The organism is Flavobacterium sp. ABG (assembly GCF_001027725.1).
Classification (GTDB): Bacteria; Bacteroidota; Bacteroidia; order Flavobacteriales; family Flavobacteriaceae; genus Flavobacterium; species Flavobacterium cupriresistens.
The window spans coordinates 57,672-173,014 of record NZ_LEKS01000011.1 but is presented as its reverse complement, the minus strand read 5'-3'; the positions used below and the strand labels follow the sequence as shown (position 1 = coordinate 173,014).

79 protein-coding genes (1 of these 79 only partly in view) are annotated in these 115,343 nt (G+C 36.5%); 44 read left to right on the top strand and 35 right to left on the bottom strand.

Annotated elements, in window-relative coordinates:
• Both AB674_RS13300 and AB674_RS13295 read left to right on the top strand, forming a co-directional pair.
• Positions 1 to 4,978 carry the 3' portion of a T9SS type A sorting domain-containing protein gene (locus tag AB674_RS13300; RefSeq protein WP_053004261.1) on the top strand. Its footprint begins 3,668 nt before the window's first position, so the window shows 4,978 of its 8,646 coding nt (coding positions 3,669–8,646); its start codon lies off the left edge, out of view; it ends in the stop codon at positions 4,976 to 4,978.
• Between the two features lie 50 nt (positions 4,979 to 5,028).
• Complete coding sequence (locus AB674_RS13295; protein ID WP_047777320.1) at positions 5,029 to 5,880, top strand: outer membrane beta-barrel protein; 852 nt, start codon at positions 5,029 to 5,031, stop codon at positions 5,878 to 5,880.
• Positions 5,881 to 6,772: 892 nt separating this feature from the next.
• Here AB674_RS13295 and AB674_RS13290 read toward each other — a convergent pair.
• Both AB674_RS13290 and AB674_RS13285 read right to left on the bottom strand, forming a co-directional pair.
• Positions 6,773 to 8,347, bottom strand: coding sequence for a Na+/H+ antiporter (locus AB674_RS13290; protein WP_047777318.1), 1,575 nt, complete (start codon positions 8,345 to 8,347; stop codon positions 6,773 to 6,775).
• 81 nt (positions 8,348 to 8,428) lie between these two features.
• Positions 8,429 to 9,397, bottom strand: a complete 969-nt coding sequence (locus AB674_RS13285; RefSeq protein WP_047777317.1) for a hydrogen peroxide-inducible genes activator — start codon at positions 9,395 to 9,397, stop codon at positions 8,429 to 8,431.
• 137 nt (positions 9,398 to 9,534) lie between these two features.
• On the opposite strand from AB674_RS13285, the gene AB674_RS13280 reads away from it, so the two are divergent.
• The 11 genes from AB674_RS13280 (at position 9,535) to AB674_RS13235 (ending at position 22,668) form a co-directional block, all read left to right on the top strand.
• On the top strand, positions 9,535 to 9,954 hold the full coding sequence (locus tag AB674_RS13280; RefSeq protein ID WP_047777315.1) for an OsmC family protein: 420 nt from the start codon (positions 9,535 to 9,537) through the stop codon (positions 9,952 to 9,954).
• 40 nt (positions 9,955 to 9,994) lie between these two features.
• Entirely contained in the window at positions 9,995 to 10,792 is a 798-nt protein-coding gene (locus AB674_RS13275) for an alpha/beta hydrolase (protein WP_047777314.1), read from the top strand.
• A gap of 241 nt (positions 10,793 to 11,033) precedes the next feature.
• Complete coding sequence (locus AB674_RS13270) at positions 11,034 to 11,681, top strand: NAD-dependent epimerase/dehydratase family protein (RefSeq protein ID WP_047777312.1); 648 nt, start codon at positions 11,034 to 11,036, stop codon at positions 11,679 to 11,681.
• 103 nt (positions 11,682 to 11,784) lie between these two features.
• Entirely contained in the window at positions 11,785 to 12,801 is a 1,017-nt protein-coding gene (locus AB674_RS13265; RefSeq protein WP_047777371.1) for an LLM class flavin-dependent oxidoreductase, read from the top strand.
• A 174-nt stretch (positions 12,802 to 12,975) separates the two neighbouring features.
• Positions 12,976 to 14,388 (top strand): PLP-dependent aminotransferase family protein, encoded by a 1,413-nt coding sequence (locus tag AB674_RS13260; RefSeq protein ID WP_047777310.1) that lies wholly within the window; start codon positions 12,976 to 12,978, stop codon positions 14,386 to 14,388.
• A gap of 696 nt (positions 14,389 to 15,084) precedes the next feature.
• Entirely contained in the window at positions 15,085 to 15,435 is a 351-nt protein-coding gene (locus AB674_RS22155) for a hypothetical protein (protein WP_082210637.1), read from the top strand.
• Between the two features lie 285 nt (positions 15,436 to 15,720).
• Entirely contained in the window at positions 15,721 to 16,416 is a 696-nt protein-coding gene (locus tag AB674_RS13255) for an ABC transporter ATP-binding protein (protein ID WP_047777369.1), read from the top strand.
• 29 nt (positions 16,417 to 16,445) lie between these two features.
• Positions 16,446 to 18,899: a TonB-dependent receptor domain-containing protein gene (locus tag AB674_RS13250; protein WP_047777309.1), complete on the top strand. Its 2,454-nt coding sequence runs from the start codon at positions 16,446 to 16,448 to the stop codon at positions 18,897 to 18,899.
• A gap of 5 nt (positions 18,900 to 18,904) precedes the next feature.
• On the top strand, positions 18,905 to 20,356 hold the full coding sequence (locus tag AB674_RS13245) for an ABC transporter permease (protein WP_047777307.1): 1,452 nt from the start codon (positions 18,905 to 18,907) through the stop codon (positions 20,354 to 20,356).
• A gap of 1 nt (position 20,357) precedes the next feature.
• A complete protein-coding gene (locus AB674_RS13240; RefSeq protein WP_047777306.1) occupies positions 20,358 to 21,713 on the top strand; it encodes a DUF3526 domain-containing protein in 1,356 nt (451 codons plus the stop codon).
• Between the two features lie 304 nt (positions 21,714 to 22,017).
• Positions 22,018 to 22,668, top strand: coding sequence for a VOC family protein (locus AB674_RS13235; protein ID WP_047777367.1), 651 nt, complete (start codon positions 22,018 to 22,020; stop codon positions 22,666 to 22,668).
• Between the two features lie 55 nt (positions 22,669 to 22,723).
• On the opposite strand, the gene AB674_RS13230 is transcribed toward AB674_RS13235, so the two are convergent.
• The 4 genes from AB674_RS13230 to AB674_RS13215 form a co-directional block, all read right to left on the bottom strand.
• A complete protein-coding gene (locus AB674_RS13230) occupies positions 22,724 to 24,346 on the bottom strand; it encodes a glycosyl hydrolase family 18 protein (RefSeq protein ID WP_053004260.1) in 1,623 nt (540 codons plus the stop codon).
• Positions 24,347 to 25,218: 872 nt separating this feature from the next.
• On the bottom strand, positions 25,219 to 27,885 hold the full coding sequence (locus AB674_RS13225) for a beta-1,3-glucanase family protein (protein ID WP_047777305.1): 2,667 nt from the start codon (positions 27,883 to 27,885) through the stop codon (positions 25,219 to 25,221).
• 169 nt (positions 27,886 to 28,054) lie between these two features.
• The gene (locus tag AB674_RS13220) at positions 28,055 to 32,020 is read right to left on the bottom strand and encodes a family 16 glycosylhydrolase (protein ID WP_047777303.1); all 3,966 of its coding nucleotides are present in this window, start codon (positions 32,018 to 32,020) and stop codon (positions 28,055 to 28,057) included.
• Positions 32,021 to 32,227: 207 nt separating this feature from the next.
• Positions 32,228 to 35,152: a triple tyrosine motif-containing protein gene (locus AB674_RS13215; protein WP_047777301.1), complete on the bottom strand. Its 2,925-nt coding sequence runs from the start codon at positions 35,150 to 35,152 to the stop codon at positions 32,228 to 32,230.
• Positions 35,153 to 35,689: 537 nt separating this feature from the next.
• On the opposite strand from AB674_RS13215, the gene AB674_RS13210 reads away from it, so the two are divergent.
• Positions 35,690 to 36,856: a DUF4861 family protein gene (locus AB674_RS13210; protein WP_047777362.1), complete on the top strand. Its 1,167-nt coding sequence runs from the start codon at positions 35,690 to 35,692 to the stop codon at positions 36,854 to 36,856.
• Positions 36,857 to 36,908: 52 nt separating this feature from the next.
• On the opposite strand, the gene AB674_RS13205 is transcribed toward AB674_RS13210, so the two are convergent.
• Complete coding sequence (locus tag AB674_RS13205) at positions 36,909 to 37,994, bottom strand: LacI family DNA-binding transcriptional regulator (protein WP_240478091.1); 1,086 nt, start codon at positions 37,992 to 37,994, stop codon at positions 36,909 to 36,911.
• A 161-nt stretch (positions 37,995 to 38,155) separates the two neighbouring features.
• On the opposite strand from AB674_RS13205, the gene AB674_RS13200 reads away from it, so the two are divergent.
• The 14 genes from AB674_RS13200 to AB674_RS13130 all read left to right on the top strand — a co-directional run bounded on the left by AB674_RS13200 (position 38,156) and on the right by AB674_RS13130 (position 60,860).
• A complete protein-coding gene (locus tag AB674_RS13200; protein WP_047777299.1) occupies positions 38,156 to 38,605 on the top strand; it encodes a YhcH/YjgK/YiaL family protein in 450 nt (149 codons plus the stop codon).
• 3 nt (positions 38,606 to 38,608) lie between these two features.
• Positions 38,609 to 39,274 carry a bifunctional 4-hydroxy-2-oxoglutarate aldolase/2-dehydro-3-deoxy-phosphogluconate aldolase gene (locus tag AB674_RS13195; RefSeq protein ID WP_047777297.1) on the top strand — a complete coding sequence of 222 codons (666 nt, stop codon included), beginning with the start codon at positions 38,609 to 38,611 and terminating at the stop codon, positions 39,272 to 39,274.
• Between the two features lie 13 nt (positions 39,275 to 39,287).
• Entirely contained in the window at positions 39,288 to 40,100 is an 813-nt protein-coding gene (locus tag AB674_RS13190) for an SDR family oxidoreductase (protein ID WP_047777296.1), read from the top strand.
• Between the two features lie 25 nt (positions 40,101 to 40,125).
• Positions 40,126 to 41,313, top strand: a complete 1,188-nt coding sequence (uxuA, locus tag AB674_RS13185; RefSeq protein WP_047777294.1) for a mannonate dehydratase — start codon at positions 40,126 to 40,128, stop codon at positions 41,311 to 41,313.
• A 514-nt stretch (positions 41,314 to 41,827) separates the two neighbouring features.
• Positions 41,828 to 43,507 carry a hypothetical protein gene (locus AB674_RS13175; protein ID WP_047777291.1) on the top strand — a complete coding sequence of 560 codons (1,680 nt, stop codon included), beginning with the start codon at positions 41,828 to 41,830 and terminating at the stop codon, positions 43,505 to 43,507.
• Positions 43,508 to 43,697: 190 nt separating this feature from the next.
• Positions 43,698 to 47,792 carry a two-component regulator propeller domain-containing protein gene (locus tag AB674_RS13170; RefSeq protein ID WP_047777289.1) on the top strand — a complete coding sequence of 1,365 codons (4,095 nt, stop codon included), beginning with the start codon at positions 43,698 to 43,700 and terminating at the stop codon, positions 47,790 to 47,792.
• A gap of 214 nt (positions 47,793 to 48,006) precedes the next feature.
• Complete coding sequence (locus tag AB674_RS13165) at positions 48,007 to 51,009, top strand: SusC/RagA family TonB-linked outer membrane protein (protein WP_047777287.1); 3,003 nt, start codon at positions 48,007 to 48,009, stop codon at positions 51,007 to 51,009.
• A gap of 18 nt (positions 51,010 to 51,027) precedes the next feature.
• The gene (locus AB674_RS13160; RefSeq protein WP_047777286.1) at positions 51,028 to 52,545 is read left to right on the top strand and encodes a RagB/SusD family nutrient uptake outer membrane protein; all 1,518 of its coding nucleotides are present in this window, start codon (positions 51,028 to 51,030) and stop codon (positions 52,543 to 52,545) included.
• A 21-nt stretch (positions 52,546 to 52,566) separates the two neighbouring features.
• Positions 52,567 to 53,748 (top strand): glycoside hydrolase family 88 protein, encoded by a 1,182-nt coding sequence (locus AB674_RS13155; protein ID WP_047777284.1) that lies wholly within the window; start codon positions 52,567 to 52,569, stop codon positions 53,746 to 53,748.
• Between the two features lie 3 nt (positions 53,749 to 53,751).
• Complete coding sequence (locus AB674_RS13150; RefSeq protein WP_047777282.1) at positions 53,752 to 56,181, top strand: glycoside hydrolase family 2 protein; 2,430 nt, start codon at positions 53,752 to 53,754, stop codon at positions 56,179 to 56,181.
• A 304-nt stretch (positions 56,182 to 56,485) separates the two neighbouring features.
• Positions 56,486 to 58,294 carry a glycoside hydrolase family 2 protein gene (locus tag AB674_RS13145; RefSeq protein ID WP_047777281.1) on the top strand — a complete coding sequence of 603 codons (1,809 nt, stop codon included), beginning with the start codon at positions 56,486 to 56,488 and terminating at the stop codon, positions 58,292 to 58,294.
• A 64-nt stretch (positions 58,295 to 58,358) separates the two neighbouring features.
• Positions 58,359 to 58,919 carry a DUF2911 domain-containing protein gene (locus AB674_RS13140; protein WP_047777279.1) on the top strand — a complete coding sequence of 187 codons (561 nt, stop codon included), beginning with the start codon at positions 58,359 to 58,361 and terminating at the stop codon, positions 58,917 to 58,919.
• A 112-nt stretch (positions 58,920 to 59,031) separates the two neighbouring features.
• Positions 59,032 to 60,426: a serine hydrolase domain-containing protein gene (locus AB674_RS13135; RefSeq protein ID WP_047777277.1), complete on the top strand. Its 1,395-nt coding sequence runs from the start codon at positions 59,032 to 59,034 to the stop codon at positions 60,424 to 60,426.
• Between the two features lie 101 nt (positions 60,427 to 60,527).
• Complete coding sequence (locus AB674_RS13130; protein ID WP_047777358.1) at positions 60,528 to 60,860, top strand: YegP family protein; 333 nt, start codon at positions 60,528 to 60,530, stop codon at positions 60,858 to 60,860.
• A 120-nt stretch (positions 60,861 to 60,980) separates the two neighbouring features.
• Here AB674_RS13130 and AB674_RS13125 read toward each other — a convergent pair whose 3' ends face one another.
• From AB674_RS13125 to AB674_RS13095, 7 genes are all read right to left on the bottom strand, one after another.
• Positions 60,981 to 61,136, bottom strand: a complete 156-nt coding sequence (locus AB674_RS13125; protein ID WP_230002283.1) for a hypothetical protein — start codon at positions 61,134 to 61,136, stop codon at positions 60,981 to 60,983.
• Between the two features lie 163 nt (positions 61,137 to 61,299).
• Positions 61,300 to 61,617 (bottom strand): DUF3817 domain-containing protein, encoded by a 318-nt coding sequence (locus AB674_RS13120; RefSeq protein WP_047777274.1) that lies wholly within the window; start codon positions 61,615 to 61,617, stop codon positions 61,300 to 61,302.
• Between the two features lie 2 nt (positions 61,618 to 61,619).
• Entirely contained in the window at positions 61,620 to 61,952 is a 333-nt protein-coding gene (locus tag AB674_RS13115; RefSeq protein ID WP_240478090.1) for a hypothetical protein, read from the bottom strand.
• 193 nt (positions 61,953 to 62,145) lie between these two features.
• Positions 62,146 to 62,742 (bottom strand): TetR/AcrR family transcriptional regulator, encoded by a 597-nt coding sequence (locus tag AB674_RS13110; protein WP_047777271.1) that lies wholly within the window; start codon positions 62,740 to 62,742, stop codon positions 62,146 to 62,148.
• A 372-nt stretch (positions 62,743 to 63,114) separates the two neighbouring features.
• Positions 63,115 to 63,291, bottom strand: coding sequence for a histone H1 (locus tag AB674_RS13105; RefSeq protein WP_047777269.1), 177 nt, complete (start codon positions 63,289 to 63,291; stop codon positions 63,115 to 63,117).
• Positions 63,292 to 63,989: 698 nt separating this feature from the next.
• Complete coding sequence (locus tag AB674_RS13100) at positions 63,990 to 64,532, bottom strand: hypothetical protein (protein WP_131701545.1); 543 nt, start codon at positions 64,530 to 64,532, stop codon at positions 63,990 to 63,992.
• Positions 64,533 to 64,546: 14 nt separating this feature from the next.
• On the bottom strand, positions 64,547 to 65,089 hold the full coding sequence (locus AB674_RS13095) for a YcxB family protein (RefSeq protein ID WP_131701544.1): 543 nt from the start codon (positions 65,087 to 65,089) through the stop codon (positions 64,547 to 64,549).
• Between the two features lie 436 nt (positions 65,090 to 65,525).
• Between AB674_RS13095 and AB674_RS21890 the strand changes: the two genes are divergently transcribed.
• Together AB674_RS21890 and AB674_RS13085 are read left to right on the top strand one after the other, a co-directional pair.
• A complete protein-coding gene (locus AB674_RS21890) occupies positions 65,526 to 66,506 on the top strand; it encodes a helix-turn-helix transcriptional regulator (RefSeq protein ID WP_053004259.1) in 981 nt (326 codons plus the stop codon).
• Positions 66,507 to 66,524: 18 nt separating this feature from the next.
• Complete coding sequence (locus tag AB674_RS13085; protein WP_047777265.1) at positions 66,525 to 67,544, top strand: helix-turn-helix domain-containing protein; 1,020 nt, start codon at positions 66,525 to 66,527, stop codon at positions 67,542 to 67,544.
• 36 nt (positions 67,545 to 67,580) lie between these two features.
• Here AB674_RS13085 and AB674_RS13080 read toward each other — a convergent pair whose 3' ends face one another.
• The 10 genes from AB674_RS13080 to AB674_RS13035 all read right to left on the bottom strand — a co-directional run bounded on the left by AB674_RS13080 (position 67,581) and on the right by AB674_RS13035 (position 83,100).
• On the bottom strand, positions 67,581 to 68,324 hold the full coding sequence (locus AB674_RS13080) for a rhamnogalacturonan acetylesterase (RefSeq protein ID WP_047777263.1): 744 nt from the start codon (positions 68,322 to 68,324) through the stop codon (positions 67,581 to 67,583).
• A gap of 160 nt (positions 68,325 to 68,484) precedes the next feature.
• Complete coding sequence (locus AB674_RS13075; RefSeq protein WP_047777260.1) at positions 68,485 to 69,834, bottom strand: glycoside hydrolase family 28 protein; 1,350 nt, start codon at positions 69,832 to 69,834, stop codon at positions 68,485 to 68,487.
• A gap of 27 nt (positions 69,835 to 69,861) precedes the next feature.
• On the bottom strand, positions 69,862 to 71,871 hold the full coding sequence (gene pelA, locus AB674_RS13070; RefSeq protein WP_047777258.1) for a pectate lyase: 2,010 nt from the start codon (positions 71,869 to 71,871) through the stop codon (positions 69,862 to 69,864).
• A 68-nt stretch (positions 71,872 to 71,939) separates the two neighbouring features.
• On the bottom strand, positions 71,940 to 73,157 hold the full coding sequence (locus tag AB674_RS13065) for a glycoside hydrolase family 105 protein (protein ID WP_047777257.1): 1,218 nt from the start codon (positions 73,155 to 73,157) through the stop codon (positions 71,940 to 71,942).
• 22 nt (positions 73,158 to 73,179) lie between these two features.
• Positions 73,180 to 74,403 (bottom strand): glycoside hydrolase family 105 protein, encoded by a 1,224-nt coding sequence (locus AB674_RS13060; protein WP_047777256.1) that lies wholly within the window; start codon positions 74,401 to 74,403, stop codon positions 73,180 to 73,182.
• A 4-nt stretch (positions 74,404 to 74,407) separates the two neighbouring features.
• A complete protein-coding gene (locus tag AB674_RS13055) occupies positions 74,408 to 75,373 on the bottom strand; it encodes a DUF4861 family protein (protein ID WP_047777253.1) in 966 nt (321 codons plus the stop codon).
• Positions 75,374 to 75,385: 12 nt separating this feature from the next.
• The gene (locus AB674_RS13050) at positions 75,386 to 76,327 is read right to left on the bottom strand and encodes an alpha/beta hydrolase (RefSeq protein WP_047777251.1); all 942 of its coding nucleotides are present in this window, start codon (positions 76,325 to 76,327) and stop codon (positions 75,386 to 75,388) included.
• Positions 76,328 to 76,887: 560 nt separating this feature from the next.
• The gene (locus AB674_RS13045; RefSeq protein WP_047777250.1) at positions 76,888 to 78,507 is read right to left on the bottom strand and encodes a RagB/SusD family nutrient uptake outer membrane protein; all 1,620 of its coding nucleotides are present in this window, start codon (positions 78,505 to 78,507) and stop codon (positions 76,888 to 76,890) included.
• A gap of 11 nt (positions 78,508 to 78,518) precedes the next feature.
• Positions 78,519 to 81,620, bottom strand: coding sequence for a SusC/RagA family TonB-linked outer membrane protein (locus tag AB674_RS13040; protein WP_047777248.1), 3,102 nt, complete (start codon positions 81,618 to 81,620; stop codon positions 78,519 to 78,521).
• Between the two features lie 40 nt (positions 81,621 to 81,660).
• Positions 81,661 to 83,100, bottom strand: coding sequence for a glycoside hydrolase family 28 protein (locus AB674_RS13035; protein ID WP_047777245.1), 1,440 nt, complete (start codon positions 83,098 to 83,100; stop codon positions 81,661 to 81,663).
• A gap of 285 nt (positions 83,101 to 83,385) precedes the next feature.
• Here AB674_RS13035 and AB674_RS13030 point away from each other — a divergent pair, with 285 nt between their 5' ends.
• The 4 genes from AB674_RS13030 (at position 83,386) to AB674_RS13015 (ending at position 87,985) form a co-directional block, all read left to right on the top strand.
• Positions 83,386 to 84,414, top strand: a complete 1,029-nt coding sequence (locus AB674_RS13030) for a LacI family DNA-binding transcriptional regulator (protein ID WP_047777243.1) — start codon at positions 83,386 to 83,388, stop codon at positions 84,412 to 84,414.
• A 445-nt stretch (positions 84,415 to 84,859) separates the two neighbouring features.
• On the top strand, positions 84,860 to 85,954 hold the full coding sequence (locus AB674_RS13025; protein WP_047777241.1) for a helix-turn-helix domain-containing protein: 1,095 nt from the start codon (positions 84,860 to 84,862) through the stop codon (positions 85,952 to 85,954).
• Positions 85,955 to 86,243: 289 nt separating this feature from the next.
• Positions 86,244 to 87,023, top strand: coding sequence for an SDR family NAD(P)-dependent oxidoreductase (locus tag AB674_RS13020; RefSeq protein ID WP_047777240.1), 780 nt, complete (start codon positions 86,244 to 86,246; stop codon positions 87,021 to 87,023).
• A complete protein-coding gene (locus AB674_RS13015; RefSeq protein WP_047777239.1) occupies positions 87,020 to 87,985 on the top strand; it encodes an NAD-dependent epimerase/dehydratase family protein in 966 nt (321 codons plus the stop codon). The genes AB674_RS13020 and AB674_RS13015 overlap by 4 nt, the downstream gene beginning before the upstream one ends.
• 431 nt (positions 87,986 to 88,416) lie before the next feature.
• On the opposite strand, the gene AB674_RS13010 is transcribed toward AB674_RS13015, so the two are convergent.
• From AB674_RS13010 to AB674_RS12975, 8 genes are all read right to left on the bottom strand, one after another.
• A complete protein-coding gene (locus tag AB674_RS13010; RefSeq protein WP_047777238.1) occupies positions 88,417 to 90,039 on the bottom strand; it encodes a UxaA family hydrolase in 1,623 nt (540 codons plus the stop codon).
• A gap of 2 nt (positions 90,040 to 90,041) precedes the next feature.
• Positions 90,042 to 91,508 carry a tagaturonate reductase gene (locus tag AB674_RS13005; RefSeq protein ID WP_047777236.1) on the bottom strand — a complete coding sequence of 489 codons (1,467 nt, stop codon included), beginning with the start codon at positions 91,506 to 91,508 and terminating at the stop codon, positions 90,042 to 90,044.
• A gap of 208 nt (positions 91,509 to 91,716) precedes the next feature.
• Positions 91,717 to 92,388 carry a bifunctional 4-hydroxy-2-oxoglutarate aldolase/2-dehydro-3-deoxy-phosphogluconate aldolase gene (locus AB674_RS13000; protein ID WP_047777235.1) on the bottom strand — a complete coding sequence of 224 codons (672 nt, stop codon included), beginning with the start codon at positions 92,386 to 92,388 and terminating at the stop codon, positions 91,717 to 91,719.
• 12 nt (positions 92,389 to 92,400) lie between these two features.
• On the bottom strand, positions 92,401 to 93,423 hold the full coding sequence (locus AB674_RS12995) for a sugar kinase (RefSeq protein WP_047777234.1): 1,023 nt from the start codon (positions 93,421 to 93,423) through the stop codon (positions 92,401 to 92,403).
• Positions 93,424 to 93,561: 138 nt separating this feature from the next.
• Positions 93,562 to 94,968 (bottom strand): glucuronate isomerase, encoded by a 1,407-nt coding sequence (uxaC, locus tag AB674_RS12990; protein WP_047777233.1) that lies wholly within the window; start codon positions 94,966 to 94,968, stop codon positions 93,562 to 93,564.
• 21 nt (positions 94,969 to 94,989) lie between these two features.
• A complete protein-coding gene (locus tag AB674_RS12985) occupies positions 94,990 to 95,781 on the bottom strand; it encodes a gluconate 5-dehydrogenase (RefSeq protein ID WP_047777232.1) in 792 nt (263 codons plus the stop codon).
• A 4-nt stretch (positions 95,782 to 95,785) separates the two neighbouring features.
• A complete protein-coding gene (gene kduI, locus AB674_RS12980) occupies positions 95,786 to 96,622 on the bottom strand; it encodes a 5-dehydro-4-deoxy-D-glucuronate isomerase (protein WP_047777231.1) in 837 nt (278 codons plus the stop codon).
• An 87-nt stretch (positions 96,623 to 96,709) separates the two neighbouring features.
• Positions 96,710 to 98,155: an MFS transporter gene (locus tag AB674_RS12975; RefSeq protein WP_047777229.1), complete on the bottom strand. Its 1,446-nt coding sequence runs from the start codon at positions 98,153 to 98,155 to the stop codon at positions 96,710 to 96,712.
• 505 nt (positions 98,156 to 98,660) lie between these two features.
• On the opposite strand from AB674_RS12975, the gene AB674_RS12970 reads away from it, so the two are divergent.
• The 6 genes from AB674_RS12970 to AB674_RS12945 all read left to right on the top strand — a co-directional run bounded on the left by AB674_RS12970 (position 98,661) and on the right by AB674_RS12945 (position 104,317).
• Complete coding sequence (locus AB674_RS12970) at positions 98,661 to 99,536, top strand: alpha/beta hydrolase (RefSeq protein ID WP_082210635.1); 876 nt, start codon at positions 98,661 to 98,663, stop codon at positions 99,534 to 99,536.
• A gap of 814 nt (positions 99,537 to 100,350) precedes the next feature.
• Positions 100,351 to 100,665 carry a hypothetical protein gene (locus AB674_RS12965; RefSeq protein WP_047777225.1) on the top strand — a complete coding sequence of 105 codons (315 nt, stop codon included), beginning with the start codon at positions 100,351 to 100,353 and terminating at the stop codon, positions 100,663 to 100,665.
• Positions 100,666 to 100,748: 83 nt separating this feature from the next.
• Positions 100,749 to 101,312, top strand: a complete 564-nt coding sequence (locus AB674_RS12960; RefSeq protein ID WP_047777223.1) for a 2'-5' RNA ligase family protein — start codon at positions 100,749 to 100,751, stop codon at positions 101,310 to 101,312.
• Positions 101,313 to 101,671: 359 nt separating this feature from the next.
• On the top strand, positions 101,672 to 102,595 hold the full coding sequence (locus AB674_RS12955; RefSeq protein ID WP_047777221.1) for a helix-turn-helix domain-containing protein: 924 nt from the start codon (positions 101,672 to 101,674) through the stop codon (positions 102,593 to 102,595).
• Between the two features lie 148 nt (positions 102,596 to 102,743).
• Complete coding sequence (locus AB674_RS12950; protein ID WP_047777220.1) at positions 102,744 to 103,469, top strand: SDR family oxidoreductase; 726 nt, start codon at positions 102,744 to 102,746, stop codon at positions 103,467 to 103,469.
• An 83-nt stretch (positions 103,470 to 103,552) separates the two neighbouring features.
• The gene (locus AB674_RS12945; protein WP_047777218.1) at positions 103,553 to 104,317 is read left to right on the top strand and encodes an SDR family oxidoreductase; all 765 of its coding nucleotides are present in this window, start codon (positions 103,553 to 103,555) and stop codon (positions 104,315 to 104,317) included.
• An 83-nt stretch (positions 104,318 to 104,400) separates the two neighbouring features.
• Here the strand turns inward: AB674_RS12945 and AB674_RS12940 are convergent, their stop codons facing one another.
• The 3 genes from AB674_RS12940 to AB674_RS12930 all read right to left on the bottom strand — a co-directional run bounded on the left by AB674_RS12940 (position 104,401) and on the right by AB674_RS12930 (position 106,688).
• Complete coding sequence (locus AB674_RS12940) at positions 104,401 to 104,874, bottom strand: PepSY-like domain-containing protein (protein ID WP_047777216.1); 474 nt, start codon at positions 104,872 to 104,874, stop codon at positions 104,401 to 104,403.
• Between the two features lie 78 nt (positions 104,875 to 104,952).
• Complete coding sequence (locus AB674_RS12935) at positions 104,953 to 105,651, bottom strand: LytR/AlgR family response regulator transcription factor (RefSeq protein WP_047777215.1); 699 nt, start codon at positions 105,649 to 105,651, stop codon at positions 104,953 to 104,955.
• A complete protein-coding gene (locus tag AB674_RS12930; protein ID WP_047777211.1) occupies positions 105,651 to 106,688 on the bottom strand; it encodes a sensor histidine kinase in 1,038 nt (345 codons plus the stop codon). The genes AB674_RS12935 and AB674_RS12930 overlap by 1 nt, the downstream gene beginning before the upstream one ends.
• 164 nt (positions 106,689 to 106,852) lie before the next feature.
• On the opposite strand from AB674_RS12930, the gene AB674_RS12925 reads away from it, so the two are divergent.
• The 4 genes from AB674_RS12925 to AB674_RS12910 all read left to right on the top strand — a co-directional run bounded on the left by AB674_RS12925 (position 106,853) and on the right by AB674_RS12910 (position 114,950).
• Positions 106,853 to 108,238, top strand: a complete 1,386-nt coding sequence (locus AB674_RS12925; protein ID WP_047777210.1) for a TolC family protein — start codon at positions 106,853 to 106,855, stop codon at positions 108,236 to 108,238.
• A 12-nt stretch (positions 108,239 to 108,250) separates the two neighbouring features.
• Positions 108,251 to 111,535 carry an efflux RND transporter permease subunit gene (locus AB674_RS12920; RefSeq protein ID WP_047777209.1) on the top strand — a complete coding sequence of 1,095 codons (3,285 nt, stop codon included), beginning with the start codon at positions 108,251 to 108,253 and terminating at the stop codon, positions 111,533 to 111,535.
• The gene (locus AB674_RS12915) at positions 111,525 to 112,613 is read left to right on the top strand and encodes an efflux RND transporter periplasmic adaptor subunit (RefSeq protein ID WP_047777208.1); all 1,089 of its coding nucleotides are present in this window, start codon (positions 111,525 to 111,527) and stop codon (positions 112,611 to 112,613) included. Before AB674_RS12920 ends, AB674_RS12915 begins: the two co-directional genes overlap by 11 nt.
• A gap of 459 nt (positions 112,614 to 113,072) precedes the next feature.
• A complete protein-coding gene (locus AB674_RS12910) occupies positions 113,073 to 114,950 on the top strand; it encodes an Ig-like domain-containing protein (protein WP_047777207.1) in 1,878 nt (625 codons plus the stop codon).
• Positions 114,951 to 115,343 lie beyond the last annotated feature (393 nt).

Below are 115,343 nucleotides of genomic sequence, written 5' to 3'. Positions count from 1 at the left end.
TGCTATTGTTGCAACTTTAGCAGCGCAAACCAATGTATCTTGTAACGGAGGTGCTAACGGTTCAGCTACTGTAAGTGCTACTGGAGGAACAGGTAGCTATACCTATTCCTGGTCGCCATCTGGAGGAACTGCTGCAACAGCAGCAGGATTAACTGCAGGTACTTATACCGCAACTGTTACAGATGCAAACGGTTGTACCGCAACTCAAAGTTTTACTCTTACTCAACCTGCTCCACTTGTTGCTTCAGATGGAGGACAAACCAATATTTCCTGTAATTCAGGATCTAATGGATCAGCAACAGTTAGTGTAACTGGAGGAACGGGTTCTTATACGTACACATGGGCACCAACTGGCGGAACTGCTGCAACAGCGACAGGATTGACAGCTGGAACTTATACAGTAACCGTAGAAGATGGTAATGGATGTACTACAACACAAAGTTTTACTATTACTGAACCAACTTTACTAGTAGCTTCAGATGGAGGACAAACCAATGTGTCTTGTAATTCAGGAGCTAACGGATCTGCTACTGTAAGTGCAACCGGAGGAACTGGAACTTATACCTATTCATGGACACCAACTGGAGGAACTGCTGCAACTGCAACAGGATTGACAGCTGGAACATATACAGCAATTGTTACAGATGCTAACGGATGCACGGCTACTCAAAGTTTTACGATCACAGAACCAACTGCTATTGTTGCGGCTCCTGTCGCGCAAACCAACATCGCTTGTAATGGGGGGGCTACTGGATCTGCTACTGTAACTGCAACCGGAGGAACTGGAACTTATACTTACTCTTGGGCACCAGCTGGCGGAACTGCTGCTACAGCAACAGGGCTTACAGCCGGAACCTATACTGCAACTGTTACAGATGCTAACGGATGTTCAGCAACTCAAAGTTTTACTCTTACAGAGCCAACTGCTATTATTGCAAGTGCAGCAGCGCAAAACAATGTGAGTTGTAATGGAGGAGCCAACGGTACAGCTACTGTAAGTGCAACCGGAGGAACTGGAGCATATACCTATTCATGGGCACCAACTGGTGGAACAGCCGATACAGCAGCAGGATTAACTGCAGGAACTTATACCGTGACTGTTACAGATGCTAACGGATGTACTGGAACGCAAAGTTTTACTATTACTGAACCTGCAGCACTTGTAGCTTCACAGGGAGGACAAACCAATGTATCTTGTAATTCAGGATCTAATGGATCAGCTACTGTTAGTGTAACTGGTGGAACAGGTAGTTATACCTACACATGGGCACCAACTGGTGGAACTGCCGATACTGCTTCGGGATTAACTGCAGGAACTTATACAGTGACTGTAACGGACGCTAATGGTTGTACTACAACACAAAGTTTTACGATTACTGAACCGGCAATTCTTGTTGCTTCAGATGGAGGGCAAACCAATGTATCTTGTAATTCAGGAGCTAATGGATCTGCAACTGTTAATGTAGTTGGAGGAACTGGTACTTATACGTACTCATGGGCGCCTTCTGGTGGAACTGCTGCAACAGCAACAGGATTAACAGCAGGAACATACACAGTAACTGTTACAGACGCCAACGGATGTTCAGCAACACAAAGTTTTACGATTACAGAACCGGCAGCCCTTGTGGCTTCGGCAGGAGCTCAGAACAATGTATCTTGTAATTCAGGATCTAATGGATCGGCTACAGTTAGTGTAACCGGAGGAACTGGAACTTATACGTACTCATGGGCACCTTCAGGTGGAACTGCTGCAACCGCTTCAGGATTGACTGCAGGAACTTATACAGTGACTGTAGAGGATGCTAATGGATGTACGACAACACAAAGTTTTACTATTACTGAACCGACAGTACTTGTTGCTTCAGATGGAGGACAAACCAATGTATCTTGTAATTCAGGAGCTGACGGATCTGCTACTGTTAATGTAACCGGAGGAACTACAACCTATACCTATTCATGGGCGCCTTCAGGTGGAACTGCAGCAACAGCAACAGGATTAACAGCAGGAACATACACAGTAACTGTTACAGATGCAAACGGATGTTCAGCAACACAAAGTTTTACCATTACTGAACCAACTGCTCTTGTAGCTTCAGATGGCGGACAAACCAATGTAAGCTGTAATTCAGGATCTAATGGATCTGCTACTGTAACTGCAACCGGAGGAACTGGAACTTATACCTATTCATGGGCACCAGCTGGTGGAACTGCTGCAACAGCATCAGGTCTTACAGCCGGAACATACACAGCAACTGTTACAGATGCAAACGGATGTGCTACAACTCAAAGTTTTACGATCACAGAACCGGCAGTCCTTGTGGCTTCGGCAGCAGCTCAAGACAATGTCTCTTGTAATTCAGGTTCTAATGGATCTGCTACTGTTAGTGTAACCGGAGGAACTGGAACTTATACGTACTCATGGGCACCTTCAGGAGGAACTGCTGCAACCGCTTCAGGATTGAATGCAGGAACTTATACAGTGATTGTAGAGGATGCTAATGGATGCACGACAACACAAAGTTTTACTATTACTGAACCGACAGTACTTGTTGCTTCAGATGGAGGACAAACAAATGTGGCCTGTAACTCAGGAACTGACGGATCTGCTACTGTAACTGCAACCGGAGGAACTGGAGCTTATACGTATTCATGGGCACCAGCTGGTGGAACTGCTGCTACAGCTTCAGGATTAACAGCAGGAACTTATACAGCAACGGTTACAGATGCTAACGGATGTTCAGCAACACAAAGTTTTACTATTACTGAACCGACAGCACTTGTGGCTTCAATTGGTTCTCAAACAAATGTTGCTTGTAACTCAGGATCTGACGGATCTGCTACTGTAACTGCAACTGGAGGAACTGGAACTTATACCTATTCATGGTCACCATCCGGTGGAACTGCGGCTACGGCTTCAGGTTTAATTGCAGGAATCTATACAGCAACTGTAACAGATGCTAACGGATGTACCGCAACACAAAGCTTTACTATTACACAACCAACCGCTATTGTTGCGACTGCAGCTGGACAAACAGATGTTACTTGTAACGGAGCTGCTACAGGTTCAGCAACAGTAAGTGCAACCGGAGGAACTGGAGCTTATACGTATTCTTGGGCACCAACTGGTGGAACTGCCGATACTGCTTCAGGATTAACTGCAGGAACTTATACAGTGACTGTAACGGACGCTAATGGTTGTACAGGTACACAAAGCTTTACGATCACTCAACCGGTAGCTTTAGATGCTATAGTTGCACAAACAAATGTAACTTGTATTGGAGGCGCTGATGGATCAGCAACAGTTAGCGCAGCTGGTGGTACATCTCCATACACTTATATCTGGTCACCAACTGGAGGAACAGCTGATACAGCAACGGGATTAACTGCCGGAACCTATACAGTAGTAATTACAGATGCAAATGGATGTACTTTAACAAAAACAGCTGTTATATCAACTAACCCTGATACTACAGCTCCGGTACCGAATGTAACAAACTTACCGGATATCACTAACTATTGTGCTATTACATCGTCTGAAATTGCAATTCCAACAGCAACTGATGCTTGTGCAGGAACAATAAATGCTACAACAACTGACCCATTAAATTATACCGCAGTAGGTACTTATGTAATTACTTGGACGTATGATGATGGTCATGGCAATAGTTCAACACAAAATCAAACACTAAATGTCCTTGCTTCACCTATTGAAGGTGTAACTTTAAGTGATGTTACTGCTACTTTTGACGGAAGTTTACATACTATTGAGGTTGCAGGACTTCCAGCTGGAGCTAGTGTCCTATACACTATATCGCCGATAACAGGAAGTGAAAATGGTGCTATTGACGCAGGAACTTATTTGGTTACTGCATTTGTATCGCCAGCACCAGGAACTAATTGCTCGCTAATTACGCTAAATGCAAATCTTACCATTAATAAAGCTCCACAACAAATTACTTTTGGTGCTTTACCGGTTAAAACTCTTGGAGCAATCAACGATTTTACTTTAGGAGCTTTCTCTGACTCAGGTTTGCCAATACGTTATTCTGCGACATTTACTTCTCCTCTACCACCGGCCACTGTTACTGCCGCAGGTTTAGTAAGCATGATTAGATCAGGTCAGATACTTATTACAGCTCATCAGGATGGTGACAGTAATTATTTACCGGCAACATCTATTTCGCAGAATTTAGTAATAATGAACAACAATGCCGATCTTACAAAACTGACAATTGGTACTACTGTTTATGATAATCCGGCACAACAGATTAATTATTTGATGACGTGCGACGAAGGAAACAGTCTTACTATTTCAGCTTTAAACGGATCAAATGCAACTATCAGTCCGGCTGCTACTTTTACTATTCCATTACCTAAACCGGGAATTTACAATCAAGTTCTTACGGTAACTTCAGAAGATGCAAGCGTTGTTAAAAACTATACCATTACAGTATCAAAACCATTCAATTTCTTTGATATTGCTCGTCAGAAATTTAATAACGTGCTGCTTGTAAACAACAATCCACAAACAAATGGTGGTTACGAATTTGTTGCTTACCAATGGTTTAAAAACGGTCAATTAGTTGGAACAGGTCAATACTATTCAGCTGGAGATAACATCAACAACACGTTAGATTCTACTGCTGATTATATGGTAAAAATGACAACTAAAGATGGAAAAGTACTGCAAACATGTCCTACTAAGATTCCAGTAGTGAACTCGCTAACAGCTAAAGTTTATCCAAACCCAATTCAAGTAGGGAAAGTGGTAACTGTTGAAGCTGACTATCCTGAGGAGGAATTGCAGAACATGCAGATAAGCTTATATACTGTTACTGGTCAACTGGTAAAAACAATGAAATCATCGACAGTAAAAACAGAAATACAATTACCTCTGGCAACAGAGAGCAATATGTATATTGTAGTTATTGAAACTGCAAATGTTAGAAAAACACTGAAAGTAATTGTAAATAAATAAAATCTGCCGGTGCCGCTTCAACAACGGCACCGGCATAAAATAACTTTAAGATGAAAAAATATATAATAAACTATATAACATCGTTATCGATGATTACAGCACTTTTAGGCTCCGTCTTAAATAGTTTTGGTCAGGATAAAAAACATGAGTTTTCAATTGCAGTCGGTGGTCCCTCCTCTTTTTTAGATTATAAGACTTCCGGTCAATTGGTAGAAGGAAACGGATTTAGTGCCGGTTTACGTTATGCTTATTATTTAAGTGAAAATTTAAGTATCGGAATTGGCGCAGAATACCAGTCCTATAATACCGATGCTAAATTTCAAACGATCTCCGGGCGCTATGCGGCTACTGACTCTGAAAAGGAATCATTCCAATTTAGATTCAGAGCAACCAATTTAAGAGAAGAGCAAAAACTAGGCTATATCAATGTTCCGCTTCACATTCAATTTGAAACTCCCGGAACAACTAAACTGTATGTTGCAGCCGGAGCCAAAATAGGTTTTGCTATAAACGGAAGCTATGAATCCACGATACAAAATCTAACGACAAGTGGTTATTATCCACAATATAATGTCGAATTATTTGGTCCAGCCTTCGCAGGATTCGGAAGTACAAATAATGTAAAAGTAGGTAAACAGGATCTTAATGCCGAAGTGTCTTACTCTGTCACTTTTGAAACAGGAGTGAAACAAATAATTGGAGACAAAAGTTCGATCTATCTAGGCGCGTATTTAGACTATGGATTGAATAATGTATATGACAGAAATACCAGTAAACATCTGGTTCAATACAATCCCGGGACAACTGCTCAATTAGAGCACAATACGGTATTGGATTCACCATTTACAAATGATGTGAGATTGGTTTCTTTGGGATTAAAACTAAGATTTGCAATTCGATAAACCCTTACAATTTAGATAATTTCCCTTGAATTCATTAAGACCAGTAAAGTCAGCTTTACTGGTTTTTTTATGGAACAAATCAGAAAATTGTCAAGCACTAAAATTAAGCGCAAATAGTAATCCTTCTACAGTGAAAAAAAGTCCTTTTAATTCGTTTGATTCTATTCAACTCTTTTTATGATACTGGTAATGAGGTTATTTCAATTTGTGTGCTTCGATCTTTCTTTTGTTCTTTTTTTTCACGCAGATTTAGCAGATTTGACAGATTTTTTTTTTTTGCTTCTTCCAAAAATCCGTCAAATCTGCTAAATCTGCGTGCTATTTAATTCTGAAATTATCTGTTTTAATACTATTCTGCAAAAGCTAACAATTCCTATTCGAAGTTCTAAACGTGCTTTCTTAAAATTCTATCTAACTCTTTTTTAAGTTACTGATAAGCACGTTGTTTGTATTTCTTGTTTTAGAGTATTTTGCCATGAATTTCACCAATTACCACATTTTTTTTGCCCCTGATTAAAAGGATTTAGACAGATTATCTAATTATTTTAATCCTTTTGTTTTTTACGCAGATTTGCTTAGCCTGTTTGCTATACCCAGGCTGCTTTTTTTTATTGTCTTCCGCGAAAATCCGCAAAATCCGCAAAATCCGCAAAATCTGCGTGCTATTTTATTTTACTTACATCCCGCAAAATAATCGAGTTCAGGTTAAAAGAATTTGCTCTTAGCTTTCTATTATCAACTTCTAAATATTTTTCTCCAGATCACAGAATACTATTTATAAAAACACCGCAGCTTTTGGGTTTGGCCAATTTCGATCTCTAGTACGAACAAACTTTTTTATTCAATTTGAAAAAAAATCAAAACAACTCCAATACCTGCAGTTCAATCGAATTCAAATATACCTCAATCTTTCCTCTTCAAGATCCAGATAGCGAAATTGGTTTCGAATGATTTCTTCATTCAGAGTCGCCTCTTCTTTATTTCTTTTAATGAGCCAGGCTCTTTGTTCGCTTAATATTTCTATATAAACCACTTTACATTCCTCGGCCATTGTTATATCAGTGGTCATTTGTTTGTTATCCTCCCATTTCCGCGCCAATTGTTGCAAGGCCGGTTGTTCCTTAAGTACTTCACTATACTTGGTATATAAATGCTCCAAAGCCTTTTCTGCCAGTTGTCTTCGAATTAAAATTACCATTTCCTCTTCGGGAACTACCTGATCAGGATCGTTTAAATGTATTTTTCGTATTAAAAAAGGCAAAGTCAACCCCTGAATGAGCAAAGTCAACAGTATAACAACAAATGTGATAAAGAGAATTAAATTTCGCTGCGGAAAAAGTTCACCATTATCCAAATGCAATGGAATCGACAAGGCTGCAGCAAGTGAAACCACCCCACGCATTCCCGACCATCCAAGTACTATCGGGACTCTGTAACCCGGATGTCTCGAATCTGCCACTGTAATAAAATTACGGGCAATAAGCGTAATAATTACAGCGCCGTAAGCAGATATAATTCGCGCTATTATTATCACAGCAGTAATCAAAACACCATAACCAATCGCAGCTGAAATACTAACGCCTTCGAGACCTTCTGTAATTTCAGGTAAATCCAATCCGATTAATAAAAATACGATGCCATTCAAAACAAAACACAAACTTTCCCATACACTTGATCCTCTTATACGAGAGCGACTGCTAAGAAAATGATGTCGGTAATACGATAAAAATAAACCGCCACTTACAACCGCTAATACACCGGAACTGTGTACTTCTTCGGCCGCCATATACATGATATAAGGTGCAATAAGAGTCAAAACAATATCAATATTAGAGTCGGTTGGTAGGTATTTATGGGCTTTCATAAAAATGAATGCAATTAGTAAACCAATACCAACACCGCCAATTAACATCCAACCAAAATTCAGTGTGGCTTCGTACCAAATAAACTGGCCCGTTGCCACTGCAATCATCGCAAAACGAAAAATAATAAGCGAAGAAGCATCATTCAGCAGACTTTCCCCTTCCAAAATAGAAGAAAATCTTTTAGGCACTTTTACAAATTTTAAAATGGCTCCCGCACTTACGGCATCAGGAGGCGAAATAATTCCGCCCAATAAAAAACCCAAAGCCAGTGAAAATCCCGGAATAAAATAATTCGCCACAAAAGCAACTGACATTGCAGTAAGAAATACCACTACGAAAGCAAAACTGGCAATAATTCGTCGCCATCGCCAAAGTTCTTTCCATGAAATTGCCCATGCGGCTTCATACAATAAAGGTGGTAAAAATATAATAAAAAGCAACTCCGGTTGTATATGCAGAATCGGAACACCGGGAATAAAACTAATTCCCAATCCAGCCAAAACCAATACTACCGGGTACGCAACTTTTATCTTGTTGGCCAACATTATTAAAAATAAAATAACCACAATAAGACTTAAATAAAATGGAAAGTTTTCAATCATTTGATTCCTTATTTAATTGATTTATAAAGATATAAAATTGATAAATCCGGGCTTGTTATTTTTACATAGAGTTCAAAAAATCTAAAACTTACTCACCGCATCAACAAAATAAGGAGAATCGTTCCATCTAATTTTTTTATAGCTAAAATTAGCTTTAAGTGCCTCCGGCAAACAACTCCAAATCGCTTCATTCATCTTTTCTAACAGTAACTTTTTAGAAAAAGTATCCGATACCACAAAACTGATTTCACGTACCGGCTTTGGGTCTTTAAAAGGTTTAAAAAGCGTATTTTCCTTTTCGTTTAAAATAGAAAGCTGTGGAATAATAGCAAAACCTAACTCCGCACGAACCAAATTTTTGAGTGTTTCAATGGAACTTATATCGTAACTAAACTGCTCTTTTATTTTTCCCGGTGTTTTCAAACCACAGATATCCAATAATTGTGCATTGTAACAATACTCATTCTGAAGCAATAATAAAAAGGGTTTGTCTCCCGGTTGAATTTCATAAAAATCCTCACCTGCCATAGGGTGTTCTTTATTCAGATACGCCACAAATGGCTCCTTAAAAATCGGATGTTCCATCAGATTTTTATTTCCGGTAGGTGTCGCCATAATCGCTACATCAAGAGCTCCGGTCTCTACATCATGCATCAATTGTCCTGTATTGGCTTCCTTGATGATAAAATGAACTTTTGGTGTAACCTCTTTCATCGTTTTAATAAACAACGGAATTAAATAAGGAGATAAGGTAGAAATCACGCCGATTTTCAACTCCCCTTCCAGCATATTCTTTTCATTTACCACAAAATCACGGATTTCATTCGTCTCACGCAAAATTTTCCTAGCCCTGTTTATAATCTCTTTTCCAAGTTCCGTTGGTGTCAGCGGCACTTTATTTCGATCAAAAATTTTAATTCCGATTTCTTCTTCGAGATTTTTTAGCTGAATGGTCAATCCGGGTTGCGAAACCATACAAACGTCTGCAGCCCTTGCAAAATGGCGTTCCTCGTCTAAAGCGACTATATATTTTAACTGTTGAATCGTCATGATTATAAATTTATTTTATAAAGATACAAAATTATCAATTTGATTTATAAAACTACTCGCTCTAAATTTGTCCCATCAAATCAGAAGAATGGTTTGAATAACTCAAAAAATTTAAAATAACATAAAAAAGTAAGATCATGAAATTTACAAGAACAGCAAACGCAAATTGGAAAGGTACAGGAATGGAAGGAAAAGGAACCATCAGTACACAAAGCACTACCTTAAACAATGCACAATTATCCTTTAAAACCCGCTTTGCAGAAGGTGTAGGAACAAATCCAGAAGAATTAATTGCAGCCGCACACTCGGGATGTTTTACCATGCAACTGAGCTTTTTGTTAACCGAAGCCGGTTTTATCCCAGAAGATTTGAATACAAAAGCAAAAGTAACTTTAGAAGACGGAACCATTACTTTAATTCAATTAGAACTCGAAGGAAAAGTTCCGGGAATCTCAGAAGAACAATTTCAGGAATTAGCTCAGAAAGCAAAAGCAATTTGTCCAATTTCAAAACTACTGAATACAGAAATCACGCTATCAATTACACTAACAGCTTAATTATAAGCAAATAACAAATTAATTTATTTAAATTTATACTATGAAAACAACAACAGCAAAAGAACAAATGAAGTCCTATTTCATGTTCGCAGTATTATTTTTCTCCTTGCTATTTTCAATTACTATTGCAACAGCACAAACCACTCCTCCGGTAAAAAATGTAGTTTTAGTGCATGGTGCTTTTGCAGATGGTTCAGGATGGAGAGCTTTGTATGATATTTTAAGCAAAAAAGGATATCATGTAACGATTGTTCAGAATCCACTTTCTTCTCTTGAGGATGATGTAAACGCAACAAAAGTAGTTTTAGATAACCAAGACGGACCAACCGTTTTAGTCGGACATTCTTGGGGCGGATCTGTAATTACCGAAGCCGGAAACCATCCAAATGTAGTCGCTTTAGTTTATGTAGCAGCTTTCCAGCCAGATAATGGAGAAACTACCGTACAATGGCTAAAAACCGCTCCTCCTGCTCCCGAAAATGGAATCTTAAATCCCGACGATAAAGGAATTGTATATTATGACAAAGCTAAATTCCACGCCGGTTTTGCTGCCGATATTCCAAAAGACCAAGCCGACTTCATGTACGCTTCTCAAGGTGCTTTTTATGCCAAAGGCTTTGGAACTCCAATTACAAAAGCGGCCTGGAGAGACAAACCAACTTATGGAATTGTAGCTACTGACGATAAAAGTATCAATCCGGAAATAGAACGTGCCATGTACAAACGTTCTAAAACCAAAATAACGGAAATAAAAGGCAGTCACGTAGTCTTTATGTCGCAACCAAAAGCAGTTGCTGATGTAATTATTAAAGCATCAAAAGAGAGTGCTAAAAAATAAGCACATTCAACAATAAGGATAATTGGAACTCCGGCAATTTGTCGGAGTTTCCTATTTTTCACTTTGAAATAAATTCATTTTAAAAATCTGGAAGAAATAAATTATATCTTTAACACTAATTAGAAAACTAAGCTTCTGAATAAATCAAAATTGACCTTTTGAGAAAAATAAGAACAGCGTTTTATCCTGAAATTGACAAACAGAAAACCCAAACATCACTATAATATCACAAAACAAAAACATGAAAGTAATTATTACAGGTGCCACAGGAATGGTTGGCGAAGGTGTTTTATTAGAATGTCTTGACAACTACGCGGTCAAAAAAGTATTAATGATCAACCGTAAAGCTTCCGCAATTAAACATCCAAAACTAGAAGAATTAATTGTATTGGACTTTATGCAACTAAGCCGCTACAGTGATGTTCTGAAAAGCTATGATGCCTGTTTCTATTGTGCCGGTGTAAGTTCTGTTGGAATGGATGAAGTAAAATATACCTATGTAACTTACGACACGACTTTGGCTTTCGCGCGAGCATTATCCGAAATTAACCCCAACATGGTTTTCAATTTTGTTACCGGAAGTCATACCGATACTTCCGAAAACGGAAAAGTGATGTGGGCACGTGTAAAAGGAAAAACAGAGAATGATTTAATGAAATTACCCTTCAGAGGGCAATATAATTTCCGTCCGGGTTTTATGAAACCTTTCAAAGAACAGAAAAATGTAAAAACCATATTTAAAATGATTATTCCGTTTTTCCCGCTTTTGTTTCCTAAAAAATCTTTGACTTTGAAAGATGTTGGACAGGCGATGATTAATACGGTTAAAGACGGTTATCCGAAGCAAATTTTGGAGATAGAGGATATTAAGGTGTTGGCGGAATTGTAATTTATTTTCTGCCCTTTTTCTCCATTTAAAAGTTAACTAGCACCCTTGATTATCCGCTTTTCCAAACCCAAACCATTTCAAAATTTAATACCTTTACTAGATGATCGAAATCGGAATAGACAGTTTTGCGTCGGCGATGTACGGCGATAACAACAGACTTAGCCCTGTAGAGGCAATGGAGCAATTGCTTCAACGAATTGAATTTGCAGATCAGGTTGGTCTGGATGTATTTGGAATTGGCGAACATCATAAAAAAGAATTTTTAGATTCTGCTACCACTGTAATCCTAAGCGCAGCCGCAGCACGCACCAAACAAATTCGTTTGACTAGTGCCGTGAGCGTTTTAAGCGCCGCTGATCCTGTACGGTTGTATCAAAGTTTTGCAACACTGGATTTAATTTCTAAAGGAAGAGCAGAAATTGTAGTTGGTCGTGGTTCTTCTATTGAAGCTTATCCCCTTTTTGGATTTAATCTGAACGATTACGACGCTCTTTTTAAAGAAAAACTGGAACTTCTACTGCAAGTTCGCGATACTGAATTTGTCACCTGGTCGGGGAAATTCCGTCCGGCATTGAATAATTTACCTGTCTATCCGAGAGCGCTACAGGACAAACTACCCGTTTGGCTTGGTGTTGGAGGAAGTCCGGAATCCTTCGTTAGAGCCGGAAGTCTCGGTTTACCTTTGATGGTAGCCGTCATTGGAGGACAAACACACCGATTTCGCCCGTTGATTGATTTGTACCGGGAAGCCGGGAAAACGGCAGGCTATCAACCCGAAGATTTAAAAGTTGGCTTACATTCCCCTGGTTATGTATCCACAACTACCGAAAGTGCAATAACAGAATACTATCCCGGTTATGCAGAACTTTGGACTAAATTAGGAAAAGAACGAGGCTGGCCTCCGGTTACCAAAACATCATTTGATTACCTTATCGATGAAAAAGGCGTTTTGGTTCTTGGAAGTCCGGAGCAGGCAGCAGAGAAAATTTTACGTCACAGTGAAGCCCTTGGAGGCATTTCAAGATTTACGTTCCAGATGGATAATGCAGGGCTTACTCATACACAATTGATGAACGCAATAGAATTAATCGGAACAAAAGTAAAACCGTTGCTACAATAAGCAGCGTTTTTACTTTTCATTTTTCATTTTTCGCTCTTTACCATATATTCTCTATAATCTATTTTCTATACTTCATATCTAACTCCTCACAAACAATTCCTTTCAATCAATAAAAAATTGAAGTAAATTTGGACTATCAACTCATTCTATTTCTCAACGCTTTAAATAGTCCAGATGTTACGACCTTGGTCACTTGAAATTCAATTAGACAAAAAATCAGACAAAGCCCTGTATCTGCAAATTGCCGATGCTATTATCAATGCTGTTAAATCGGGAAAATTAACCAAAGGCAATGCGTTACCCGGAAGCAGGCAACTTGGCGCTTTATTAAATGTAAATCGCAATACCGTTATTGAAGCTCTGGATGTTTTAATCGCAGAAGGCTGGCTTATTACCATAGACCGAAAAGGAACTTTTATTGCAGATGTTATACCTGAAATTGTTCTTACTCAAAAAAACGAAACAAAAGCAAGCGCCACTTCCGAAGAAACCAAACCCTATCTTACTTTTGATGATGGTCATCCCGACAGTAGTCTTGCCCCGACCAATGATCTTGCCCGTGCTTACCGCGAAATATTTAGCAGAAAATCCCGCTGGCAAATCATGGGATACAGCAACGAATTTGGCGATATCGAATTCAGAAAAGCAATAGTTCAAATGTTGAATTTCAAAAGAGGAATGAATATCACATTAGATCAGATTTGCATTACGCGAGGCAGCCAAATGGCCATGTATCTGGCTTCTCATTGTTTACTCTCAAAAGGAGATTTTATTATGATCGAGAATCCGGGATATCAACCTGCCTGGGAAGCCTTTGAAAATGCCAATGCACAGCTTTTGCCTGTAGCAGTCACTTCGGATGGTTTAGACATCGATCAAGTGGAAGTCTATCTAAAAAAATACACTACTATAAAAGCGATCTATGTTACACCGCACCACCAATTTCCGACGACGGTAACACTTAGTTTGAAAAAAAGATTGAGGCTTATTGAATTATCCAATCAATACAACTTTACCATAATTGAAGACGATTACGACAATGAATTCCATTTTGGTCAACGTCCTGTTCTGCCAATTTCCAGTTATGACAATGCTAAAAACTTTGTCTATATCGGTACTTTAAGCAAGATTGTTGCTCCGGCACTCCGCATTGGTTATTTGGTAAGTTCATCTGAGAATATTCAAAAAGCAGGTAAACACAGAAAAATAATTGATGTACAGGGAGACAATATTATGGAAGAAGCTGTTTTACAACTCATTAATGATGGTAAAATCAAAAGACATCTTAAAAAAACCAATCTCATTTATAAGTCGAAAAGAGATTATTTTGAAAGACTGCTTACCGCGCATCTCAAAGATAAAATTACATTCAGCAGACCCGAAGGAGGATTGGCTTTTTGGATCGTCCCAAATTCTGAGATTGATGTACTGGCAACCTTTGAAAAATTACAACGCAGCGGCATCAAGATAATGAGTCCTAAGAAATTTAGCTTTGGTACTGCCATTTCAGGGTTTAGATTGGGATACGCTTCACTCACTGAAAAACAAATGGAAGAAGGAATTAGGGCTTTGGCTAAGATTTTATAATTTTAAAAACAAGAAAAACGGTTCTGTATCTTTGAGCTTCGAGGCTTGACTCAATGTCGTTAAATTAATGCTATTTTTTCACGCAAATTTTGCGGATTCTGCGGGTTCTTTTATTTCATTCCACTTAAATCTTCGTGAGCCTTTTTTGACGATTCTCTACTTAATGACATTGGGGTTTGGCCGAAACCTTTGAATCCGTTGGTTGAAATCAACGGCTATTAAACAATTTAAAAAAATGCGATATTGCCTAAATGCATTATGCGTGAGAAATATTAATTGTAATTTTTATTACTCTTGAAATCTGCAATTTAGTAAGAATCTCAACTCAATTAATATTCTAAATTTAAATTATGTTAGTCGGTATTTAATTTGCTTTTCTGTTTTCTGCAAGGTCTTTTTTGACCTTGTAGGTATAATTTAAGTTATTAAAAACCTGCTAGGCCAAAAAAACTTGCTGAAAAATCATAATACTTAAAAATCAAAGACTAAATAATTGGGCAGCGGTTAGGAAACTATAAATCATGCCCTATAAATCTCTTATTGCGCTTAACAGAACAACACAGTTAATAATTTTTAGTCTTCAGGAATAAAAAAAAAGACAGCATTTTTAATTTAGATTTCTATATTTGCAACAAAGTTGCGATAGACCTAGCCTTAAAAGAGGCTTCCATACTCCCAACTTCATGTAAATCAAGAATGAAGAAAAAAGTAATTTTAATTAATCTTTTGTTGTCTTATACGGTGTTGTTTGCAATGCTGTTTCAGACGATACATTCTTATGAACATGTTTACAGGCAATTGACCGAAAAACATTGCGATCACCATTATGCTTCCAACCAAAAGCAAATAACGCACAGTCATACGGTAGAGAACAACTGTTCGATTTGTCATTTTGCGTTTAGTACGTTTATTCCAAACTCTTTTCAGGCCTTATCTTTCCATAAGACAAACTTTGAAAGCAGCTTTGTATTCTTTTATACCAAGGCCGTTTCAACCTTCTTTAAAGGTAGTCTTTTTGCCCTTAGAGCTCCCCCTATTTTAGTTTAGTTTACTGTATTCTTGTTTCAATTCTGAAATTTTTTTTTCTATTTGCTAAAAATCAGGAAAAAGACATTGTTTCGTTGTGTTTTTATTGCAACCGTCCCAGTTCAAAACAACTTAAAACACACGCTTCTTTTTAGTTTAAAACAGAAATCCAACGACAGAATTCTCAGTAAACCCCTCTTATTTATAGTTCCAATACAATAGAAATCTGGCTTGTTACCTTGTGTAGCGGCAAAGATTTTCTATACCTACAATAGTAAAATCAAACAAATCCAAACTCATACAATTATGCTTACAGCAGAAAATCTGACCAAAAAATATGGCGACCAGATCGCTTTAAATGCTTTAAATCTAACCATCAAAAAAGGAGAAATTTTCGCCCTTTTGGGACAAAATGGCGCAGGAAAAACAACTACGATTAATCTGTTTTTGGGTTTTATACAACCCACAGCAGGAACTTTAAAAATAAACGATATTTCGGTTACGGAAAATGCGCAGGAAACCAAAAAACACGTGGCATATATTCCGGAAACTGTAATGTTATACCCTAATCTTACCGGGATAGAAAACCTGAAATTCTTTTCGTCTCTGGCCGGATTCAACTATTCAATCGGAGAATTAACTTATTTTCTGACCAAAGCGGGTTTACAAATTACTGCGCACGGTCAAAATCTTGGGGGCTATTCTAAGGGAATGCGACAAAAGGTTGGAATTGCAATTGCGATTGCTAAAAAGGCCAAAGTGCTCCTGTTAGATGAACCTACAAGCGGTCTTGATCCCAAAGCTTCAAATGAGTTTTCACAAATCTTAAAAGAACTCTCTGCAGACGGAACCGCAATACTCATGGCAACACACGATATTTTCAGAGCTAGAGAAGTTGCTACACATATCGGAATCATGAAACAAGGAAATCTAATGACCATTATCGAGGCCAACAAAATTTCGGCCAACGAATTAGAAAACTTGTATTTACAAACCGTATAAAAGAAAACACCGTTTTCACCATCAAAAAAATGAAACATTTACTCTCCCTATTCTTTTTAATAATTGGCATAAACTACGGGCAATCCCAAGTTATTAAGGGGCAAATCATAGCTTTTGACACCAAAGAACCGATTGCAAAAGTTAACATAAAAGTACTCCAATCCGGCAAAGAGACCATAACAGATCAATATGGAAATTTTAGTCTGGAAGGAGAAGGAATACTTGAGATTACTTCTACGGGTTACAAAACGCAGCGCATTACTTCCAGTTCAGAATTTTTTACTATTGAATTGGAAACAACCCTCAATGAATTACAAACCGTCGAAATTGTTGGTCGAGCTACAAAAAAATACAATAGCGATTATTCTTTTGCAGCAACAAAAACAGCTGTATTAAACAAAGATATTCCACAATCTATTGCTACTGTAACCAAAGAATTAATTGCTGATAAAGGTGCTTTTTATCTCGCTGATGCTGTAAAAATGGCCAGCGGCGTAATTCCGGCCAGTTATTACAACCAATACACCATTCGCGGAATCAGTCAGAATGAAGAAGGTCAAATCATCAATGGAATGCGTACAAGACAATATTATTTTCTTCAACCTCTAACGAATAATATCGAGCGTGTTGAAGTAATTAAAGGTCCGTCAAGTGCTACTTTCTCCTCTGCCGACCCTGGCGGAAGTATCAATCTGGTTACCAAAAAACCCTTGGCAACTGATCGCAAAGAAGTTAGTTTAAGCGTTGGAAGTTTCAGTACCTTACGCGGAACTTTAGATTTCACTGGTCCTTTAAACGACTCCAAAACACTTTTATATCGTGTTAATGCAGCCTATCAGGAAGCCAAATCGTATCGGGATTTAGTATCCAACAAATCCTTTCTAATTTCTCCTTCGTTCAGTTATATTCCGAATGAAAAAACGGCCATTAATACCGAATTAATTATTAGTGATATGGCGGGAACCCTTGACAGAGGTCAGCCTATCTTTGGGGCTGTTGCCGGTGTAACCAATTTAAAACAAACTCCCATCAGTCTAAATCTGGGAGCTTCCGGGGATTACTTTAAATCAAAGGAAATGATTTTAACGACAAACTTTGTCCATAAATTCAATTCGAAAATTGGTTTTAATGCTACCTATATGAAACAAACCTGGACCGAAGATCTTCAGGAACACAGGACTACAAATGCCTTTGCGGTAGACATCAATAATAAACCCGTAACAAGTCTTGCTATGATGCAGTTTGTACAACGCCAGCAATATTGGGACATTGACAATCTAAGTGTTTTTTTTAATTTTGATTATAAAACCGGAAAATTAAATCATAAATTATTAGTCGGTTATGATCTGAGCAGTTGGAATAAAAACAAAGGCGGTGGACAAAATGCGGCAAGAGGTTATGTATTGAAAGACGGAACAGTAGCGGGCTCTTTTGTATTGGCAAATGCTTCTAATTATCAGACCACAACCGTAAATGGGGTAGTTTTACCAAAACCCAATGTTTCCTTTTTTGACTTAAACGACCCTTCTTATGCTATGAGGAGTCCGGAAGATTATATATTGAATGTTAGAACAGCCTTACCATCCGCTTTGACTACGACCAATGCTCTTTATATTCAGGATCTTATTCAATGGGAGAAATTCACTTTTTTACTTGGACTTCGAAAGGAATGGTTTGAAGACATTACCAACTATGAATCAAATAACGAACTGACGGTAAAAAAATCAGCTTTGTTGCCACGTGTCGGAGTTACTTACGCTGTTAACCAAGCCGTAAATGTTTATACCACTTATTTGGAAGGTTATCAACCACAATCGAATACTACAACATTAATGCCTCAAACAGGCTCTTTACCTGCCGGCAGTTTGTTTGATCCGCTCGAAAGCAATTTAAAAGAATTAGGTCTTAAGGCCACTTTCTTTGCTAGTAAGATGAGTTTTAACGCCGCAATTTACGAGATCAATCAACGCAATATTTTAATGAATGCCAATGATCCTGTTCATCCGGATTTATTGGTAACCAGAGGTGCTGAGCGTAGTCGTGGTTTTGAATGTGATCTGGCGGGGTACATTACTCCCGATTGGCAAATAAATGTTTCGTACAGTTATATTGATGCTAAAATTACCAATGACCGCAATACCTCTTTAATTGGCGCCAGAAAACAAAATACACCAAAAAACAGTGCCAACTTATGGACACGTTACAACTTTGCTTCTGATTCGGCTTTAAAAGATTTGGGAATTGGTTTCGGACTGCAATATCAAAGTAGTAAAATACCGTGGTTTACCAGAGATTTTACACTTCCTGATTTTACTGTTTTTGACGCTGCTTTGTACTATAAACCCAATAAAAGCAATATGCAAATTGCTTTAAACGCCGGTAATTTATTCAATAAAACCTACTGGTTGGGCGCTCAGAATTATTTGCGTTTGTTTCCCGGAGCACCACGAAATTGTAGCCTTACCGTAACCTATAAATTTTAATCTGCATGAAAACACTACATCTGGAGTTTTTAATCGCGAATCATTTAAAAAATGCTATTCTTAAAAACAAAGCTTTTTATTTTATTACACTTTTTATTGGTGCTTTATTGTTATATGCCGCTTTTTCGGGTTGGGAAAATTATACCAGCCAAAATGAAACCAGCGAAAAATACCAACACGAATCGAGAGAAGACTGGTTGAGTAATCCCGATAAAAACCCACACCGAATGGCGCATTACGGGAATTTCGCCTTTAGAAAAAGTAGCTCCTTAAGTGTTTTTGAATTTGGAATGGAACCGTTTTTCGGAAATGCCATATTCCTTGAAGCACACAAACAAAACACAGCCAACTTTTCTGAGGCCGGATTTTCAAACAGCATGCTGCGTTTTGGAGAAATCAGCATTGCTATGGTTTTACAAATATTACTGCCTTTATTAATCTTTTTTATAGGTTTTAATTCGGTCGCAGCCGAAAGAGAAAACGGGACCTTAAAATTGCTTTTCAGTCAGGGTATTAATTGGAAACAATTACTGATCGGGAAAATACTGGGTGTGGTCTCCGTCATCATGCTTCTTTTTATTCCGACTCTGCTGGTATTGGTTTTGCTATGGTTATTCCTTCAAGATTTCACTATTTCTGTTGATGAAATGCTAAAAATGCTTTTATTCATTGCGTTTCATTTTATCTACCTGATTTTTTTCTGTGCCATAGCGGTTTTGGTTTCCGCGGCAAGTAAAACCTCGAAAAAAGCACTAATCAGTCTTATTGGAATCTGGTTAGTATTTACAATCATTCTACCCAGAACTACTCAGGCCATCGGTGCGTATATATATGAAGCCCCATCAAAAATCCGGTTCAATAGCGATATCGAGAAAGACATTCTGAAACAAGGAGACAGTCATAATCCTAATGATTTGCATTACAAAGCAATAAAAGATTCCTTGTTAGCTCTCTACAAGGTTGATTCTGTACAGCAACTGCCCTTCAATTATTCCGGTTTTATAATGACGGAAGGCGAAAAAATCAGTTCAAAAATTTACAATCAACATCTGGAAATTTTACTTAAGGTCTACGAAAAACAAAACCGTTTCTCTAAAACTGTTTCTTTTTTTAATCCTTATATCGCGATAAAAAATTTGTCAATGGGGTTGTCTACGACGGACTATGATTCATATATCGATTTTCAGAAACAAGCGGAGGACTATCGTTACACTATGGCCCAAAAAATGAATGCTTTACAAATTAAGTACATCAGCAATAAAAAGCCCGCAGCAACAGACAAACCACTCGCCATCAGCAAAGAACATTGGGCAGATCTCGAAGAATTTCATTATGAACCAAAGGACATTCGGGACGTTTTAAAAAGCGAAATCATTTCCATTATTTCAATTATTCTCTGGATTAGCCTGCTGTTTGTTCTTCTTCGTATTGCAGCTAAAAACCTTAAAGCCATCTAATATGTTAGTATTACTATTTAAAAATTTCATACGATCTAAAGGAACCAAAATTGGCCTGCTTTTCTTGTTACTCATCGGAATTATAAGTCTTATAATTGGACAGCAATTTCAAAGTAAGCAGCAAAATTCGATAACAGAAGCAGCCCATTATCAGAAAGAGCATATTGCCAGAAATGCCGCTTTTCATAAAGAGGAGATCGGACTTCTGCTTTATTATATTAAATTTTCTCTTGTCAATAAAACCTTTCCAATCAGTAGTCTCGCGATCGGACAACGCGATGTAAATCCGTCGGTTCAGAGTGTTACCATTCGTGGTTTGGAAGCGCAGAAATACGATGCTGAACTTAATAATCCTGCTAATTTATTATCCGGAAACATTGATTTCAGTTTTGTTTTGATTTATCTTTTTCCGCTATTGATTATCGCATTTTCATACAATCTGATTTCTGAAGAAAAAGAAAGCGGTACCTGGAAAATTGTAGCAACGCAGAGTCAAAACACTTTTTTATACATTTTAAAATTGTTTCAAATCAGAATCTTAAGTCTGTTGGGGCTTCTTACAATTGTCCTTTTTATAGCTGTTTTATTGCTGAATATTCCCCTTGACAAATCCTTTTTTGTTTTCTATGGTCTTGCCATTTTATACCTACTTTTTTGGTTTTCGATTTGTTTTTATATCGTTTCTCTTCAAAAGAATTCCAACTTTAATGCGATTATTTTATTGACCGTCTGGCTGTTTCTTATTATTATTTTGCCGGCCGTAATCAATACTTATATTGTCAATAAATATCCGGTACCAGAGGCTCTGGAATTGACCTTAAAACAAAGAAATGCTTATCACGAAAAATGGGATATGGACAAAAAAATAACCTTGGACAAGTTCTATGCGCATTATCCTCAATTTAAAAATTATCCTTTACCCGATTCCGAATTTAACTGGCTTTGGTATTATGCAATGCAACAGGCGGGTGATGATGATTCGGCACAACAATCTAGAGAACTGGAAACAAAATTGGAACAACGAAATAAAGCCAGTCAGACAATTGCATTATTCGTTCCGACTTTGCATACCCAAATTCAATTGAATGAAATTGCGAAATCAGATTTAGGCAATCAACTTTTGTTTTTAAAAGAAACCAAACAATTTCATGAAAAACTGCGTCTGCATTTTTATCCAAAAATATTTGATAATGCTCCTGTAAATCAGCAAAAATGGGATCAGTTTAAAGTCGAGACTTTTACAGACCCATCAGAAATTAAATTCTCAAAAGCCTTCTTGCCTTTGTTGCTTTTCAATTTAGTATTGCTGTTTTTTGGGTGGATGAATTTTAGGAACAACAGATTACATAACTTTTAAAAACAGATTTAAATTCTGCAAGTAATATCAGTTTATACTAGGCCGTTGGGTTCGATTGGTACAGATGATTTCATTAAAAATCAACTGAACAAAGAAAAATTTATTCTCCAAATTAATTGGACTCAACGACATAGTAGGATTATTCAATTTAAATAAACAAAAGAATAACAACGGTGCTTTTTTCATAACAATTCGTTATTGCCTTATCAAAGTATAAGATGATCCGTTCATCAGAATACCATTGTCCTTTTTTAAATTTGTTTTAAACGAAAAGAAGTTTTCTTCTTATTTAAAAATTGCGATTATGAAATTAGAACACCTTCAGATTATAACAAATAATGTTGCTGCAACTGCTGCATTTTATCAGGACATCTTAGAACTTTCAATTATAGAAAAAAGCACTGAATCTGTTACTGTTCAGGCAGGAAATTCTGTTCTTAAATTCATTGAAGATCCCCAATTTGACTCTATCTATCATTTTGCATTTAATATTCCTGAAAACAAACTTAACGAAGCCATTGAATGGTGTAAAAACAAAGTGAACATTATTCCGATTGAAGATGAAAAAGTAATTACAAACTTTGAAAATTGGAATGCCAACGCCATTTACTTTTACGATAATAATGGCAATTTATTGGAGTTTATCGCCAGACATGACCTCAACAATAGTCAGACCGCAGCATTCAATTCCAAATCTATTTTGAATATCAGTGAGATTGGGATCGTCCATAACAATCCGCTCGAATTAGGTACTGAATTAGAAACAAAATACGGCTTGGGTTTCTTTACAAAAAATTCTAATAGTGCGATATTTTCTGCCATTGGCGATGATGAAGGTTTATTGATTATTGTAAAACCAAATCGGAACTGGTACCCCACTCAAACCCCATCAGAAAGTAATACAACTAAGGTAAAAGTAGAAAACAACGGAGCGATAATTAACCTCCAATTTTAGTTTAAATAAAAAAATGCTGCCGTAAGATGGCAGCATTTTTTTTATACAACAGGGCTTATTTTTTAACAAAACGTCTTACTGTTTTGATTCCGTCTTTTTCTACTAAAATCAAATAGATTCCGCTTTTTAGACCTGCAACATCAATGCTGTTGTTAGTGGCTTTTTGTTTTGAAACTGTAGCACCGTCCTGTGCATTTATCACACTTACATTTGCTTCTGAAACCTCTGCCGTAAAGAAAAGTACTTCTTCAGTTGGATTTGGATAAACAGTCAGGCTTTCGATTTTTTCCTGAGAAGCCGTTTTTGCCGTTAAAGCTGCACCCGATTTTGTGATTCGGAACCAATTTAAATTCACACCGGAATTTTGAATGTAGATTCCGAAATTATAAGTTCCGGCATTTACGTTAACCGTCTGCGTGATGGTTTGCCAGTTTTGCCATCCTCCTGTATTAGGTACATTTACAGCTCCAAGTTGAATCGCACCTGCACTCAAATCTGACGATAATCTTGCTCCTGAAACGGCACTTGCCACTCTGTACTCAATCACATACGAACCTGATGTCGGAAAATTGATGTTGTAATAGGCCATCCAATCTCCTGTGTCAGCATAACCAACATTTAAACCTCCACCTGTATCTGTAGTAGCTTCGGTTTGAACCCCACTCATAGCCGAGTAATTTTCTGCCTGAATCAAAGTTCCCGTTCCCGGAGGCTGACTACCTGCAATTACCTGATTTACGGCTGTCAATAATGATTTTGAACCAACCGCATCCTGTGATAACTCCCAAATCATAACTCCACCGGCATTTTGAACGGCAAAAGTTGTTTTTTGTTTGATCGTTGGAATTCCGTTGTAGTAAATCGTATTTCCAACCTGATCCACATTTTCGGCTCCCGGATATTGATTTACAATATTTGCATAAGAGATTCCCTGATTGGCTGAAGCTCCAAAACCATATCCATAAAAAGGCAGCCCGATTATAGCTTTACTTGCCGGTAATCCTCTTCCTGTCCAATAATTAAACTGATTAACCGCCATGCTGTAAGGAGAATGCTGCCCCGGGCTGTTGGGTGCCCAAGGACCCGTCGCATCGTAAGCCATGATATTTATCCAGTCAAAAGCGGCAAAAGTAGCAGTAGGCACATTGGCACCACCATACCCTTCTGAAAGCGCTGCTGAAATGAGTTTACCATTGGCATGTAGTTTAGCTGCCAACGCAATTACAAAACCTCCATAATCCCCGTTAATTGCCGGACCTTCTAAATCCATGTCGACTCCATCAAAATTATGAGCCACCACATAATCGTAGATTTTCTGAATAAAGGCCGTTCTATTGCCCGGTGTGATTAGATTAAAATAATTATCACGGATCGCACCTCCTTCAGAAACGGCACCTCCTCCAAGGGAAACAAAAACTTTTACATTTTGCGAATGTGCAGCGTTTATAATCGTATTACTTCCGGAATTGAAAGTCAGATAACCATTAGCATCCGGATTTTCGAATGCGATATTAATGTGTGTTAATTTCCCGTACTGCACGCTACTCGAAAAGGCGTTCAGGTCTATCCAGTTGGGGATGTAAGCAATTACTTTTTTCTGAGCAATTGAAAGATTGAAAACTCCAAGTACCAAAATGATGGTCCATTTCAGTGGCATTCTTCTGTAGTTGTTTTTCATAATGTTCTTTTTTTAATAGTTAATAAATAAAGATAACCTGGCGCATCTATAAGGAAAAAAATGCCACAGATTAAAGGATTAAAATGATTAATAAACTGTTACGTAAAAAAAAATAGACACGAATTGCACGAATTACACTAATTAACTCGGGGTGACTGCAAAATTTACTGCAAAATGCTTTGATAATCTGTGACGCAAAAATTAAACACGAATTACACGAATTACACTAATTAACTCGGGGTGACTGCAAAATTTACTGCAAAATGGTTTGATAATCTGTGACGCAAAAAATTAAACACGAATTGCACGAATTACACTAATTGACTCGGGGTAACTGTAAAATTTACTGCAAAATGGTTTGATAATCTGTGACGCAAAAAATTAAACACGAATTGCACGAATTACACTAATTAACTCGGGGTAACTGTGAAATTTACTGCAAAATGCTTTGATAATCTGTGACGTAAAAAATTAAACACGAATTGCACGAATTACACTAATTGACTCGGGGTAACTTTGAAATGATAATCTGTGTAAATCTTTTTAATCTGTGGCAAAAAAATAATTCGTGTTAATTCGTGAAATTCGTGGCAAAAAAATTAAAATGATTTGATAATCTGTGACGCAAAAAATTAAACACGGATTACACTAATTACACTAATTAATTCGGGTCAACTGTGAAGTGACAATCTGTGTAAATCTTTTTAATCTGTGGCAAAAAAATAATTCGCGCCAATTTGTGAAATTCGTAGCAAAAAAAATAATTAGTGCCAATTCGTGCAATTCGTGTTAATTTTTTTTTTAAAACTGCACCCCGATAAAGCCCTGAACATTTCTAATTCGAAGTGTTCAAGGCTCCTACTCCTCTAAAATTATTTTTTGATAAAACGTTTTACTGTTTTCTTACCGTCTTTTTCCAAAACCACGAAATAAATTCCGGTTTTTAAGCGGGAAACATCCATACTGTTGTTGCTGATTTTCTGCTGAGAAACTACAGCTCCCGTTTGCGAATCTACAATGCTAACTTGCTGTCCGTTTACTGCGGTGGTAACAAAAAGAGTATTTTCTGCCGGACTTGGATAAACACTTAGTTCCGTTACAATCGGTTCTTCTTCCGTCGTTTTTATTACTGCCGTTTTTGCTGCAGCACCAACTTTTGTGATTTTAATCCAATTGATATTCATTCCAGTATTTTGAATGTAAATCCCAAAGTTATAAGTACCCGCATTTACATTTACGGTCTGAGATACCGTTTGCCAGTTTTGCCACCCTCCTGTATTCGGAATATCAACACTCCCTAACACTATTGTTCCACCATTCAAATCCGAAGATAATTTGCCTCCTGTTACGGCACTTGCCACTCTGTATTCGATTAAATAAGAACCTGTAGTTGGGAAATTAATACTGTTGTAAGCGATCCAGTCACCTGTTTCTGTATAACCAACATTAGAACCTCCACCGGTATCGGTTGTAGCTTCTACCTGAATTCCGTTCATAGCCGAATAATCTTCAGCCTGAATTAAAACGGACGTTTGCGAGGTCGTCGCCGGAATCAGTTTCCACTGTCCACAAGTCTGGTTGTTATTGTCCCATTGCTGTACATTGGCTCCATTTGTTGTACTGGCACCCGCTACCTCAACAATTCTGCCACTGTGACGCGCCACAATTTTGTAAAACCCGTCACCGGTTGAAACTAAAACAAACTGTTGGTTGGTCGTTGCATTGTATGGATATTGCTCTACATTGGCACCATTTGCTTTATTAAAACCATTTACATCCAATGACAAACCACTGTGATTTACTATGATTTTATACATTCCATCCCCTAAGTGTGTGAAGGTGAATTTTTGATTGTTTCCATTGTTAGCAGCTCCTTGCGCAACATTAGCACCATTGGCCGTACTGGCATTCCAAACGTCCATATTAAGTCCGCTGTTTCTGTTTTGTAAATAATAGGTCGCGTTTCCTAAAGTTGTATTTCCGTTTGCTATAATTCTAACCGAAGTCACTTTATCATTCCAGGTTGTATTCAGACAAGAGTTATCCGAATTAATAACTGTTGAAGTTCCTGTAAAATTATCATCCTGATACAAAATAGCCTGAAAACCCTGTGTGATTTTTAGCGATGAAATATCATCATTCAAAACTCCAAGTGTATTTAAACGTGCTAAGTTGTAATCACCAATGGTCAATCCGCCTGAAAATCCGGTATAGTTACAATCTTTATAAACCGTAATCACATCTGTCGTTGCGGGTACTGAAGGAACTGTTCCGGCATAACCTCCAAAAGTTGCGATTACCTTGGTTGGTTGAGGCGAATGAAGGGATGGCGACTGATCTGCTACATCATCGTAAGCAAATCCGTAAGCCAGATTGTCTACACTAATACCCGGCAAATGCCAAAATTTAGAATAATGATTCGTTGGATTTACCTGATAAAATTGTGATGCATTGTACCAGTTTTGCTGTCCCGGATTTGTTGTGGTAACATTCACAACGTGTCTGTTTATAGCAGCTGTTAACTGTGCCTGAACTACAAGGTCTAAATCTCCGTCAACCAATCTTCTGTCTAATACCCCTTTCCCTTCAAGAGCTTCCTGCGTTGTAGGTCTGCTTTGTACACGTCCGGTACGGCCCACAAAACCACCTGATTGTCCGACAACCTCAAGTTGTTCTCCTATAACTCTGCCTTTAAAAACTCCGGCATCTCCGGCATAAAAGATCAAATCTTCGTTTTTGTATTTATTCCAGATCGCATCGATATATGATTTTAGATAATTCGCCTGAGGTCCAGCTGTAGTTCCTCCGGTTCCATCAGCAAAGGCTGGTGTTTTTGAGGGTGCTGTAATTTCACCAGTAGCGTCATTGACACAACCTTGAAATTCTGACGGTACATTGGCTTTAAAAGCAGCCACAATATCAGCATGTTTCTTTAATTCCCCCACACGTTTTTGATAGCCGTTTGCGCCAAACAACTCCAATCCCATTGGATATTTATAAGAATCTACTCTCGACGGATTTCCAAAGAAACCATATTGGTTATTGGTAAGTTCGATGATTTCATATAAAATTCCCTGATTGGGATCTGTTGCATTCAACGGATTTGGTGAAGTATATCCTGACGGAGCGCCACTCGCCCCAAAGAAATAAAAGTACAATTGTTGTCCTTTTGAAATAAAAACACGGCAACCAGCAATTTGTGGCAAAGTGAAGGTTTTGTTTGGAATTTCACTCAGTTTTGTAAAACAGTTGGCATATTTTGAGTTTTGTCCCGGTCCGGTATTTCCGCCAATTGTTGGCCCTGTAACCGTATTGTACGACGAATTCATTGGTAAAACCTGACTTGTTTTGGCATTTACCCAAACGTGATTTCCGGTTGTGTAATCAATTCCGACTATGGCTACGTACAACTCGTTATCATTAAAAGTAGAAGTATTGCTTATGGTAAAGGGAATCGGCCCCTGACCGTACATTAAATTGGAGAACACCAAAAGCAGCGTTATCAGCAAAGAAATTCGGTAAAGTTTAATTCTTTTCATATCTAAAGTTTTTGGGATTATTACTTATTCTTTAAAACTCTGAAAATCATTTTTGAAGAAATGATTTTTGGTAATCCATCAGGTGGTATTTGGTGGTATTTTTCTCTTTAAACTTCGGCGTTGAACCGTTAGCTTTTCTTAAATCAAAATACACCTGACGGATTGCTATTTATTTTTTAATTACTTTTTTAGTAACGCTTTTCTGATCGGAACTAAAATTTAAAATGTAGATTCCTTTTGGAAGTCGGCTAATATCGATAACCTTTTCTTCAACCGCAGTATCCATGCGGCTTTTTGCTACCAGATTACCTGCCAAATCATGAATCGTAACTTCTTTATTGGTTAATTTCGCAGGAACTGAAAGTTCGATATAGTCATTTGCTGGATTTGGATAAATGGATACCTCAGTTACTTCCCTATCAGGAGAAATGTCTTTAGTAACTGCAACTTTTTTAGCCGCTGCCGCAGCTCCGTAAGCTTCGATTTCGTACAAGGAATATCCGTAAGGTGCCAACGCTTTTGCGGTACATAAAACTCTAATGTATCTTCCTGATCCGCTTACGGCTAAATCATCGGTTCCTCCGTCGCTTGCTGTTTGGGTAGTAACGGTTTCATTTTCTGTGAAAGTAGCATCTGCAGAAATCTGTACTTTGTATTGGGTTGCAAAAGCAGCTTCCCATTTTAATACCACTCGATTGATGTTGTAAGTACTTCCTAAATCGACATAAATCCATTCGGTAGCATTTGCAAAAGAACTCGCCCATCTTGTTGCTGTAACGTCTCCATCTGTTGTTTTGACAGCTGAAAGTGTCGCATTTTCTTCTGTTGAAGCTACTGCTGTTTTCCCTAAAGCTAAATTGGTATTGGTAGTTGGAACAATATTTCGAACAAGTACATCACTAAATATTCCTGTTCCCAATGTTCCATTTGCATGCGATGTTACCGCCATACCCACATAGATTGTATTGGCCATTGCAATCGTTCTTGCTGTTCCGATCTGATTCCATGTAGTTCCGTTATCTGAAGTATATGAGGTAAATACATTACCTAATCTTACCAAACGAACCCATTTTGGTGCTGCTCCTCCAACACCCTCAAAAATCGTCGTCCCAGAAGTAGTTTCTCTTGACAAAAACTCTATTCCTGCTCCTGCACTGGCATCAGTCATAGCATGTTTAGAAGTTGGAGTAAGGGTTTCACGGAACATTACGCCCGCTTTGGCATACGTACTGGTATTGGTCAATGAATTTACTTTCGCGATAATTTCGGCATCACCCGTTATGGATTGGTTTACATATTGAAATTGATCACTTGATTCCCAAATATCGGTTCCGGATCCTTTTACGGTAAATGTTCCGGCGGAATAAGTGGCTTCCCCAGCCGGCGTTACAGCCCCTAAATCAGTACTAACCCACGGAGCAGGTAAAGTAGCCGTTGGATTCTCGGTACTCACTAAATTGACACTTCTGATATTATCAAAATAATAGGTACTTCCGGAATTCGTTCCCGGTTCTACTAAGAAAACGAAACGATTTACTTCGCTGTTTAAAGTAGAGGCATCGGGTGCGCTAGCATAAGAAAAAACCAAAGTATGCCAGGTATTGGTTTGTTTTACTACAGCCTGATAAATGCTATGTCTTCCCACAGGATAATTAGACGGAATCGAAGCACTGCTTTCTGCCTGCCACGAGATTACAGATCCAACCGGAGCCGAAGTATAGACATCCATTGCAAATTTTTTGGTGCCACTTTTGAAATCTCCAATATTGGTCAAAGTTGAATTAAACGAAAAATTATCATACAGCTCTGTTGCTTTCCTTACGTATTTACCAACATTAGACGATGTATTGATTCCGCTTGCATTCGGATTTGCAGCATTGGCTGTATAGGTTCCAATTGCATCTCTAAAAGTAATATTGTGTATGGTTTGGTAGTCCTCATAAACGACTCCGGCAGTATAGGTATCCGGTAATTTTGTAGAACCAATTCTGATATTGTCAAAGTAATACGTATCACTCGTGTAAGATCCTGAGTTAAACAATAACACCATTTGGTTAATTGCCAGATTAGAAGTTCCTTCGTCAGGACTCGAATTGTAATAAAATGTCAAGGTTTCCCATTGATTTTGTTTGGATGTTATGGCCACATAATTACTGTTTCTTCCCTTTGGAAAATTCGCAGGAAGTGAGGTTGCACTATTCTCTAAATTTAAACTCACCACCGTCCCGACCGGCGCCGAAGTATACACATCGATCATCATTTTATTGGTCTGATTTTTTAATAAACCGGCATCTTCGATTGTACTTTGCGTATTAAAAAACAACACATCGTATTGCTCTGTTACATTTCTAACGTACTTCGCCACATTCGCGGAAGCGTTAACCGAATTAGACCCCGGATTCGCTACCACCGAATAGGTTCCGGTCGTTGTTCCTTTTATAATTGTATTAATGCCATCATAATTCTGCAGCACCGTTGTGGCAATAATTGGTTTTTCGGGAGCAGCTTTCGTCAGTAAATTATCAATATAATAGGTCGCTCCCGAATTAGAGTTGGACTCAAAAAGAAGCACAACAGTATTGATCGCCAAAGCACTTGTGTTGGCATCAATTACTTTTTCGAATTCAAATTCTATGGTTTCCCATTTGTTTTGTACGGTTGTAGTCGCTTTGTAACCGCTATGTCTTCCGTACGGAAAATTAGTTGCCGTTGTTACCAGACTGTTTTCAAGTTGCATGGAAATTTTAGTTCCCACCGGAGCCGAAGTGTAAATATCAAAAGAGAGTTTTTTTCTTCCGTAAACATAATCATTGGCATTGGTAATGGTTAGATTTTTAATGTTTACCACATCATACAATTCAGAAGCGTTACGAACGTATTTTCCAACCAAAGCAGAGGTATTTACACCTGTAGCGGAAGGATTTGCAACTGCTTCTGTTAAAACACCCGTTTTGAGCGGATAAAGTACGTTTCTATTGCTTTGAAAATCTTCGTGGATTTTCTCAACCGGTAAAGGTACTTCTGTAGTTACGACCAGTTTATAGGTTGTGGCATTGCAACCGGAAACAGTTGCCACAGCGGCAATGTCTCCTCCTGTAGTTCCCCAATTAACCGTAATCGTATTGGTTCCCTGTCCAGAAGTAATCGTCGCACCGGAGGGTACAGTCCAATTGTAACTTGCTCCGGCAATCGCATTCAGCGTATAGGTTTTCCCTGTTTCGTTATGATATACTTTTGCATCTCCGATTACTCCATGCGTAAAACTTCCGTCGTACACACGAACATAATCAACTTGTAATTTTGAAGGAAAATCAGCCGGAATTGGCTCCACTCCTGCTCCGTTGACGCTTGTATATGGCGTTCCTAAACTACCGACAGCCAAATTCAAAATGATATAAAAATTGTTATCATTAAAAGGCCAGCCGCCATTTACAGTGGTGTTTGGAGTTGCTGTATGAAATAAGTTTCCATCAATAAACCATTTAATACTATTAGGTCCCCATTCTACAGCATATACGTGAAATTCTGTAGACAAATCTGTTGGAGAAGTATAACTCCTACCGGTGTAATGGTAACCCCCACCGTCATAATGTATGGTTCCGTCAACAGACTTTGGATTCCTGTGTTTCGCTTCCATAATATCGATCTCGCCAGTATAGGGCCAATTGGATACACCGGCAGGTAACATCCAGAATGCGGGCCATGCGCCCATACCTGAAGATAATTTCATACGGGCTTCCACTCTTCCGTATTTCAAAGAATATTTGCCCTCCGTAGTTAATTTTGCTGATGAATAAGGCTGTTGCGGGAATGCTGCACTGGGCTCATATTTCGCCTCAATATTAAGGTAACTGTTTGTTCCTTCTTTAACAATAGTCGCCTGATTTGGATCGTAACGTTGTGCTTCAGCGTTCCCAAAGCCACAAAGTGTGGGACAGCCGTTTCCAGAAATGCTTTGCCATTTTGTGGCGTCTACTGTGGTTCCGTTAAACTCGTCCGCCCAAACGAGTGTATTACATTGTGCCTGTAGTTTTAGAAAAGGGGACAAGGCTACCAGAGCCATAATAAAACACCTTTTCAGATAATTGCAATTGCTTCTCGGTGGTCGGCCGAAAAAAGAGTTTTTTTGATTCATTTTTTTAGTTTTTTGTTAGTAAAGAATACCATCAAATCAAAAAGTCAATTTGCAAAAAACGGACTGATTTTTCTGATAATAATTCACAATATTAACAAATAAACTACCCTGAAGACCAATTCAGGGCTACGGTTTGACTACGGTGGTTGATAAAAAAATGTCCAAAACGGCTCAATCAGACCTAAGATTTTACTTCACAATACCAAATCAAAAATTAAGAATAAACTCCGTAATATTGGCATCAGAAGAAAGTTGTAGTTTTTTTCGAATGCGGTATCGCGTGTCTTCAACACCTCTTACCGAAATTCCCAAAAGCGGAGCGATTTCTTTTGTATTGAAGTTCATTCGCAGATACGCACACAATCGCATGTCCCGCGGAGTCAATTCAGGAAAACTGTTTTTGAGCCGTTGCATGAAATTATCATGTAGCTGATTGAAGATTTCTTCGAATTCATTCCAATGCTGATCTCCCTGAAGTTCATGATCAATAATTCGGTTTATTTTAGTAAGCAGACTAAAGCTGATAGCAGCCTCTTTTTCTTTCTTAATCTCAGAGATAAGCTCTTTAATTGATAATAATATTTCATTTAAATGAATCAAATTCACCGTATTCGAAGCCACTTTGACATTTTTAAGCGTAATGGTGGCTTCCAGATTTTCGCGCATGATTATCGTGTTTTGTTGTTCCAGTGCCAATTTTTGCTCATTTAATTCTGCCCGGTTTCGCAACAATTCTTTCTCCTGATTTAAGATTAATTGTGCTTTTTCACGCTCGGCAAGATTCTTCTGGTACCTAACAATTGCATAAAGCAAACCGAAAAAAAGCAACACGTACAAAAGATAAGCCCAACTGGTGCGGTACCAAGGAGGCGAAATTTCGAACCTGAAAACAGCCTCTTCACTTACCACATCGTAAATATTCTTTGCCCTTACATGAAAAACATAACTGTTTTCAGGAAGATTGGTATACTCTTTTTCGGTTTGAAGGCTCCAATCTGACCATTTGGGTTCAAAACCTTCCAGCCAATATTCATATTTAGTAGCATCAGCCTCGTCATAATAAAGAGAGGCAAATGAAAAATGTAAAGCATTATTCGAGTAGGCCAAAACCGGAAAAAGAGTGTCATCACCCTCTGAGTTCGTTGGAAGCACATCATATCGGCTTGAAAACAACAAACTGTCTTTTGGAAAAATACACTTTACCTCCGCTATAATCGATTTGTATTTGGTTTGATAGCTTTTTCCTTTCGTGTTATTGTAATGAATTAACCCCTCTTGGGTCCCAAAAAACACATCACCGGTTGCGGTGGTCTGAATGTTTTCAAAACCAGGAATGTATAAATACCTTAATTTTCTGAAAGGCAACTCTTCTACATCAAAATGGCCTGTCTTTTTACGACTGATCTTTCCGGTATTCTCACCTGAAACATACCAAATATTGTTTTGATTGTCTTCTTTAAGCAAACGGATGTGGCTGTCCATTCCCAGATATTTTGTAAAAACAGCATCAGGAATCATTTTATTGGTCTTCTTGTCCAGTTTATAGACTCCTTTTGTGGTTCCAAAAAGGATCTGATGGTCAATTTGAAAAGTATTCAAAAACAAACTCGATGGAAAACCATTCTCCCGATTATAAAATTCAGTACTCCAAACAGCATCAAAATTTTTGTTGAATTTGATTTTAAAAATTCCTTTATAACCATGCGCAATCCAAACAGCGTCATTGTCGGTCACCATTACCCTGCTGCTTTCTTCAAAACCCTTAATTTTATTCTGATAAACCCACGAACCGTTTATTCTTTTCAATAAATACAATCCGGTATAACCGCCTACAAGTAATAAATCAGGGCGATTGGGAACGATTACACCTTGCCAGGCACCGTCTATTTTGGCGAGCAGTTTGGTTGAAGTTCCTTTTATTTCGAATATTCCGTTTTTTTCAAAAGCTAAAAGAGAACCTCCAAAAATGCCAATATTCCACACATTTTCAGACATTCCTGAGATATGTTGAAAGTGTACATTTTCTCGTTTTCCGTTCTTATACGCATTCCAATCCAGCCAAAATAAACCATTATCAGTTGCAATGTAAAGTTTGTTTTCATAAATCTGACTGCAATATATTTTGGTTTCAGAATTGGAGGCATCCAATATTTTAGACAAAGGCGACGAAATCTGAATTAACGAAATCCCTTCTTTAAGGGTTACCCATAAATTTCCTTCTTTATCTGTTTTGAGATTTGTTACATAATCATGCTGTAATCCCATTTGTTTGTTGATGTGCTGAATCAATTTTCCCTCACTATCCAGAACTACCAACCCCGATTGACGTGTTCCGATTCCAAAATAACCATCAGAAAGTAGAGCTCCTGTCGAAATTTGATTCTGTTTCAGTAAGTAGTCTGCTTCGGTTACAAAGTTTTTTAACTGATTGTTTTTATAAACAAAGAGACCGTCTTTTTGCGTGAGAACTACCAATCCGTTCTTCGTCTCAAAGATTTTTTTAATCTTCAATCCTATAAATTGCTTACTATTTGGAAGAGGTTCTAAAACATTGCCATTGAACTTCAAAAGCCCTTTCACATTATCCGAAACATAAATCACTTTATTTACTTCGAAAAATTCATCAAAAGTTGAAGCTGGTCGTATGACTTTGATTTTATTATCCTTATAAACAAACAATCCTTCCTTAGAAAAAAAAATGACTTCCTTGTTGCGAATAACAGTATGCAACACATCGCCAAAATTCCTGTTAGCCGTCGGAAGCAATTTTACCAAAGATGTATATTTATATTGTCCGTTGGGCAACTGAACGGCGTAACCAAAATCACCCTGAGCCCCCACATATATTTTATCTTTCGCATCAATCGCGAGTGAACGAACCATACTCTTGTTTTCGGGTTGTGTGACAATGTTCCATCGGACACCGTCAAACTGCAAAATCCCGAAATGATTCGCAAAAAACATCATGCCTTTGGAATCCTGTAAAACATCCCAATTTTCGGAAGCTGCTTTATAGCTCTTCGGACTGTAATTCGTTATAAACGGAACTCCGGTTTTTTTAATCTGTGCATTACCGGTATGGAGTAAGGAAAATAGTAGTACAACTAAAAATCTAATTTTAAATTTCGTCATTTTGTTTCCGTCTGTAGGTTACTTTATAGGGCTTGCAAAAACCATCCTCTTAAAAACAATCCGTTTGGGCTTAGATTGTTTTTGAAAAAAAAGCTGTTTCTTATTGCTTGTAAATAGTGAAAATCAACATTTTGAAGTCATAAAAAAACGAATAGCTATCTTCAAATATATAAAATTTCATTTATAGCTAACAATTAATTTTAACAGATAGACACATAGAAGTACAATCTAAAAAAACGTTTCACTATAAATAAATCACCAAAGCGTATGTGAAAAATTGCAATTTTCTTAAAACAACTTAAATTCTAAAATCTATGTGACTATCTGTTAAAAAAGCATTTAGCTAAATTACACCTAACAAACATAAAATTTCACTTTATGGCACTATAAAACCTATATTAACACGGAACAATAAACTACTCACTATCAAACAACTGTACATTATTACACCAATTCTGTATTCGCCATGACCATTTGATTAGTACATTTATTCCTTGCTATAAAATTATTTCCGAATCAAAATTAAAACCTTCAATTTTGAAAAAACATTTATTATTAACCGTCCTATTGGCTGGCACTTTTGTTGTCTCTTCACAAAGCAAAATCATAACCGTTACTAATTCGCTTCCTGTTGACCGGGAATTTGAAACGGTCGAACTAACTAAAAAGTTGCTTGGACTACCCGCTTCATCTAAACTTGAAAATTACGCCGTAAAAGAAAAAAATTCCAGTTCGTTTTTAGAAAGCCAATCTGTTGACAATGATGGTGACGGCATTCGAGATGTTCTCTTATTTCAGCCCAAAATGAGTGCTTCCTCTCAAAAAGAATTTGAAATCGTTGTGGTCACGATTCCCTCCGAATCAAAAAACAACAACTGTTATTCCAGATTTGTTCCCGAACGAACTGATGATTATGCTTGGGAAAACGACAAAGTTGCCTTCAGAACTTACGGTCCGGTTGCTCAAAAAATGGTAGAAGATCATATTCCTGGCGGAACGCTCACCAGCGGAATTGATGCCTGGCTAAAAAGAGTTGATTATCCTATTATTAACAAATGGTATGAAAAAGCCACCAATGGAACCGGGACGTATCACAAAGATACTGGGGAAGGTTTAGACAATTTTCATGTTGGAGACAGTCGAGGCATTGGCGGAATTGCCGTAAATGTTGACGGTAAATACTATTTCTCTAAAAATTTTATTGAATGGAAAACCATCACCACAGGCCCAATAAGAACCAGCTTTATTTTGACTTATGCAGATTGGGACGCCAAAGGTTCAAAAATCAAAGAGTCTAAATTGATTAGTCTTGATTACGGAAGTTATTTGTCCCGTTTTGAAATCTCCATCACAGGCACCAAAAAAATTTCCGCAGGAATTACACTTCATGACAAAAAAGGCACTATTGGAACTAATATAAAAGAAGGCTGGTTAAGTTACTGGGAAACTCTTGATGATTCTGAAATCGGAACGGGTTTAGTAGCGCCTAAAAAGACCTTAACCAATTTTGACAATCATATTACCGCTGAAAAAGACTTGAGTAATCTCTATGGAAATTTAAACGTAAAAGACAACAAAGTGATTTATTATGTTGGCTTCGGTTGGAAAAAAGGAAGCCCTTTTCAAACCAAACAAGAATGGGAAACTTATTTGAGTTCGTTTGTCCGTAAAATAAATAATCCGCTTATTGTAAAAGTGAAGTAATAAAAAATTATAAACCAAACCTGACAGGTTTTAAAAACCTGTCAGGTTTAAATTACTTTTTAACCGGAAAATAATTCTCTTTTAAGATAATTTCCAACGGAATATAATGCGTGTCTTCTACGGTCTCCTGCAAAACCATTTTTTTGTACAAATGACTGATCCCCATATAGCCCTGCTCCTCGGGTCTTTGGTTAATTAAAAAGTCAATTATTCCTTTATTTAGGTATTCTATATTTTCTTCCAATAAATCATAACCAATGATACGAACGCCTTTAATATTGTTTTTCTCTAAAAATCGAGCCACAATATACGCTCTGGAATTAGGCACAAAAACACTGTGAACCCCCAAAAACATATCCATATTCAACTGATCGATTCCGGAGTCTTTAATGGTAACTTCCGAAAACTTAAAATTGGTAAGTTCACCATGATCCTTAAAGAAAGAATAAAATCCATCGATGCGTTGCAGATAAACCGAAGTGCTTTCGATTTCTCTTGTGATCTTAAAGATCAATATCTGCCTTTCGTTTTTCACAGCAAAACTAATTAACCTACCAGCCAAATAACCACTCTGAAAAGCATCCTGCCCTACATAAGCATGTTGCTGATTGGTGTTGATATCAGAATCAATTAATACAACAGAAATGTTCTTTTTTTTGTACTTATCTAAAAACCGAATGGATTCTTCGTAAAATATTGGGGCAAACAACAAGCCATCACATTCAAAGTCGAGTACTTTTTTCACCGCTTCTTTAAAAGATGCTGTATTAAAATCGTAGAAAAAATAATCCAGCACGACCCCGAATTTTCCAAATTCAACCGCCGCTTTTTCTATACCGATAATCTGACTCTTCCAATATTCTAAATCTTCGTATTTAGGCAAAAAAACTGCGAAATGAAATTTCTTATTCAATGCCAGATTACTGGCCAGGATATTTCGCTTGTAACCGTATTCTTCTATTATAGCGTTTACTCTATCAACATTATCCTGGGTCACCTGTCCGCGGTTATGGATAATTCGGTCAACAGTTCCCGGTGAAACATTGGCTAGTTCTGCTATTTTTTTAATTGTTATAATAGTGATTGCTTTTAAGTTAAAATAATACAGTAAGTGTGTAAAATTAATTTTTTTTATCAAAGATAAATTGTTTTGGTTAAGTTTTTATATACATTTGTAAAAATACGTGTGCGTACACGGAGTTTTCAAACAATACAGAATGAAGCAAGAACAGAAACAAAAAAACGGTCTTGTTTTCTAAGTCAGCAACTAACTATTTCATAAAATATAAAACCGAAACGATGATAATAGATTCATTACAAAATGCAACAAAATATTATGCTTTACACCCCAATTTCAAAAAAGCATTTGATTATGTAAATCAAAATGACCTGTCAAAATTAGAAGCAGGAACTTTTGATATTACGGCGGGTTTAAAATTAATTGTAATTATCGGTGAAGGAAGTAGCCGCGAAGAAAGTATCAAAGGTTTTGAATGCCACGATCAAAATATTGACATTCAGATTTCGATAAAAGGCCCTGAGACTTTTGCCTGGAAACCCAGAGAAAAATGTCTCAATCCGAATGGAGATTATAGCGACGAGCGAGATGTTCGTTTTTTTCATGATGCTCCGGATATGTTTTTTGAATTGCAGGAAAAGCAGTTTGCGATCTTATTTCCCGAAGACGTACACGCTGCAATGATTGGTGAGGGAGTAATAAAAAAAGTTGTTTTTAAAGTAAAAATATAAGCTATGAGTACCATTCAAAATTCAATTGATGTTATTGTAAAACAAGGAATTCTGCCTTTGTATTTCAATACCGATGAAAATAAAAGTATTGAGATACTAAGAGTCCTTTATAAATCCGGAATCAAGGCCGTTGAGTATACCAACAGAGGCCCGGAAGCAGCATCCAATTTCAAAAAAATGATTGAAGTCAGAAATGCTGAGATGCCGGAAATGTTATTGGGAATCGGTACCATAAAGAATATGCAGCAGGCAGAAGAATTTTATACGATTGGAGCAGATTTTTTTGTAAGTCCGGGTTTCGTTGCCGAAGTTTCTGATTTCTTAAAAAGTAAAGACATTCTATACGCTCCGGGTTGTATGACGCCAACCGAAATTATTACAGCCGAAAATGCCGGAGTCAAATTTATTAAACTCTTCCCGGGTAATATTTTAGGTCCTGACTTTTTAAGTGGTATAAAAGACATTTTCCCTTCTTTAATTTTTATGCCAACAGGAGGTGTAGAAACCACGTTACAAAGTATACAAAGCTGGTTCACCGCAGGAGTTTCCGCTGTTGGAATGGGAAGCAAACTAATCAGTAAAAAAGTAATGGAACACGAAGCTTATGATACCATCGAAAAGGAAACCGTAAGAGTTTTGTCTTTGATTGAAACCGTAAGAAACAAATAGCACTAACTTATATATGGATTCAATATTTAATCTAAAAGGAAAAATTGCACTTATTACAGGTGGTGCGGGCGTACTTGGAAGCAATATGGCAAAAGTACTCGCTAAACAAGGCGTTATTACAGGAATCGTATCACAATCTATTGAAAAAGCAACTAAAACTGTCGCAGCAATTACGGACAATGGTGGAACGGCTTTTGCCATTCAGGCCAATGTTTTAAACAAAGAAGAACTCGAAAAAGCAAAAGATTTTATTGTTGAAAAATACGGTCGTTTGGATATTCTCATCAATGCAGCGGGAGGAAATATGCCCGGAGCCACCATCAGCCCCGATCAGACGATTTACGATCTGAAAACCGAAGATTTGCAAAAAGTTATTGATCTGAATATTATCGGAACAATGCTTCCTTCGCAGGTATTCTCAACCCTTTTTGCCAAACAAAAAGAGGGAATCATTATCAACATTTCGTCGGCATCGGCACAAAGACCTTTGACAAGAGTTGTTGGGTATTCCGCATCAAAAGCAGCAATAGACAATTTCACGCAATGGATGTCGGTTGAATTGGCTTCAAAATATGGAGAAGGCATTCGGGTTAATGCTATTTCACCGGGCTTTTTTATTGGGGAACAAAATCGCGCGCTATTGCTGACACCGGATGGAAAGTTAACTCCAAGAGGCGAAAAAATTATTGACCACACTCCCATGGGAAGATTTGGAACACCGGATGATATTGACGGAGCATTATTGTTTTTATGCAGTGACATGTCAAAATTTGTAACAGGAACAATCTTAAAAGTCGATGGAGGTTTTGCCGCTTCCAGCATTTAAAAACAATTACCAAATACTATATTAAATGGAACAAACGTTACGATGGTTCGGACCACAAGACCCGGTTTCTTTACAAGATATTTTACAAACCGGAGCGACCGGAATTGTAACCGCATTACACCATATTCCCAATGGAGAGGTATGGCCAATCAACGAAATACTCAAACGAAAAGTTGAAATTGAACATAAAAATGGGGATCCTAAAAAGGAAGCCTCCGGTTTGATTTGGTCAGTTGTAGAAAGTATTCCTGTTCATGAAGATATTAAAAAACAAACCGGAAAATACTTAGAGTATATTGAAAATTACAAAGAAAGCATTCGGAATCTGGCTTTATGCGGAATAAAATGTGTTTGCTACAATTTCATGCCGGTTTTAGACTGGTCAAGAACGGACTTGTCTTATGAAATGCCGGATGGTTCAAAGGCCTTGCTTTTTGATGGTATTGCCTTCGCGGCTTTTGAATTGTTCATTTTGAAAAGACCCGGAGCAGAAGCCACCTATACGGAGGCACAAATTAAAAAAGCGACCAAATACTTCGAATTATTGACGGAGGCCGATAAACTAAAACTGCAACAAAACATTCTCGCCGGACTTCCAGGGGCAGAAGAAGCCTATACGGTTGAGGATTTTCTGCTGACTTTAAAAGGCTATAGTCAAATAGACAGACAAAAATTAAAGGAGAATCTCTTTTTCTTTTTGAGAGAAATCATTCCCGTAGCTGAAAAAGCAGGTGTTTTAATGGCCATTCATCCGGACGATCCTCCCTTCCCGATTTTAGGCTTACCACGAATTGTAAGCACCGAAGAGGATTTAATTGAATTAATGCGTGCCATTGATTCCAAATCAAATGGTTTTACGATGTGTACCGGTTCATATGGCGTAAGAGCAGACAATGATTTGCCCGGAATGGTGCGACGTCATGGTGATAAGATGAATTTTATACACCTTAGAAGTACAAAAAGAGAGGAAGAAGACCGTTTTTTTGAAGCCAATCATTTAGAGGGTGATGTCGATATGTATAAAGTAGTAAAAGCGATTCTAGAAGTCGAGAAACGAAACGGAAGTACTTTACCAATGCGCCCTGATCACGGTCATCAAATGCTCGATGATTTAAATAAAAAAACAAATCCCGGATATTCCGCGATCGGTCGTTTAAGAGGTTTAGCCGAATTAAGAGGGCTTGAAATGGGGATTAAAAAATCTATTGTTTAAAAAAGAATGTCTATAAAACCGGAAATAGTAAGATAGCACGCAGATCTGGCAGATTTGGCGGATTCTCGCGAAAGCAATCAAAAAAATCTGCTTTAACTTTTGTTGAATGTCTTTAAAACAGGAAATAATAAAATAGCACGCAGATCTGGCAGATTTGGCGGATTCTCGTAAAAGCGATGAAAAAAACTGCTTTAAATTTTGTAGAATGTGTTTAAAACAGGAAATATTAAAATGGCACGCAGATCTGGCGGATTTGGCGGATTCTCGTAAAAGCAATAAAAAAAAATCTGCTTTAAATTTTGTAGAATGTGTTTAAAACAGGAAATAATAAAATAGCACGCAGATTCTAGCAAAGAAATGAAAAAAAAATCTGCCAAATCTGCCAAATCTGCGTGAAAAAAAAACAAAACCACGTCTCTTCAAATCATTTGAATCTGTGGCATTATAAAAAAAAGTTTGAGAACTAACCACCCCAAACTCATTACAAAAAAAACATTGCAAACTACTAACTATCATGACTTTCAAAAACCAACTAACCAAAAAAAACCGCTGGAACTATTATGGTATTTTTATAAGTACGCTACTTATACCCCTAAACGCAATTAGCCAGCAGTTACCCAAAATCCTAAACACACAACAAAAATCAGTAACCACTTACCTACCCGATTTTAGTTATGCAGGCTATCATTTTGGAGAAACAAACTTACCTGAAGTTCAAGGAAAAATAATCAATGCGGTCGATTTTGGTGTAAAAGCAAATGATGAATTAGACGATTCGAAAGCCTTACTAAAAGCAATAAAAGCAGCCAATGCAATAGAAGGAAATGTCATTTTGCAATTACCCGCAGGAAGAATCATTTTAAGCACCATTTTATACCTCGAAAGAAGCAATTTTGTGTTACGGGGTACAGGATCAGGCAAAAACGGAACAGAGTTCTATTGTCCGAGACCAATGATGTACTTAAAAGACCCTGAATCATTAGCCGAATTAAGGGAATACCTGACTACTTTTGACAAAAGACAGCGGGAGAACGAAAACAATATCGACTTGGCTTTTTCGCAATACGCCTGGTCCGGAGGTTTTATCTGGACACAGATTCCAAATGAACGCGTAAAATCCTATCTTGATAAATACGAACCCACTCCAATTGTTCTGGCTAAAGTCAGCAGTGGTACTATGGGCGAGCATACGATAACCGTTTCGGACTTAAACGGGTTGAAAGTTGGCGATGTCGTAGAATTACAATTATTTAATAAGGACGGCGAAAATGGCGAAATTATTAAAGATTTATACCAAGGTGCTCCTGTAAAACCGGGTTCACACCATTGGAAATTTCCAAAATTACCCATCGTAAGACAACAAGTTGAAATTACTAAAATTTCAGGTTCTAAAATCACGCTGAAAACACCTTTGACTATTGGCATCAAACCCAGTTATCAGGCACAATTGGTAGAATGGAAACATTTAAACGAAGTAGGGATTGAACATCTGCGTTTTACATTTCCGGATATTCCGAGAGTAGCACATCATGTTGAACCGGGAAATAATGGTATTTTTCTAACCCGTGTTTTTAACAGTTGGGTCAAAGATGTGACCATAACCAATGCAGACAGCGGAATTTTGGCAGAAGAAATCGCCAATGTCACCATACAAGATATCGTAACCGACGGAAATCATATGGCACATTATACCGTTACTTTAGGAGGTGTACATAATGTCTTAGTAAAGAATCTAAAGGTGTACAATAAAGCCGTTCATCCTTTAAGTTTCAACACTTTTGCTACTAAAAATGTCTATCAGAATTGCGAGGTTTTTGCAGATCCCCTTTTAGATCAGCATTCGGGTGCCAATCATCAGAATTTATTCGATCATATAATGGTTCATTTAACTCCGGATAACACCAAGAGTTATGCCTTATTTGGCGGTGGCGGTGCCGACTATTGGAAGCCTTCACACGGTCCCTACAGTACTTTTTGGAATCTGAATGTACAGGTTTCAAATCCCGAAGAACATACCAAACCGGTTTTACTTTATGGCATGAAAGACGGCCCTTTCGCCAGAATTATAGGAGTAAATGGAAATACAACATTCGAAGTAAAATACGAGCCCGAGCCCTACATTGAATTTTTAAATAAGTCTATGGAGAAAGTACCTTCTTTATATGATTATCAATTGAAAAAACGATTAAAATAAGTTTAGGTAAAACTGTATCATTTACAATCTAGCTAAATCACAAAGAGTAAAGAGTAAAGAGCAAAGAATAAAGAGCAAAGAATAAAGAGCAAAGAATATAGAATATAGAATAGTTCGATCAAACAAAAACTTTGCGCCTTAGCGCCTTTGTGGCTCCCCGCTCATATTTTCACAATATAATTCGAATGCTATGAAAAAAAAAATAGCTCTTCTAGTTTTAGTCCTCATCACGGGAAATGTGTTTTCTCAAAATAAGTACCGCCTTAAAAATATCTCGACAACCGATGGTCTTTCGCAAAGTTCTGTCATTGCCATACATCAGGATAAATTAGGGCAAATGTGGTTTGGTACGCGGGACGGACTCAATAAATACGACGGAAGCAAGTTTACCATTTTTAGAAATGACATTTCTGATAAAGCAACGATCAGCAACAATGATATTCTGGCAATTGAAGAAGACAATTCGGGGAAAATATGGGTCGGAACTTACAACGGACTCAACTGCTACGATCCTGTTTCCAATACTTTCAAGAGGTATTTGCACTCCAATACCAACCACACCATTAGTAGTAATGCTGTTTGGTGTATCAAAGAAATTGGCAATGAACTTTGGTTTGGAACCTCAAAAGGCTTGAGTATTTTCAATAAAAAAACCAAGCTGTTTACTTCTGTTTTCCATTCAGATACCGATACCTCAACTTTGCCAAGCAATAATATTCTGACTATTCTAAAAACCAAAAAGCAAGAAATCTGGATTGGCACAACAAAAGGTTTATGCCGACTTACAAGCAGAAATAACGGAAAATTAACTTTTAAAAATTATCCGCTAAACACCACTGATTTACTTAATGTTCAAACCATTGCAGAAGACGCACAAGGTGATTTATGGATCGGTACCAAAAACAAAGCGCTTTTAAAACTCGATATAAAAACGCGTCAATTTGTTTCTTTTTTGCCGAATGAAAAATACAAAGAAATAAACGCAGACATTCGTTCATTAGCCATTGACAATCAAGGTTCGTTATGGATTGGCGCTTATGATGGAATCTATATTTACGGCAAAGATAAAAGTCTGCAGAAAATCAATAACAGTAATAATAGCAACGGGATTGACAAAGTAAAATCGGTTTTTATCGATAAAAAAGGTTCCGTTTGGATTGGCTGTTACTACAAAGGCGTAAACATCTGGGATGTATCTAATGTCAATTTTTCGAATTACAATCAGAATTCAAAAAAAATCCCAATGAGTTTTGATGTCATCAGTTCGATCATCACCGACAAAAACAAAAATATCTACTTTGGCACGGAAGGTGGTGGAATAACCATTTACAACCCAAATACATCGGCAACAAGTTATATCAATAGCAGCACTGGACAAAGCAATAAAAATGATATCAAATCGATGTCGCTTTCTCCCGATAATATCTTGTGGATTGGCACATTTTCTAAAGGATTATCGGCTTACAACACCCTTTCAAAAAGAATTGAAGACAACCGCATCAGTTCGGAATTAAGCGCATTAGTAAAAGAAACCGGTGTCTATTCTATTAAAACGGAAGCCAACGGAATTGTTTGGATCGGAACTTTTGGAAAAGGTTTGATACGATACAATTCTATTGACAAAACCTTTGTCTTTATAGGAAACGATAACACAAAAGCCAATTTTCTAACAAACAATATTATCCGAACTCTTCTAATTGATCAAAAAAAGAGACTTTGGGTCGGAACTCAAAATGGACTTAATTGCATCTCGTTGAACAATTTCAAACCCAATCATTATTCTATACAGCATTACTTTTTTGATAAACCTTCTTTGTCGGGAGATGATATACTCACGCTATATCAGGACAGTCAGAACAAAATATGGGTGGGTACAAAAGCAAAAGGACTGCATTATTTTGATGGAAAAAGATTTCAGAAAATCAATCTAAAAGTCGGAAACACTGTCATTACTTCGATACATTCGATTTTAGAAGATGGTGACAAAAACCTATGGGTCAGCACGAATCAGGGAATTTTAAAATACAGTACCACTCAAAAAACGGTTGCTTTATATGATCAAAAAGATGGTTTGGCAAGTAATGAATTCAATGATAATTCGGCCTTAAAACTGGACGCTACTCAATTTTATTTTGGAAGCCCATCCGGAGCTACGTTTTTTGATGCCAAAAAAATTGTCCTGAACCGATATTCACCACAGGTTTTAATCACAAGTCTGAAAATTAAAAATAAGACGATAAATCCAAATGACACACCGGAAATTTTAGAGAAAGGCATCAGTTACACCAAAAACATAACGCTCGATTATGACAAGGCTAATTTTTCTATCAGTTATGCCATTCCAAATTACATCCGATCAAAAAACAACCAGTACAGTTACCGCTTAATTGGTCTGGAAAACAACTGGACGACAACCAAAAATACCGAGGCCATATTTGCCATTCAAAACCCGGGAACTTATGTTTTTGAAGTACGAGGTGCCAACAATGACGGGGTCTGGAACAGCACTCCCACTACACTTACCGTCACTGTAAATCCTGCACCGTGGCGAAGTATTTGGGCTTTTTTATTGTATGGAATAACAATTGGTCTGGGATTATATGGATTGATGTGGATCATTAAATCAAAAGCCACATTAAAACAAAAACTCGAATTAGAATATCTGGAAACCAAACGTATTGAAGAAAACAATCGTATCAAATTGGATTTCTTTACAAATATTTCACATGAATTCAGAACACCGCTGACCTTGATTCTTGGTCCCTTACAACAAATATTAGCGGACTATAACGGAACTAACGAAATGTACAAAAAACTGTTGGTTATAGAAGGAAGTGCCAATCATCTTTTGAGTCTGATTAACCGATTAATGGATTTCAGAAAACTAGAAAGCCATCAGGTCACCTTGGAATCTGCCAATGGAAATATTGTAAAATTTACTAAAGAAATCTTTCTTTCTTTTATAGAATATGCCAAAGATGGCGGTTACCAGTACACTTTTGAATCTTCACATGAGGAAATTCAGGTGTATTTTGATCGCTACAAATTAGAGCGTGTTTTTTATAATTTGATTTCAAATGCTTTTAGATATACGCCAAAAGGAGGTGTTATTGCAATCAAAATAAGTCAGAACGCAGAAAACTTATTCATTGCGGTAGAAGATTCGGGGGTTGGAATTGCCCAGGAGCATATTGATAAAATTTTTGATTTATTTTTTGAAATTCCGACCCACAACAACGTTCAGAAAAATTACAATAAAGGCACCGGAATTGGATTGTCGATTGTAAAAAACATTGTAAAACTTCATAAAGGAACCATAAATGTCGTCAACAAAAAAACGGAAGGTGTCATTTTTACGGTCACACTTCCATTAGGGAAAGAACATCTTCGACCAGAAGAAATCATTAAGGATTTTAGAATCAGTGATGCTATTGAACAGTATACAGCACAACTAGTTCCTAATGAAACAACAGAACCGGAAGACATTGACGATTATGTAGTGAATGCCGAAAAACAAACGATACTACTAGTGGAAGACCATAAAGTGCTGAGAGACTTCATGAAAAATCTGCTTAAAAAAGAATATAACATTCTGGTTGCCGACAACGGAAAAACGGCCTTAGAAAAAGCCATTCAATATGTGCCCAATTTAATTATCAGTGATGTTATTATGCCTGAAATGGTTGGTACCGAACTTTGTTCCAAAATAAAAGAAAACCTGAAAACCAGTCATATTCCTGTAATATTACTGACTTCACGATCCTCTTTGGTTTACAAATTTGAAGGATTGGAAAGTGGCGCTGATGATTATATCAGTAAACCTTTTAATTTAATTGAATTTAAACTCCGTATTAAAAACCTGCTCCATTCAACGGAACGATTAAAAGCAAAATTCTCAAGCGAAGACAATTTTGTTCCGGCAGAAATAACGGTATCTTCCATAGACGAAGCATTATTAAAAAAAGCCTTCCGTATTGTAGAGGACAATATCTCCAACGAGCAATTTGACATTCCTTTTTTCTGCTCCGAACTAGGGGTAAGCCGTACGATGTTATTTCTAAAAGTAAAAGCTTGGACGAACTTCACGCCAAATGAATTCATTCATGAAATAAGATTAAAACGAGCCGCCCAATTGTTGGAACAAAACAAACTAAACGTTTCTGAAGTAAGTTATAAGGTAGGTTTTAACAACCCCAAATACTTTAGCAAATGTTTTCAAAAAAGATATGGAAAAACTCCGTCACAATTTGCTGACAAATTTTCTAAACCGTTGTCCGTATTTTAAAAAGTCCTTTGTTTTCAGGGCTTAAAAAAGGGTGTCTGTATTTTTAGATACCCTTTTTTGTACTTCTATATCGCTTGTGCCTAATACATTTGTGGTATGAAAGTCAAAAAAACAAAATTCATATTACTCCAAATTCTCTTCATGATGCTGATAATAGGAATGAGTTTATTGCTTTTTTATTTTAGCTAACATTAACCTTTAAACCAAAAAATGAATGTTTACAAACCAAAAAATTAAGTCGTTTAAATGGTGTTTCCTAGTACTCTTTTTACTGGGAATTACTATTGTGAATGCACAGGAGAGAAAAGTCACCGGAAAAGTTACTTCCAGTGAAGACTTACTCGGGCTTCCTGGTGCTAATGTATATATCAAGGGATCTTCTGTAGGAGCCACTGCCGATATGGATGGGAATTATGCTGTTTTTGTTTCAGAAAAAAATGCTGTACTTGTTTTCAACTTTATAGGATATCAGTCGGTCGAAATTCCGGTCGGAAATAAAACCGTTGTCAATATTAGTCTAAAACCTGATACCAAAAATCTGGATGAAGTAATTGTGATCGGTTATGGAACCCGCAAAAAGAGCGACATTACAGGTTCTGTATCTTCTGTAACGGCAAAAGAATTAACTGCTTACCCCTTATTAAACGCCGAACAAGCTTTACAAGGGCGTGCAGCGGGGGTTTCTGTACAATCCAATAATGGTGGTGAACCGGGCGCTCCGATAAAAATCAGAGTTCGTGGAGGTACTTCGATTAATGCCAGTGGAGACGCACTTGTTGTGGTGGATGGTTTTGCAGGGGTTTCTATGCCTGCACCTCAGGACATCGCCTCTATTGAAGTTTTAAAAGATGCCTCAGCAACTGCTATTTACGGATCAAGAGGGTCTAACGGGGTTATTATTGTTACCACCAAAAAAGGAAAACCGGGAAAACCGGTTATTGAATTCAGCAATTCAACTTCCGTGCAATCTGTCAATAACAAATTGGATTTATTAAATGCCGATCAGTTTGTAGCGTACCGAAAAAGTTTTACTACACATACAGCAGGGCCAGCAAACACAGACTGGCAGGATGTCATTTATCGTGATGGAATGATTTCGAATAATCAATTGTCTTTTTCCGGAGGATCGGAAAAAGTAAGGTATTACGTTTCAGGAAATTATTTCAATCAAAATGGTGTTGTAATTAATTCCGGAATTGATAAATACTCCATTGTAAGCAATTTAGAAGCCGATTTAAGCGACCGATTTAAAGTGGGTTTGAATACCTTTCAAAGCAAACAAAATAAAGAAGGAATTATTTCTCAGACCGGTGCAGGCGGAACCGGAGCTGCCGGCGTAATTGCTGCCGCTTACCGTTTTATGCCGGATCAGGGCATCTACAAACCTGACGGAAGCTATACTTCTACTGCTCCTATTGGGGATGATATTGACAATCCGTATGCAACAGCGATGGAAAATGTTTTAGAAACCGTTTCTGTAGTTAGCAGAAATAATTTCTTCGCCACTTATAAAATCACACCTGACCTCGAATTTAAAACCACTTTAGGTTTATCGGATTCCAACTCTCAAACCGGAAGATTTATTCCGTCTACTTTAATTGCAGGGAAAAATATCAAAGGAGAAGCTTCTGTAAGCAACAACCGAAATTCCTCTTTCCTGACCGAAAATTATCTGACGTACAAAAAAGAGATTATCACAAAAGGAATCCTGACTGTTCTTGGAGGGTACTCCTATCAGAAAAACAAAAACGAAACTTCTTTTGCAGCCTCAAGAGGATTTTTGACCAATACCAATTCCTATCATAATTTAGGGGCCGGAACGGTCTTCTTAAAACCGGATTCTTCTTTATCAGAAACCGAGTTGATCTCGGCTTTCGGAAGGCTAAACTTTGATTACGACGACAAATACTTACTAACGTTTACGGCCAGACGTGACGGTTCATCTAGTTTCAGTAAAAACTATAAATATGGAACTTTCCCATCGGGAGCCATTGGTTGGAACATCGCTAAAGAACAGTTTTTAAAAGATAATAAAACGATTTCTAATCTTAAACTAAGAGCCAGTTATGGTGCTACAGGAAATCCTTCCATTGGTGCTTATTCTACTCTGTCCAGATTTTCTGAGATATATGATGTGAGTGGTGACGTAATTGTAAATGCAGTTCAATTAACTTCATTAGATAATCCAAACTTAAAATGGGAGACTTCCTATCAACAAGATTACGGGATCGATTTAGGTTTGTTTGATAATCGTATAAGTTTAACCGCCGATTATTATAAAACGATTACCAAAGACTTGCTGTTCAACAGACCTTTACCGGGAGTTTCAGGAATTGCCTCGCAACTTCAGAATGTTGGAGAACTAGAGAATAAAGGTTGGGAATTAGGAATTAATTCTAAAAACTTTATCGGAGCCGATTTTACCTGGTCGACCAGTTTTAATATTTCATCCAACAAAAATAAAGTATTGAAATTAGCCGATAACAAAGACCTTCTTATCAACTCGACACCAGGGCATTTCCTTGCAACGGAATCTCAGATTTTGAGAGTTGGACAGCCGGTTGGTTCCTTCTTCGGATTTGTTTATGATGGTGTGATTCAACAGGGCGAAACCGTACTTCCGGGGAATTTTGAAACGGCTCCGGGTGGAGAAAAATTCAAAGATGTAAATGGTGACGGAAAATTAGACTCGAATGACAAGACCATTATCGGAAATCCAAATCCGAACTTCATCTTCGGTTTAAACAATGATTTCACCTATAAAAATTTAGACTTAAATATTTTCTTCCAAGGTTCTGAAGGGAATCAAATTCTGAATTATACTTTAATGGAATTGGCTTCAGGAAACAATAATGCAACAACAGAAGTTTTAGATGCCTGGACTCCTACGCATACTGACACCAATGTTCCGGCCAATGCAGCGAGAACCAAAAGAGTAACGTCAAGATTTGTATACGATGCAAGTTATATCCGTTTGAAAAACATTTCACTTGGATACAGCTTAAATGAAAAAATTGTTTCGAAAATGGGGCTAAGTAAAGTCCGTTTTTTCATCAGTGCACAAAACATTTGGACCATTACCGACTATCCGGGTTCTGATCCGGAGGGCAATTATCTGAATGATACCAATGCCAGAAGTAATACCAATTTGGGTCTGGAATATGGAAGTTACCCAAATGTGAGAACATTTACGTTCGGATTTAATTTAAAATTTTAGTCAAATACCATCACTATCATGAAAAAATATATCGCTTTTATTTTCCTGGGAATATTCGCCTTCGGATGCTCTGATTTAGAAGAACATCCCGTAGGAATCATTCGTCCGGATAACTTTTTTAATAATACAGACGATTTGCAAGCCGCTGTAAATGGAAGTTTTGCCAACATCGCTCACAACAACTATTGGGGAAGAGAGTTTACCATTGCCCTGATGCTTAGAGATGATATGTCCGATATTGGAGACCGAACCACTCAGGCAGCAAGGATTGATGTAAACGATTTTAGAATGAACGACACCAATGCACTGGTAGCTAACTTCTGGCCACAATCGTTTATCATCATTGCCGCGGCCAATCAGGCGATCGAAGGCGCTAAAAAAACACCCGGTGATCCTGCAAAAGTAAACGCCATTGTTGCTCAGGCTTATTTCGCAAGAGCTTTTACCTACTATCATTTGGTTCGCATTTTTGGAGATGTTCCATATATCGATTTTGCCGTAAACGAAGTTTCACAGGTCGATAAATTAAGCCGAACCAAAGAAGCAATAGTATATGCCAAAATCATTGAAGATTTGGAATTCGCAAAAAAATGGCTGGACGATAAACCAAAAGTAAAAGCCGTTCCCGGAAAAGGAACTGCAGCAGGTTATTTGGCTTCGGTGTATTTAACTTTAGGAAATTATCAAAAAGCCTATGATGAAGCCAAATACGTTATTACAAATGAGGCAAAATTTGGTTTAGGGTTGGATGCCGATTTTCAGGATTTATTTAATGCTACAAAAGCAGCAACACTAAAAGAGCCTTTATTTACAATTGATTTTAACAACTTAACCTCCGGAAATTACGGTCAGGACTATACCGCCTTTTTTACAGGTTCCTTAAAAGATGACAGTTACAGTTATGGACAGGGGTTTTCTGTGGCTGTACCTTCTTTAAAAGTTTTTAACGACTGGGATCAAAGAGATTACAGAAGAGCGGTAAGTTTTGACACGATCATCAGAAAAAAAACAGGACCGGGTGGTGCTTTGCAAATTTATCCTTCAAGCGATAACGAAAAAGCGCCACGCCCCCATATTGCCAAATACTATCGTTTTCCGGGTAAAGCAGGTGCTAACGGAAGAACTTCCCAACACAACTACATCACCATGCGTTATGCCGAAGTATTGCTGACGGCTGCTGAGGCTTTAAACGAAATTAGTCCGGGAACATCAGAAGCGGATGGTTATGTAAACAGAGTCCGTGCAAGAGCCAGAAACAAAGCAGGCAGACAAGTTTCTTTTCCCGCAAATGTTACACCGGGATTATCTAAAACCGATTTCAGGAAAATGGTGGTTGATGAAAGAAGATTAGAATTGGCGTTTGAATACATTAGATGGTACGATATTAAAAGACTTAAAAATGGCCCTGAAGTATTTGGTCCAAATGGTTTTGAGCCTCACGCCAATTTTGATTCCAACAGAGATTATTTGTTCGCATTGCCGGGAACTGAGTTGGCGATAAATCCAAACTTAGCTCCAAACAACCCTGGCTATTAAAACATTATATTAAATTTACTTATGACTAAAGTTAATCACATACTTTTTGTTCTTGGGTTTGCATGGCTGCTTACAGCGTGCAAATCCGGGAATAATTCTCAGACTAATGCAACCGCATCTTCAGGTAATCTGCTTGAAACCCGTTATAAAATGATGTTGGAATATCCCGTAGATTCGATGGCAATGCCACGCAGCATGACCCCGGAATCCAATCTCATAAAGAAAGTACCTTCGCGAGATTGGACCAGTGGTTTTTTTGCCGGAAACTTATGGCAATTGTATCGACTAACAGGCAATTCCGAATACAAAAAACAGGCAGAAAAGTGGACCCCATTCAGCAAAAAAGAAAGTGTAAATCGTGGCTCTCATGATGTGGGATTTAAGGTGTATTGTGCCTTTGGAGAAGGTTTAAAAGTAGTCGATAATCCGGAATACAAAAAAACGATTATCAAAGGTGCTGAAACCTTATGTACGCGTTTTAATGAAAAAGTAGGTGCGATCCGTTCCTGGGATTTCAACAAAGACATTTGGGAATATCCGGTAATCATTGATAATATGATGAATTTAGAATTACTTTTTGAGGCTACTAAATTATCCGGTAACAAAAAGTATCAGGATATCGCCATCAAACATGCCAATACCACACTCAAAAATCAATTTAGAAAAGACAACAGCTGTTACCATGTGGTGGTTTACGACACCATCACGGGAACTGTAAAAAAGAAAACGACTTTACAGGGATACAATGACGATTCGGCTTGGGCACGAGGTCAGGCCTGGGCGGTTTACGGATTTACCATGTCGTATCGTTATACAAAAGACAAGGCCTACATCGATCAGGCAGAAGCAACCGCAAAGTTTTTTATGACAAATAAAAACCTGCCCGAAGATGGGATTCCGTATTGGGATTTTAATGATCCTGGTATTCCAAATGCGGCACGTGATGTTTCTGCAGCTACCATTATGGCCTCAGCTTTATACGAACTTTATGGCTACACCAAAAACAAAACGTATCTGGCTTATGCTAACAAAGTAATCCAAACTTTAAGTTCTGATCACTATATTTTAGACTCTAAAATCAACGCACCCTTTATCTTCGGTCATAGCACAGGAAACTGGCCCAAACACGACGAAATTGACGAGCCAATCGTTTATGCCGATTATTACTTTCTGGAAGCAGTATTAAGAAAAAAAGACTTATAACGTATGAGAAAATTATCTTACCGCTACAAGTCTGTTTTTACACTTCTATTTGTTTTTTATTTTGGTAGCTACAATCTTTCTGCTCAGACCAAAACCGATAGCCGTACCAAAACAAATCTCAACGACAATTGGCTTTATTTAGAAAACGGTACTGCAAACCTCAAAGAGGCACAAAAAGCAATCAATTGGACTCCAATAAGTTTACCGCATAGTTGGAACAGCGAAGATGCAACCGATTTAATTCCGGGTTACAGACGGGATGCGAGCTGGTATCAAAAAATGCTCAACATCACAAAAATAGATCAAAACCGACGTTATTTTTTATATTTCGAAGGCTCCAATGTCACTACCAAAGTATATGTAAACGGTAAAGAAGCAGGCGGTCATATTGGTGGTTATATTGGTTTTACAATCGATATTACAAATTATATCAAAGAAGGAAATAATGAACTTTTTGTACGTGTAGACAACAGTTATGATATTGAAATTATTCCATCACAAAAAAGTGATTTTTTTATCTACGGAGGAATTACACGTGATGTTTGGCTGGTTTCTAAATACAAAAACAACATTGCCAATCTGAAAATTACAACTCCCGAAGTATCGGACAAAAAAGCGTCTTTAAATGTTAGTGCTTCAATAGAAAATCCGGAAGAACTAAAGGGACTTTCATTAAGTGTTATCCTTAAAAATCCAAAAGGAAAAAAAGTCGCAGTTAAAACCATTTCCGTTACCGATAAAACAGTAAACATAAGCTTTGAGAATCTTAAAAATCCTGAATTGTGGGATACTCAAAAACCTAATTTATATACGATCACCGCTGTGCTGTCAGAAAAAAATACCGTCAGAGACAGCACTAGCGAAAAAGTTGGTTTCAGATGGTTTGAGTTTAAGGATCACGGTGCTTTTTACCTTAACGGAAAAAGACTCCTGATTCGTGGCACACACCGACATGAGGAACAAGCCGGAGTTGGCGCTGCCATGAATAATGCACAACATCGCGCCGACATGGAATCCATAAAAAAAATGGGCGCTAATTTTGTTCGTCTGGCCCATTACCCGCAAGATCCCGAAATCTACAAAGCCTGTGATGAACTTGGTCTTTTGGTTTGGGATGAATTGCCTTGGTGTCGTGGCGGAATTGGAGATGAACTTTGGAAAACAAATACCAAAAACATGCTGGTTGAAATCATCGAACAGAATTACAACCATCCGAGTATTATCATTTGGTCTTTAGGGAACGAAATGAACTGGCTTCCTGACTTTCCGGATGGAGACAATACCGAGAAAACCAATGCTTTTTTAAGTCAGCTAAATGATATTGCGCATCAACTTGATCCAAACAGAAAAACTGCGATCAGAAAGTATTATGAAGGCTCACAAATTGTAGACGTCTTCTCCCCTTCTATCTGGTCAGGCTGGTACTCCGGCAGCTACAAAAGTTACCAAAAGGCAATTGATGTTTATAAAAAAGAATACAAGCATTTTATTCATGCCGAATATGGTGGTGACAGTCATGTTGGACGTCACAGCGAAAACCCGATCACCGGCGAAAACATCATAAAAGCAGAAGGCTGGGAAGAAGCCATCGTGCAAACCAAAGTTGCCAATATTGCTCAAATTGGCGATTGGAGTGAAAATTATATCGTAGATTTATTCGACTGGCATTTGCATATCTCTGAGAATGATCCAACGTTTGTGGGAAATGTGCAATGGGCATTTAAGGACTTTGCAACACCTTTACGCCCCGAAGACGATATCCCGTACATGAACCAAAAAGGACTGGTAGACCGAAACGGAATTCCGAAAGATGCCTATTATGTCTTTAAAAGCTACTGGAGCGACGAGCCTTTCACGTACATTGAATCACACACCTGGACCGAACGCCAAGGGCCTGAGAATACGCCAAGAGTTTTAAGTGTTTTTAGCAATTGCGAAAAAGTGACTTTATTTCACGACGGAAAATCACTGGGTGAAAAACAAAGAAATACCACGGTTTATCCGGCATGTGGTTTAACCTGGGACGTTACTTTCAAAAAGGGAGAAAATACGTTAATTGCCATTGGAAAAAACAAAAGTGGAAAAACGGTTTCAGATACTTTAAAAGTAAACTATCGATTTATTAAAAATGAAGCAGCGGTTTCTTTACAATTGTCTTCGGAAAAGTTGAAAAACGGAAATTATCTGGTAACCGCTATTGCGATAGACCACAACAATTTGCGTTGTTTAGATTATGAAGAGAGTGTCTATTTTCAATGTTTGAAAGGTGGAAAAACAATCAAAAATCAAGGAACACCTACCGGAAGTGAATCGATCAGAATGGCCAATGGAAAAGCGGCAATAGAAGTGATTCCAAATGGCACCGGAGCTCCGATTGAAATGACCGTATTAAATCAGAATTTTAAGGGCGAATATTTAAAAATACAACCATGATAAAAGTGGGAATGAATAATTTTAACTGCAAAGTGCGAAAAGAAAAAGGGCTAAGACCACTAAGGTTAACCTTGTGGCCTGCTTTTACTTTGTAAAATCTGATGCTCTTTGCTGTTATTTTAAGACTTGAACTCGATTAACATTTAAACTTTAAATCAGTGTTTATCAGTATTTAAAATACTTTTTTTCTCCAGCAAGGTCTTTTTCTGACCTTGCTGGAAAACTGTACTATTTAAAAATTAGCAACTTAATACCATAACTCCCATTTAAAGCATTTTAACAAACGCATCTAATGATACTAAAAATGAAAAAATTACTAACCTTATTCCTTCTCATCTCGTCTGTTTTTGGGTTCGCACAAAATTTAATTTCCAACGTCTCCAACAGAAATACCACTTCCTTAAACGGGATTTGGAATTACATTGTTGATCCTTACGAAACGGGTTACTACAGTTTTCACCACGATGTTTATGACAAACAAGCCAAACCTTCAAATGCGGCTTATTTTAATAATTATCATGCCGTAAACAAACAGGAATTAGTAGAATATAATTTTGATACCTCCCCCAAAATAAACATCCCGGGAGATTGGAATTCGCAGGTTCCAGAACTAAAATATTACGAAGGAAATGTATGGTTCAAAAAATCTTTTGATTACGATCTAAAAGAAAAAAAACGCCTCTTTGTCTACATTGGCGCCATTAACTACAAAGCTGATGTGTATTTAAACGGTAAAAAACTAGGCACACATGAAGGAGGTTTTACACCCTTTAATTATGAAGTTACCACAATTGTAAAACCAAACGACAATTATTTAGTAATTAAAGTAGACAACACCCGACACAAAGAAGATGTCCCGACACTAAATACAGATTGGTGGAACTACGGCGGAATTACGCGCGATGTTACCTTAATCGAAGAATCAGCATCTTTTGTAGAAGATTATACGATTCAATTGGACAAAAAGAATCAAAACAAAATTTCCGGTTTTGTCAAAATCAATAACTTAAATCCGGAACAGAATGCGGTCACCATCACCATTCCGGAATTGAAAATTAAATACAAAGGCAAAGTAAGTCCCGATGGCATTTTGAAATTTGAAATTCCGGTCAAAAACGTTTCTTACTGGTCTCCCGAAAATCCAAAATTATATCAGGTGGGCATTGATTTTAAAGGTCAAAAACTAGAGGATACCATTGGATTTAGAACGATCGAAACACAAGACGACAAAATTCTGTTAAACGGAAAAAAGCTCTTCTTGCGAGGCATCTCCATTCATGAAGAAAATGCCAAAGGCGGACGCGCCAATTCTGAAGAAGATGCCTTGCGTTTGCTTAACTGGGCCAAGGAATTAGGTTGCAATTATGTACGTCTTGCGCATTATCCGCATAACGAAAACATCATCAGAATGGCCGATAAACTGGGCTTGATGGTTTGGGAAGAAATCCCCGTGTACTGGACCGTAGAATTCACCAGAAAAGAAACCTACAACAATGCACAAGAGCAACTAACGGCTGCCATAACAAGAGATAAAAACAGAGCTTGTATTATCATTTGGTCTATGGCTAATGAAACACCAATTTCTGATGCCAGAAATACCTTTATCCAAAATCTGGTTGCCCATACCAAATCATTAGACAATACGAGGTTAATCAGTGCGGCCTTATTGACACAAACAAGTGAAGGATTTGGAACTATAAATGATGCCATTGGCGAATCTCTGGATATCATTTCCTTTAACCAATATTTAGGTTGGTATGGTGGTAATCTGGAAGATGCGGAAAAAGTGCTTTGGAAAACCAAATACAACAAACCCGTTATTGTCTCTGAGTTCGGAGGAGATGCCAAAGCCGGCTTACATGGCGACAAAAAAGAACGCTGGACCGAAGAATATCAAGAATACTTGTACATTCAGAATCTTAAAATGATCGAAAAAATACCTCATCTGAGCGGATTAAGCCCTTGGATTTTAGTTGATTTCAGATCTCCAAGAAGGCTGTTACCGGGAATTCAAGACGAATACAACCGCAAAGGCCTGATCTCAAACGAAGGTCAGAAGAAGAAAGCTTTTTACATTATGCGTGATTGGTACGAAAAAAAGAAAAAGGAATAAGGTTTTAGTTTTTCTATACATAATTCTCTTATTTTTGTATAAACTACATTAAAAATACTACATTATGAAAAACTTTAGTTTACTTACCCTTCTCTTATTATTTGTCTTTTCTGTTAACGCTCAAGAGGTTAAATTCCCTGCTTTGGATGCCAGTCCGGCAGATATTGCTTATTTCCCGAATAAAGCGGTAAAGTTTAAAAAAACCGACACTACACTTCCGTCGATAAAAGTGATTTATTCAAGACCATCAGCTAAAGGTCGCTCTATTTTTGGTGAATTAATTCCTTTTGGTGAAGTATGGCGTGTAGGGGCAAATGAAAATACAGAGATTAAATTTTACAAGCCGGCTACAATCAATGGTATTGCAGTTCCTGCAGGTACTTACAGTCTTTTTGCCATTCCTGAAAAAGACAAATGGACCGTTATCATCAACAAAGAAATTGACTTATGGGGTGGATATGCTTACGATCAAAGCAAAGACCTGGTAAGAATTGTGGTTCCGGTTAAAGCCATAACAACTCCGGTAGAGGCGTTATCAATTGCTTTTACAACTCAGGGGGCAGTTACCAATTTGGTTATTGGCTGGGATAAAACAACGGTTGAAGTTCCGATTACGCTTAAGTAAGTTGAACTAAACTTCTAAAATAAAAAAGAGACACTAAATTTATTAATTAAGTGTCTCTTTTTTTTATAACTTTCGTTAATTAACTAACAAGCAATATTTTAAAACCAAAAGAATGAAAAAATACTATTTGCAGCTGTTATTATTATTGACGATTTATTCCGGTTATTCACAACAAAAATTCAAAATTACATACGAACAATTAAAAGAATATGAAGGTATTTATGAATATGTAAATAAAGGTACTCTTAAAATAGCGGCTTCACCTAAAGACACCGTTTTATATGCCATTATTAACGAAAGCAAATACAAATTAAAAGCAATTGACAAAGATATTTTTCAAAACATGTCCAACGAAAAAGTGACTTTTTTGAGAAAAGAAGGAGCTGTCACTGGTTATGCTTCAGAAGGAACTACTTTTAATTTAATTACAAAAAAGGTCATTTTCCCCAAAGAAATGTGGTACGCAAGACCAAATGCAAAAGACTTTAAATACGTCTATGTACAGCCCAAACAAGATACAGACGGACTACCGACAGGAAATCTCGATTATACCGGATTAGACAAATCTTTATTGAATGAAATGATGCAAAAAATTGTAGACGGTAGCTTTCCAAACGTTCACAGTGTTTTGATTATAAAAGATGGAAAATTGGTATTTGAAGAGTATTTTTATGAATACAATAAAGCCAAACTACACGAATTAAGATCTGCAACCAAAAGTTTTGTTTCTGCCCTTACCGGAATCGCCATTGACAAAGGGTATATAGAAAATAAAGAGGTCACTGTACTTTCCTATTTTCCCGAATATACTTTTAAAAATCTTACCGAAGACAAAAGACTAATTTCGATTAAAAATCTTTTAACCAATCAAAGTGGTTTAGATTGTGATGTAAGTAATGCAAAATCAGAAGGAAATGAAACGGTAATGAATTCTTCTCCCGACTGGATACAATATACCTTAGACTTACCAATGGTTGATGTGCCTGGAGGAAAAGGAATGTATTGTTCCGGAAATCCAATAACACTGGGTAGAATTATCGAAAAAGCAACAAAAATGACGCTGCCTGATTTCGCCAAACAAACCCTTTTTAAAGATATAGGAATTAAAAATTTTACCTGGAATTTTAAACCCGATGCCTCAAGTGCTGAAACCTTTTGCCAACTCTATTTAAACTCAAGAGATATGGGAAAACTAGGTTTACTTTACCTTAATCGAGGTATTTGGAATGGCAAACAGGTTATTTCTACCGCTTGGGTAAAAGAATCCTTAACCAAACAATCTGTTGTTCAAGGCGTAAATTATGGTTATTTATGGTGGCTTAAATATATAGATGTAAACGGCGTACGCTACAATGGGAAAGCAGCACAAGGAAACGGTGGTCAAAAAATTTACATTTGGGAAGAGCAAAATATGGTGACCATTATTACCGGAGGCAATTACAATTCACAATCCCCAAGCGACGAAATCATCCAAAAATACATACTACCTTCTTTCAATAAAAAATAAAATTAAGAATCAATTATTTTTATTGGTTACAATTGGTACAATTAAGTTTTGTACTTTTATGAATAGCATACTATTAAATGCCTAACTTAAACAAAAATTATATGGGAAAATTTGTAATTACTACAAGAGCGAACGGTGAATTTCAATTTAATTTAAAAGCCGGAAACGGTCAGACTATTTTAACCAGCGAAGGTTATACTACAAAGGCTGCCTGTACAAACGGAATCGAATCTGTAAAAACGAACTCTCAGGATGATGCCAGATATGACAGAAAAGAATCCAGCAACGGAAAACCTTATTTCAATCTAAAATCAGGTAATGGCCAAATTATCGGGGCAAGTGAGATGTATGAAAGTACTGACGCCAGAGAAAATGGAATTGCTTCAGTAAAAACAAATGCTCAGGATGCTGCAACAGACGATCAAACGGCATAAATAACAACTATCAAACAAAAAAGGGCTTGAAAATCTAGTGTTTTCAAGCCCTTTCTCTTTGTATTCAAATACTATCAGAGCGCATTTACAAAAATTTATCGATAGTATAAATTAAAAGAATTAATCCTCCAATATTTCACAGGCAAAACCCAAATTTATGATTTCGTTTTTGATAACTGGAATCTGTACCGTTTCAATATAATCGACACGCAAAATTTTATCACAATCTTCCAAATCAAAAATAAACGAAGCGTTGGGAAATATTCTTTTAAGCATTTTTAAAATTCTGTTGGACTGTCTTTTTGAATTCACATTTGTTTTGAAAATCTCAATCATGATTTTTCTAATTAATGGCTATTGGTGCAATTAATCTTAGCTCAATTACACCTAAGAGGTTAAGTGGTCTGTTTTTATTATTCTAAAATTCAATGAAACTGTTCTAATTTTGATCCATTTTGATTTTGCTTAAAATTTTATGATCAATATAGAATGTCCCAAACGGAACTATACAAGCCAAAAGAACTTTCCATGTTGTGGTTTTAAACTTCCAATTCTGCTCAACACCAACACTTAAGGTATTGAATATAAAAAGCAGAAATAACGCCCCATGAATAGGCCCTATCGCTTTTGTCCCCGCAGGATTATCAAAAAAGTACTTTAGCGGAACTGCTATAAAAACTAAAATCAATAAAGAGACGCCTTCAAGAAGTCCCAGAATTCTTAATCGGCCAATGTTTGTTTTGAAAAAATTTATCATAATTATCTAAAAAAAGGTCTGTTTGCTAATGGAGAAAATGGCCACGGAATGGCTATGAAGATGATACTTACTGCAAGGGAAAACCACAAAAGTATCGTTTTGAATTTGTCTTTGTCGGTTTGTTTACGTTTTGCCACTGCCGATCCAATTGTAATCATAGCGATGGCAACAAGCATTAAAACCATATGGATTACACCGAAAAAAAAGGTGCTTAAATCTTTTGATCCCTCCGTAAAATTGTTCCAGTAATATTTAATTATGGGACTTTGAGAGTACAAGACAATTCCGATCATCAATTGTACGTGTGCAATGGTTGCGGTCCAATGTCGAACCATATTATCCTTTTTAGAAAAGAGTGAATTATTCGTAAAACCCCGGTATGCTCTGATAATGGAGTAAAATAAACTTAAAAGCACCAACCATCTTACGACGGAATGCAGAGATAGTAGTATTGGGTACATTGTTATCTTTTTTAAAATAATAATGCAAATATAAATCAAAAACATACTAATTAGTATGTTTTTAAAATTAGTTTTTTTCCAAATTTTTCAAGTAGCATTTAAGCTCTTCTAAATAAGCTACATAACAATCATTATTATCAAAAAGTTTTCCCAAATTTCGAATGCCCCAATAGCCAGACAAAACAAAAAGAGTCACTTGTTCCTCATTAACTTCGGGTTTAATAGCTCCCGAATCTTTACCTTTTTTTAAAGCAATTTGCATCGCCTCTTTCACCTCAGCCGAAAGCTTAAAAAGGGCTTCACCAAACTGCTGGTTTATTTGCGGCATTTCCTGAGTCAAATTTCCCGCCGGACAACCGTATTTTCGAAGTAGAAAAGAATTCTCTAACAATAAATACTGCATCATTTTATAAATGTCGCTGACTGCATCCTTAGAATTCAACAATGGTTTTACAAAATCTTCCTGCATTAACGGATACATAATCTCGTTAATAACGGCCAATCCCATTTCGTCTTTATTTTTAAAATGATAAAAAAAAGCCCCTTTGGTTACATTAGTGGTTGCAATTATGGTATCAATACTGGTCGCCTGATATCCCTGAGTATAAATTAACTCAAATGATTTTTGGAGAATCGAAAGTCGTGTAGAAAGTGCTTTTTTCATAAAAGATACCAATTAGTATTCTTTACAAAGAAATATAAAATAGAGGAGCTTTACAAATCTGCAAATTAAAGTATACTGGGCACGATATCCATTTCGTTAAATGAAACAATAAGAAAATAATTCTGAAAATTTCATTAAAAATTCTACACCGGATTCCTGTCGATTTGCTTCTCTCAAATTCACAAAGTCGCGAAGTTAAAAAAATCAGAATAAAACTTGGCGCCTCTGCGACTTTGCGAGATTTTTGTTACCCCACAACTTTTGAACTTTATCTGAAAAATAGTCTCTGCTCGGTCAACTTCTTTCGCATTATAAAACAAAAAACCCGACAGCTTTATAAAAACTGTCGGGTCTTATTTTTGAATACAAATATTATTTTTTTGATTCTTCGATAGAAACTTTTCTAAACTCTTTTAAAAGTTTTTCAATTTCTAAAGTTGATTTACGTGCTCTTGGTCCAGCAGCTTTAACACCTTTCTCAGTTAGTGCTTCTGCTTCTGCTTTGAATGTGTCGATTTCGGCGTTGATTTTTACTAATAGATCGTTCATGCTTATACTTATTAAATTAAGGCGCAAAAATAAAAGTTTGCTAGATAGATAACGCAAGTTTAATGTTAAAATTATGCCAGTTTTTACCGGACCGCTTAATATTAAATTAACCTGCAATACTTGCTCTTAATTATCAATCAATTACATAAAAAATAAGCTCTAAATTTGTTGCAGTTTTTTTTAAAATTTTCTCTCTCACGCCATCTATTTCGGTTAATTCTTACCATTTTCCACCGATTTCAGGATAGTCTTATTAGTTGTTATCTTCAAAAATTACAGAAAAGCGATATAGAAATACCTCCTCATACAATGATTAACCTGGAGTCTAGTCTATTTAATGGGTTATTACTTTTTTTAAAACGTTTGTCCCTTTGATAAAGTGTCGCAAAACCTCGTAGAGCTACAAGCGAAAAAAAGCCACAGATTAAAGGATTAAAAGGATTAGATAATCTGTGCTATTCTTTTTAATCTCAGGCAAAAAAAAATTCGTGCAAATTGGTGCAATTCGTGGCGCAAAATAGTTCGCCACGAATTACACTAATTAACTCTTTCTAATTGACTTTTTAGCTTGGGATTTGGAATTTGGAATTTGGAATTTGAAATTTAAAGTAGCTGTAAATTTCCAAGAAAAAAATAAACCAAGAATACTATCACATATCTTGGTTTTTAAAATGCCTTCGTATTCTTAAACAAACCAATTACGAGCCAGAAAAAGCAATCCAATTTTTAAAAAAAATGTGCAATTGGTTTTCTACTACAGCTGAATCCAAAAAAGATTCTATTAGTCGTTGTTTAAAATTTAAAGCCTTTTTAAAGTTGTATCTTAAATCTGCCATCAGATCAATACCCGTTTTTGAACCATCCAAAAGCACTACACCACTGAATTCTTCAAGAAAGGCTGTTCTTGCAAATAATTGCTCATTAAAAACGCAGACTAAAACATTTGTTTCTCTTTTATATACTTTTAATAAATTGACCAGTTCAATTTTGTTATACACTACAAATATTAAACCATCAAAATTCTCATCTTTGATTGCATCTTCTGTCAAAAGAGAATGATCAACAAACTCAAATTCCTGACGCAATTTCTTTTTAAACATTTTCACAAATACTTTATTGGTATCACAGACCAAAACAGTTCTCTTTTCCATTGATTTCCTTGTATTAACTTTAGCCCGGAGACTAAATATTTTTATTCTATTATTATCACTAACTACATCTCGTTTTAAAACATAAAACACTCCTATTCAAAATTTTAAATTTTCATAATTTCAGTCACATTATTCTCAACAAAGGCAATTAAATCACTCAGATTTCTACCATTCTTGCATCTATTTGAAATAGATATAATGTGCTGATCAGTATCTTTCACATATAAAAAAAAGAAATCTTTGGTCAAGACTGCTTTTTCAATTTGGCTCCATTTATGGACAAAAGCACCTATCGGAGAATTTACGCGGATGTTTGAATTAGTAAAATTGAGTCGGTACTTCCCTATGAAATTAGTATACCCCTCTAATTTTCTCATTAGCTTAAAAATGACTTTGCAGATGGTATTTACAAATGCATAATGAAATACAAAAAACGACACCATCAGCACTGAACTTCTTAAATACCATTTTAAAACATCATCATCACTTTTCAAATTAAAAAAATCAAAAAAGATGAAACCTACTAAAGCGATGGTAAAAAGAACCGTAACCCTTTCTTTGTATAAACGTTTAAAATACATCTTATTCAGTTTTTGTATTTCAGTTACATTTAGTTCAAACTCTATAGAAATTTTAGACGTATTCATATTCTTGACATTACTAATTAGTACATTTTATATTTTCTGATTAAGTATTTCATTAAAACAGTATGCAAAATTAGAGGCGAGAACAAGTTTCAAATTACCTCCTTACGACATATAAATATCAGAATAAGACTTTAATTATTTAAACGTAAAACGCTGTAAATCAGCACTAAAAACCACAAACAAAACACTTATCAATTAAAATGCAACACTAATAAATACATTAAAACATCTTAACTTTTTATTAAAGAACTTTGCGTATGATAAAATATAAATACATACCATAATTATATTTTAAATAATAGAATGTTTTGTGACAGACAATTATATTAGAAATGGCGAAGGTGTCGGAGAAGAAAAGATTTTAAATAAATAATGAATTCTTTTGCTTACGAGTTAGGAGTAAAAAATATTTTTTGTAAAACAATAGAAATACCACATGAAAACAATTGAACACTCTTATAGTGCTGACTTAAGTTGGGTACAACATTTAACAGAACAATTTGGAGGAAAAGTAGAGGGTAACTTTATAAATGTTCCTGAGGATATCCACACTGGAATCCGTTATTTCCTTGAATGTGAAGAAGGAATTGTAGCCTATTATGTCAATGTAAAATACCATCAAGACGTACTCTTTACTCAAAAAAACTCAAGAAATGATTTTATTGCATTGTACTATGATCTTACTGAAGGTGACGCCAGTTTAGAAACCAATAATACAATCTTCGATATAGGACGATGGAAATATAATTTGGCTGTAATTGACGGCTCACTTCTAACTGATTTTCACGTCAAGTCAGGAAGTAATACTTATGCCCTTTGCATATTTATAAAAAAGAACGTCCTTAATACATTTGTTAAAAACAATACTCTTTTTTTTCCCGATTTACAAAAGCTTATCGATCCCGAAAAAAATACGATTATCAGAATTGACAGGATTGCTGATGAAAGTTATCATATATTAAATGACTTGCGCAAACTAAATGCCGGTGGACCAGTTTTTGATCTAAATCTTAGGGCTACGGTGCATCTTTTAATGTCTAGTTATATAAAAAAAATAGCACTTGACAAGTTTGTTATTCAAACTGTTAAAGAAACAGATCTTAAAAAAATAATAGCCATTCAGATGTTTCTAACTGAAAATATTGAAGGTGCTTTTCCTACTATTGCGGTGATGGCAAAAAATGCAAAAATGTCTGAATCAAAATTCAAAAATTTATTTAAAAAAGTAACCGGCTTAACACCAAACTCCTTCTTTCTGAATAATAAGCTCCTTCTGGCAAAAGAACTTCTTGAAAGCAGACAATTGTCAATCTCTCAAGTTTCAGATAAACTTCATTTTAGTAATAACTCCTATTTCTCTTCAAAATTTAAGGAGCATTTTGGAGTTTCACCAAAGAATTATATTAAACAATTATAATCTTAAATGTCGCCACTAATGAAAAAAATAGCTCTTTCATATAACCTGACACCCGAATGGCATCAAGCGTTAGCTCAAGAAATAAGCGCTGAACTTATTGATGGAAAAATAATTGTTATACCGGAAGCACTTGGTGAGGGGCATTCCTACTTCACCCAAATAACTCCGGGGATTTCTGCATTGTTTATTGATTTTGTTTTAACCGAACCAATTGAAGTAAATCGATTAAAATCAGAAAATGATTTATATATTTTTCACTTCGATTTAAGTGATTCTCCCAATTCAATAGAAATTGATGCTGTAGAGTATCAAATCGATTCTTTTGAAAATCCGAGTTTTACTATTTCAAACAACAAGATAGAAAGCACTTTCAGACCTTTAATCAATAAACGAACAGTAGTATTACAACTACTAGTTGACAAAAAAGTACTAAATGAATACTTAAGAGCAGATACGATTGAAGAATATACCAAACGAAAAAATGAAGCTATGGGAAACTCCCATCACTTTTTTGATACTATTGACAGCAATAGCAATTTATTACTGAAATCAATTAAGGATAAATCAATTTCTGATCTTTCATTTGACTCTTTTTTAAAAGGTATTTCATTAAAACTACTGGGTAATTTTATAATTCGATGCGAAAATTCATCAGCAGTACAAAGTGAAGCAACCAGAATTGAACTGGAAGCGGTTGCAAAAACAAAAAACTATTTTTTGGATAATCTGACCAATTCGTTTCCTACCGTAAGTTTTTTATCTAAAATGGCCGGTATGTCTCCCTCCAAATATAAAATACTATTCAAAAAACAATTCAATAATTCCCCTAAAAATCTCTTTCTTAAAAAAAAAATGATACTGGCGAATGATCTTTTAAAAAGTGGGAATTATAATACATTGACAGAGATTGTGTATGAATTAAATTACACCAGACTCAATCATTTCCGATCCAAATATTATACTTTTCATCACAGAAAGCCTTCAGAAGATTTTGTAAGAAAGACTTACCAAACAAATAACAGAAGATATGCCAGTTAAACTCTAAAACGAGTACTACGATAAAAATACAACTTGTTATCTAATACTTTTTTGGAGTTTAACCAGAGAAGGATCATCCAAAAGTTTTATTTGATTGATCACAATTTTAGCAATTTCCGTTGCTCCCAATAAGGAAAGATGAGTATCATCGTTTTTCTCTTCTCTATAATAAGGTACTTCTCCGGCTTTAAAATGCAAATGAAGTAATTTTGATTTTTCTACTCCGTAAGATTGTTCTAATAATTCGGTGTAATATTCTAAATCTATAAACGGTACTTTATATTCCTGTGCAACCAGTCGCGTTTCTAATGGATAATCACCGTGAGTCGGAAGCAATACACCTTGCTCGTTAAAATTTCGCCTGGCAATTGAACTTAGCAGTACAGGGACAGCTCCCTTTTCTCTGCTTTCCTTTACAAATCGGATTAAATTATATCGGTATGCGGTATGTGGATTGGTGTATCGGGCAGAATCTCCCGTTTTCTCATCATTATGGCCAAATTCTATAAAAACATAGTCTCCAGTTTTAAGTTTTTTATAGATAGAATCCCAACGTTTTTCGGCGATAAAACTCTTTGTACTTCGGCCATTTACTGCTTTGTTTTCTACAAGAATATTGTCTTTAAAAAAGGGTTGTAAAACCTGCGCCCAACCGTGTTCGGGATTTTTTTCGGGATCTTTTTTATTGGCCATGGTAGAATCACCAATACAATAAACTGTCGTTTTTTGTGCCAGACAACTCATGGAAATTAAGAATATGAGGGATAGATAATAGTTCATTTTATTTAAAAATTAGAGTTTTACCGCAAAGCCAAGGTGTGTTAAGCGTTTACAAAAGTGGTGTTATTTTTTTCTCGCAAAGACGCAGAGTCGCAAAGTATTTTCTAAGCTTTAATACTGAGAACCTCTGTAACTTTGCACCTTTGAACCCCAAAAAAACTCATTTCGCAGCGGAGGGAACCGTCGCTCTTTTACCAATAAAAACATCACTCATGATCACATTTTCTGCATTTTCGTTAGATAGGGCATTTTTTGCTTCTTTTATTTCGATATTGTTTAGAAACACATTTCGAATCTTCTTCTCGGGAAATCCCTGAATGACTATACCCGATTCTGTTGCTTTATTACAGGTGATCGCAGAAAAATGTATATTTGATATATCCGACTGGAAACCTTTTCCTTCTCCATGGTAATTTGCTGTTATATACAAACAATCTTCTACCTCATCCAGTTGGATATTTCTGACATGGATATTCTTAATGAAACCACCTCGATCTGCATTGGTTTTTATGTAAATTCCTCTTTTTAAATAGCCAACTGCTTTGCAATTCTCTACATAAACATTCTGGATTCCGGCTGACATTTCGCTTCCCAGAACAACTCCGTGAAGTCCTTTAAAATTACAATTTCTGATTACTATGTTCTCACTTGGAGTAGCCGAATTGGCTCTTCCTTCATGATCTCTTCCTGCTTTAATGGCGATGTTATCGTCTCCGTTATCAAAAGTTACATTTTCAATTAGAACATCTTTTGCGTACTCCGGATCGATTCCGTCATTATTGTAATTCAACGATTTATAATGGACTCCACGAACGGTAATACTTTCTGATTTTAACAGATGCAAACACCAAAATGGTGCATTTTCGATATGAATGTTTTCTACCAAAATATTTTTACAATTAAAAAACTGAATCATTTGTGGCCTCAGGAAAAAACCTTCTCCAAACTTTCTGTCTTTTAATGCAACTGCATTGTGATTCATTTCACGACTTCTGTTTTTCCCTTCCGTTTCTTTGGCTTTAAAACTTTTCCAGACCTTCCCTCCTTCTCCGTCTATCGTTCCTTCGCCCGTTATCGCAATATTAGTACATTCATAAGCATAGATTAACGGACTGTAATTGTAAAGCATTGTTCCTTCCCAGCTTGTCAAAACCATTGGCAAATAGTCTTTCGGGTTATCACTAAATTTAATCTTTGCCCCTTTTTCAAGTCTAAGATTGACATTACTGACAAAGTGAATCGGTCCATTTAGTTTATAGATTCCTTTAGGTACAATTATGGTTCCTCCCTTATTCTTTTTGCACAATGCCATGGCTTTATCAAAAGCCAATTTTGTATTGGTAACAGAATCCCCTTTTGCTCCTAATTCCAAAATATTAATTTGGAAGGAAGGAAAAACCGGTAATTGAATTCGGTTTACAATAGCATCTACTTCTGCAGTTGGAAATTCCGCTTTCTGAGCGAAAGAACTGCAAGAAATTAATAAAATAAGGAGGTATTTAAAATTCATTTGTATTTACTTTTATGAAAACCGGATTTAGTTTGAAAACCAGTTTGGTACTGTGTCCTGAAGTATATTTTCTATTGTATATTTTTCTGCTTCTTTTTTGGAAAGCTGATGCGACCACAGCACTCTTTTTTGGGGTTGATATCCTTCTCCCTTGCAATTGTACTCGGCATAAAAGGCTTTTTTTTCTGCTTCGGGTTTAGACCAGTTTTGCCAGCCTTCGGGTCTTATATGGTTCCCTATATCACAATTTATAAATACTGTTTTTGCATAAATTCTCCATGGTCTTCCCAGATAAACTGCCGTTGCTACAGGATCAGCGGTTAGTCTGCAGTTTTTGAAAACAAAACCAAAGGCCGTCCCTTCTGGAGTTGAAGCGGCGGTAATAAAAGAATCTTTGATGCTATGGATTGTACAATTTTCAAATAAAGTTGTTGCATTTCCAAAAATAAAATCGGTTGTTCCTTCAATATAACAATCCTTAAAATACTGTTTGGCATTTTCCCCCGACAGGTATAAAGTATCCTGATTTCCAAGTATCAAACAATTCGAAATCTGAACACGATTGGCCACAACAGACAACGCAATCGCCTGACCATTGTCTCCCGAAGTATTTTTAATGGTTAAATTGAATGCCGAAAAATCATCCCCTTCAACCAAAACGGTGTAGGTGTAAAAAGTACTGTTTCGTCCTAAATTTATCTTTGCGAAATTGTCGTCAAATGTGATGATCGTATTTTCTTTACTTTCGCCTATTAAAGTTAAGTGGGTGTTCCATTCCGGGATTCTCACTTTTTCGGTATAAATTCCGTTTTTTATAAAGAGAGTTACTTTTTCATACGGGAAGGACGGACAGGCATTTACTGCTTCCTGAATTTTAATAAAATCTCCCGTTCCGTCCTGAGCCACCGTAAAATAATGTTCTTTATTTTTTGAAGGAGTTGCAACTGTCTCCATTTTTACTCCATTTTTTGCTGCCCATCCGGCATATTTTTTAAGAACTTCTTTGGGCTCATCTGTATACCAGGCATAACCATTTCGGCGCTCGGAGCCGATTTGATCTAAAGACTTCTTTTTAATTCCGTCACGATCACAAAAGAAAGGTTCATTTGTATCCAATTCCATAAATCTTGCCCAAATTGGTGCTCCTTTTGACGTAACGATCATTTTCTTCTCAATGATTTTTCCGTCATTATTTAGTACTCGTTTTTCTTCGAGATTGGTAATTTTAGTTTTTTCAAACCATGCTTGGGCACTTTTTACAGCAGTACTAATTTCCGCAGAAGGATTCTCTATTGACATTAATAACAAGGTAATTTTAGCTGATTCTTTTCCGCTTAAAGACGGAAGTTCATAGGCTCTTGCTTTTGCCGGAGTCAACGTTATTTCATCATACTGTGCGCACCAGGTGGTTAATACTCCGTTTTGTCTGTATTGTGTTTTTAGGATACAATCTATACCTGTATTGAATGCTTTTTTAGTTTTTTCAACTATTTCATTTGATGGTTTAATGCTGTAGAAATCTGTTCTTTCACTAATTTGTTTTAGAACATTCAGAATATTAACCATCGAATCATCATTGTAGGTGATATGGGTGTAATATCCTTTTTTTAACGGATAAAATTGCGGCCATCCTCCATTTGCGTATTGTGCTTCAAGCAAATAATTGATTCCTTTTAAAAAAGATTCTTTGTATCGTTGGTCTTTGACCTCAGCATACATTTTAGACATAAAAAGCATTTCGAGGCAGGTGGCTCCGTTATCTGTTGTGGTTTCTAATGCTGTTTTTTTAAGTGCAATTAAATCTTTTTTTTGCTGAGGCGTTAGTGTTTCCTGCATTTGTATGTTCTTGGGCCATCCGCCAATATCTCTTTGATACAACAACACATTTTCTGCTATTTTTTGGGCTTCAGCAGATGCAAACCAGACAGCGTCATTTTTACGAATAATATCTGACCAGTTTTTATAGGTGTTTTGGGCATTTGCTACAAAACCTGTGACTAATAAAACCAGTAGTACTATTTTTTTTTGGAGTATCATTTTTAATTTGTTACGTACTTAAACCCGACAGATTTGAAAACCTGTCGGGTTTAGAACAATTTAATATTTTATCTGTTTAATTCCAGGGCTGCCAGAATAAAGGGGCCGGTTGCTTTTGGGTCATTATCCTTTTTTTTCTCGTTTACATAATACTCATATGAACCGTCACGATAGGGTTTTCCTCCTAGACCGGCTACCTGACAGGCTTGAGTAAGTGTAATTCCGCCATCGGCATCTGTTTTAATTAATTGTTGAGTCAGACCATCAAAGGCTTTGTTGGCTAGTTTTTTATATTTTTCGGGTAGGTATCCTTTGTTGGCGCCTTTGGCAAAAGCATAAGCAAACATAGAAGATCCTGAGGCTTCTAAATAATTGCCTTCCTTTCCTCCTTTGTCGGTTACCTGATACCATAAACCGGATTGATCCTGATATTTCGCTAAACTTGCAGAAACGGCATTTAAATATTTTACCAATTCTTTTTGCTTTGGATGTTCTTTTGGGAAATAATCCAATACATCGACAAGTGCCATGGCATACCATCCCAATGCTCTGGACCAGAAATTTGGGGAATTCCCCGTTTCTTTATTCGCCCATGGCATTTCTTTGCTTTCATCCCAACCATGATATAACAAACCTGTTTTTGGATCTGTTGCATGCAGTTGAATTTGTTCAAATTGTTTGGCCACATCATCGAGATTTTTTCCGTTCTCGAAGGTAACCGTGTATTGCGCATAAAATGGTTCTCCCATATACAAACCGTCTAGCCACATTTGGTTTGGATATATTTGCTTGTGCCAGAAACCGCCGCTTTTGGTGCGCGGTTGCTCGCTTAGCTGCTTGCGCAAGAGCTGTAATGCTTTTAAATACTTTTCTTCTTTTGTAGTGGCATAAACATCAAAAAGCAAACGACCGGGTACAACCAAATCAATATTGTATTTATCTAATTCGTAAGTCTTAATTGTACCATCTTCCTGAATCAATGCATCCACATAACCTCTTACATAAGCCTTGTATCTTGGGTCCGGATTTTTTTTATACAATTCTTCGATTCCATGTAAAACTAATCCGTGAACATAATCCCATTTTGGTGTTTTTGAATCATCGATCATATAAGCCTCAGGATGCCGTTTCATTAAGGTCAACGTCATTTTGTCTGACCATTTTAGATTTTTAGCAATAACGATATCCTTGTTTACCTGTTCCTGCGCGATCAGTTTGCTGTTTGTAAAAACCATCACACAAATTAATAGTACTGATACAAGTATATTCTTTTTGTTATTTATCATTTTAAAAATTGTTTTAATTCTACTATTTATCTAATTCAATCGCACTTAATAAAAAGGCTCCGATACCTATTGCTCCATTTTCTTTTGTCTTTGCAGTAAGGTAATACTCGTTTGTACCATCGCGGAAAGGTTTTCCTCCCAAACCAACATTTGAAGAAACATTGAGAATGTTTACTTCACCCGCTTTATTCACTTTTACAAACTCTTTTATAAAACTGTCAAATGATTTTTGAGCCGTTCGCTTGTAGCTTGAAGCTAAATATCCTCTGTTTGCTCCTTTTGCAAAAGCATAAATAAGCATTGCAGAAGCAGATGGTTCTACGTAATTCCCAAATAATTGCGGTTTATCTGCTACCTGACACCACAAACCTTCGGGACTTTTATACTCGTTTGCATTTTTGGCTATTTGATTGAGATAGGCAACCAAAACTTTATACTTTGGATGTGATTTTGGAAAATAATCCAGTGTTTCTGTCAAAGCCAGCATGTACCAGCCAATACCACGTCCCCAGATTGTTGGCGATGTTCCGGTTAGCTTATTGGCCCAACCAATTTCCTTACTTTCATCCCAAGCCTGATATACTAAACCTGTTTGTTTGTCTATTATGTGATTTTGTACCAACTCAAATTGTTTCGCAATATCATCTAGACTTTTCCCTTTTTCATACTTCATGGTAAATTGTACGTAGAAGGGTTCGGCCATATACAAACCATCAATCCACATTTGGTTGGGGTAGATTTGTTTGTGCCAAAATCCTCCGCTTGCTGTTCTGGGTTGACTTTCTAATTGATTTCGAAATTGACCCAACAGTTTTAAATAACGGGAATCTTTTGTAACCTCATATAAATTAAACAGCAGTTTTGCCGGACTTAAATAATCGATGTTGTATTCTTTGACATCGTACTTTTTAATACTTCCGCTACTGTCAATCCTTTCATCGACATAGTCTTTTATGTAGTTCAGATATTTTTTGTCGTTTGTCTTTTGAAATAATTTTTCAAAACCGGACAATACAAAACCCATTTTATAATCCCACTTCGGTTTGTCATTGCCATCAAGCTGCCAAGCATTTGGATAGTTTCTTAAAACAGTTAGCGCTGTTCTTTCCGACCATTTTAACTGATCAGAGATAATCGTTTTATCGGAATCATTCTGACCTTGTGCTTTGATTTTACTGCCAAAAATCAACAGGAAAACAATAACAACTTTTATAAAATTGACCTTTTTAAAAACAGCTTTTATCATATCATTACATTTTACCTTTTTTGTTCAGTACTTCTAATCTTTCGTCCAGATATTTTACAAATTCTTCTTTTGTTTTAATACCGTTTACTTCTTGTTCCCAAGCACCTAACAGATAGAATGAAGTCCATTTGGTAGTGGGTTTGAATACTAACAAATAATCTAAATCGGTATCAACGGTATTTTCAATAGTGCTAACTTCGTAGAAAAGAGCCATTCCCAGTTTGTCCGGCACCAAAGATTGCTGACCATAAGTTGCTAAATAGGCCCACTTTTTATTCTTGCTTTCTTTTTTAAGCAATTCGGTGTTTTTTTGTTTCACGATTCCGGTACAAATTCCCTGAATTGCTGATGAAGCTTTAAAAGCATGTTGTGTGTAAAGTTGGTCCGGTTTTATGGTTAATTCCGATATAAAGTTAATTTTGTCTGAAGCAGTTTTCCATCCGAAATAATCAATTTTTACTACCGATTCGTTGGCTTTATTTGTTACATAGGCGATTGTTGAATCGACTTCGTGGAAGTGTAATTTTTCTTTGTTTAAATAACGATCTATGGATCCAATTCCGATTCCTTTTCCGGCTTTGAGGATATCTGCTCCCCAATCACTCATTTCGTGATAGGAATCAAAATTGTCCTGTCCTACTTTTGGCAATATATTCTCAGTTGTTTTCTTTCCGAAAATATCAATCGCATTTCTCCAGTCTAAATACAAGCGGTATCCAATTCTGTTGTTCTCCCATCCCGGACCTTCGTAGCGAATGTCAAAGGAATGATCGGTATGCTCCGGAGCCAGTTTTAGTCGGTCAACATTGTTAAAAGTAGTTCCTCCAATGTATTTGCGTGCTTCCCATTTACCATCTGTTTTTGCGGATATTTCGGCGTACGTTTTGTTCTTTTTTATATCGTATTGCTGCGCATTGGCTGCTGTAAAACCTAATAAAAATAAAGTCGCTATTTGAATTCTTGCTTTCATTTTATTCCTGAATTATTTAAAAATTTTATCTAAAAATTGTGTTGTATACGCAACTGTTTCCTGCAACCACGGCTCAAAAAACCAAAAAGAATGCGGTGTGTTTGCTATTGTTTTAACCTCACTGTAAATGGTATTCTGGTTTAAAATGGCAATCATATCGTCTCTTCCGGCATGAAATCTTTCGAAACTACTGTTTATAAAAAGTATTGGTGGTGTATTTTTGTTAGCGTGATTCAAAGCTGAAGCTTTGTTCCAGTTTTCCGGGTTTTCTTCATAAGTCCCATTCAACCAAAAAGCAGCCATTTCTCCCTCATTTGATTCCGGATGTTTAAAAGCCAAAATTCCGTCTATATCAATAATCGCGTTTACTTTTGAGGATGTTTTACTTGTATTGTTTGTATCTTCAAAAGCCAGATCTTCATTTGTTGTACCAATCAAAGCTGCCATTTGTCCGCCCGAAGAGCAGCCCAAAATCGCAATTTTGTTTGGATCTGCATGAAATCTTTTCGCATTATCTTTTATAAACTTTATGGCGTTTTTCACATCATATATCGCTTGTGGATATTTCGCTTCAGGTGATAATCGGTACTCAACGGCAAAACAAGCATATCCTCTTGAGGCTATTTCCTGTGCGAGAACCCACATCTGATTTTTATTCCCTGACTTCCAGCCTCCACCATGAATTAAAATTACAACAGGATTTCTCTTTTCCTTCTTCGAATTTACAAAAGAATCTAAATGTAATGCTCTCTCTTTTTGCTTATTATAAACTATATCGTAAATCTGGTCCACATTTTCATCCTTCTTTGCTTCGGCGATCTTTATAAAAGGGTATTTTTTAATCAGCTTGGCGTAGGTGCTTTTTATTGTATAGGTTGTATCGATACTGTAAGCCGTCTGCGATTGACTATGGTTTACGGATAAAGCAAAAACTAGTAACAGTATTTTTTTCATTGCTTTTGATTTAAAACAGCATTAGAAGCTTACTGTTTATCAAGCTCCTAATACCATTCAAAAAAAAACAAGAAATAGGCATCAACCAAATGTTTATCTCTTGTTTTATTTAAAATTAACTCGTTGGTTACAATTATTTTTTAACACATAGAAACATAGACTTTGCTGTTCGAAAAAGAATATTTGAGTCATGTTATTCCTCACATAGTATACTTTTTGAAATGTATCGTTGTTTCTTTACTTGTTTAAAATTAACTCGTTCAATGTCATTCTTTTTTAATACATAGAAACATAGACTTTGCTGTTCGAAAAAGAATATTTGAGTCCTGTTATTCCTCACATAGTATACTTTTTGAAAGGTATCGTTGTTTGTTTACTTGTTTAAAATTAACTCGTTGAATGTCATTCTTTTTTAATACATAGAAACATAGACTTTACTGTTCGAAAAAGAATATTTGAGTCCTGTTTTTCTTCCTATCCTAGGCTTTATGAAAGGTGTGGTGTTTGCTTTAGTTTCATTTTCATCAGCGCAAAACTATGTTTCTATGTATTCAATTGTATTAATTATAGGCTGGGTTTTGTGGGAAATTTTTACTTTGATTTAAATCCAAAGCCTCTTGCGGAATTGGTCTCAAAATTTTCTTTTCTCCATTTGCTCCGTCAAAATTTGCTGCTTTAATATTGAAATTATGTAAAGAGGCTCTTTCGATTAATTTTCCGGTACGCTTCAAATCAAACCAGCGGTTGTATTCTCCGATCATTTCTCTTGCTCTTTCGTCCAAAATATAATCGATGTTAAACTCCCCAGCAGTTGCATTGGTCACACCGGCTCTTTTGCGTACTTCATTTAATCTGATTAATCCTGTGGCAGGATTGGTGTGTAAATAAGCTTCTGCTGCAATTAAATAGGTATCTGCCAATCTCGAAATTACAAAATCACGAGTACTTGTTCTTGGTGTAGTTGAACTAGTAGCGAAAGGTGCTTTTGGATCATCAAACTTACGAACCGGGATAGTTTGGTAATCACTATTCAAACCTTTTCCTGCACCATAAGTTCCGTATAGGTGAATATTAGTTTTTGGATTTGCCAGTTTGTATGCATCTAATTCTGCCGGAGTCATCCATTTGGGTACATAAAAATGAGTAACCGCTAAACCTGTTTTATTGGCTACATCATAATAATCATAATATCTTGTATAGGTTTGTGTCATAAAAGTTCCATCCCAACGGGTATCTCCTTTTTCAAAAAGTCCAATCGCGAAATCAGTTGGCAATAAGTTGTATGATCTGTAAGGCGCTTTACCTGCCACTTCTGATCCTCCTAAATAAGAACTAAAATAACTTGCTTGCCCGTTTCCGGTAGTCTGCGGGTTGGAACTGTTAGAACCGGCACTAAACTGAGCCGAGAAAATTACTTCTGCATTTATATCATTTGCCGGCAACCATAAATCACTATACTTAATAGTCAAAGCCTGACCGGCTATAGCATCGTCTGCATATTTTGCAGCAGTTGCAAAATCGGTTGCGGCACCAAAAGTTTCATACGCTCTGGTTAAATATACTTTTGCCAATAAATCCTGAACGGCTCTTTTGGTCACTCTTCCTGTAAAAGCACCGGCGGGCACTAAATTGAGAGATTCTTCTAATTCTTTAACGATAAAAGTATAGATTTCTTCTGCTGAATTTCTATCAAAAGACAATACCGGTGAATCGTGATACTGGGTGTCTAAACTAACACCTCCGTAGGTTTGTACTAATAAAAAGTAGGCATTTGCTCTTAGATACTTTACCTCTCCGATTCGGGCACTTAAGGTTGCCGTTTTCTCTGTTAATTCTCCAAAATGCAAAGCTGTATTGGCTCTTTGAATGGCTTTGTAACATTCTTTATACAGATAATCTACATTGGGAGAGGAAGAAGTCAGTTGTGTATATTGGCTTATTCCGATTGGTTCTGTACTTCTGCCCTCGGCATATAAATCTGTTCCGGAAACAAACAACCAGGGTTCACCACCGTAAATATCTTTTAGTTCTGCATAATTTGCATTTATTAAAGATTCATATCCTGATGACTTCAAATATTCAGAAGTCTCAGCGCTGGATCTGTTGTCCTCTTCGATAAAATCACTGCAAGAACTAAGTGTTAATAATGCTATTGATAGGGTTATTATTGTTTTTTTCATTTTGACTCTTTTTAAAATTTAACACTCATTCCCATTTGATACGTAATCGATGCTACACGACCTACACCAAATCCTGCTGCAGCCCATTCCGGATCGTAACCATCATACTTGGTGAATACAAATGGATTTAAAACATTTACATAAAAACGCAGGTATTTCATTTTAAATTTCTCAATAACGCTTGGTTTAAAAGTATATCCTAAAGCAATATTTTTAATTTTCACAAAAGAGTTATCTCTATAATAGCCTACGCCATTAGAATTCCAATAAGTACCTTCGTTAAATGCCATTGGATATTGGTTGGAAGCATTCGCTGGTAAGCCTGCATCATTTGCCGGAATATACCAGTCAATATCAGCTTTCTGACGACCTCTGTCAAATACGTTCGTAAAGTTGGCGTGGTAAGGGCTAAATACATATGAGCCTTCGCTGATAATTGCTGAAGCTGATAAATCAAAATTACCTACATTCAATTTTGTTGAAATACTTCCTGTCCAATCCGGATTGGCGTGACCCAAAATTTGTCTGTCGTCTGTTGTAATTTTTCCGTCACCATTTACGTCTTCTACTCTTGCCTGACCCTCACTTTGTCCGTAAGATGCGGCTTCAGCAGCTTGATTGGCTTGCCAGATTCCTGTAAATTTATAATTGTAAATAGCGTCTATCGATTCACCAATAAACAAATTGTTCCCTACATCATCATTTTCTTCATCGTAAACCGATACAATTTTATTGTTGTTTTTAGAAAAAACGAAAGTCGTTTCCCATTTCACAAAATCGGTATTGATGTTTTTTGTGGTTAACAATACTTCTATTCCTTTATTGCTTACGGAACCGATATTATTGGTGTAAGTTCCGTATCCATTTTCTGTTGGTAATTTCTGATCCAGTAATAAATCAGTAGAAAGTCTGTCGTACACATCTACGCTACCTGTAATTCTATTGTTTAAAAATCCGAAATCTAATCCAACGTTAAACTCTCTCATTTTCTCCCAACCTAATTCTTTGTTGGCCGGTTTCCCTTGCAACCATCCGTTTGCCGTTGTATTATTGTAATCGTAATACGTTTGCTGATCTATTTTGTTAATGGTAGAATAAGCCGCTACCTTGTTGTTTCCGGTGTATCCGTAACTTGTTCTAAGTTTTAAATCGGAAACAACTTGTTGGGTTTTCATAAAACTCTCATCCACTACTCTCCATGCGAATGCCGCTGAAGGAAATGAACCCCATTTGTTATTGTCTGCAAATCGGGAAGAACCATCCCATCTGTCTGACAAAGTCAATAAGTAACGTCCTTTATAACTGTAATTTAAACGTAATGCATAAGAAAGTAATGTACTTTTAAGATAGCTTGAACCTACTAAAAAAGTCGATTGTTTCCCTGAACCTAAATTGTCAAATCCCAAATCAAATGGCTGATCTGTAGAACTTGCCGAAGTGGTTTCTGTTTTATCATAATACATACTTTGAAGTCCCAATAAAGTAAAAGAATGATCCTTATTTAAATCATAGTTAATCGTAAACTGATTGTCCCAGGTTGAATTGAAATTTCCTTTTTCATTAACCGAAGCCGAAGGTAAATTTCTGTTAGCAACACCTGTATTGGTTAAAGCTCCCCAAGCCTGTCCTTGTCTGGCGTGATCGTAACCAACTGCATAAGTAGATTTAAAAGTAAGCCATGATATCGGTTTGTACTCTACAAATACATTACCTACACCGTTCCATCTTGTAATTTCATTTGTTGAATTGGCAATTTCCAATAACGGATTATAAGTACTTGTTTTATTGATTAAGAAAGCACCTGAATCGTCTGTCAATTTTCCCGGTAATGGAAATAAGTTCCCATGCAAATCATAAGGCGTGTAAAACGGACTTAATCTGAAAGCTTCCTGCATAGCCAAAGCACTTCCTAATTCCTGATTTGTTTTGGTCAGTGTTAAATTGGTTCCAACTGTAAATTTATCGTTTAGTTTGTGTGTCAAACCCACTTTAAAACTGTATTTATCCAGGGATTCATTCTCAACATTTCCAGTTTCATTTTGCAAACCAATACCTAAATTATACGCTAATCCGCTATCACCGCGACCTGAAATTGACACATAATTATTTTGTTGAATACCATCTTTAAGTACGGCATCGTACCAGTCAAAAGTATCATTGTTAGCTACTCTTTCGGCAAGTAATGAGTTTTGTGTACCTATAACGGTAGCATTTAAAGTCGCCGGTGTAACGGTTCCCGTAATCGGATCTTTTTTAGCTGTCGTTAAATAAGCCGATTGATGGTACAACCACCATTTTTGTCCACTCATCATTTTAGGCAATCTCGCAACTTGTTTTCCTCCAATGTAAGAATCAATAGAAACCGTCATTCCGGCTTTGGCTGTTGATCCACTTTTGGTAGTTACGATAACAACTCCATTGGTACCACGCGAACCATAAATCGCTGTGGAAGAAGCATCTTTTAAGATATCAATTCTCGCAATGTCTTGTGGGTTTAGAAAGTCAATTCCATCCGTTGGAACTCCATCTACCACAAATAATGGCGTCGCTCCTCCCGAGAAAGAACTTTTTCCTCTAATTGCAATTGTGAAAGGATCTCCCAAACGTCCCGTTGAAGCATTGATCTGAACTCCGGCTACATTTCCTTGTATTCCTTCCAGTACATTGGTCGTATTTTTTTCAGTGATCGCTTTCGCATCCAATGTTCCTACTGAACCAGTCAGGTCGGTCTTTTTTACGGTACCGTACCCAACTACAACAACTTCTTTTAAGGCATTTGTATCTTCAACAAGGCTTACGTTAATAGTCGTTTTTCCTCCTACCGTAATCTCCTGTGTTTGAAATCCTATAAAACTAATATTCAATACCGCTTTACTGCTACTGACTTTTATTTTATAAGTTCCTTCAAAATCTGTTGACACTCCATTTTTAGTCCCTTTTTCGAGAATATTTACTCCCGGTAAAGAAAGACCTGCTGCATCTGTAATTTTCCCTTCCAATGTGATTTCCTGACTATTCTGGGCATACAGCTGAGTCCCTAATATTAAATTCAGGAAAAATAAAAATACAATGCTGTATTTTCTCTTTCTCTTTAATAGTTTTTTTATGCTCATTTTTGTTTTAATGGTTTGGTTAATTGATAGTTATTAGCTTTTAATTTTTAATCGATTCTACTTTTTTTCCATTGATATAAGTATTTAAAAAGTTTACGTTTTTGACATTTTTAAGGGAATAGAGGGAATCTACTTTTTCTATTACCACATTTTTCAGCGTGATATTTTCTATTGGTGATTCTTTGTAACCGTCAGCCAGAATCCCATATTTACCTCCGTTTTTTACTTTGATATTTTCCAGACTGATATTTCTGATGGACGGTATAAATTTTCCTTCCTGACCACCATACACATTGTACGTCATCGTTGCTCTCAACACGCATTCGCGTACGGTTCCAACTTCAATATTTCTGACATAGATATCTTCTGTTGTACCTCCGCGTTTCGAGTTGGTTTTGATTCGGATGGCGCGATCCAGATTTGGACTGTCCATACTGCAATTTTCAACAAAGACATTGTTGACACCTGCGGAGATTTCGCTTCCCATTACAACCCCGCCATGACCGTCTATCATTTTACAATTTTGAACGATAATATTTTTACTCGGAATTGCGACCCTTCTTCCATCGGCATCTCTGCCGGATTTTATGGCAATGCAATCATCACCCGTGTTGAACGTGCAATTTCTAATGATTATATTTTGAGAGTATTCCGGATCACAACCATCATTATTAGGACCGTGACTGTTTATCGTCAGTCCGTCGATAATCATGTTATTCGATTTTATCGGATGTACAATCCAAAAAGGTGCGTTTATAATTTTAATATCTTTTAGAAGCACGGTGTTACATTCGAAGAATTCAATAAAACTGGGGCGTAAATAACGTCCTTCACCAAAGACTCTTTCGGAAACCGGAACTCCTTTTTCAGCCATATCAATCAATACTTCTCGATTCTGCGGGTCATTTTGCGACGGAATTCCTTTTTTCCATCCATACTCCTTACCTCCGGACCAAACCCACCAGTTACTATTATTCGCCTGACCGTTAAGAGTTCCTTTTCCGGTAATCGCGACATTGGTTTTGTTCTTCGCATAAATAAGAGGAGAATAGTTCATCAACTCTGTTCCTTCCCAGGAGGTATGAACCAGTGGATATTCTTTTGAATCTGTACTAAAAAGAATTTCGGCCTGATCTTCTAAATGCAGATTTACATTACTTTCTAAATGTATCGGTCCGGTTAGGTATTTTCCGTTTGGAACGAGTACAATACCTCCTCCGTTTTTAGCACACTCTTTAATTGCTTTTTCGAAAGCCAGCGTGTTAGATGTTTTTCCATCTCCAACAGCACCAAAATCATTTACCGAATAGCTTTTATTAGAAAAACGCGTTTCAGGAATACTCTTTACTATTAATTCCATTTTTTTCCATGGATCAACTTCAGATGAATTTAGAGGTTGTTTTCCACAGGATAAAAACAATACGGAAATCAAACCAAGAACGGTTGTTAATTGTAACACTATAGATTTATTTGCAATCATTTATGGCGTATTTTTTTATTTTTCAGCAACAATTGTAAGTTTTATGTAATCGATTACACGAAAGTAAAAAAATACTTTGATTGCACCAAATTTATTTAGAAAAAATTTATATATTTAATTTTTATTACCAATTATATTTACACTTAATGTAAAAAAACGCATAATTTATTATCATTGTAGTACTGCAAATCGTTAAGATATAAATATTGGTAATCGATAACATTAAATAATTGTTATACAAAAAAAATGTACTTTTGTCCAGTAACTAACTTGAAAACCTATTGAATGAGCGAAAAAATAACCATTTACGATATTGCCAAGAAATTGAATATCACCGCTGCAACCGTTTCCAGAGCGTTAAACAACAATCCGAAAATAAAAGAAAGCACACGTGAGTTAGTACTCAAAACAGCAGCTTCAATGAATTACAAGCAAAACAAACTTGCTTTAGCCTTAAAAAGTGGCCGTAGTAATAATATAGGAGTAATTGTTCCGCGCATTGACAGTAACTTTTTTGCTTCGGTAATCAGAGGTATTGAAGAAGAATTACATCCGCATGGTTATCAGGTCATCATTTGCCAGACACATGAAGATCCTAAAAGAGAAAGTGAAAACTTATATACGTTAATAGATGCTCAGGTCGATGGTATTTTAATGTCTGTTACCGATGTGGCAAACGAAAATACAGCTGCTTTTCAATATGTATTAAACAAAAATGTACCCTTAGTATTTTTTGACAGAAGTAAACATATAGATGGTGTCAGTTCTGTTACTATTAATGACTTTAAAGGTGGATACATGACCACCAAACATCTGATTGATGAAGGTTGCAAAGCTATTGCTCATTTTTCAGGAGACTTGTCTCTGGAAATCTTTAAAAACAGGTTTTTGGGCTACAAGCAGGCTTTATCAGATCACGGAATGCCTTTTAACGAAGCGTATGTTATTCGTACAAAAAGTACTTTAGATTCCGGTAAGGAAGCTGTAAATGTCTTATTACAATTAGAAACTCCGCCTGACGCTATCTTTTCATCGAGTGATTTTGCGGCTTTAGGAGCTATTCAGGTATTAAAAGAAAAAAACATTAGCATTCCGGAAGAATTTTGTGTGGCTGGTTTTAGCAATGAGCCTTTTACTAAGTTCATGGAATTGTCAATTACTTCTGTCGATCAGTCTCCTCTTGAAATGGGAAAAATGTCTGCTCGCGTTTTCTTAGAACAGGTAGATAAAACGGATACGATCAAAATTGAGAAAAAGGTTGTTTTGGCTCCGGAATTACATATTCGGAAATCGTCTTCCCGAACTGTCTCTTAGTGAAATACTCCTTCGAATAATAAACCCAATAACTTCAATGTTTATTGGGTTCTTTTTTTTTAAAACATATAAGTGATGTAAGTTCATTGTAGTTATGATGTGTAATTGCTTTGCGTTATTTGGGGGCTTTAGTTGGGCGTAATTCATTTTAACACATAGAGACATAGCAAACAAAGCCTAAAAAAAGACGTTTCACTTCAAATAAAACACATAAGATTATTTGAGAAAATCTTGATTTTCCTGAAACTCCTTAAACTGTCCATTCTTAATCTATGTGTCTACGTGTTAAACAACTCTCAATAGAACTACACAAGGTCAGTTAAAAATAAATGAGTTCTATTATAAATTTTTAAGCAATCATTTGAGCATAAATTTCATAAATAAATTTCGCAACCAACGGCATAAAAAATTACTTTTGTTACGTCAACGATAAGTGCCACTGCAAATGAATATTAATCTATTAACGACTATTTTTATTGTGGGAGGATTGACTTTGTTGTCGTTTCTCAAATTGAGCAATGTTGATGCTGCAAATCGGAAAGCGAATATCTCTTTTGGAATTTTCCTGTTGCTTTGGTCGAGTTTCTGGTTAGATGAACTGCTCTTTGCGAGTCATTTAGAGAAAGGAGATTTTATTTTTTACATTATACGCTTTGTTCAATTATTCACCCCTATTCCTTTCTATTTCAGCATTGTATTTTATACCAGTCCGAATTACAAAATAACATTTCGTGACTTGCGATTTCTTGTTGTACCGCTGCTTTTTTTAATCCTTATCCTGTTCCGATCCTTGTTAGACAAAACACTTATCAATTTATGGATTAGTTGTGTTTCTCCACTTCACGCTTTATATTATCTGCAATTATCATTTAGAAGAATACTTAAACATCAAAAGGACATTGAGATTTTTTCATCCAACAAGGAATTAATTAGCCTCAATTGGATCAAGTACATTATCTACTGCTTGGTTCTGTCTGCTTTGGCAACCATTCTTTATACCATTTTAGTTCCAAATGGACCGTTAAACACTTACATCAATCTATTCTTTTTGGGCACGGTTTATTTTGTGGCTTATCATTCAATCAAACAAAAGGAGCTGTTTCCAGTTGGGTATGTTCCCGAAAAAGAAACCGAAATTTTTACAGCGCAATACGAAGGCAATACTCCAAAAAACAAATTATTTGATGAGGATGAATTAGCGCTTTACAAGAATAAGCTACTACAATTGATGTCCGAAGAAAAACCTTATTTAGACACCGAACTTAATCTAATCAAATTATCTGAAATGCTCGGGCTTTCCGGACATCAACTCTCTTATATCATCAACAACGGATTTGATGAGAATTTTTTCTACTTCGTCAACAAATTCAGGGTTCAAAAAGCAAAAGAACTACTCGAAAAACAGGATAATGATAAATTTACGATCTTAGCTGTTGGTTATGATGCGGGATTCAATTCTAAGACCTCTTTTAATACTACTTTCAAAAAAATGACCGGTGATACGCCTTCCGATTACCGAAAAAAACATTCAAGACAATAAACTAGTGTTAGTAACATTAGGGCCAATTCGGATCAATACTATTTAACACATAGATTTGGGATTTACAATTTATGCTGTTTAAATAAAAACATAGTTTTTACACATAGTCTTATGTGTTTTATTTGAAGTGAAACGCCCTTTTTATTAGCTATGCAAACTATGACTCTATGTGGTAAAATTAATTACGCCCAAAGAGTTTACTATTAAACATTAAAATAGGTTCCGATAGATAAATCCGAACCTTTTACCCAATTATCGAATCTACTTTTACACCTTAAATCACAAACAAATGAAAGAGTTGTATACTGTAGTAACCGGAGCAAGTCAGGGTTTAGGAAAATCGTTTGCCTATGAACTTGCACAAAGAAATGAGAACTTAATTTTGGTGAGTTTGCCCAATCAAAACTTGCGGGAATTGTGTATGGAATTACAAAGTCGTTTTAAGATCAAAATCCACAGTTTTGAGATTGATCTGACCCGAAAAAGTAATGTATTAAAACTAGCCAGTTGGATCAACGACAATTTCAACCTGAAAATGTTGATTAATAATGCCGGAATAGGCGGTACAAAAGAATTTGAGAAGGCTGGTGTACACTATCTCGACAATATTATTCAGCTTAATGTCATGGCCACTTCTCTGTTGACGCATCAGGTATTGCCCAATTTACAGCGTCACGATAAAGCCTATATTTTAAATATTTCCAGTCTTGCTGCCTTTTCTCCTATTGCCTACAAAACGGTTTATCCGGCCTCAAAGGCTTTTGTGTACTCCTTTTCACGAGGTTTATATGAAGAACTAAAAGATACAAATGTTTTTGTGAGTGTTGTAAATCCTGGTCCGATGAAAACAAATGACGAGGTAACAAAGAGAATTGAAAGTCAGGGATTCTTTGCCAAAATGACCTCCTTAGATCCTGACCAGGTCGCTGTTTTTTGCCTGAACCGATTAGAGAAAAGAGATACTGTAATCATGGTCAATCAATTCAGCTGGCTTTTCCTGAAAATTTTGCCTGTTTGGTTCAAACTGCCAATGCTCTCCAATAAAATTAAAAAGGAACTAGCCTTATGAAAAGAGTTTTTATGACCGGAATAACCGGATTACTAGGGACTAATCTGGCCAACGAATTGTTACTTCAAAACTACCAAATCACCGCGATCGCAAGAGATCCTGATAAATATAAAGGAAACAGAAATTCCAATCTAAAATTAATAAAATCTAATCTGCACGCTGATCTTACCGAATACCTTGAAAACATTGAAATCGTGATCCATATCGCTGCCGAAACGGCTACAAATCTTATTCGCTACTCTGATTATGAAAAGATAAATTATGATGCCACAGTGTTATTATTTAAAAGTGCCAAAAAACAACAAGTGAAACAATTTATTTTCATTAGTACCGCCAACACTATTGGTTATGGCTCTCTTGCAAGCCTAGGAAATGAATCCCGAAAAATCAGAAGTCCCTTCTCACAATTAGATTATGCAAAAACCAAACTTAAAGCAGAAGAATATCTATTGAAGAATGCAAAAAACATGGCGGTAAAAATTTTGAATCCAACTTTTATGATTGGACCTTATGACAGTAAGCCGAGTTCAGGGAAAATTATTCTGATGAGTTTAGGTAAAAAGGTTGTCTTTTATCCACCCGGAGGCAAAAATTTTGTGGCTGTAAAAGATGTTGTCAGTGCTATCATTAATAGTTTTGAAAGTGGAAACACAGGAGAAAAATATCTGATTGCAGGAGAAAATCTCTCTTATAAACATTTTTTTGAGCAACTTAGAACACAGCAAAATCGAAAGCAATTTTTAATTCCTGTACCAAAATTTATATTGATTGCCTTAGGGTTTATGGGAAGTACTGTCCGCTTTTTTTCAATACAAACAAGTCTAAGTCTCGTCAATACCCGAATCCTGTGTGTAAACAATTATTACTGTAATAAAAAATCCAAAGAGCAACTCAAGATGCAATACAGCCCTATTGAAAATGCACTATTTGAAGCAGTAGACTATTTTAATTCAAAAAAGTAGTTTTTTTAAACCATATATTTTTAAACCATATAAGTGATGTAAGAAAATATAAGTTTTGCCGAAATGCGCTTAGAAAAACAGTCAATAAAAATTCTACAAATTATGATAAATCATAAAATTGAAATTTACGCCTAACAGTTGCATCCAGAATATTTTCCTTTTTATTGCAAATAATTAATATGGATTTGAATTGCCGTTGGTTTTAACCAACGGTTGTGTAGACTCGAGTCAATAGGCTTTAGCCAAAAAACTTAAGAGTCAAATTTTGGCTAAAGCCTCTATCAATGTCTTTTAAATCCGTTGGTTAAAACCAACGGCAATTCAAAAAGTATTTATTAATATTAAATAAAACCAGTATTTAAATATACCCATAGTAAGGTTTAATATAGCACAAACTTCAATGAACTTACATCACTTATATGGTTTAAACTCTACAAAGAAACTCCTCTTTTCCAAGGAATAAAATCGTTTTGATTTAGAATTGCTGCTTTGGTTTTGATGGTACCGCTGGCTACGTCAATGATAAATTCTAACATTTCGTCGGCCATTTCATCAATTGTTTTTTCACCTGTAATAATTCCTCCGGTGTCGATATCGATAATGTCAGACATTTTCTTCGCCAATTCTGTGTTGGATGAAATTTTTACAACGGGTGCGATTGGGTTTCCTGTTGGTGTTCCTAAACCCGTGGTAAACAAAACCATATTGGCTCCGGATCCTACCATTGCAGTTGTACATTCTACATCATTTCCAGGGGTGCAAAGTAAATTTAATCCCGGTTTTGTAATGTATTCTCCATAGTCCGAAACTCCAACTATTGGTGAGGTCCCCCCTTTTTTGGCAGCTCCTGCAGATTTCATGGCATCTGTAATCAAACCGTCTTTTATATTACCGGGAGACGGATTCATATCAAATCCTGAACCTGCATCCACAACCGTTTTTTCATACCATTGCATCAAATCCAAGAAACGTTTTCCTCCCTCTTCTTCTACACAACGGTTGACCAATTCCTGCTCTACACCACATAACTCAGGAAACTCAGAAAGAATGGTAGTTCCTCCTAAAGCAGCCAACAAATCGGAAGTAACTCCTAATGTTGGATTGGCTGAAATTCCGGAGAACCCGTCAGAACCACCACATTCCAAACCAATTTTCAATTTTGATAAGGGTGCCGGTGTTCGTTTTAATTCATTTGCTTTTTTGATTTCTTCAAAAGTATCTTTCACAACACTGCTAAGCATGGCTTCAATCGTCCCAATTTGCTGCTGATCGTAAATTAAAACCGGTTTTTTACTATCCGGATTAATTTCATTCAATGCATCTTTAAAAATTTGAATTTGAAGATTTTGACAACCTAAACTCAAAACCGTAGCACCCGCCACATTCGGATTGTTGACATATCCGGCCAATAACTTAGCCAGACTATGCGAATCCTGACGAATTCCGCCACAACCTCCCTGATGCGTGATAAATTTTACCTCTATATTGTTGAATAAATCCGCATTGCTTGCTTTTCCCTCCTTGCTATCTACTCCACTTTCCTTACTTACCAAAGAACGAAGTAAGAGCTGATAATCATTCTCTTTAGGTTTCATTAATTCCTTTTCGAAAATATCTTTTAAGATCTCGATATTCCTGTTTTCACAAAAAACCAAAGGAAAAAACAACCATACATTTTCGGTCCCAACTTGTCCGTCTTCTCTGTGGTAACCAAGGAAAGTTCTGTCTTTCCATTTGTCAATATTGGGTGCGGTCCAGCCAATCGTTTCCGTTTTGCCTGTTACCTTATCACTTTCGTGTTTTACGTTTAGCGTAGAAAGCAAGCCTCCTTTTTCTATTCTTTCACTTGACTTTCCTACCAAAACACCGTACATAATAACCCTGTCGCCTGTATTAAGCGGAGTTAAAGCTATTTTGTGTTTGGCTTTTACATCAGAACCAATTGCAATCGTTTCTCCTTCAAAATGAATCAGTTCCCCTGCTGTCAGGTTTACTAAAGCGACCGCTACATTATCGGTAGGATTAACTTTTATTATTTTTTTTTGCGTTTCCATAACTATTGTATGTAAGTTCCTGAATTTATCTGTTTTTTAAAATTGGTAAAACCTTGTTCGATACCATTTTCATCTATTTCTTTTAAGGCTTCAGCAATAGTTTCTGTCAAAGATGGAATCGTAGTCAAATCTTCATCCCAGAAACTTTTATTTTGCAAAGTGAGTGTTGCAATTTCATTATAGTCATTTGATTTCCAGACCTCATTAAAAAAAGCAATAATATCTTCACTATCGTTTATTGGCAGATTTTGTCCATTCCAGGTTCCTTTATAAAAACGAATTAAGCAGGCAAATGCATACGTTAAATGAACCGGCAATTTTTTATGAATGGCGACATACTCCGTCAAACTTGGTAAAACACGCACTTTAAATTTAGAAATCGAATTTAAAGCAATCGAAGACAATAAATGTTTAATAAAAGGGTTTCTGAAACGATCTAAAATTTCCTCAGCAAAACTGGCCAGTTCGGCTGGATCCATAGCCAAGGTTTCATTGATTTCTTCGAAAACGGCTTTGTTTACAAATTCACCCGTGAAGGCATTATCGACTGTTTCTTTAACTGTTTCGTTTCCGTAAAGCAACGAGAAAGGTACCATAGCGGTATGGGCACCATTTAAAATCCTCACTTTTCGCGTACGATACGGCTGCATATCCTTGACGATCTTTACGTCTAAATCGGTCTTCTCAAACGGAAGTTTTGCCTTCAGCGCATCATCACCTTCAATTACCCACAAGAAGAAACTTTCCGCACTTACAATCAAATCATCTTTATAAGACAACTGACTGTTGTATGCTTCGATTTGATCTCTTGGATAGCCCGGAACAATTCGATCTACCAAAGTATTATGGAAGGAGCAGTTGTTGATGACCCAAAAAACAAAGTCCTGCTCCAATTTCCATTCAATAGCATATTTTAGAACAATTTCTTTTAACGTATCCGAATTGTAATTGATCAGTTCACAGGGAATAATGGTCAATCCTTTCGAAGCTTCTCCATTAAAATGCTTAAATCTTTCGTGTAAAAGCACCGTTAATTTCGCCGGAAAAGAAACCGGAGGCTGCATTGTCGGAAGATCAGATGCGATATATTCTATACCGGCTTCGGTTGTATTGGATATAATAAAAGCTAATTCTTCTTCTCTGGCCAAAGCCAAAAAATCTTGAAAAGAAGCATACGGATCAATTGCTTTTACAATATTGGTAATCAATTCTTTATCCTGAATTTCCTGCCCTTTTTTAACCCCTTTCATAAATAAAGTATACAAACCGTCCTGTGTATTAATCATCGGAACCAAGCCTTTATCGATCGGTTGTACCACAGCAATACCGGCATTAAAATCAGCCTTCTGATTGAGCTTTTGAATAGCAAATTCTACAAAAGCCCTTAAAAAATTACCCTCTCCAAATTGCACAATCTTGATTGGAAGTTTCGCTGTTAACTTCGCATTTGATCTGTTTATTTTTTCCATTTTAAATTCTTTATCACTTTATCAATTCCCCTAACAATCTCCTAGTCTGATTTTTATATTTTTAAATTGTAAAAGAAACATCACACCTGAGTGAGAAATAAATCTTGTCGTGAGGATTCACAAGATTTATTTTGCAAGTGTAATGTTCTATTACAATAACTAAAACTCCAAAAAACGACTCGTCGAACAGGGAACTGTTATAATTGTACTATTTGTTTTTTATCTTTTTGATGATCGCGAGAACCTCACTTACTTTGTTTTTTAAACCCTCAAAGTCATTCTTATCAAGCATCTCTTTTGAGATTAACTGTGACCCCAAGCCAACACAAACCGCACCGGCATCGAGCCACGAAGTCAGACTTTCTACAGTAGGGAAAACACCTCCTGTAGGCATAATACTTGTCCAGGGACAAGGGCCTTTTATTGCTTTTATAAACTCCGGTCCATAAATATCTGCCGGGAATAATTTTACTATTTCGCATCCTAATTCTTCGGCTCTGGCAATCTCGGTAAGTGTCCCGCAACCCGGTGACCATAATACTTTACGACGATTACAGACAATTGCAATATCTTCTCTAAAAACAGGAGTTACAATAAAATTAGCTCCTAATTGCAGGTATAAAGACGTTGCTGCTGCGTCTGTAACCGATCCTACGCCCAACATCATTCCCGGTAATTCAGCCAATGCATATTTATTTAAAGCGGCAAATACCTCAAAGGCAAAGTCGCCACGGCTTGTAAATTCCATTAACCTTGCGCCACCATCATAACAAGCTTTTAATACTTTTTTACTCACTTCGATATCCGTATGAAAAAAAAGCGGAACCATACCGTTTTCTTTCATTTGCGAAGCCACTTCAATTCTTGAATATTTTGCCATTTTTTATTTTAATTATCTTGATACCAAACCTGTAGCATCACCATCAACCATATTCTCTACTTCTTTTAATGTCACTAAATTGTAATCTCCCGAAATAGTGTGTTTTAAACAACAAGCAGCTACTGCAAAATCTAAAGCCCTCTGGTTGTTGTTCTCATATTCGCATAGACCATAAATCAATCCGCCCATAAAGGCATCACCACTACCAACTCGATCTACAACAGGAGTTACTTCTTTGACAGCGGCATTGTAAATCGCTTTTCCATCAAACAAAATTCCTCCAATTCTTTGGTGAGAAGCACTAACCGAATAACGTAGTGTGGTGGCTGCAATTTTTAAATTCGGAATAAAATCAAAGAGTTTCGTATACAAAGCAGGAAGCGTTTTCTCATCCTGATAGTTTGGATTTACTTTTGGAATTCCTAACATAAAATACGCGGTATCAATATCTCCCAAAATCACATTGCTGTATTTTAATAGCTCGGGCATAACATCACTCGGCGTTTTACCATACTGCCATAATTTGGATCTGTAATTTAAATCACATGAAATCATGATTCCTAATTCATGTGCTACTTTAATCGCTTCCAGACAAGCTTCGGCGGCAGTTTCAGAGATGGCAGGTGTAATTCCGCTCCAGTGAAACCAGGTTGCACCTTCTAATACTTTTTCCCAGTCAATACTTCCTTTTTCAATGGTTGCCATGGAACTGTGTGCCCGATCATAAACCACATTGCTTCCACGAGTTCCGGCTCCGGTTTCCAAAAAATAGATCCCCAGACGTTCTCCTCCAAAAATTATATTTTTTGACTCGACGTTCATTTTTCGCATTTCTTTTAGTGCCGAACCTCCGATTTCATTTTCGGGTAAACGGGTTACAAATTCTGCATTCAGACCGTAATTCGCCAGTGAAACGCAAACATTAAATTCGCCTCCTCCATAAGAAGCTCCAAAAGCTTTAGCTTGCGAAAAACGCAGATGTCGCTCTGTCGAAAGCCGTAACATTATTTCTCCGAATGCAACTATTTTATTCATAATATTCTAATTATTTTACCGCAGATAACTTCTTTTTTTTTGCCACAGATTAACAGAATTAAAAGGATTTAAAACTTTTGAACCTGGTGTAAACCTTTGCGAAACTGGCGGTTATTCTTTTCTTAATAATTCAAAAACTTAAAATTTAAAATATTCTTTTGCATTGTTATAAGAGATGTCCTGCACCAATTTTCCAATCCATTCCATATCATTTGGAAGTTCCCCTCTTTTGATTTCGTCACCTAAAAGATTACACAGAATACGTCTGAAATACTCATGTCTCGGGAAAGACAAAAAACTTCTTGAATCGGTTAACATTCCAACGAAACAGCTAATTAATCCCATATTTGAAAGAGCATTCAATTGTTTTGTCATTCCATCCTTCTGGTCCAGAAACCACCAACCTGATCCAAATTGTACTTTTCCTTTACTACTTCCGTCATTAAAGTTTCCGATCATGGTTGCCATGACTTCATTGTCGGCAGGATTTAAATTATAAATGATTGTTTTAGTCAATTTATCTTTGCTGTCCAAAGCATTTAAAAAAGACGAAAGTTTTTGTGCCTGCGGATAATCTCCAATCGAATCCCAACCCGTATCCGGACCTAAAATTTTGTGCATACGTGCATTATTGTTACGTAAAGCACCTAAGTGAAACTGCTGTACCCATCCTTCCTCATGATACATTTCTGCTAAAAAAAGCAATATGGCACTTTGGAATTTTAAAGCTTCTTCCGGAGTAATAATTCTGTTTTCTCTTTTCTTTTTGAAAATCGTATTGATCTCCGTTTCTGTAAATTCTTCAAAATAGATCTGATCTAATCCATGATCGCTTAGTTTACAGCCATTTTGGCTAAAAAACTTGATTCGTTTTTTTAAAGCGCTACATAAATCGGAATAGGTATTTATCGCCACACCGGACACATCCCCTAATGTGTCCAGATAGGCATTATAACCATCGTTTGAAATTAGAATGGCTTTATCAGGCCTGAAAGCCGTACTCATTTTAGTCCCAATCGGATTCTTAGCTAATTTTTGGTGAAACTCGAGCGTATCAATAGGACCTTCGGTCGTACACACTAGTTCGGCATTTACTTTTTTAAGCAAATTCTGCGTGCTGTAACTTTCAGAATTTATTTTTTCAGTCGTTTCGATATAGATCTTTTCTGCTGTTTTTTCATTCAACAAATCATAAATATCAAAATAACGTGCTAATTCCAAATGCGTCCAGTGGTACAAAGGATTTCGCATGGTATACGGAACGGTTTTCGCCCAGTTTATAAATTTATCTTTATCTGAAGCGTTTCCTGTAATAAATTCTTCCTTTATTCCCAAAGTACGCATGGCGCGCCATTTATAGTGATCCCCATTGATCCATACTTTTGTAATCGTATCAAAAATGGTATTATCTGCAATATGTTGTGGAGACAAATGATTGTGGTAATCAATTATCGGTTGATTTTTTGAGTAATTATGATACAATTCTTCCGCGAATTTATTTTCAAGCAAAAAATTATCATTTATGAATGTGGTATTTGAACTCATACTTTTTTATCTAATTAAAAATTATTCGTTTGCCGGTTTACCAATAGTAGCAAGGATTCCACCGTCAACATACAAAATATGACCGTTGACAAAATCACTCGCTTTAGAAGACAAAAATATCGCTGCTCCTGCCAGATCATCTGCATCTCCCCATTTCGCAGCAGGCGTTCTGTTAATTATAAAATCATTAAAGGGATGCCCTTCTACTCTAATCGGTTTGGTTTGTTCTGTTGCAAAATACCCCGGACCAATACCGTTAATCTGAACATTGTATTTTGCCCATTCGGTAGCCATATTTTTGGTCAGCATTTTCAAACCACCTTTGGCAGCGGCATAAGCCCCTACTGTATTTCGGCCTAATTCACTCATCATGGAACAAATGTTGATTATTTTCCCTTGTCTTCGTTCAATCATTCCTTTGGCAACGTGTTTAGAAACAATAAACGGGCTTACTAAATCGAGGTCTATTACTTCCTTAAAGTCGGCCACTTCCATTTCGATTAACGGAATCCTTTTGATAATTCCGGCATTGTTAATTAAAATATCAATTGGCCCTACTTCACTTTGAATTTTTTGAACTGCAGCACTAACTTCCTCCTCTACGGTCACATTAAATCTATAACCAACGGCTTTAATTCCTTCGTTTTGAAGTTCTTTTACCGCATCATCTATTTTTTGTTGCGACGAATTACCGTTTACAACAATTGTTGCTCCGGCTTTTCCTAATCCTTTTGCCATTGCCATTCCCAGTCCGTGTGTACTTCCTGTAATCAAGGCTACTTTTCCTTCTATATCAAATAATGAATTTGCCATATTCTTATCTTAAATCTGTGATTTTACAAACGTCCATGTCTCCATAATCTAAATTCTCACCCGCCATTCCCCAGATAAAAGTATAATTACTTGTTCCTGAACCGGAATGAATAGACCATGGCGGAGAAATTACAGCCTGATGATTGTTCATCCAGATATGTCTGGTTTCCTGCGGTTGTCCCATAAAATGACAAACGGCCTGATTTTCGGGAATATCCAAATAGAAATAAACCTCCATTCTGCGATCGTGAACGTGCGCCGGCATGGTATTCCAAACACTACCCGTTCTTAACTCCGTCATCCCCATTTGCAATTGACAAGTGGTTACAACCCCTCCGATAATCATTTGATTTACGGTGCGATGATTTGCAGTTTCCACTGTGCCTAATTCTAATTTCTTGGCTTCTTCCAAACTCACTTTTACTGTTGGATAATTCGTATGAGCCGGTGCTGAGTTGATGTAAAATTTAGCCGGATTTTTGCGGTCATCGCTTTTAAAAACAACCTCTTTATTACCACTGCCGATGTACAAAGCATCTTTAAATCCCAATGAATGAGACACTCCATCAACAACGATTGAACCGCTGCTTCCAACATTAATAATTCCCATCTCTCTGCGTTCTAAAAAATAACCCGCTTTAAGAGGATCAATAGTTTCCAATTGCAAATCGCTTAAAGGAACTGCTGAACCGGCAATATATCTGTCGTAATGCGAGTAGACCAATACAATCTCATCTTCCTGCATTAGGTCATCAATTAAAAATTCCTCTCTTAATTGCTGTGTGTCGTATTTTTTAACTGCTTCCGGGCTTGACGCGTATCTTGAACTGTGTTTTGTCATAACTTTAAATTTAATGTAATCGATTGCATAAAATTAAAATAATATTCTAAAATTATCCTTTAAACCGTTTAAAAAGTTTTTTTTATTTTATAAATCTGTAATTGGACTGTATTTTGGCACTAACGTTTTCATTACCAACCAACCAGTTAAGTAACAAACGGCACAAATTGAAAAAATGATAAAATAACCTGATTCAATTCCGTGAAAGCCCATAAAGGCCATATTGCTTTCTTTCGCATAATCAAACAACATTCCTGATCCTTTATTAATGAAAGTAGAACCGACTCCACCTGCTAAACCACCAATTCCGGTAATTGTTGCAATTGCTTTTTTAGGAAACATATCACCAACAGTCGTAAAAATATTTGCCGACCAGGACTGGTGTGCGGCTCCTGCAATACCAATTATGATTACGGGAATCCAATAACTAATATGTCCTAAAGGCTGTGCTATTAAGGCTAAGAGTGGGAAAAAAGCAAAAATTAACATCGCTTTCATTCTTCCTTCGTACGGATTCATTCCTTTTTTCTCCACAAAATAAGTCGGCAGCCAACCTCCAATAATCGATAGTAAGGTGATCATGTACAATACAAATAAGGGTAAAGCAGCCTGTGTTGAGTCCATTCCGTAAACAGAGCTCAAATAAGCTGGCGTCCAGAATAAGAAAAACCACCAAACACCATCGGTCATAAATTTACCAAATGCAAAAGCCCAGGTTTGTTTGTATTTAAAACAAGCGGCAAGAGACACTTTAGTTGTTGTTTCAGGAACATATCCAGCCATTTTGCTATCAGCGACATCATCTTGTTGGATGTACTCCAATTCTGCAGCGCTTACTTTTGGGTGTTTTTCTGGTTTATCATACATAAATACCCAAAAACCCATCCACACAAAACCAAGAGCCCCAATGATAATAAAAGCCATTTCCCAACCAAAAGACTCTGCTATAAAAGGAATTGATATTGGCGCCGCCAAGGCTCCTACTGTTGCTCCGGCATTAAATATACTGGTAGAAAAGGCTCTGTCTTTTTTAGGAAAGTATTCTGCGGTTGTTTTTATGGCCGCCGGAAAATTTCCTGCTTCTCCAATAGCCAGCACAAAACGGGCAAAAATAAACAGGCACACACTAACGTTAATGACCATCCCGGTATCCTTTACCGTACTGATGATTTCTTTTGCTCTTTCAAAACCAATAAACCATTCACCTGCTATGATTCCGGCTGTTGCAATTCCACAAAAGGCATGCAAGCAGGCCCCAAAAGACCAAATACCAATAGCCCATAAAAAACCTTTTTTAGTATCCAACCAGTCTACAAATCTTCCTGCAAACAAAAGTGATACCGCATAAAAAATCGAAAATAACGCGGTGATATTACCATAGTCATTGTTTGTCCAATGAAATTCCGGTGCAATAAAATCACTCCACGTTAAAGAAAGTACTTGTCTGTCTAAATAATTTATAGTAGTTGCAAAAAATAACAGGGCGCATATACTCCAACGATAATTTCCAACTGTGGTTTTGGTTTGGCTCATAGTAACTGAATTTGTATGTTTTATGGTAATGGTTAATTCTTAAAATTTTACAACTCTCGACATTTCAACTTCATCAATTATGCGCAATACAACTTCTTTGTTCAATGGATCAAAACCAGAATAGAAACAAAAAAATGTAATCGATTGCACAAATATACCTTTAAATCTTTATATTCCAAATAAATTGCGTAAAAAATTAATTTAGGCTTTTAAATAAATACATTGTATAGAAAATATTACGCTAAATTACATATTAAACAATATATTTGTTAAATAGCAATATGTGGAAATAATCCGTTTCAGGTATAAAAATTGTACCAGATTCGCTTCTTAAACATTCATTTTGAACATTTACTCGTTTATACTGCTTCACTGCGAATACTGCAGGCTTTCTAAAAATGTAAATCTGAATTTAATCCTAAAAAAACAGTACAACTAAACACTTCTAAAATTGAAAAACTACCTCTTAAAAAAAACAGTCTTATCTCTCTTCCTGCTTATAGGAATGCTAAATCAAATACAAGCGCAAAATCAGGTAATCCCGCTCTGGGAGACCATTCCCAGCGAAATTAAAGCAGCCGATTATAAAGAAAACGAAACTGTAAAGGACGGAAAAGTACAAAGCAGCAGTTTGGTTACGATCCCTACTTTAACGGTCTTTTTGCCCAAAGAAATCAAGCCAAATCAAACGGCGATAATTATTCTTCCGGGTGGTGGATATTCGCATTTGGCCATTGCAAAAGAAGGTACAAAAGTAGCGGAATGGTTTACTTCTATGGGAATCGTAGCTTTTGTTCTCAAATACAGATTACCCAGTGATTTAATCATGAAAGATAAAGCGATTGGTCCTTTGCAGGATTCACAGGAATCTGTACGTTACGTGCGACAAAATGCAGCGAAATGGAATATTGATGTTACTAAAATTGGAATCATGGGTTTTTCGGCAGGTGGTCATCTCGCTTCCACACTCGCAACACATTATGAGGAGAAAGTATACGAACCGGCATCAAAAGTAAGTGCGCGTCCGGATTTTTCACTTTTAATATATCCTGTAATTTCAATGCAAAACGAAATAACACACAAAGGTTCTCAAACGAATTTACTAGGTACAACTCCGTCTTCTGCATTAATCGATTCTTTTTCTAATGAAAAGAGGGTCACTGCCCAGACTCCACCCGCCTTTTTAGTGCATGCAACAGATGATGAAGTGGTCTTGCCGGAGAATAGTATTAATTACTATTTGGCTCTTAAAAAAAATAAAGTTACCGCTGAGTTACATTTATATGAAAAAGGAGGTCATGGCTTTGGGTTGGGTGTGAATGGCACCAGTAAATATTGGACAAAAGATTGTGAGGAATGGTTAAAGAGTAATGGATACTGATCATGTCAAAAAGTTGCGTGGAAGTAAAAATCTCGCAAAGACGCCAAGTCGCAAAATTTTAATGAAAAAATGGAAAAAAAACTTTGAAACTCCATGACATAAGAGAAACCCAAAGTGAGAAAGAGTAAAACTTAAAAAGAAAAAGAAAAAACTTAGCGACTTGGCGTCTTTGCGAGATCCTCAAAGCGAGAAGCATGGAAATTGCTACTTAAAAACTTGCGCAGAAAAAGTATAAGACTTAGTAATTATAATATAAAGTGAATTTCAAAAAATTACTCCAAAACTTTTAGACTTAATTCACGGATACAGCAACTAAACAAAAAAAGTCTATAGATTTGATGAAACAACCAAATCTATAGACTATAGAAAAAATAAACCTTATTGTATTATTTTGATTTTATACAAAGCTATCCACACTAAAATGAATAGGTCAAATTTTCTTTCTTAACTAAATGTTTTTCTCCAAAAAAACAATAACAATCGAAGGGTAAATACTGTCTTAAGAGGCATGAAACCTACTAAACTGCCGACTTCTGTTACGCAAATTTATGTCGTACTTTTGAGAATAGCTTACGGTTTCCCACATTTGCGTCATTCTTTTTGATTTATTCACATTTCAGAAACCTTAATTTGTTGTATCAGATCAACTTAAGACTTACGCTTTAACAAATAATTTAACACATGTACTAATCAAATACACCAACACTAAAAACTGCCAACTGTGCCTGTGACTGAAAACTCATTTAATTTTCTTATTCCAGATTAAGTTCAAACCAGTATTTAACTGATACATTTGTATTATAAAATAAAGATTATGAAGACACTTGAATTCTTAATACTCGGAAAAAACGAAGCAATTTTACCCATCCTACTTCGACTTGTAAATGCAAATGACAACTGGAATGCGGTAGCTTTTAATGACGAAAAATTAGCACAGGATTACTTTCTGAATACTAAAATAGATATGGTTTTATTAAGTTCCGGAATAGAAGATCATGTCGAAAAAGAATTCACTGCCTTCTGCCTAAAAAACCAGCCGGAAGTAGAAGTAATTGAACATTTTGGCGGTGGAAGCGGGTTATTGCAATCTGAAATACTGCACCGATTGCATCTTAAAGGAAAATTATAAATCCTTTTCTCTTTTTTCAGATGATCAAAAATCGATAATGATTCCATTTATATTTTAAATTTGTACGTTCCAAACCTGTCTAAATGATGAAGAAATATTCTGTTGTTATTTATCCTTCACAAGCAGTTATTGCTGCTATAAAAACAATGAAGGAACTTCTGAAAACTAAAATTGATTGGTACAGCAGTTGCAACTCAGTAGCGCATATCACTATTTGTGAATTTTCTTTAAGTGAATCGGAAATAGATAAAGTCAAACAAAAACTTTTTAAAGTTTGCGATACGTTTACGCCTTTTCAGGTCAGTCTTGATCATTTTGGGGCTTATGAAAATAGTGGCGCTTTCTTTATCGCTCCCAATGAAAATTCGAAAAAAGACCTCAAACCGATTATGAAAAAAACACAGGAAACATTGAGGTCCTTAAAACTAAAAAAAAGCGACGATCCTCATCTGTCTATCGGTAGGAAATTAACTCCTGAAAACTTAAAAATTGCTTCACAACTTTTCACCACAATCGATCTTGATTTTTTGTGCTGTGAAATTGTTTTGCGAGAACTTGATCCTATAAAAAAGCAGTTTTTTGTAATTGATACTTTTAGTTTTAATGGGAATGAAGTTGCTGAGTTTGTACAGGGGAGTTTATTTTAACCGTAAAGGATGATGGGTGTTGTCATGGTTTTTTGCATCCTCGTTTTCGCAAAAATACTCGTAATCGTGTCATTTCGACGAAGGAGAAATCACATCCAATATTCGACAAAGATTGGCGATTTTCTTTACGGAATTTCTTGTGTGATTTCTCATTCTTCGAAATGACAAAAAAACGCAAAACCGATCTACAAAACACATAAGGTTAAGCAACCCCCAACCTGAAACCTGAAACCTGAAACCTGAAACCTGAAACTTGAAACCTGAAACTTGAAACTTGAAACCTGAAACCTGAAACTTGAAACCTGAAACGAAAAAACCTCTCCTCTTTTTTTCGTATATTTGATTTTTACAACTCCCACATGAAAACACTAGATTCATTTTACCAGGATATCACAGACGGTTCTGCAGTAGAACCGGGTTCTTTATTACCAAATGGAATTAAAAAAGAAATTGGTCATTTTAATGTGTTCAATATTAAGGAAGTTTTAGAAAGGCTTCAGGGAAAAGCCATTATGCCTTATGACCGAAGAGCGTATTATAAAATTAGCTTGATAAAAGGCAAAAACAGAGCCGAATATGCCGACAAAATCATTGAAATTGAGCAGTATGCACTTTTGTTCGCCACTCCTAAAATCCCTTACAATTATCTGCCGCAAGACACCAATCAATCGGGGCAGTTTTGTGTGTTTACCAATGAATTTTTATCCAAAAACAAAAGCGGAATTGATCTCGATGAACTTCCTATTTTTGCTACAGACGGGTATCCAATTTTTCAAATTTCGCATGAAGAAGTTGCTGAAGTCGAATTGATATTCAACAAAATACAAAAAGAAATCAATTCCGATTATGTGTACAAATACGATTTGATCCGAAATTATGTGGCCGAATTAATTCACTTTGGACAAAAACTACAACCCATAACAGCTTTGTATTCTAAACACAATTCAGCAGCACGAGTTTCTTCGTTGTTTGCCGAATTATTAGAAAGACAATTCCCTATAGAATCTCCGCATCAACGACTTACACTGAGAACAGCAAAAGATTTTGCCAACAGATTATCCGTTCACGTAAACCATCTTAATAAAGTTTTAAAAGAAAATACCGGAAAAACCACCACCGAATTAATCAGTAACCGTCTGACAAACGAGGCCAAAACCCTCTTAAAACAAACAGATTGGAATATCTCTGAAATTGCTTATTCTCTAGGTTTTGAAGAACTGGCACATTTCTCTAATTTTTTCAAAAAACAAACCACCTTTACCCCTTTAGCATTCCGATCTTAAAAATATTTCCAATTACAATTTTGGAATTTGGAATTTGAATATTGGAATTTGATTTTCTTTGAATTTCGCAACTATCGGTTTGATATTTACAATTCCCTACCACTACTTCGCTCCTACCTTTGCCTAATCAATTTAAAAGATCGAAAAGATGAATTTATCAAACAACAAAATTTTAATCACCGGTGGCGCCAGCGGCATCGGACTTGGATTGACGCAGCGATTTATTGAAGAAAATAATACCGTAATAATCTGCGGAAGAAGAGAAACAGCTTTAAACGAAGTTGCAGCCCGATTTCCTTCGGTTATTACAAAAGTCTGCGATTTAGCCGTTGAAGCAGAGCGCATTACGCTTTACGAATGGATTCAGGAAAATCATAGCGACTTAAATGTATTAATCAATAATGCAGGAATTCAAAAATGGGTTTCGGTAACCGATGCTGATTTTTATGAAAGTGCCAAAACTGAAATTAGTACTAATATAGAAGCTCCGTTACATTTAACTTCTTTATTTATCAATCTAAAATCACTTACAACAGTTATGAATGTAACTTCAGGACTGGCATTCTCTCCTTTTGCAAAAGTTCCGGTATATTCCGCAACTAAGGCATTTTTCCGCTCTTTTACACTATCACTTCGTCATTTATTACAATCCAAAAACATCGAAGTTATCGAAATAATTCCACCTGCGCTTAACACTGATCTTGGAGCAGTAGGCTTACACGACGGTCATCCCAGCGTGAGTAGTTTTATCGAATATATTTTTGAACAGTTAAAAGAAGGAAAAACCGAACTTACTTTTGGAACTAGTGAAACCAGATTAAATGCAAGCGCAGCAGAATTAAAACAACATTTTAACGCATTACATTCTAATTAAATAATTGTAAAACATGAGATGCAAAATACCTTACTTCTCACATTTTACATTTTACATTTTACCAATAACAAACAACAAATAAAATGGCAGCACACACAAAAATCGCCTTAGTAACTGGCGGAAGCAGAGGTTTAGGAAAAAACATGGCATTGGCTATAGCAAAAAAAGGAATCGATGTTATTCTGACTTACAACAGTAAAAAAGAAGAGGCAGAAACTACCGTAAAGGAAATAGAAAGCCTAGGTCAGAAAGCGGTAGCGATTCAATTGAATATCTCGAAATCAGATACTTTTGATTCTTTTTTAGGAGAGGTACAAACGGCTTTAAAAGACACTTTTCATACAGACAAATTTGATTTTCTTGTGAACAACGCCGGAATCGGAATTCACAAACCTTATATCGAAACTACAGAAGCTGATTTTGACGAGTTGAGCAACATTCAATTTAAAGGACCTTTTTTCCTGACTCAAAAAGCACTCGCCCGCATGAATGACGGTGGTGGAATTGTAAATATTTCAACGGGACTGGCTCGATTTTCATTCCCGGGTTATGCTGCTTATGCTGCAATGAAAGGAGCTATGGAAACCTTAACCAAATATCAGGCAAAAGAATTAGGCACCAGAAAAATCAAAGTAAATATAGTCGCTCCGGGTGCCATAGAAACTGATTTTGGACATGGAGCCGTACGAGACAATGAACAATTGAACCAACACATCGCTTCACTAACGGCATTAGGAAGAGTTGGTTTACCGGACGATATTGGTGGTGTTGTTGCCTTTTTATGTACAGAAGATGCTCGCTGGGTCAATGCACAACGCATTGAAGTTTCGGGTGGGATGAACTTATAATATTTTATCAAAAATAAAACCCGACAGGTTAAAAAAAACTGTCGGGTTTGGGTAATATAATTGAGTTAGTAAGAATTCTTTTTTTAATCTTTTTGAATGATGACGTCAAAACCTCCGTTTTTATCAAAAACGACATCGTAGAATTTTGTCTTTTTTTCTATTCCGACTTCATACGTTGTTTTGTTTTTGTCATCTACCACTATTGCAATTTCACGAATGGCTTTTGCCGGATAATTCTGTTTCAGATACGCTTGTGCTTTTGGTGGAAGCTGGCTTAACGGAATCTGTGTTTCAGTCGCTTTTAAATTTCCTAAATTATCATAAACGGAAAGGGCTTTTGTCTTTGTTGTAAGATTGAATTTTGCCTCATACCTCATTTCATCATTATCATCACCTACATATTCCATCGCCCACACGGCCGTTTTATTCGGATATTGTTTTTCAAAAGCAAAACGAACTACTTCCGGTGGCGTTACAACTTCTTTCATCGCAATGCCCTCTTGTGCCATCAAATAACCACTGCATAAAAAAACAAAAAGTAACAAAACGTTTTTCATGATTTCAACTATTAAATTAAGACTCAATCCAATAACGTAATGAAAGTACTACTTTAAAATGAATAACAAATGAATTTTTTATTTTTTTAATCGATCGGACAACTCTCTTTTATAAGTAATTCCAATCGGTAATTTTTCTTTTTTAATGCTAACAAAATCTTTCTCAGTGCTTTCAATTTTATCCAGCGAAACGATATACGATTTATGAATTCGCATAAAATTCTTTTCCGGAAGGCATTTCTCCAATTCTGTTGTGGTAATAGAGGCTAAATAGGTCTTTTTGGTGGTATGCAACTTCACATAATTCCCAAAACTCTGTGCGTACAAAAGCTGTTCTAATTCAATATCAACAAAATAACCGTCTACTTTCACACTTACCGAACTAACGATTGCTTCCTCCTCTTTTTCCTTTACACTTTCTGTCGCAAAAAAACGATCAATTGCTTTTAAAAATCTGGGAAAATAGATGGGTTTTAAAAGATAATCTATTACGCCATAATCATAACTTTCGAGTGCAAATTCAGAGTAAGCCGTAGTCAAAATAGTCTTCGGGTGTGTGGGAAGAATCTTCAACAATTCCATTCCTGAAATCTCAGGCATATTGATGTCCAAAAACATTAAATCGACTTTGTTTTCACGCAGATAATCCATTGTTTCAATGCCATTATAACCTTGAAAAACAAGTTCCAATTGTGGGTTTTGCTTGATATAATTCGCCAGTACATAATGTGCTGCCGGCTCATCATCAACAATAATGCATTTTTTGGGTTCTCTCATTAAACAAACTTTTTCAATTGTACTTTTAAATCCACGATATAGGTATTTTTATCATCCTGAATGTCCAATTTATAGTCTTTCCCATAAATCAGATTCAAACGTTCAATTGTATTTTTCAAACCAATTTTAGTCGAAACCACGTCTGTTTTTTTCTTGGGAATGGAATTAACCACATGCAAATGTAATAGCCCATTTTCGACCGTCACAATAATCCTGACAAAACATTTCTCAATGGCACAGGTTCCATGTTTAAAGGCATTTTCAATAAAAGCAATCAGCAGCATTGGCGAAACTTTATAGGCGTTTTCGTTGTCAATTTTACAATCGTATGTAATCTCACAACGGTAGCCTACACGCTCTTTTTCAAGTTGTACATAACTGTTTATAAATTCCAACTCTTCTTCTAAAGATACGCATTGTTTGTTATTACTCTCGAGCTGATAGCGCATTAATTGTGACACTTTCATAATCAAATCCGGTGTTCTGTCGGGAAATTCTAAACTGATTCCGTAAAGTGTATTAAACGTATTGAATAAAAAGTGCGGATTCAATTGTCCTTTCAAAGAATTCAACTGCATTTGGTTGAATAATAACGTTTCGTCTGTTTGTTTTTTGTGAATCCTATAAAACTTAAAAACAATGATCGGACTCAAAATGCAGACCAGTGTCCCCAATACACTGGCCAGCTGATATACATAACTTCTTTGATGTGAATTTTGATACAAACGACAATTGCTGAACATGTCGAGCCTAGTTAATTCGTATAAAACGAGCGAAAAAACAAACACCCCGAACAAGGTCAAAAAGATATACGTTAAAGGTCTTTTGGTTCTGAAAAGTATCGGCAACAGAAAAAAACGATTGAACTGGGCATGCATATACAAAACGCAGTAGAAAAAAATACCCATTAAAATAGAAGTTGCTGAACTAAATAACATCCAGTCGTTTTTTAACGTATAAATCGTAAAGGAAAAGGCAACAACGGCAATCTCCTGCCACCATTTGTTATCCAACATATTTTCCAGCTTCTTATTCATACTTACTTCTTAAATAGTTTACAAAGTACGAACAAATATTTAATTTTTATTTCCATTAAATGACAAATTCAATTGGTCATTTACTAGTGTCTTACATCATTTAAGATGACAAAAATCATCGAAAGTAAAATAATTTTGGTAGATCATTTTACACTTTGAGTTATATGTATTTCAAAAAAATTACTTTACTATTTTTCTTGATTTTTGCCTCAATCGGTCATTCACAAACCTTGTCTTTAAAAGAAGCCCTGAAGACTGGTCTTGAAAACTACGGATCAATCAAAGCAAAAAACAACTACGCCAGCGCTTCCCGGGAAACGCTCAAACAATCCCGCCGTGATTATCTGCCCAATTTAAATTTATCTGCGCAGCAAGATTACGGAACTGTCAACGGACAGAATGGCCCGCTTTATGGTTTTGGAGGTCTCGGAGTCGCTTCGTCGGGATTACCGCTTCCGCAGCAAAACTGGAACTCTGCATTTGGTGCTCTTTATTTGGTTAACATGAACTGGGATTTTTTCACCTTTGGAAAAACACAGGAAAAAATCAATTTATCTAAAATTGATGTTCAGGCCAAAGAAAAGGATTTAAATCAGGAAAAATTCCAACAGGAAATCAAAATTTCGGCAGCCTATTTAAATTTATTGGCAAGTCAAAGATTATTGATTTCACAGCAAAAAAATCTGGTTCGTGCAGAAGTTTTCAAAAAAACGGCTGCTGCCAGAGTTAAAAATGGATTATTAGCCGGTGTAGATTCTACATTGGCAACAGCGGAAGTTTCTAAAGCCAAAATTGCTTTAAATCTTGCCCGAAACTTCGTGAAAGAACAAAACAATAAATTAGTCGATTTGATGGGAGTTGCTCCTCAGGATTTTATTGCGGATACGCTTTTTGTGACTCAAATTCCAAAAGAGCTTATAACCAATAATCCTTCAACAGACAGTCTTCACCCTTTATTGCAACTTTATAAAACCAGAATCGATTACAGCAATCAACAGGTTAAATTGTACAAACGATTTTATTACCCGACCATGAGTGCTTTTGGTATTTTACAAACACGAGCATCGGGATTTGATTCTTCTTATGCGGCTGATCAAACCGCTTTTAGCAGAAATTACTGGGATGGTGTAAATCCGGATCGTAGTAATTATTTGGTTGGAGTTGGAATTACGTGGAATTTAACAACACCATTCAGATCCAGCAAACAAGTCAGTGCTCAGAAATTTGTTTCTCAGGCTTTGCAGGAAGAATACAATCAGGCCGACAGAGAATTGAAATCGCAATTGACTTTTGCCGAAGATAAAATCAAAATTACACTCGACAATTATGTAGAAGCTCCAATTCAGGTTAAAGCAGCTGCTCAGGCGTATTTGCAAAAATCGACTTTGTACAAAAACGGCTTAACCGATTTGACAGACTTAACACAGACCATTTATACACTAAACCGTGCTGAAATTGACCGTGATATTGTCAACAATAATGTCTGGCAGTCTTTCTTATTGAAAGTAGCCGCAACTGGTAATTTTGACTTATTTATGAACGAATTTTAACTATAGAACCAAATGAATTTAATACGTTTTGCACTCCGCAAACCCATATCTATATTGGTAATGGTTGCCGGCCTATTTTTCTTCGGAATTGGCGCCATCAAAGACATTAAGGTAGATATTTTGCCTAAGATGAATTTACCGGTTATCTATATTGCACATCCGTTTGGAGGATATACTCCGGATCAGATGGAAGCTTATTTTGCCAAGAATTATGTGAATATTTTACCTTTTGCCAATGGTGTAAAATCGGTAGAAACCAAGAATGTTCAGGGGTTAATGATTATGAAATTAACCTATTACGAAAACACCAACATGGCTCAGGCGGCAGCCGAACTGAGTGCATTATCCAACAGGATTCAGGCGGCATTTCCTCCGGGAACCCAGCCTCCGTTTATCATTCGTTTTGATGCTTCTTCCTTGCCTATTGGTCAATTGGTTTTGAGCAGTAAAATCAGATCCAATAACGAATTGCAGGATTTAGCCAACGTTTATGTTCGTGCTTCTTTTACTTCAATTCCCGGTTTGTTATCACCTGCCCCTTTTGGAGGAAGTCCGAGAACCGTTGAAGTAAATGTAGATCCGGATTTATTGCGTTCGCACAATATGACGCCTGATCAGATTGTGGAAGCCATTCGATTAAACAATCAAACTGCTCCTTCGGGAAATGTTAGAATTGGTGACAAAAACTATATTACACCAACCAACAATACAATTCGAGATATTAAGGATTTTGAGCAAATTCCGTTATTCAAAGGTGGCGTTCAAAACTTAAAATTAGGTGATGTTGCGACCGTAAAAGACGGTGCCGATATTACCAACGGTTATGCTTTGGTAAACGGTAAACGTTCTGTTTATATTAGTATTGCAAAAGCAGGAGATGCTTCTACGTGGGATGTGGTTCAGAAATTGAAAGCGGAACTTCCAAAAATTCAAAGCACACTTCCCGAAGATGTAAAATTGTCTTATGAATTTGATCAATCTGTGTATGTAATCAATTCCGTTAAAAGTTTAATTACCGAAGGAATTATCGGAGCCGTTTTAACCGGATTAATGGTTTTACTTTTCCTTGGAGACAAACGTGCTGCTTTGATTGTAATTTTAACGATTCCGATTTCGATTATTTCCGGTGTTTTGTTCTTGAAATTATTCGGACAAACCATCAACTTAATGTCTTTAAGCGGATTGGCACTGGCGATCGGAATTTTGGTGGATGAAAGTACTGTAACCATCGAAAATATCCATCAGCACCTCGATATGGGGAAACCCAAGGCACTCGCCATTTGGGATGCCTGTCAGGAAATTGCATTGCCTAAATTATTGATCTTACTTTGTATTCTGGCTGTATTTGCTCCGGCATTTACCATGGTCGGAATTCCGGGAGCTTTGTTTTTGCCATTGGCTTTAGCAATCGGATTCTCGATGGTCTTTTCTTTTTTACTTTCTCAAACTTTTGTGCCTGTAATGGCCAACTGGCTCATGAAAGGACATCCTGTACACGAACATGATCCAAGTATTACCGATGATGAAGCGGAGTTTAATGAATGCGGTCTGACACCTGAATCTGAGCGAGATTTGATTTCTCAGAAAAAGGTAATGGTTGAAAGAGACGACACCAATAGAGATGGTAAAATAAGCACCTTTGAACGTTTCAGAATCCGATTTATGAAAACGCTGGATCGTTTGCTTCCACATAAAAAAGCAACCAGTCTAATCTATCTTATCGGAATCACCGTACTCGCGCTAGTATTTTTAAATTTTATTGGAAAAGATGTTTTTCCTAAAGTAAATTCAAGTCAATTTCAGTTGAGAATGCGCGCCGCAGACGGAACCCGTATCGAACGCACCGAAGAAAAAGCCATATTAATTTTGAAAGAAATCAATAAAATGGTAGGTAAAGAACATGTCGGAATCAGCTCTGTATATGTGGGGCAACACCCTTCTCTATTCTCCATCAACCCGATTTATCTTTTTACTGCGGGTCCACACGAAGCTGTTTTTCAGGTGAGTTTGAAAGAATACCATGTCGATATGGATGAATTTAAAGACGATTTGAGAGCAAGAATCAAAAAAATCCTTCCCGATGTAAAATTGACTTTTGAACCCATTGAACTTACAGACAAAGTATTGAGCCAAGGTTCACCGACTCCAATCGAAATTCGAATTGCAGGAAAGGACAAAAAAAGAAATGAACTTTATGCCAGTCAAATTGTCGAAAAACTTCAAAAGATAGCTTATTTCAGAGATGTACAAATTGGGCAACCGATTCATTATCCTGCTTTGAATATTGATATTGACAGAACGCGTGCAGCAGAATTAGGAGTGGATATGAATGATATTTCGAGATCCCTTATTGCCTCAACCTCTTCTTCGAGATACACCGAAAAAAACACCTGGATAGATGAAAAAACAGGTTTATCGGTTGCGGTTCAGGTACAAGTTCCGCTTAGTCAAATGAAAAGTAAAACAGATATCGGAGAAATTCCGGTATTAAAAAACTCGCTTCGTCCTGTATTAAGCGATGTGGCCAAAATTACACCGGGCTTTGTAAATGGTGAAAATGACAATTTAGGGGCTATGCCATACATTACCGTTACAGCCAACATCCACCAAACCGATTTAGGTACGGCGACAAAAGATGTAGCTGCAACAATAAATTCATTGGGTGAATTACCGCGGGGATTATTCATTTCTCCCATTGGTTTAAGTACTGTATTAAGCGAAACATTAAGTAGTTTACAAGTTGGGTTATTGGTTGCCATCATGGTAATCTTCTTAATGTTGGCCGCTAATTTTCAATCGTTCAAAGTATCGTTGGTAATTTTAACAACTGTTCCGGCGGTAGTTTTGGGAGCTTTGTTAATGCTTACCCTTACTGGTTCAACCCTAAATTTACAATCGTATATGGGAATCATCATGTCGGTTGGAGTTTCGATTGCCAATGCGGTTTTATTGGTTACCAATGCCGAACAATTGCGCAAACGAAATGGCAATGCACTGGAATCTGCCCGTGAAGCAGCGGCCTTGCGTCTTCGTCCGATTATCATGACTTCTGTAGCGATGATTGCAGGAATGTTACCAATGGCAATTGGTCATGGCGAAGGTGGCGATCAGGTTTCTCCTCTGGGAAGAGCGGTTATCGGCGGGTTGTTATTCTCGACTTTTGCAGTATTGCTAATCTTACCGTTAATTTTTGCCTGGGCACAGGAACATACCACAACACAATCTGTTTCATTAGATCCGGAAGACGAAGAAAGCATCCATTATATCTCAACACTAAAACCAAAAAATGAAAAATAAAATCATACAATCGACCGCACTATTTTTTGCAGCCCTGTTTTTTCTAAACAGTTGTAACTCCAAAAAAGAAGAAACTGTTACCGCAGAAATCGAACCTAAAACAGCGACTTTTCTTTTAGCAAAAGAAAAACTAACCACCGAATTGCGCTTGCCAGCCGAATTAACCGGTTTTCAGCAAGTAGATTTGTATGCTAAAGTGAGTAGTTTTGTTAAAACGCTAAAAGTAGATATAGGATCAGAAGTTAAAAAAGGACAGCTATTGATTGTTCTGGAAGCTCCTGAAATCAGTTCACAACTGGCTGCAGCCGAATCGAGATTAAAATCGATGGAAGCGATCTATGCCACCAGCAAAAGCACCTACAACCGTTTGTACGAAACAAGCAAAGTAGAAGGAACAATTTCTAAAAACGATTTAGAAATGGCAAGCGGAAAGAAAAATTCGGATTATGCGCAATATCAGGCCGCAATTGCTGCTCATAAAGAAGTTTCAATAATGAGAGGTTATCTTGAAATCCGTGCTCCTTTTGATGGAATCGTTGCAGCAAGAAACGTGAACTTAGGAACATTTGTCGGTCCCGCAGGAAAAGGTTCTGATTTGCCTTTATTGACAATCCAGCAACAAGATAAATTGCGTTTGGCGGTTTCGATTCCGGAATTGTACACGGGGTATTTACACCAAGGTGACGAAATGAGTTTTAATGTAAAATCATTACCTGATACTTTCAAAGCCAAAATTCAGAGAATGTCAGGAGCTTTAGACTTAAAACTACGTTCCGAGCGTGTAGAAATGGATGTACACAACACAAAAGGAAATTTATTACCCGGAATGGTTGCCGAAGTTCTTTTGCCGCTTAATGCAAAAGACAGCACCTTTGTAGCACCAAAATCTGCCGTAGTAAATTCAGCCGAGGGTACATTTGTTATAAAAGTAGTCGATCATAAAGCAACAAGAATCAACGTCAAAAAAGGAAGAGAAATCGACGATAAAATTGAAATTTTCGGTGATTTGAATGCAAATGATAAACTGATCAAAATTGCCAGTGAAGAAATTAAAGAAGGTGATGTTGTGAATGAGTAATCTTCGTTTTACTATTTTTTCTTAATCGCTAAGCGCACAAGGTTTAACTATAGCATTACTACTTCTTTTTATCATTATACTTAATTTTTTTTGCACGCAGATTTAGCAGATTCCACAGATTTTTTATAGGAGGTAAATAAGATCAGCCTAATCTGCTAAATCTGCGTGCAAAAGAAAATCTTTGCGAGCCTTGCGTAAACCCTTGCACACTTTGCGGTTAAAAACACAAAGCACATATTTTATTTAAAGCTTAAACCAAAAAGCCCTTAAAAACTTCTGTTTTTGAGGGCTTTTTTATTCTGACAAACCCATAAAAAATTGAATTAATTCCAGTAGTATCAACACTAAAAAATACTCATTTAGGAGTATTTCGAACAATTAACAAATGAACTAACTTCGTTATGATTATCCAATACCAACAGTAAACTTATAATTTAACTCCTGTCAAAAAAACAAAAAATGATAAAAAAACTACTAAAATTAGTCGTATTATTTACAGCCACTTTATTGTTAATAGTATCCTGTTCCAAAAATGACGATGAAGAGACAACAACTCCGGAAACACCAACATCCACCGTTCCTGTACTAGAAGACAATGTAAAAATTATTGACCAGACCAAGCTTCAACTTGATGTAACGCCTACTAAGATTGACGAAGGAATCTATCAATTTACATTTACCGGTACAGCCCCCACTATTAAATCCGGAGATCTGATTGTAGGCGATCAGGGAGAAGGTTTTATACGAAACGTAACCGCATCAAAAGTAGATGGTAACATTATCACCTTACAAACCACTCAAGCCTCTATGGCGGATCTTTTTAAAGAAGGTGGCTTTAACTTTAGTTTAAATATGAACGATTTAACTGAAAAGAAAGCAGCTTCGGGGTTTTCTTATACCATTACTAATCGGTCGATCTATCAAGAAGGCCCTTTGAGTATTGTCTTGAATAAAGGACAAATCGATTTTGATCCCAATTGGTTTTTTGATTTTAAATTTAATAAAACCGGTATGACCTTTTTTGAGCTCAGCGCCAAAAACGCAAAGCTTAATGGTGAACTTACTGCAACTGTGACAGCCGCTCAAGCCACAACCTTAGTCAATAAATCATCTTCAATATTAACTAATCCAAAGGCTTTTACAAAAGAACACACTATATGGGTACCTGCTGTTTTATTAGGTGTAACGGTTCTTGTTCCCGTAAGAATTGTTGCAAAATTGGATTTAATACTGGATTATTCAGCAACTATTAATGCGGCTATTACACGTCAAACAACATTTACTTCGACAAACACGTTTAATTTAGGAATACAGTACGCCAACGGGCAGTGGAATGACATCAATAGCTTTTCAACTGTAAACAAATTTACATTATCTCAACGTACAGGAAATGCAAAAGCCACAATCAATCTTGCATTAACACCTAAAGTAAGTTTTAGACTTTATAATCAGGCGGGTCCCTATGCCTCTGTTAGTTTAATGGAACAATTATCAGGCGCAATAGCCTCACCTTCCTTAGATTGGGATTTTAAGGCTGATGTTTGGTTAAAAGCAACTGCAGGCGTGGAAATTGAAATTTTAGATTTCGATAAGCTAGACTACAATAAATCAATAGAAACAGAAAAATTATTCTATACAACTCCTTATAAAATTGAATCTGTATCAGGTAATAGCCAAGTTGGGGAAGCGGGGAAACAACTAAGTAACCCAATAAAGGTCAGAATCATTGACAATTTAGAAAAAATACAGTCCAACGTACCGGTTTATTTTAAAGTTGAAAGTGGTGGTGGTTCTGTTCAAACTTCCAGCATTATGACGGATGAAAATGGTTTCGCCCAAACCACATGGAAACTGGGAACATCCGGAGAGCAAGTCGTAACCGTTAGTGCAAAAAAAGGAGATGGAACAAATATTCTCGGAGTCCCTGTTACTTTTACAGCGTTATTTAAATCTCTTATTGGTACCTGGACCTTGATTTCAGCAACACCTGCTATTGGTACCTTCGTTCCGGATTATATACAATGTGTCGGTAACGGAGATATTGTAATGGAAGAAAATAGAATTAATAGCGGACAAATGATTGTTACAAAAGACGGAGGCCAAATAATATTTAATTCTACCCAAAAATACAATAATATTACCTACGACGATAAATGTAAAGTAACACAAGATTCGCCTGACACCTTTACTGAAGGAACAGATAACGCTGCTTTTACTTACGATGAAAAATCGTTTTTCATAAAAGATGTTGAATCCGGAACAATTGATACGTATTCTTATACTTTACTCTCAGCAAATAAAGTAAGTGTACTGGGCTGCGTGTTTGAAAGAAAGTAACGGTAATCTTTCAGGTTTCAAGTTTCAAGTTTCAAGTTTCAAAGTTTCAGGTTTCAAGTTTTAAGTTTCAGGTTTCAAGCTTAACTGCAAGGTTCGCAAAGATTTTCTTTTGCACGCAGATTTAGCAGATTAAGCTGATCTTATTTACCTTAAAAAAAATCTGTGCAATCTGTGCAATCTGCTGATAGCGAACTATCGAAGCAAATCTGCATGCAAAAAAAGGCATAAAATTAAAAAGGATTTGTAATGCTGTAGTTAAACTTTGTGTGCGGTTAAACACTCAAAGCATGCCTCATTTCCACCCTGAAACTTTAAACTTGAAACTTTAAACCTGAAACTCAAAACTTGAAACTCAAAACTTGAAACTTTAAAACCTGAAACAAAAAAACTCCT

Bases quoted from the DNA above. Each gene is read 5' to 3' on its own strand.
- AB674_RS13295 (WP_047777320.1), top strand. From the start codon at position 5,029: ATGAAAAAATATATAATAAACTATATAACATCGTTATCGATGATTACA.
- AB674_RS13290 (WP_047777318.1), bottom strand. From the start codon at position 8,347: ATGATTGAAAACTTTCCATTTTATTTAAGTCTTATTGTGGTTATTTTA.
- AB674_RS13285 (WP_047777317.1), bottom strand. From the start codon at position 9,397: ATGACGATTCAACAGTTAAAATATATAGTCGCTTTAGACGAGGAACGC.
- AB674_RS13280 (WP_047777315.1), top strand. From the start codon at position 9,535: ATGAAATTTACAAGAACAGCAAACGCAAATTGGAAAGGTACAGGAATG.
- AB674_RS13275 (WP_047777314.1), top strand. From the start codon at position 9,995: ATGAAAACAACAACAGCAAAAGAACAAATGAAGTCCTATTTCATGTTC.
- AB674_RS13270 (WP_047777312.1), top strand. From the start codon at position 11,034: ATGAAAGTAATTATTACAGGTGCCACAGGAATGGTTGGCGAAGGTGTT.
- AB674_RS13260 (WP_047777310.1), top strand. From the start codon at position 12,976: ATGTTACGACCTTGGTCACTTGAAATTCAATTAGACAAAAAATCAGAC.
- AB674_RS22155 (WP_082210637.1), top strand. From the start codon at position 15,085: ATGAAGAAAAAAGTAATTTTAATTAATCTTTTGTTGTCTTATACGGTG.
- AB674_RS13255 (WP_047777369.1), top strand. From the start codon at position 15,721: ATGCTTACAGCAGAAAATCTGACCAAAAAATATGGCGACCAGATCGCT.
- AB674_RS13250 (WP_047777309.1), top strand. From the start codon at position 16,446: ATGAAACATTTACTCTCCCTATTCTTTTTAATAATTGGCATAAACTAC.
- AB674_RS13245 (WP_047777307.1), top strand. From the start codon at position 18,905: ATGAAAACACTACATCTGGAGTTTTTAATCGCGAATCATTTAAAAAAT.
- AB674_RS13240 (WP_047777306.1), top strand. From the start codon at position 20,358: ATGTTAGTATTACTATTTAAAAATTTCATACGATCTAAAGGAACCAAA.
- AB674_RS13235 (WP_047777367.1), top strand. From the start codon at position 22,018: ATGAAATTAGAACACCTTCAGATTATAACAAATAATGTTGCTGCAACT.
- AB674_RS13230 (WP_053004260.1), bottom strand. From the start codon at position 24,346: ATGAAAAACAACTACAGAAGAATGCCACTGAAATGGACCATCATTTTG.
- AB674_RS13225 (WP_047777305.1), bottom strand. From the start codon at position 27,885: ATGAAAAGAATTAAACTTTACCGAATTTCTTTGCTGATAACGCTGCTT.
- AB674_RS13220 (WP_047777303.1), bottom strand. From the start codon at position 32,020: ATGAATCAAAAAAACTCTTTTTTCGGCCGACCACCGAGAAGCAATTGC.
- AB674_RS13215 (WP_047777301.1), bottom strand. From the start codon at position 35,152: ATGACGAAATTTAAAATTAGATTTTTAGTTGTACTACTATTTTCCTTA.
- AB674_RS13200 (WP_047777299.1), top strand. From the start codon at position 38,156: ATGATAATAGATTCATTACAAAATGCAACAAAATATTATGCTTTACAC.
- AB674_RS13195 (WP_047777297.1), top strand. From the start codon at position 38,609: ATGAGTACCATTCAAAATTCAATTGATGTTATTGTAAAACAAGGAATT.
- AB674_RS13190 (WP_047777296.1), top strand. From the start codon at position 39,288: ATGGATTCAATATTTAATCTAAAAGGAAAAATTGCACTTATTACAGGT.
- uxuA (WP_047777294.1), top strand. From the start codon at position 40,126: ATGGAACAAACGTTACGATGGTTCGGACCACAAGACCCGGTTTCTTTA.
- AB674_RS13175 (WP_047777291.1), top strand. From the start codon at position 41,828: ATGACTTTCAAAAACCAACTAACCAAAAAAAACCGCTGGAACTATTAT.
- AB674_RS13170 (WP_047777289.1), top strand. From the start codon at position 43,698: ATGAAAAAAAAAATAGCTCTTCTAGTTTTAGTCCTCATCACGGGAAAT.
- AB674_RS13165 (WP_047777287.1), top strand. From the start codon at position 48,007: ATGTTTACAAACCAAAAAATTAAGTCGTTTAAATGGTGTTTCCTAGTA.
- AB674_RS13160 (WP_047777286.1), top strand. From the start codon at position 51,028: ATGAAAAAATATATCGCTTTTATTTTCCTGGGAATATTCGCCTTCGGA.
- AB674_RS13155 (WP_047777284.1), top strand. From the start codon at position 52,567: ATGACTAAAGTTAATCACATACTTTTTGTTCTTGGGTTTGCATGGCTG.
- AB674_RS13150 (WP_047777282.1), top strand. From the start codon at position 53,752: ATGAGAAAATTATCTTACCGCTACAAGTCTGTTTTTACACTTCTATTT.
- AB674_RS13145 (WP_047777281.1), top strand. From the start codon at position 56,486: ATGAAAAAATTACTAACCTTATTCCTTCTCATCTCGTCTGTTTTTGGG.
- AB674_RS13140 (WP_047777279.1), top strand. From the start codon at position 58,359: ATGAAAAACTTTAGTTTACTTACCCTTCTCTTATTATTTGTCTTTTCT.
- AB674_RS13135 (WP_047777277.1), top strand. From the start codon at position 59,032: ATGAAAAAATACTATTTGCAGCTGTTATTATTATTGACGATTTATTCC.
- AB674_RS13130 (WP_047777358.1), top strand. From the start codon at position 60,528: ATGGGAAAATTTGTAATTACTACAAGAGCGAACGGTGAATTTCAATTT.
- AB674_RS13125 (WP_230002283.1), bottom strand. From the start codon at position 61,136: ATGCTTAAAAGAATATTTCCCAACGCTTCGTTTATTTTTGATTTGGAA.
- AB674_RS13120 (WP_047777274.1), bottom strand. From the start codon at position 61,617: ATGATAAATTTTTTCAAAACAAACATTGGCCGATTAAGAATTCTGGGA.
- AB674_RS13115 (WP_240478090.1), bottom strand. From the start codon at position 61,952: ATGGTTCGACATTGGACCGCAACCATTGCACACGTACAATTGATGATC.
- AB674_RS13110 (WP_047777271.1), bottom strand. From the start codon at position 62,742: ATGAAAAAAGCACTTTCTACACGACTTTCGATTCTCCAAAAATCATTT.
- AB674_RS13105 (WP_047777269.1), bottom strand. From the start codon at position 63,291: ATGAACGATCTATTAGTAAAAATCAACGCCGAAATCGACACATTCAAA.
- AB674_RS13095 (WP_131701544.1), bottom strand. From the start codon at position 65,089: ATGAATACGTCTAAAATTTCTATAGAGTTTGAACTAAATGTAACTGAA.
- AB674_RS21890 (WP_053004259.1), top strand. From the start codon at position 65,526: ATGAAAACAATTGAACACTCTTATAGTGCTGACTTAAGTTGGGTACAA.
- AB674_RS13085 (WP_047777265.1), top strand. From the start codon at position 66,525: ATGAAAAAAATAGCTCTTTCATATAACCTGACACCCGAATGGCATCAA.
- AB674_RS13080 (WP_047777263.1), bottom strand. From the start codon at position 68,324: ATGAACTATTATCTATCCCTCATATTCTTAATTTCCATGAGTTGTCTG.
- AB674_RS13075 (WP_047777260.1), bottom strand. From the start codon at position 69,834: ATGAATTTTAAATACCTCCTTATTTTATTAATTTCTTGCAGTTCTTTC.
- pelA (WP_047777258.1), bottom strand. From the start codon at position 71,871: ATGATACTCCAAAAAAAAATAGTACTACTGGTTTTATTAGTCACAGGT.
- AB674_RS13065 (WP_047777257.1), bottom strand. From the start codon at position 73,157: ATGATAAATAACAAAAAGAATATACTTGTATCAGTACTATTAATTTGT.
- AB674_RS13060 (WP_047777256.1), bottom strand. From the start codon at position 74,403: ATGATAAAAGCTGTTTTTAAAAAGGTCAATTTTATAAAAGTTGTTATT.
- AB674_RS13055 (WP_047777253.1), bottom strand. From the start codon at position 75,373: ATGAAAGCAAGAATTCAAATAGCGACTTTATTTTTATTAGGTTTTACA.
- AB674_RS13050 (WP_047777251.1), bottom strand. From the start codon at position 76,327: ATGAAAAAAATACTGTTACTAGTTTTTGCTTTATCCGTAAACCATAGT.
- AB674_RS13045 (WP_047777250.1), bottom strand. From the start codon at position 78,507: ATGAAAAAAACAATAATAACCCTATCAATAGCATTATTAACACTTAGT.
- AB674_RS13040 (WP_047777248.1), bottom strand. From the start codon at position 81,620: ATGAGCATAAAAAAACTATTAAAGAGAAAGAGAAAATACAGCATTGTA.
- AB674_RS13035 (WP_047777245.1), bottom strand. From the start codon at position 83,100: ATGATTGCAAATAAATCTATAGTGTTACAATTAACAACCGTTCTTGGT.
- AB674_RS13030 (WP_047777243.1), top strand. From the start codon at position 83,386: ATGAGCGAAAAAATAACCATTTACGATATTGCCAAGAAATTGAATATC.
- AB674_RS13025 (WP_047777241.1), top strand. From the start codon at position 84,860: ATGAATATTAATCTATTAACGACTATTTTTATTGTGGGAGGATTGACT.
- AB674_RS13020 (WP_047777240.1), top strand. From the start codon at position 86,244: ATGAAAGAGTTGTATACTGTAGTAACCGGAGCAAGTCAGGGTTTAGGA.
- AB674_RS13015 (WP_047777239.1), top strand. From the start codon at position 87,020: ATGAAAAGAGTTTTTATGACCGGAATAACCGGATTACTAGGGACTAAT.
- AB674_RS13010 (WP_047777238.1), bottom strand. From the start codon at position 90,039: ATGGAAACGCAAAAAAAAATAATAAAAGTTAATCCTACCGATAATGTA.
- AB674_RS13005 (WP_047777236.1), bottom strand. From the start codon at position 91,508: ATGGAAAAAATAAACAGATCAAATGCGAAGTTAACAGCGAAACTTCCA.
- AB674_RS13000 (WP_047777235.1), bottom strand. From the start codon at position 92,388: ATGGCAAAATATTCAAGAATTGAAGTGGCTTCGCAAATGAAAGAAAAC.
- AB674_RS12995 (WP_047777234.1), bottom strand. From the start codon at position 93,423: ATGAATAAAATAGTTGCATTCGGAGAAATAATGTTACGGCTTTCGACA.
- uxaC (WP_047777233.1), bottom strand. From the start codon at position 94,968: ATGAGTTCAAATACCACATTCATAAATGATAATTTTTTGCTTGAAAAT.
- AB674_RS12985 (WP_047777232.1), bottom strand. From the start codon at position 95,781: ATGGCAAATTCATTATTTGATATAGAAGGAAAAGTAGCCTTGATTACA.
- kduI (WP_047777231.1), bottom strand. From the start codon at position 96,622: ATGACAAAACACAGTTCAAGATACGCGTCAAGCCCGGAAGCAGTTAAA.
- AB674_RS12975 (WP_047777229.1), bottom strand. From the start codon at position 98,155: ATGAGCCAAACCAAAACCACAGTTGGAAATTATCGTTGGAGTATATGC.
- AB674_RS12970 (WP_082210635.1), top strand. From the start codon at position 98,661: ATGCTAAATCAAATACAAGCGCAAAATCAGGTAATCCCGCTCTGGGAG.
- AB674_RS12965 (WP_047777225.1), top strand. From the start codon at position 100,351: ATGAAGACACTTGAATTCTTAATACTCGGAAAAAACGAAGCAATTTTA.
- AB674_RS12960 (WP_047777223.1), top strand. From the start codon at position 100,749: ATGATGAAGAAATATTCTGTTGTTATTTATCCTTCACAAGCAGTTATT.
- AB674_RS12955 (WP_047777221.1), top strand. From the start codon at position 101,672: ATGAAAACACTAGATTCATTTTACCAGGATATCACAGACGGTTCTGCA.
- AB674_RS12950 (WP_047777220.1), top strand. From the start codon at position 102,744: ATGAATTTATCAAACAACAAAATTTTAATCACCGGTGGCGCCAGCGGC.
- AB674_RS12945 (WP_047777218.1), top strand. From the start codon at position 103,553: ATGGCAGCACACACAAAAATCGCCTTAGTAACTGGCGGAAGCAGAGGT.
- AB674_RS12940 (WP_047777216.1), bottom strand. From the start codon at position 104,874: ATGAAAAACGTTTTGTTACTTTTTGTTTTTTTATGCAGTGGTTATTTG.
- AB674_RS12935 (WP_047777215.1), bottom strand. From the start codon at position 105,651: ATGAGAGAACCCAAAAAATGCATTATTGTTGATGATGAGCCGGCAGCA.
- AB674_RS12930 (WP_047777211.1), bottom strand. From the start codon at position 106,688: ATGAATAAGAAGCTGGAAAATATGTTGGATAACAAATGGTGGCAGGAG.
- AB674_RS12925 (WP_047777210.1), top strand. From the start codon at position 106,853: ATGTATTTCAAAAAAATTACTTTACTATTTTTCTTGATTTTTGCCTCA.
- AB674_RS12920 (WP_047777209.1), top strand. From the start codon at position 108,251: ATGAATTTAATACGTTTTGCACTCCGCAAACCCATATCTATATTGGTA.
- AB674_RS12915 (WP_047777208.1), top strand. From the start codon at position 111,525: ATGAAAAATAAAATCATACAATCGACCGCACTATTTTTTGCAGCCCTG.
- AB674_RS12910 (WP_047777207.1), top strand. From the start codon at position 113,073: ATGATAAAAAAACTACTAAAATTAGTCGTATTATTTACAGCCACTTTA.